The organism is Gracilimonas sp., assembly GCF_014762685.1.
Taxonomy (GTDB): domain Bacteria; phylum Bacteroidota; class Rhodothermia; order Balneolales; family Balneolaceae; genus Gracilimonas.
The window spans coordinates 807,209-922,551 of the sequence record NZ_JABURM010000006.1 but is presented as its reverse complement, the minus strand read 5'-3'; the positions used below and the strand labels follow the sequence as shown (position 1 = coordinate 922,551).

The 115,343-nt window shown below is 42.4% G+C and carries 96 protein-coding genes and 3 tRNA genes (2 of these 99 running past the window's edge); 44 read left to right on the top strand and 55 right to left on the bottom strand.

Annotated features, from left to right (window positions below):
- A protein-coding gene (gene queA / locus HUJ22_RS13680) for a tRNA preQ1(34) S-adenosylmethionine ribosyltransferase-isomerase QueA (RefSeq protein ID WP_290878262.1) crosses the window boundary here: on the bottom strand, window positions 1-675 show its 5' portion. 381 nt of this gene lie to the left of the window's left edge; only the first 675 of its 1,056 coding nucleotides appear in the window; its start codon is at window positions 673-675; its stop codon lies off the left edge, out of view.
- A gap of 166 nt (window positions 676-841) precedes the next feature.
- Here queA and HUJ22_RS13675 point away from each other — a divergent pair, with 166 nt between their 5' ends.
- From HUJ22_RS13675 to HUJ22_RS13635, 9 genes are all read left to right on the top strand, one after another.
- A complete protein-coding gene (locus HUJ22_RS13675; protein WP_290878261.1) occupies window positions 842-1,351 on the top strand; it encodes a hypothetical protein in 510 nt (169 codons plus the stop codon).
- 16 nt (window positions 1,352-1,367) lie between these two features.
- Window positions 1,368-1,832 carry a LytR C-terminal domain-containing protein gene (locus tag HUJ22_RS13670; RefSeq protein ID WP_290878260.1) on the top strand — a complete coding sequence of 155 codons (465 nt, stop codon included), beginning with the start codon at window positions 1,368-1,370 and terminating at the stop codon, window positions 1,830-1,832.
- Between the two features lie 8 nt (window positions 1,833-1,840).
- The gene (gene rsfS, locus HUJ22_RS13665; RefSeq protein WP_290878259.1) at window positions 1,841-2,263 is read left to right on the top strand and encodes a ribosome silencing factor; all 423 of its coding nucleotides are present in this window, start codon (window positions 1,841-1,843) and stop codon (window positions 2,261-2,263) included.
- Window positions 2,264-2,272: 9 nt separating this feature from the next.
- On the top strand, window positions 2,273-3,256 hold the full coding sequence (locus HUJ22_RS13660; RefSeq protein ID WP_290878258.1) for a D-glycerate dehydrogenase: 984 nt from the start codon (window positions 2,273-2,275) through the stop codon (window positions 3,254-3,256).
- Window positions 3,257-3,302: 46 nt separating this feature from the next.
- Complete coding sequence (locus HUJ22_RS13655; RefSeq protein WP_290878257.1) at window positions 3,303-7,175, top strand: ATP-binding protein; 3,873 nt, start codon at window positions 3,303-3,305, stop codon at window positions 7,173-7,175.
- A gap of 264 nt (window positions 7,176-7,439) precedes the next feature.
- Entirely contained in the window at window positions 7,440-8,780 is a 1,341-nt protein-coding gene (locus tag HUJ22_RS13650; RefSeq protein WP_290878256.1) for an MATE family efflux transporter, read from the top strand.
- Between the two features lie 81 nt (window positions 8,781-8,861).
- Window positions 8,862-9,962, top strand: coding sequence for a type III polyketide synthase (locus tag HUJ22_RS13645; protein WP_290878255.1), 1,101 nt, complete (start codon window positions 8,862-8,864; stop codon window positions 9,960-9,962).
- Window positions 9,963-9,975: 13 nt separating this feature from the next.
- Window positions 9,976-10,671 (top strand): methyltransferase domain-containing protein, encoded by a 696-nt coding sequence (locus HUJ22_RS13640; RefSeq protein WP_290878254.1) that lies wholly within the window; start codon window positions 9,976-9,978, stop codon window positions 10,669-10,671.
- On the top strand, window positions 10,658-11,797 hold the full coding sequence (locus HUJ22_RS13635) for an NAD(P)/FAD-dependent oxidoreductase (RefSeq protein WP_290878253.1): 1,140 nt from the start codon (window positions 10,658-10,660) through the stop codon (window positions 11,795-11,797). The genes HUJ22_RS13640 and HUJ22_RS13635 overlap by 14 nt, the downstream gene beginning before the upstream one ends.
- Here HUJ22_RS13635 and HUJ22_RS13630 read toward each other — a convergent pair.
- Both HUJ22_RS13630 and acnA read right to left on the bottom strand, forming a co-directional pair.
- Complete coding sequence (locus HUJ22_RS13630) at window positions 11,794-12,903, bottom strand: histidine kinase dimerization/phosphoacceptor domain -containing protein (RefSeq protein ID WP_290878252.1); 1,110 nt, start codon at window positions 12,901-12,903, stop codon at window positions 11,794-11,796. The two genes, HUJ22_RS13635 and HUJ22_RS13630, sit on opposite strands and share 4 nt — an antisense overlap.
- Before the next feature lie 216 nt (window positions 12,904-13,119).
- Window positions 13,120-15,831 (bottom strand): aconitate hydratase AcnA, encoded by a 2,712-nt coding sequence (gene acnA / locus HUJ22_RS13625; protein WP_290878251.1) that lies wholly within the window; start codon window positions 15,829-15,831, stop codon window positions 13,120-13,122.
- A gap of 254 nt (window positions 15,832-16,085) precedes the next feature.
- Between acnA and rplM the strand changes: the two genes are divergently transcribed.
- The 5 genes from rplM to pyrH all read left to right on the top strand — a co-directional run bounded on the left by rplM (window position 16,086) and on the right by pyrH (window position 19,696).
- A complete protein-coding gene (gene rplM, locus HUJ22_RS13620) occupies window positions 16,086-16,529 on the top strand; it encodes a 50S ribosomal protein L13 (RefSeq protein WP_290878250.1) in 444 nt (147 codons plus the stop codon).
- Between the two features lie 18 nt (window positions 16,530-16,547).
- Window positions 16,548-16,934 (top strand): 30S ribosomal protein S9, encoded by a 387-nt coding sequence (gene rpsI, locus HUJ22_RS13615; RefSeq protein ID WP_290878249.1) that lies wholly within the window; start codon window positions 16,548-16,550, stop codon window positions 16,932-16,934.
- Window positions 16,935-17,130: 196 nt separating this feature from the next.
- On the top strand, window positions 17,131-18,039 hold the full coding sequence (rpsB, locus tag HUJ22_RS13610) for a 30S ribosomal protein S2 (protein ID WP_366871097.1): 909 nt from the start codon (window positions 17,131-17,133) through the stop codon (window positions 18,037-18,039).
- A 29-nt stretch (window positions 18,040-18,068) separates the two neighbouring features.
- Window positions 18,069-18,902, top strand: coding sequence for a translation elongation factor Ts (tsf, locus tag HUJ22_RS13605; RefSeq protein WP_290878248.1), 834 nt, complete (start codon window positions 18,069-18,071; stop codon window positions 18,900-18,902).
- A gap of 74 nt (window positions 18,903-18,976) precedes the next feature.
- Complete coding sequence (gene pyrH / locus HUJ22_RS13600; RefSeq protein ID WP_290878247.1) at window positions 18,977-19,696, top strand: UMP kinase; 720 nt, start codon at window positions 18,977-18,979, stop codon at window positions 19,694-19,696.
- A 35-nt stretch (window positions 19,697-19,731) separates the two neighbouring features.
- On the opposite strand, the gene HUJ22_RS13595 is transcribed toward pyrH, so the two are convergent.
- From HUJ22_RS13595 to HUJ22_RS13570, 6 genes are all read right to left on the bottom strand, one after another.
- Window positions 19,732-20,994 (bottom strand): histidine kinase dimerization/phosphoacceptor domain -containing protein, encoded by a 1,263-nt coding sequence (locus HUJ22_RS13595; RefSeq protein WP_290878246.1) that lies wholly within the window; start codon window positions 20,992-20,994, stop codon window positions 19,732-19,734.
- 290 nt (window positions 20,995-21,284) lie between these two features.
- On the bottom strand, window positions 21,285-22,274 hold the full coding sequence (locus tag HUJ22_RS13590) for a formimidoylglutamase (protein WP_290878245.1): 990 nt from the start codon (window positions 22,272-22,274) through the stop codon (window positions 21,285-21,287).
- Window positions 22,256-23,485 (bottom strand): imidazolonepropionase, encoded by a 1,230-nt coding sequence (gene hutI / locus HUJ22_RS13585; RefSeq protein ID WP_290878244.1) that lies wholly within the window; start codon window positions 23,483-23,485, stop codon window positions 22,256-22,258. Before hutI ends, HUJ22_RS13590 begins: the two co-directional genes overlap by 19 nt.
- A gap of 70 nt (window positions 23,486-23,555) precedes the next feature.
- The gene (hutU, locus tag HUJ22_RS13580; protein ID WP_290878243.1) at window positions 23,556-25,205 is read right to left on the bottom strand and encodes a urocanate hydratase; all 1,650 of its coding nucleotides are present in this window, start codon (window positions 25,203-25,205) and stop codon (window positions 23,556-23,558) included.
- A 175-nt stretch (window positions 25,206-25,380) separates the two neighbouring features.
- Window positions 25,381-26,862, bottom strand: coding sequence for an FAD-dependent oxidoreductase (locus HUJ22_RS13575; RefSeq protein ID WP_290878242.1), 1,482 nt, complete (start codon window positions 26,860-26,862; stop codon window positions 25,381-25,383).
- Window positions 26,859-27,191: a hypothetical protein gene (locus HUJ22_RS13570; RefSeq protein WP_290878241.1), complete on the bottom strand. Its 333-nt coding sequence runs from the start codon at window positions 27,189-27,191 to the stop codon at window positions 26,859-26,861. The genes HUJ22_RS13575 and HUJ22_RS13570 overlap by 4 nt, the downstream gene beginning before the upstream one ends.
- Before the next feature lie 214 nt (window positions 27,192-27,405).
- Between HUJ22_RS13570 and HUJ22_RS13565 the strand changes: the two genes are divergently transcribed.
- Window positions 27,406-28,014: a TIGR04282 family arsenosugar biosynthesis glycosyltransferase gene (locus HUJ22_RS13565; RefSeq protein WP_290878240.1), complete on the top strand. Its 609-nt coding sequence runs from the start codon at window positions 27,406-27,408 to the stop codon at window positions 28,012-28,014.
- Between the two features lie 49 nt (window positions 28,015-28,063).
- Here the strand turns inward: HUJ22_RS13565 and HUJ22_RS13560 are convergent, their stop codons facing one another.
- The 8 genes from HUJ22_RS13560 to HUJ22_RS13525 form a co-directional block, all read right to left on the bottom strand.
- Entirely contained in the window at window positions 28,064-28,558 is a 495-nt protein-coding gene (locus tag HUJ22_RS13560; protein ID WP_290878239.1) for a thioredoxin fold domain-containing protein, read from the bottom strand.
- A gap of 80 nt (window positions 28,559-28,638) precedes the next feature.
- Window positions 28,639-29,766, bottom strand: coding sequence for an aminotransferase class I/II-fold pyridoxal phosphate-dependent enzyme (locus tag HUJ22_RS13555; RefSeq protein WP_290878238.1), 1,128 nt, complete (start codon window positions 29,764-29,766; stop codon window positions 28,639-28,641).
- Window positions 29,767-29,919: 153 nt separating this feature from the next.
- Window positions 29,920-30,318: an ArsI/CadI family heavy metal resistance metalloenzyme gene (locus HUJ22_RS13550; RefSeq protein ID WP_290878237.1), complete on the bottom strand. Its 399-nt coding sequence runs from the start codon at window positions 30,316-30,318 to the stop codon at window positions 29,920-29,922.
- A 99-nt stretch (window positions 30,319-30,417) separates the two neighbouring features.
- The gene (gene sigZ / locus HUJ22_RS13545; protein ID WP_290878236.1) at window positions 30,418-31,020 is read right to left on the bottom strand and encodes an RNA polymerase sigma factor SigZ; all 603 of its coding nucleotides are present in this window, start codon (window positions 31,018-31,020) and stop codon (window positions 30,418-30,420) included.
- 10 nt (window positions 31,021-31,030) lie between these two features.
- Window positions 31,031-32,263 (bottom strand): M48 family metallopeptidase, encoded by a 1,233-nt coding sequence (locus tag HUJ22_RS13540; RefSeq protein ID WP_290878235.1) that lies wholly within the window; start codon window positions 32,261-32,263, stop codon window positions 31,031-31,033.
- 53 nt (window positions 32,264-32,316) lie between these two features.
- A complete protein-coding gene (locus tag HUJ22_RS13535) occupies window positions 32,317-32,634 on the bottom strand; it encodes a ribonuclease E inhibitor RraB (protein WP_290878234.1) in 318 nt (105 codons plus the stop codon).
- Between the two features lie 18 nt (window positions 32,635-32,652).
- Complete coding sequence (locus HUJ22_RS13530) at window positions 32,653-33,153, bottom strand: DinB family protein (RefSeq protein ID WP_290878233.1); 501 nt, start codon at window positions 33,151-33,153, stop codon at window positions 32,653-32,655.
- 106 nt (window positions 33,154-33,259) lie between these two features.
- The gene (locus HUJ22_RS13525; RefSeq protein WP_290878232.1) at window positions 33,260-33,745 is read right to left on the bottom strand and encodes an MgtC/SapB family protein; all 486 of its coding nucleotides are present in this window, start codon (window positions 33,743-33,745) and stop codon (window positions 33,260-33,262) included.
- Window positions 33,746-33,965: 220 nt separating this feature from the next.
- Here HUJ22_RS13525 and HUJ22_RS13520 point away from each other — a divergent pair, with 220 nt between their 5' ends.
- Window positions 33,966-34,907, top strand: a complete 942-nt coding sequence (locus HUJ22_RS13520; RefSeq protein WP_290878231.1) for a VOC family protein — start codon at window positions 33,966-33,968, stop codon at window positions 34,905-34,907.
- Between the two features lie 92 nt (window positions 34,908-34,999).
- Window positions 35,000-35,668, top strand: a complete 669-nt coding sequence (locus HUJ22_RS13515) for a dienelactone hydrolase family protein (protein WP_290878230.1) — start codon at window positions 35,000-35,002, stop codon at window positions 35,666-35,668.
- A 27-nt stretch (window positions 35,669-35,695) separates the two neighbouring features.
- On the opposite strand, the gene HUJ22_RS13510 is transcribed toward HUJ22_RS13515, so the two are convergent.
- Complete coding sequence (locus HUJ22_RS13510; protein ID WP_290878229.1) at window positions 35,696-37,546, bottom strand: TIGR03545 family protein; 1,851 nt, start codon at window positions 37,544-37,546, stop codon at window positions 35,696-35,698.
- Between the two features lie 4 nt (window positions 37,547-37,550).
- On the bottom strand, window positions 37,551-38,075 hold the full coding sequence (locus HUJ22_RS13505; protein ID WP_290878228.1) for a TIGR03546 family protein: 525 nt from the start codon (window positions 38,073-38,075) through the stop codon (window positions 37,551-37,553).
- A 180-nt stretch (window positions 38,076-38,255) separates the two neighbouring features.
- Between HUJ22_RS13505 and HUJ22_RS13500 the strand changes: the two genes are divergently transcribed.
- Window positions 38,256-39,548, top strand: a complete 1,293-nt coding sequence (locus HUJ22_RS13500; protein ID WP_290878227.1) for a choice-of-anchor B family protein — start codon at window positions 38,256-38,258, stop codon at window positions 39,546-39,548.
- A gap of 217 nt (window positions 39,549-39,765) precedes the next feature.
- The gene (locus HUJ22_RS13495; RefSeq protein ID WP_290878226.1) at window positions 39,766-40,992 is read left to right on the top strand and encodes a pyridoxal phosphate-dependent aminotransferase family protein; all 1,227 of its coding nucleotides are present in this window, start codon (window positions 39,766-39,768) and stop codon (window positions 40,990-40,992) included.
- A gap of 84 nt (window positions 40,993-41,076) precedes the next feature.
- Here HUJ22_RS13495 and HUJ22_RS13490 read toward each other — a convergent pair whose 3' ends face one another.
- Together HUJ22_RS13490 and HUJ22_RS13485 are read right to left on the bottom strand one after the other, a co-directional pair.
- Window positions 41,077-41,856 (bottom strand): biotin--[acetyl-CoA-carboxylase] ligase, encoded by a 780-nt coding sequence (locus tag HUJ22_RS13490; protein ID WP_290878225.1) that lies wholly within the window; start codon window positions 41,854-41,856, stop codon window positions 41,077-41,079.
- 91 nt (window positions 41,857-41,947) lie between these two features.
- Window positions 41,948-42,247, bottom strand: a complete 300-nt coding sequence (locus tag HUJ22_RS13485; protein WP_290878224.1) for an isoamylase early set domain-containing protein — start codon at window positions 42,245-42,247, stop codon at window positions 41,948-41,950.
- Window positions 42,248-42,616: 369 nt separating this feature from the next.
- On the opposite strand from HUJ22_RS13485, the gene secA reads away from it, so the two are divergent.
- Together secA and ppgK are read left to right on the top strand one after the other, a co-directional pair.
- On the top strand, window positions 42,617-46,000 hold the full coding sequence (gene secA / locus HUJ22_RS13480; RefSeq protein ID WP_290878223.1) for a preprotein translocase subunit SecA: 3,384 nt from the start codon (window positions 42,617-42,619) through the stop codon (window positions 45,998-46,000).
- A gap of 103 nt (window positions 46,001-46,103) precedes the next feature.
- Entirely contained in the window at window positions 46,104-46,865 is a 762-nt protein-coding gene (ppgK, locus tag HUJ22_RS13475; protein ID WP_290878222.1) for a polyphosphate--glucose phosphotransferase, read from the top strand.
- A gap of 8 nt (window positions 46,866-46,873) precedes the next feature.
- Here the strand turns inward: ppgK and HUJ22_RS13470 are convergent, their stop codons facing one another.
- From HUJ22_RS13470 to HUJ22_RS13445, 6 genes are all read right to left on the bottom strand, one after another.
- Window positions 46,874-47,269, bottom strand: coding sequence for a VOC family protein (locus HUJ22_RS13470; protein WP_290878221.1), 396 nt, complete (start codon window positions 47,267-47,269; stop codon window positions 46,874-46,876).
- Window positions 47,270-47,313: 44 nt separating this feature from the next.
- Window positions 47,314-47,757, bottom strand: coding sequence for a MarR family transcriptional regulator (locus HUJ22_RS13465; protein ID WP_290878220.1), 444 nt, complete (start codon window positions 47,755-47,757; stop codon window positions 47,314-47,316).
- A gap of 149 nt (window positions 47,758-47,906) precedes the next feature.
- Window positions 47,907-48,239: a TraR/DksA C4-type zinc finger protein gene (locus HUJ22_RS13460; RefSeq protein WP_290878219.1), complete on the bottom strand. Its 333-nt coding sequence runs from the start codon at window positions 48,237-48,239 to the stop codon at window positions 47,907-47,909.
- A gap of 84 nt (window positions 48,240-48,323) precedes the next feature.
- Entirely contained in the window at window positions 48,324-49,109 is a 786-nt protein-coding gene (locus HUJ22_RS13455; RefSeq protein ID WP_290878218.1) for a hypothetical protein, read from the bottom strand.
- Window positions 49,110-49,239: 130 nt separating this feature from the next.
- Window positions 49,240-50,706 carry a hypothetical protein gene (locus HUJ22_RS13450; protein WP_290878217.1) on the bottom strand — a complete coding sequence of 489 codons (1,467 nt, stop codon included), beginning with the start codon at window positions 50,704-50,706 and terminating at the stop codon, window positions 49,240-49,242.
- Between the two features lie 163 nt (window positions 50,707-50,869).
- On the bottom strand, window positions 50,870-52,285 hold the full coding sequence (locus tag HUJ22_RS13445) for an amidohydrolase family protein (RefSeq protein ID WP_290878216.1): 1,416 nt from the start codon (window positions 52,283-52,285) through the stop codon (window positions 50,870-50,872).
- 181 nt (window positions 52,286-52,466) lie between these two features.
- Between HUJ22_RS13445 and HUJ22_RS13440 the strand changes: the two genes are divergently transcribed.
- Together HUJ22_RS13440 and HUJ22_RS13435 are read left to right on the top strand one after the other, a co-directional pair.
- Window positions 52,467-54,512 carry a S9 family peptidase gene (locus tag HUJ22_RS13440; RefSeq protein WP_290878215.1) on the top strand — a complete coding sequence of 682 codons (2,046 nt, stop codon included), beginning with the start codon at window positions 52,467-52,469 and terminating at the stop codon, window positions 54,510-54,512.
- Between the two features lie 167 nt (window positions 54,513-54,679).
- A complete protein-coding gene (locus HUJ22_RS13435) occupies window positions 54,680-55,126 on the top strand; it encodes a TonB-dependent receptor plug domain-containing protein (RefSeq protein WP_290878214.1) in 447 nt (148 codons plus the stop codon).
- Window positions 55,127-55,134: 8 nt separating this feature from the next.
- Here the strand turns inward: HUJ22_RS13435 and HUJ22_RS13430 are convergent, their stop codons facing one another.
- The 3 genes from HUJ22_RS13430 to hutH form a co-directional block, all read right to left on the bottom strand.
- The gene (locus HUJ22_RS13430) at window positions 55,135-55,605 is read right to left on the bottom strand and encodes a DUF456 domain-containing protein (protein WP_290878213.1); all 471 of its coding nucleotides are present in this window, start codon (window positions 55,603-55,605) and stop codon (window positions 55,135-55,137) included.
- Between the two features lie 37 nt (window positions 55,606-55,642).
- A complete protein-coding gene (locus HUJ22_RS13425) occupies window positions 55,643-56,815 on the bottom strand; it encodes an MFS transporter (RefSeq protein WP_290878212.1) in 1,173 nt (390 codons plus the stop codon).
- Window positions 56,816-56,881: 66 nt separating this feature from the next.
- Window positions 56,882-58,369 carry a histidine ammonia-lyase gene (gene hutH / locus HUJ22_RS13420; protein WP_290878211.1) on the bottom strand — a complete coding sequence of 496 codons (1,488 nt, stop codon included), beginning with the start codon at window positions 58,367-58,369 and terminating at the stop codon, window positions 56,882-56,884.
- 241 nt (window positions 58,370-58,610) lie between these two features.
- On the opposite strand from hutH, the gene HUJ22_RS13415 reads away from it, so the two are divergent.
- Window positions 58,611-60,125 (top strand): peptide MFS transporter, encoded by a 1,515-nt coding sequence (locus HUJ22_RS13415; protein ID WP_290878210.1) that lies wholly within the window; start codon window positions 58,611-58,613, stop codon window positions 60,123-60,125.
- A gap of 68 nt (window positions 60,126-60,193) precedes the next feature.
- Here HUJ22_RS13415 and HUJ22_RS13410 read toward each other — a convergent pair whose 3' ends face one another.
- From HUJ22_RS13410 to HUJ22_RS13400, 3 genes are all read right to left on the bottom strand, one after another.
- A complete protein-coding gene (locus HUJ22_RS13410; protein WP_290878209.1) occupies window positions 60,194-61,633 on the bottom strand; it encodes an amidohydrolase in 1,440 nt (479 codons plus the stop codon).
- 111 nt (window positions 61,634-61,744) lie between these two features.
- A complete protein-coding gene (gene glpK, locus HUJ22_RS13405) occupies window positions 61,745-63,247 on the bottom strand; it encodes a glycerol kinase GlpK (protein WP_290878208.1) in 1,503 nt (500 codons plus the stop codon).
- Window positions 63,248-63,298: 51 nt separating this feature from the next.
- On the bottom strand, window positions 63,299-64,036 hold the full coding sequence (locus HUJ22_RS13400) for a transporter (RefSeq protein ID WP_290878207.1): 738 nt from the start codon (window positions 64,034-64,036) through the stop codon (window positions 63,299-63,301).
- A gap of 120 nt (window positions 64,037-64,156) precedes the next feature.
- Between HUJ22_RS13400 and mnmE the strand changes: the two genes are divergently transcribed.
- From mnmE to cysM, 4 genes are all read left to right on the top strand, one after another.
- Entirely contained in the window at window positions 64,157-65,530 is a 1,374-nt protein-coding gene (mnmE, locus tag HUJ22_RS13395) for a tRNA uridine-5-carboxymethylaminomethyl(34) synthesis GTPase MnmE (protein WP_290878206.1), read from the top strand.
- A 12-nt stretch (window positions 65,531-65,542) separates the two neighbouring features.
- Window positions 65,543-66,301, top strand: a complete 759-nt coding sequence (locus HUJ22_RS13390) for a hypothetical protein (RefSeq protein WP_290878205.1) — start codon at window positions 65,543-65,545, stop codon at window positions 66,299-66,301.
- A 107-nt stretch (window positions 66,302-66,408) separates the two neighbouring features.
- Window positions 66,409-67,230 (top strand): serine O-acetyltransferase EpsC, encoded by an 822-nt coding sequence (gene epsC, locus HUJ22_RS13385; protein WP_366871103.1) that lies wholly within the window; start codon window positions 66,409-66,411, stop codon window positions 67,228-67,230.
- 27 nt (window positions 67,231-67,257) lie between these two features.
- A complete protein-coding gene (cysM, locus tag HUJ22_RS13380; protein WP_290878203.1) occupies window positions 67,258-68,145 on the top strand; it encodes a cysteine synthase CysM in 888 nt (295 codons plus the stop codon).
- 58 nt (window positions 68,146-68,203) lie between these two features.
- Here the strand turns inward: cysM and HUJ22_RS13375 are convergent, their stop codons facing one another.
- A complete protein-coding gene (locus HUJ22_RS13375; RefSeq protein ID WP_290878202.1) occupies window positions 68,204-69,187 on the bottom strand; it encodes a carboxypeptidase-like regulatory domain-containing protein in 984 nt (327 codons plus the stop codon).
- A 180-nt stretch (window positions 69,188-69,367) separates the two neighbouring features.
- Window positions 69,368-69,742: a preprotein translocase subunit SecG gene (secG, locus tag HUJ22_RS13370; protein WP_290878201.1), complete on the bottom strand. Its 375-nt coding sequence runs from the start codon at window positions 69,740-69,742 to the stop codon at window positions 69,368-69,370.
- A gap of 97 nt (window positions 69,743-69,839) precedes the next feature.
- On the opposite strand from secG, the gene HUJ22_RS13365 reads away from it, so the two are divergent.
- The gene (locus HUJ22_RS13365; protein WP_290878200.1) at window positions 69,840-70,763 is read left to right on the top strand and encodes a mechanosensitive ion channel domain-containing protein; all 924 of its coding nucleotides are present in this window, start codon (window positions 69,840-69,842) and stop codon (window positions 70,761-70,763) included.
- Between the two features lie 77 nt (window positions 70,764-70,840).
- Here HUJ22_RS13365 and HUJ22_RS13360 read toward each other — a convergent pair whose 3' ends face one another.
- Window positions 70,841-71,524, bottom strand: coding sequence for an SOS response-associated peptidase family protein (locus HUJ22_RS13360; RefSeq protein WP_290878199.1), 684 nt, complete (start codon window positions 71,522-71,524; stop codon window positions 70,841-70,843).
- Window positions 71,525-71,682: 158 nt separating this feature from the next.
- Here HUJ22_RS13360 and HUJ22_RS13355 point away from each other — a divergent pair, with 158 nt between their 5' ends.
- A complete protein-coding gene (locus HUJ22_RS13355) occupies window positions 71,683-72,591 on the top strand; it encodes a type II CAAX endopeptidase family protein (protein ID WP_290878198.1) in 909 nt (302 codons plus the stop codon).
- Between the two features lie 149 nt (window positions 72,592-72,740).
- On the opposite strand, the gene HUJ22_RS13350 is transcribed toward HUJ22_RS13355, so the two are convergent.
- Together HUJ22_RS13350 and HUJ22_RS13345 are read right to left on the bottom strand one after the other, a co-directional pair.
- The gene (locus tag HUJ22_RS13350; RefSeq protein ID WP_290878197.1) at window positions 72,741-74,396 is read right to left on the bottom strand and encodes a DEAD/DEAH box helicase; all 1,656 of its coding nucleotides are present in this window, start codon (window positions 74,394-74,396) and stop codon (window positions 72,741-72,743) included.
- 179 nt (window positions 74,397-74,575) lie between these two features.
- The gene (locus HUJ22_RS13345; RefSeq protein WP_290878196.1) at window positions 74,576-74,731 is read right to left on the bottom strand and encodes a hypothetical protein; all 156 of its coding nucleotides are present in this window, start codon (window positions 74,729-74,731) and stop codon (window positions 74,576-74,578) included.
- A gap of 786 nt (window positions 74,732-75,517) precedes the next feature.
- On the opposite strand from HUJ22_RS13345, the gene HUJ22_RS13340 reads away from it, so the two are divergent.
- The gene (locus HUJ22_RS13340) at window positions 75,518-77,083 is read left to right on the top strand and encodes a Na+/H+ antiporter NhaC family protein (RefSeq protein WP_290878195.1); all 1,566 of its coding nucleotides are present in this window, start codon (window positions 75,518-75,520) and stop codon (window positions 77,081-77,083) included.
- Window positions 77,084-77,147: 64 nt separating this feature from the next.
- Here HUJ22_RS13340 and HUJ22_RS13335 read toward each other — a convergent pair whose 3' ends face one another.
- On the bottom strand, window positions 77,148-77,357 hold the full coding sequence (locus HUJ22_RS13335; RefSeq protein WP_290878194.1) for a hypothetical protein: 210 nt from the start codon (window positions 77,355-77,357) through the stop codon (window positions 77,148-77,150).
- Window positions 77,358-77,574: 217 nt separating this feature from the next.
- On the opposite strand from HUJ22_RS13335, the gene HUJ22_RS13330 reads away from it, so the two are divergent.
- Window positions 77,575-78,549, top strand: a complete 975-nt coding sequence (locus HUJ22_RS13330; protein WP_290878193.1) for an HNH endonuclease — start codon at window positions 77,575-77,577, stop codon at window positions 78,547-78,549.
- Window positions 78,550-78,690: 141 nt separating this feature from the next.
- Here HUJ22_RS13330 and HUJ22_RS13325 read toward each other — a convergent pair whose 3' ends face one another.
- A complete protein-coding gene (locus HUJ22_RS13325) occupies window positions 78,691-81,594 on the bottom strand; it encodes an ATP-dependent DNA helicase (RefSeq protein ID WP_290878192.1) in 2,904 nt (967 codons plus the stop codon).
- Window positions 81,595-81,667: 73 nt separating this feature from the next.
- Here HUJ22_RS13325 and HUJ22_RS13320 point away from each other — a divergent pair, with 73 nt between their 5' ends.
- A complete protein-coding gene (locus HUJ22_RS13320; protein ID WP_290878191.1) occupies window positions 81,668-82,705 on the top strand; it encodes a DNA cytosine methyltransferase in 1,038 nt (345 codons plus the stop codon).
- Window positions 82,698-83,120 carry a DNA mismatch endonuclease Vsr gene (gene vsr, locus HUJ22_RS13315; RefSeq protein ID WP_366871096.1) on the top strand — a complete coding sequence of 141 codons (423 nt, stop codon included), beginning with the start codon at window positions 82,698-82,700 and terminating at the stop codon, window positions 83,118-83,120. Before HUJ22_RS13320 ends, vsr begins: the two co-directional genes overlap by 8 nt.
- A gap of 1 nt (window position 83,121) precedes the next feature.
- Here the strand turns inward: vsr and HUJ22_RS13310 are convergent, their stop codons facing one another.
- Window positions 83,122-83,823, bottom strand: coding sequence for an HNH endonuclease (locus HUJ22_RS13310; protein ID WP_290878189.1), 702 nt, complete (start codon window positions 83,821-83,823; stop codon window positions 83,122-83,124).
- Window positions 83,824-83,937: 114 nt separating this feature from the next.
- On the opposite strand from HUJ22_RS13310, the gene HUJ22_RS13305 reads away from it, so the two are divergent.
- Window positions 83,938-84,699, top strand: coding sequence for a M90 family metallopeptidase (locus HUJ22_RS13305; protein WP_290878188.1), 762 nt, complete (start codon window positions 83,938-83,940; stop codon window positions 84,697-84,699).
- 765 nt (window positions 84,700-85,464) lie between these two features.
- On the opposite strand, the gene HUJ22_RS13300 is transcribed toward HUJ22_RS13305, so the two are convergent.
- On the bottom strand, window positions 85,465-86,934 hold the full coding sequence (locus tag HUJ22_RS13300; RefSeq protein ID WP_290878187.1) for a serine hydrolase domain-containing protein: 1,470 nt from the start codon (window positions 86,932-86,934) through the stop codon (window positions 85,465-85,467).
- Between the two features lie 473 nt (window positions 86,935-87,407).
- On the bottom strand, window positions 87,408-87,632 hold the full coding sequence (locus HUJ22_RS13295) for a hypothetical protein (RefSeq protein ID WP_290878186.1): 225 nt from the start codon (window positions 87,630-87,632) through the stop codon (window positions 87,408-87,410).
- Window positions 87,633-88,104: 472 nt separating this feature from the next.
- On the opposite strand from HUJ22_RS13295, the gene HUJ22_RS13290 reads away from it, so the two are divergent.
- Window positions 88,105-88,374, top strand: coding sequence for a hypothetical protein (locus HUJ22_RS13290; protein WP_290878185.1), 270 nt, complete (start codon window positions 88,105-88,107; stop codon window positions 88,372-88,374).
- Between the two features lie 5 nt (window positions 88,375-88,379).
- Here the strand turns inward: HUJ22_RS13290 and HUJ22_RS13285 are convergent, their stop codons facing one another.
- The 4 genes from HUJ22_RS13285 to HUJ22_RS13270 form a co-directional block, all read right to left on the bottom strand.
- On the bottom strand, window positions 88,380-88,883 hold the full coding sequence (locus HUJ22_RS13285) for an HAD domain-containing protein (protein ID WP_290878184.1): 504 nt from the start codon (window positions 88,881-88,883) through the stop codon (window positions 88,380-88,382).
- Window positions 88,884-89,054: 171 nt separating this feature from the next.
- Window positions 89,055-90,152, bottom strand: coding sequence for a carboxypeptidase-like regulatory domain-containing protein (locus HUJ22_RS13280; RefSeq protein ID WP_290878183.1), 1,098 nt, complete (start codon window positions 90,150-90,152; stop codon window positions 89,055-89,057).
- Window positions 90,153-91,190: 1,038 nt separating this feature from the next.
- Window positions 91,191-92,276 carry a Fic/DOC family N-terminal domain-containing protein gene (locus tag HUJ22_RS13275; protein ID WP_290878182.1) on the bottom strand — a complete coding sequence of 362 codons (1,086 nt, stop codon included), beginning with the start codon at window positions 92,274-92,276 and terminating at the stop codon, window positions 91,191-91,193.
- A 646-nt stretch (window positions 92,277-92,922) separates the two neighbouring features.
- On the bottom strand, window positions 92,923-93,462 hold the full coding sequence (locus tag HUJ22_RS13270; protein WP_290878181.1) for a DUF1643 domain-containing protein: 540 nt from the start codon (window positions 93,460-93,462) through the stop codon (window positions 92,923-92,925).
- Window positions 93,463-93,541: 79 nt separating this feature from the next.
- On the opposite strand from HUJ22_RS13270, the gene tilS reads away from it, so the two are divergent.
- The 3 genes from tilS (at window position 93,542) to HUJ22_RS13255 (ending at window position 95,757) form a co-directional block, all read left to right on the top strand.
- Window positions 93,542-94,882 (top strand): tRNA lysidine(34) synthetase TilS, encoded by a 1,341-nt coding sequence (gene tilS / locus HUJ22_RS13265; protein WP_290878180.1) that lies wholly within the window; start codon window positions 93,542-93,544, stop codon window positions 94,880-94,882.
- Window position 94,883: 1 nt separating this feature from the next.
- A complete protein-coding gene (hpt, locus tag HUJ22_RS13260) occupies window positions 94,884-95,456 on the top strand; it encodes a hypoxanthine phosphoribosyltransferase (RefSeq protein WP_290878179.1) in 573 nt (190 codons plus the stop codon).
- 212 nt (window positions 95,457-95,668) lie between these two features.
- Window positions 95,669-95,757 (top strand) — tRNA-Ser (locus tag HUJ22_RS13255).
- A 102-nt stretch (window positions 95,758-95,859) separates the two neighbouring features.
- Here HUJ22_RS13255 and HUJ22_RS13250 read toward each other — a convergent pair.
- The 5 genes from HUJ22_RS13250 to HUJ22_RS13230 all read right to left on the bottom strand — a co-directional run bounded on the left by HUJ22_RS13250 (window position 95,860) and on the right by HUJ22_RS13230 (window position 103,008).
- Complete coding sequence (locus HUJ22_RS13250) at window positions 95,860-98,028, bottom strand: adenylate/guanylate cyclase domain-containing protein (protein WP_290878178.1); 2,169 nt, start codon at window positions 98,026-98,028, stop codon at window positions 95,860-95,862.
- Window positions 98,029-98,033: 5 nt separating this feature from the next.
- Complete coding sequence (locus tag HUJ22_RS13245) at window positions 98,034-100,781, bottom strand: hypothetical protein (RefSeq protein WP_290878177.1); 2,748 nt, start codon at window positions 100,779-100,781, stop codon at window positions 98,034-98,036.
- A gap of 44 nt (window positions 100,782-100,825) precedes the next feature.
- Window positions 100,826-101,575 (bottom strand): FecR family protein, encoded by a 750-nt coding sequence (locus tag HUJ22_RS13240; RefSeq protein WP_290878176.1) that lies wholly within the window; start codon window positions 101,573-101,575, stop codon window positions 100,826-100,828.
- 8 nt (window positions 101,576-101,583) lie between these two features.
- Entirely contained in the window at window positions 101,584-102,774 is a 1,191-nt protein-coding gene (locus HUJ22_RS13235; protein ID WP_290878175.1) for a hypothetical protein, read from the bottom strand.
- 160 nt (window positions 102,775-102,934) lie between these two features.
- A tRNA-Ala gene (locus tag HUJ22_RS13230) sits at window positions 102,935-103,008 on the bottom strand.
- A gap of 202 nt (window positions 103,009-103,210) precedes the next feature.
- On the opposite strand from HUJ22_RS13230, the gene HUJ22_RS13225 reads away from it, so the two are divergent.
- From HUJ22_RS13225 to HUJ22_RS13215, 3 genes are all read left to right on the top strand, one after another.
- A complete protein-coding gene (locus tag HUJ22_RS13225; RefSeq protein WP_290878174.1) occupies window positions 103,211-104,167 on the top strand; it encodes an OmpA family protein in 957 nt (318 codons plus the stop codon).
- Between the two features lie 270 nt (window positions 104,168-104,437).
- Complete coding sequence (locus HUJ22_RS13220; protein WP_290878173.1) at window positions 104,438-105,286, top strand: hypothetical protein; 849 nt, start codon at window positions 104,438-104,440, stop codon at window positions 105,284-105,286.
- A 30-nt stretch (window positions 105,287-105,316) separates the two neighbouring features.
- Window positions 105,317-106,987 carry a S8 family serine peptidase gene (locus tag HUJ22_RS13215; RefSeq protein ID WP_290878172.1) on the top strand — a complete coding sequence of 557 codons (1,671 nt, stop codon included), beginning with the start codon at window positions 105,317-105,319 and terminating at the stop codon, window positions 106,985-106,987.
- A gap of 166 nt (window positions 106,988-107,153) precedes the next feature.
- Here HUJ22_RS13215 and HUJ22_RS13210 read toward each other — a convergent pair whose 3' ends face one another.
- The gene (locus tag HUJ22_RS13210; protein WP_290878171.1) at window positions 107,154-109,613 is read right to left on the bottom strand and encodes a DUF5686 and carboxypeptidase-like regulatory domain-containing protein; all 2,460 of its coding nucleotides are present in this window, start codon (window positions 109,611-109,613) and stop codon (window positions 107,154-107,156) included.
- Between the two features lie 111 nt (window positions 109,614-109,724).
- On the opposite strand from HUJ22_RS13210, the gene HUJ22_RS13205 reads away from it, so the two are divergent.
- Both HUJ22_RS13205 and HUJ22_RS13200 read left to right on the top strand, forming a co-directional pair.
- Window positions 109,725-109,797, top strand: a tRNA-Arg gene (locus HUJ22_RS13205).
- A 145-nt stretch (window positions 109,798-109,942) separates the two neighbouring features.
- Window positions 109,943-112,798: a type I restriction enzyme HsdR N-terminal domain-containing protein gene (locus HUJ22_RS13200; protein ID WP_290878170.1), complete on the top strand. Its 2,856-nt coding sequence runs from the start codon at window positions 109,943-109,945 to the stop codon at window positions 112,796-112,798.
- Window positions 112,799-113,154: 356 nt separating this feature from the next.
- Here the strand turns inward: HUJ22_RS13200 and HUJ22_RS13195 are convergent, their stop codons facing one another.
- Complete coding sequence (locus HUJ22_RS13195) at window positions 113,155-113,811, bottom strand: HAD family phosphatase (protein ID WP_290878169.1); 657 nt, start codon at window positions 113,809-113,811, stop codon at window positions 113,155-113,157.
- Window positions 113,812-113,968: 157 nt separating this feature from the next.
- Window positions 113,969-115,343, bottom strand: partial view of a multicopper oxidase family protein gene (locus tag HUJ22_RS13190; protein WP_290878168.1) — the 3' portion only. 323 nt of this gene lie beyond the right edge of the window; only the last 1,375 of its 1,698 coding nucleotides appear in the window; its start codon lies beyond the right edge, outside the window — the gene reads right to left on this strand; it ends in the stop codon at window positions 113,969-113,971.

Genomic DNA, 115,343 nt, shown 5'->3' with positions numbered 1-115,343 from the left:
AACCTCCACATTTCGAAAAATCCCCCATCCTATATGAAGAGTAGTAGGCAAAAACTCCACTCCCTTCTTTTTAATTTTATCAACAAGCTTTTCCGTAAAATGCATTCCAGCTGTTGGGGCGGCTACAGCTCCTCGTTCTGTAGCAAAAATAGTTTGATATCGCTCTTTGTCTTCTTCAACCGGCTCGCGCTCAACGTATGGAGGGAGTGGCATTTTGCCCAGCTCGTCCAAACGGTCATATAAATCCTGGTTAGGCCCTTCATACAGAAACCGAATCGTTCGCCCTCTGGAAGTGGTATTATCCACTACTTCCGCCATCAGCTCTTCATCTTCTTCACCAAAATACAGCTTATTGCCAATTCTAATTTTACGAGCCGGCTCCACCAATACATCCCACAACATATTTTCCGGCATAAGTTCACGAAGTAAAAATACTTCAATATCAGCCTCGGTTTTTTCCTTTTTACCATTCAGGCGAGCAGGAAAAACCTTTGTATTGTTATAGATCATCACATCATCTTCGTTGATGTATTTATGGATCTCAGAAAAAGTGGTGTGCTCAATTGTTTTTTCGGCACGATTCAGAACCATTAATTTTGCTGAATCTCTTTTTTCCAGTGGTTCTTCAGGTATATTTAAATCGTCAATTTCAAATTTAAAATCGGTGAGCTTCATTTAGCTTTCTATAGGTTTTTCGGTACAGTTAGAAAAGTTGATAAAGATATGCTTTTTTTTATGGGATTTCAATGAAAGTACCTATTGTCTGTTGTTTATTATTAAACCCCAATTCGTTATACTTAAACATATGCTCTTGCGTTAAAACAGAAATTATGTGAGCACCATGAAAAAATTATTTATTACCAGTTTTATCTTTGCGCTATTATTAAGCACTCAATTATCGGCCCAGCTACGAGAAAATCTTCCTGCATCCTATACATTTTCCGGCCCGATTATAAATACTCAAGCACCCTCAATACAGTCGTGGCTAAATGACTTTTTCCAAAATAAAGTAACTATGAGCCACTCTTATTCGATGAGTTTTGGGGCTGTGGGTGGAACTTATCAAAACGTGAATGCTTATACGAATACTTTGAATTTCATGATTACCCCGGACCTTACAGGCAGGGTAGATGTTTCTTTTCTTCATTCTCCATTCGGAGGCTCTGATTTTGTGAACAGTGATAATAATCTAAATGGAGAAATTCTTATTCGAAATGCCGAATTGAATTACAAGATCAGCGACAATGCTCACATTAGATTTCAATACCAACAATTGCCGAGCGGGTATGGGATCTTTAATCGCGGTGGCTATGGGATGTATGGCTATGACCGATTCAATCCATGGTATTAGTGTTAAAACTTAGTTGATGGCAGAAACAAACAGCAAGAGTCCTACCAGTACCAATGAACTTTTTTTAAACGCTGCAATCGGATTTCTAAGTGTACTTCTAATTGTGTTAGTGGCGGCGCTTTTCACCCGGATTATTTATCCCCGGATTTTTAACGAACGGGTAGAATTACAATCCGAACTCATCAGCCAGATTATTCAGATTGAAGTACTGAACGGATGTGGCGTAGATGGAATTGCCAATGCCTATACCGGCCTGCTGAGATCCAACGGCTTTGACGTTGTTGAAACCGGGAATTTTGAAACTTTTGACCTTCAAGAAACCATTATAATATCAAGAAGCGGTGTAATGGATAACGCCTATCGCGTAGCCAATGCATTGGGGGTTTCTGAACAAAATGTAATCAGAGAATCATCTCCTGATTTTTATCTTGATGTAAGCGTTATTATTGGCCACGATTTTGAACAACTTAATACAGATTAAATTTATTTATGACAGATATCAAACAACCGGCAAAAACACAATTTGAGCATTCTTTTTCAGATGATGCTCCTGATTCAAGAGAAATGGTAGAAATAATTACCGAAGCTTTACTCAGCCGGAAAGGAAAAGAAATTACTGTACTGGATGTTTCTGAATTGACTACGCTCACTGATTATTTTGTTGTATGCCATGGTACTTCAGATGTTCAGATAAAAGCACTTGCTGATGCCGTAGAAGAAGATCTTCAAAAAAAAATGGGTGAAAAGGCCTGGAAAAAAGAAGGCTTGCAAGGGCGCTCATGGGTAATTCTGGATTTTGTGAATATTGTAGTTCATGTAATGAGCAAAGAAAAGAGAGATTTTTACGGTATTGAACGAATGTGGAATGATGCCGATGTAACTTATATCAAAGATTCAGACGACGAAGCTTAATCATTTGTTTTGAGCACTTCTTCACCCCATATCTTAGTTACTGAGCCGATCCCACAAGCAGTTGTTTCCTATTTGCAGAACACCGGTGAAGTTACCGTAGCTCAAAAAGGTGCCTATCAATCTGAAGAGCAACTGCTACAGGATCTTCCAAAATACGACGCTCTTTTATGCATGCTCTCTACTCCGGTTACCGAAAAAGTATTAAACAAGGCCAAAAACCTGAAGATTGTCGCTAATTTTGCCGTAGGGTATGATAATATTGATGTTAAAGCAGCGAACAAACTTGGCATAAAAGTAGCCAATACTCCGAATGTACTTACTGAAGCCTGTGGAGATTATGCGATGGGATTGCTACTTGCCTTATCCCGGAAATTCAAAGAAGCTGAACAATACCTGAGAGACGGAAAATTTACCGGTTGGGAGCCGCTCGGGTTTCTGGGTATGGAATTACGGGGGCGAACTTTGGGAATCATTGGAATGGGAAGAATCGGACAAGCATTCGCCCAACGTGCACGGGCTTTTGGCATGAATATTATATATCACAACAGATCACCCATTGACCCTAAAAAGGAAAAAGCACTCGATGCTGAATATTTTAATGATCACAAAGAACTTGCCCGCCGAAGCGATGTACTTAGCCTAAACTGCCCCCTTACTGAGGAAACCCATCATTTGGTTGACAGAGAGCTCTTAAAAATAATGCCTCAGCATGCTTTACTCATAAATATTTCCCGGGGAGCTGTAATTGATGAGGCTGTTTTGGCAGAAGCTCTTCATGACGAAATTATTGGGGGTGCTGCCCTGGATGTTTTTGAAGAAGAGCCAAAAGTCCACCCAAAATTACTTAGTGCCCCGAATACATTATTGCTACCCCACATCGCTAGCGCTACACATAAAACCAGGGAAGCTATTGGTATGCTTGCTGCAGAAGCTATCACCTCGGTATTGCAAGGCAAACCAGATGATGAAATACCAAACTTGATTAGCCGCTAATTTACGCTCATATTCGTTACTAATTTAATTTTTGAGTTGCGCTATCTTGAAATCTCCTATCAAAAATAAAACTTGGGTTCTTGCCTTCCTGTTAACTCTGGTAGCACTTAGCTATGGCTTGTTTGAAATTTGGATTGAACACGGCCAACTTGATGAATCAGAACGAGCTGAACTTGCCAACGAGTCCATCAATCATGCATTGCAGCGATATTACAGATTTCAGTCTGACTTTATACATCAAAGCAATAACCTGTTTGAATATACACGTCAACAATTAGAAGATTCGGCTCCCTTAACATCCATTCTGGAAGAGGTGGAAAATGAATACGATTTTTGGGGCACATCTTTATTCAAGGATAAGGATAAAGAACTTATCCTTTGGTCAGGTTTTGGGGCTCAAAATATTTTAGGTTATTTAGGAGGGGAAAGTAAAGAAGCATTTGTTGGGATAGAACAAAGTAATAATGTTACGTTTATAAGTTACAGAGCTCCAATCAACATCCAGCGTGCAGATTCCGTCTCAAAATTCTACCTTTTTACCCGACAGCGAATACAGCAAGAAAATATTCTGCCTATAAGGGGCGCCTCAGAATTATCTCCTTCTGCTCTCTTTCAATCCAAATCTGAATACCCTGTTCGCTTTAGTTTCTTTGACGAACCTCCCCGGGATCCTCAATTCAGTACAAATTTATCTACCCAGAGCGTTGATTCCGTAGGAGTCATTTATACCTTAAATGAAGATTACGCGGTCTATCGTGCCGCAAAAGAAAATCAATTTTTTATATATCGAGCCATATTTTATGCGCTTCTCATCTCGTTAGTTGCTCTTTTTTTAATTTCGATTTCACAAGAATTAAGCACATGGAAATCTCTTCTCTTAAAACTATTTGCACTTATTTCAGCCTGGCTGTTTTTTTCAAACATTGAATACGGGATAGGGTGGATTGAGCTTTTCAATACCCTTTTGGAAAAGGATTTTTCCATAGCGATTCCATTTATTGAATACTGTATTCACTCCATTTTTATTTTACTGATTACCGTTGTTTGCTATAACCCACTTTTAAACGCGGAATTTAATTCGGATGAAAAACCAAAGTTTACTCTCTTTCTAACTTTTTTCTTTCTTGGTATTCTTAGTTCTTTTCTGCTCTACTTTTTTCTATTTGAGACCTATTCTTTGTTTGTCCAATCTTCAATTCCTGTTTTAGATTTAGAGGTATTTCCCGACTGGCAAACCTTGCTTTTTTATGTGATCTCAGGAGTTTTTGTATTGTCTGTCACTTTTCTGCTCAGCCTGCTTGGTTGGTTTCTGATGAATCTCAGTAAAAAGTCATATTTCATTCCGTTTTCGCTAATGATCACAGGCTTTGCATCAGGCATATTCCTTATTACTACATTGAATTTATATCCGGTACAATCATTATGGATTTTACTAACCACAGTGACATTTTTTGCGATTATACTAATTTGCATTGTTCAGGCTTATAAAAATAAATCTGTCTTTTCACGAGCTTCACACTTAAGGCTCTTTTTACTGTTTAGCTTCTTTGCCGTCTGCATCACGTACATTGCCATGTATAAGGGATACTCAGATAGACTTAACAATCAATTGGAAGAGGCTGCCCAGCTCTTTGTAGAAGAAGAAGCAACAGAAGCTGAACGTATCGCACGAGACTTGCTAACCAATCTTCAACAATCCATGTCAGAACTTTCTGCTTTGGATTTAATAGAAAAACCAGCTTTTGTTGAAAATATATTTACCCAACAAACTCAGCAATTAATTTCGGAGGGATGGGAAAGTTTTTCAATTTCCACACAATTGGTAAATAATGAAGGTGAAATTATAGGCGAGTACTCCTCAAATCTTGACTCTCCGGCCTGGACTCGTGCCTTTAATATGCTTTCGTTAGTGATTCCTTTTCAGGAAGAACGAATTCGAATAAACAATCTTCGGCCTGTAGTAAGAGAGCGTCCATTGAATGAAGCGAATTCTAACTATTCTTCTTTTCGGCGGGCGTGGATTCCTCTTTATGAAAATAATTCAGAAACGCGGATAGGATGGATCTTATGTTCGGTTTATCGCGAACGACCTCAATTTAACAAACCTCTTCGGGCAGTTATAGCCTCCGAGGGCCGTAAAAACTGGAATGCATCCATAAGTATTACTGAGTATATAGATGGTAGTGCGGCACGCAGAAATATTGTAGGCACTCCTCTTGATCTCCCAGGATATCTGCGATTACCGGATGAACTCACTCAAAAAATTCAGCAAGAATCTATTTATCAGCGCGTTTCCGGGCTCGCAAACCAAAGTATTCGTGAACTTTTTATTGCCACATCTGATCAACAGATTATTCGAGCTGCAACCAAACAACCGGGCCCTGACAACCACCTTTTTTCTGTTTTCAGATTCTTCTTTAGCATTTTAATAGCCGGCTTAATTATACTTGGAACCATATTTTGGGAAAGCGATCTAAAACTGCTGGGACATAACAAGAGATTCAGGGACCGACTGATCGACCGTTTTATTTTTGCTTCCCTCATTTGTTTAATGGCATTAATTGCAACCACTTATTATGCCATAAAAAACCAGAACCAAAAGAGCGTTCAGGATCAGCTATTAAATAAACTCCAAAATTTAACAGAAGCCGTATCCCTGCATGAAACACAATCGCCAAACAGTTCCCAAATCCCACTTAACGAGTTAACCTCTACTTTAGATGCAGACGCTTCGCTTTATCGAAACAAAACCGTGGATATATCTACAACCGGACAAATTTACAGTCAGCATTTATTGCCAAGACTATTGCCTTGGGATGTCTATGAATCCATCTATAACAAAGGGAATAACCAAGTCACACGAAAATTAAAACTCGGAAGTCAGGAATTACTGATCGGTTATCAGCCATGGCTGAATGAAGAGGCTGAAATTGCAGGTATCATTGCCATTCCCACTTTCTTGGAAGCGCCAAAATTCAATGAACAACTGCTTTCTACAACCAGTTATCTATTAGGTTTTTATGTGATTATTTTTGGGCTTTTCACACTTGGGGCAGCCCTTATTTCAACCCAGTTGACAGCCCCCCTTGAAGCCTTGCGTGAAGGGCTTAAAAAAATTTCCGGGGGGAATCTGGAAACCACCCTTCCTGTAAAAAGCCAGGATGAGATTGGTTCGCTGACCAATGCATACAATGTGATGGTATATCGCCTAAAGGATTTACAGAAAGATTTAGCGAAAGCTGAACGGGAAGCCGCATGGAAAGAAATGGCTCAGCAAGTTGCGCATGAGATCAAAAACCCGCTAACACCCATGAAACTGAACCTGCAACACCTGAAGCGGCAACTAAATGTATCCGATGAAGACTTCAACAAAATGAAACCTCAGATTGAAAAGATTACTGCAAACATGATTGGACAGATCGAGTCGTTAAGTAAAATTGCTTCCGACTTCTCAAAATTTGCACAACCTACTGATGAGGAATTTAAGCCTGTTGAAATAAATGGACTGCTCTCTACTGTTGCTGAACTATATGATACTGATCAAAAATTCATCATAGAAATAAATTTAAGTGAGAAAGAACTATGGGTGAACGGAGTTGAGGATGAACTGCGGAGAGTTTTGATAAACTTGGTCAAAAATGCACATGAGGCAATGCCCAATGGTGGTAAAATCATTTTAAGTTCAGCTTTAGATAAAAATAATAAATCCATCAATATCTTTATAAAAGATAACGGTGAAGGAATTCCCGAAGAAAGCAGCAATCAAATTTTTGTTCCGAACTTCTCCACTAAATCCAGTGGCACGGGATTGGGGCTTGCCATAACCAAAAAAATTGTGGAAGAACATGGTGGCAGTATCACATTTACTTCAACCCCGGGCAAAGGCACGACTTTCAGAGTTGAACTTCCCAATAAATGATTAACATTAAGGAACATCTAAACGGTTAGTTTTCAACAGAACTTTTAAGCTTGTAAAACACTTTATCTAATATGGCAAAGTCCGATTAATCAGCTCTATTTGGATGACTCCTCTATATTTTTGGTAATTAATGCTTAACACTTTAGAGATTCCTCCGTAAGTGCCTCCGTGTGAAAAAAAAGAGAGAGTTTTGACAATCACCCTGACAGCCAAACTCTATCACTTTTAATTAGTAATTGTCCGTACCTTTTTCACCCATTTACTATGAGGAATCAACAAAAAGAAATAAAAGAAGAAGGCCTGAAATTAATGGCCATTGGTAGCCCTATTATCGCGACACAGCTTATGCGTATGGGGCTTAACTTTACCGATACCGTCATGGCGGGTAATCTTTCTGCGCTCGACTTGGCCGCAGTTGCCATTGGGAATGCCATTTACATGCCCATTGGAATTTTCTGCATGGCAACCCTTATCGCCATAAATCCTATTGTCTCTCAATTTTTGGGAGCACGTAAGTTTGAAGAAATTGGTAAAAGTGCGCGTCAAATGTTTTGGCTGGTACTGATGCTCGCTATTCCTTGCTTTTTCCTGATTCGAAATCTCGATATTGTAATGAACTTAGTGGGAGTGACATCTGAAATTATTCCCATTGCGGATGGGTATTTAAAAGCCATTTCATGGGGAATCCTTCCCTTATTGGCATATGCGGGTGTCCGCTATTTCAGCGAAGGATTGTCCGTCACCAAACCAGCCATGTATATAGCTGCAGTCAGTCTGGTTCTAAATGTAGGTGCCAATTATGTTTTAATGTATGGAAAATTGGGGTTTCCTCCATTAGGAGCTATAGGAACCGGCTATGCTACTTCCATTATCAATTTATTTGGAGCAATCGTCTTTCTCTCTTTTACTTTTTCTTTCAAACCATTTAAGCGGTTTAATATTTTTGCACGAACTACCGGACCGGAATGGAAGTATATCGGTGAGTTAATCAAAGTAGGTGTTCCAAATGGAATCAGTTCGACTATGGAAGTTTTGCTTTTTGCCACCGTGAGTTTGCTCATGGGGACGTTAAGTGTGAAAGCAGCAGCAGCCCATCAAATTGCGATTAATGTGGCGGCTACCATGTTTATGATTCCTTTCGGACTTTCAATGGCCATTTCTCAACGGGTGGGTTTTTCTCTTGGGCAGGGCTCAATTGAAAAAGCACGGTTTCGCGGTTTTATAGGTATCGCAATGTGCGCAGGAATTATGACTTTCACGGCTCTATTCCTTTTCCTCGCACCAGACTTTATCATAGGCATTTATACCAATGATATAGAAGTAGCTCGTGTAGCTGTTTCCCTGATATTTATGGCAGCTATATTCCAGATTTCCGATGGCCTTCAGGTAGGGGCATTTGGGGCTTTACGAGGATTGAAAGATACCCGAATCCCCATGGTTGTAAACTTTATCTCATACTGGTTAATAGGATTTCCAATTGGATACATTCTCGGTATCTCCATGGGTTACGGCCCTGAAGGACTTTGGATTGGATTGATTTGCGGGTTAACTGTTGCGGCTGCTTTACATAATTATCGGTTTAATAAACTTACTAAAGCACGGTAGTTAAGCAACCCTGTTAAATTATGTGAATGAACTCACTCAGCAATGGGTTTGGATAACACACGTAAATTGTTATTCTACTGCATGCCTGTTTTCATTCACGACATATCTACCTCCGTTCCCCCATTCTCCAGCGACCAACAGCATATTCGAGAGGTCATGAAGAAGCATATTGGCACGGATCGAAAAACCCGGGCTCTCATTCACCGAATATACACCCAGTCCGGGATTGAAAAACGCCACTCGGTAATAGAAGATTTTGTACCTAATCAAAATGGTACATTGTTTTTTAACGGAGAAGTAAAAAGCAATCCCGGCACAGCCACTCGAAATCAGGTTTACGAAACCGAATCGAAAAAACTTTTTGTAGATGTAAGCAGGCAGCTACTTGCGGATAATCCTCACCTTTCTTCAGATGAAATTACGCATGTAATTACCGTTTCTTGTACTGGATTTTACGCTCCGGGCCCGGATTATGAAATTGTGAAAGCCCTGAAATTGAAACCCTCAACCCAGCGGTTTCATGTGGGATTCATGGGATGTTACGCCGCTTTTCCCGCTCTTAAAATGGCACAATCTTTTTGCATTGCTGACCCTGATGCCGTAGTGTTATTAGTAAGTGCTGAGTTATGTACCCTTCACTTTCAGTTTAAAAATGACATTGACAATTTACTTTCAGGGTCGGTTTTTTCTGATGGTGCAGCCGGTATAATTGTATCCTCGAAAGCCCCAAAAAAGCAAAGTTTTGAACTCACTCAATTTGCATCATCGTTAGCCCCAAACGGAGAAAAAGATATGGCTTGGACGATCGGTGATGCCGGATTTGATATGATACTTTCAACCTACGTCCCGGATATTATCCGGGATAATCTGGAGCCGGCCATTCAGCCACTTTATGATCAATATCACCTTTCGGGAAAGGACATTGATTATTGGGCTCTTCATCCCGGCGGACGGTCAATTATTGATAAAATAGAAAGTGTTTTGGAGTTAGAACATCACCAGGTTTCGGCATCCCGCGATGTGCTTGCCAAATATGGAAATATGAGTAGTGCCACCGTCTTATTTGTATTAAAACGATTAATGAACTCTAAACTTGAACACGGGCAAAATATCATGTCCATGGCGTTCGGTCCGGGGCTTACAATCGAAAGCAGTCTGATGGCAGTGCATCATCCTAAATGAATCGATCAATTCTATGTTCCGGTTTTTAACTAAAAGACAGCCTCAACTCACAGAAGAGATGGATCGTGAAGATTGCAATCAGGTATTGCTGAATAACACATACCGACAATTTTCAGTCATCAACCGGTTACTTTCCCAATGGAAGAAAGTCTATAAAAAAGAATTACGTCCGTTGATGCAAGAAGAGAAAGCATACTCATTACTGGATATTGGGTTTGGTGGCGGTGATGTAACCGTTAAATTATCTGAGTGGGCAGAGCAAGATGGCATAAATCTTAAAATTACAGCTATCGACATTGACCGCCGGGCACTTGATTATGTACAAGCTGAATATCCAGCAAAACAGATTTACTGGAAATACGCCTCATCTACAGACCTGGTAAGTGAACACAAGAAGTTCGATTTTGTTATTTCCAACCACGTTCTCCATCACCTTCATGATAATCAGGTTCCCCTCCTCCTGAATGAAGCAAAACAACTTGCCTCCCGGAAAGTCATTTTCAACGATATTGAAAGAAGTAGCATCGGCTATGTTCTTTTCAACCTATTCTCCCGGTTAATTTTCAACAACTCGTTCATTACCAAAGACGGCTTAACCTCCATAAAACGGAGCTTTACCTTTAAAGAATTGCTAGCCGTGTCACCCTCATCCTGGAAAGTAAAAAGCATGTTTCCATTTCGATTGTTACTTATTCATGACAAGTCCTGAAAATCACATACCGGTTGCAATCATAGGCGGCGGCCCGGTGGGGTTATTCCTGGCTATTTGCTTACTCAAAAAAGGAATTAACTGCAGGGTATTGGAGAAACGTAAAAATCCTATCGCTGATTCCCGCTCCCTCGGTATACATCCTGTATCTCTGGAGCTTTTCGATAAAGTGGACATTACAACATCATTTCTTGAACACGGGTTAAAAATAAGGAAAGGAATAGCCCTGACCGAAAATAAAACACTTGGTAAAATTTCATTTGAACGCTGCCCCAAACCTCATAATTATATTTTAGCCTGTCCTCAGTTCACTACAGAAAGTATTTTACGGAACGAATTAAATAAACTGGATAGCAATGTTCTTGTTACCGGGGCAGAATTTCAGCAATTCAATCAAGATCAAAACCGGGTCGAAATCAATTATACGTCAGATCATGAAAACTCTCATTTAACAGCAGACTTTATAGTGGGTTGTGATGGGAAAAACAGCCTTGTCCGCCAACAGGCTTCTATTCACTATTCCGGCAAGCATTATAATGACACCTACATTATGGGAGATTTTGAAGACACCACTGAATTTGGCCCCGATGCTGCCGTCTTTCTCCCCAAAGATGGACTTATTGAATGTTTCCCATTACCCAATGGAATGCGGAGATGGGTGGTAAAAACGGATTCATATATTTCAAACCCAACCCCTCTCTTACTCATAAAACTCGTTTTAGACCGAATTGGGTATAACCTGGCATCCGCAAAAAACACAATGCTTAGCAGTTTTGGCGTACAGCATTTTATGGCGGAAACTTTTGCCAAAAAACGAGTTTTTCTTGCCGGAGATTCTGCTCATGTAGTGAGTCCTATCGGAGGACAGGGAATGAATTTAGGCTGGCTGGATGCCTGGGAACTTTCGAAAACATTTTCCACACGCCATACCGATGTTTACAACCAAAAGCAGCAAAAGATTGCCAAAAAAGTAGCTCTGAGAGCAGAAATAAATATGATTTTAGGCCGAAAACAAGCTATTCCTTTTCTTAGAAATATTTTTATTCGGGGGATGTTGAAAAGCCCAATTCAAACAAAAGTAGCAAAAAAATTTACGATGAGAGGACTCGAAAAACAGTGGATTTAAGCCCGGAATGAAAAAATAATTGCGGTTCCAATATCAGGATTTTCATCAAAACTCAGATCAGCCTTTAATTTTTTCGATAATGCTCTCAAAATAAAATGACCATTGGGTTTCAATGATTCTTCTGAGTCACCTGTTGGCCCAATGCCAATCCCGTTATCAGTAACAATTACTGCAATCTTATTATTAGGCGTTTTTTTAAGGTTGACAACAATTTCTCCTGTATCCCGATCCACAAAAGCATGCTTATATGCGTTAATCAGCAATTCGTTAACCATTAATCCGCAAAGCATTGCCCGGTTTGCATCCAGTTCAATCGTATCAAATCTTACCTGAACATTAATGTCTTTCTCCGGTTCTTCGAAGATGCGTTCAACATTTTGAATGACAGACCTTAAATACTCTGAAAGTTCTACAGATGCCATTTGTTTTTGTTCATACAGCAAAGAATGAGCTTCTGCAACTGATTTCAATCTTGAATTAGTAGAAGCAAGCGCTCTTCGTGATTTCGGGTCTTTAAGATCACTCAAGTCAAATTCAAGCAGCGCACAAATGGTGGAAAGATTATTTTTGAGCCGATGATGAATTTCAGAAATTTCGACTTCACGATCCTCCAGCTTTCGGACCATTTCCTCATATTTCCTGGAGCGTTCAATAGCTGTAGAAACATGCAAAGCCAGTGATTCCAGTACTTGCAAATCACTATCCGTAAAGGATTTATTTTTCTTTTTATTGATCGCCTGTAACACTCCAAAAATATTTCTCTCAGTATCCCTCAAAGGCACACATATAATATTCCGGGTGATGAAATCAGTAGAAAGGTCCTTCCAAAATATATCACTCTCGGACACATCGTTAGAAATAAAGGGTTTGTTATATGACAAAACCCAACCCCCAATACCTTTATCTTTAGGGATAACCGTACCTGTAATTTCTTCTTTTACCGGTCCGGTAGGAATACTGACATTCAACTCGCCGGTTTTTTCGTCCAGCAACATCAATGAACTGGCTTCGGCATTCATGACTATTTGCGTAGCTTCCATGCATGCTTCCAGAACTTTTTTTAGCTCAAACGTTCTGTTAATACCCTCAATTACATGAAGTAACAAATCTTTCCGCCCGACACCCTCGGGGAAATGAGAGGCAATATCCTTTTTTAGATTGCTAATAACTTATACCCGTATTTATATCTTAGGGTAATCAATATAAAAAAAATTGAGTGAATCGCTTATATTTTTTAAAAAACCAAGGTTATCTCCCTCAAATAAAAAAAGCACCGCTTCAAACGGTGCTTTTTTAAATTTCAGGTTTCTGAATCTGAGTCGTTAGTTCTCCGCCTTACTTTTCTTGAGGTAGTCAAGAAGTACCGTATGCAGGATTCCACCATTGCGATAGTAATCCACTTCTACCGGGGTATCAATTCTGCAATCGGTCGTAAAGTTGATTTCTTCGCCATTTGTTTTAGTAGCGGTAACTTTTATTTCCTGACGTGCCTGAACATTATCATCCACGTGAATATCGAATGTTTCTGAACCGTCCAACCCAAGGCTGTCTGCACTTTCTCCGTCTTTAAATTGCAAAGGAAGTACACCCATTTGGATGAGATTAGACCTGTGAATCCGCTCATAAGAAGTTGCAATCACAGCTTCTACACCAAGCAGTGCTGTACCTTTGGCAGCCCAGTCACGAGACGAGCCCGTTCCATACTGCTTCCCGGCCAATGCTACCAGCGGAGTATTGGATTCCTTGTATTTCAGAGATGCATCATAAATGGTAGTGATTTCATCATCCGGGAAATACTTAGTAAATCCGCCTTCGGTACCCGGGGCCAATTGATTCTTAAAACGAACATTGGCAAAAGTTCCGCGCGTCATAACACGGTCGTTACCTCGACGAGAACCATAAGAGTTGAAGTCGGCTTTCTCAACGCCATGATCTTTTAAATACTTTCCGGCAGGAGACTCTTCATCAATATTACCTGCAGGAGAAATATGATCAGTTGTGATTGAATCACCCACTTTTACCAATGCCCTTGCTCCTTTAATGGGCTTAATGGGCTCAGGTTCTTCAGACATCCCCATAAAAAATGGAGGTTCCTGAATGTAAGTTGACTTTTCGCTCCAGTTAAATAAATCTCCGCCTGAAACCGGGATTTCCTCCCAGGTTGGAGATTCAAAAATATCACCATACATCTTTTCAAATAGCTCAGGACGGATAGCCGCATCCAGATGTTCTGCAATTTCTGCCGTTGTTGGCCAGATATCCTTCAGATAAACCTCATTTCCGTCTTTGTCTTTACCCAAAGGCTCAGTAGCAAGATCGATATCCACGCTCCCGGCAAGTGCATAAGCTACTACGAGTGGCGGTGAAGCCAGGTAATTTGCTTTCACATATGGGTGAATACGGCCCTCAAAGTTTCGGTTCCCTGAAAGTACACCGGCTGCGATTAAGTCACCTTCTTTAATAGCCTTCTCAACCGGTTCAGGTAATGGGCCTGAATTACCGATACAGGTTGTGCATCCGTAACCTACCAGATTGAACCCGAGCTTGTCCATATACTCGGTAAGCCCGGCTTCATTTAAATATTCGGTTACAACACGTGAACCCGGAGCCAGTGAAGTTTTCACATAAGCAGGAACTTTAAGTCCTTTTTCGTACGCTTTCTTGGCTACAATTCCCGCACCCAGCATCACGCTTGGGTTTGAAGTGTTGGTACAGGAGGTGATAGCGGCAATCACAACATCACCGTGCTTCATCTCAATTTCCTGGCCGTTTTTGTAAATCCCTTTATTGGCCAGTTTCTCTTGAGCAAGGTTGAATCCCATGGTAGGATTATCACTTGTCAGAGAGTTTTCGAAAGCCTTTTTCATATTGCCGAGTGCAATACGGTCGTGCGGAAGTTTAGGCCCGGCAAGTGAAGTTTCTACCGTGCTCAGATCTAATTCCAAAGTAGAAGAAAATTCAGGATCAGGAGTATCATCGGTTCGGTACAAGCCCTGGGCTTTGGTGTAATTCTCTACCAACTGCACCAGCTCTTCAGATCGACCGGTTCTTCTCATGTATCGCAGTGCTTCTTCATCAATTGGGAAGAAGCCCATGGTGGCCCCATATTCAGGAGCCATATTCGCGATAGTTGCACGATCAGGCAAGCTCATGTTGCTGAGGCCGTCGCCGTAAAATTCTACAAACTTACCAACCACGCCGTGCTGACGAAGCATTTGGGTTACGGTAAGTGTAAGGTCGGTTGCCGTTACTCCTTCCCGAAGTTTTCCGGTCAATTTCATTCCCGTTACTTCGGGTACCAGCATGGAAATAGGCTGGCCAAGCATTGCTGCTTCCGCTTCAATTCCGCCAACACCCCAGCCGAGAATTCCAAGCCCGTTGATCATGGTAGTGTGAGAATCGGTTCCCACCAAAGTATCCGGATAAGCAGTTGTGGAACCGTCTTCTTCTTTACGGGTGAAAACACCGCGTCCTAAATATTCCAAATTCACCTGGTGAACGATTCCACGCCCCGGAGGCACCACACGAAAATTATCAAAAGCTTCTTTACCCCACTTCAGAAATTCATAGCGCTCATTGTTACGTTCCATCTCTTTCTCAACGTTGAACATGAGTGCAGCATCCTGCCCGAACATATCCACCTGAACGGAGTGGTCAATAACCAGATCCACAGGAACCTGAGGATTGATGTCGGTAGCTTTACCGCCCATGCGCTTCATAGCAGAACGAAGTGCAGCAAGGTCAACAACGGCAGGTACACCGGTAAAATCCTGAAGTACTACACGTGATGGTTTGAATGGAATTTCCCCCTGCGGATCTTTGGCATTATAGCTTGCCAGTGCTTCAATATCTTTTTCAGTAACCGCATAGCCGTCGAATTCACGCAGAACGGCCTCCAACAATATCTTTACGGAAAAAGGCAGCTTGGCAATATTTTCATACCCCTGCTCCTTCAATTTTTCCAGGCTGTATAGGAAGGCTTTGCCTGAACCGGTTTCAAATTCTACTCTGGTTTGCTTTAGTTTGTCGCTCATTAGTATCTCGATTTAGATTTTCTTTCTCCTTATCCCCAAAGGTACCAATTTTTTTGGGCTTTGTCTTTAACAAGTATCTATTGAGATTATTGATTTACGTGATTTGGTGATTTTGTCTCGGGTTGTCATTGCAAAGCGGAGCTATGCAACGAGGAACAAGTCACTAAACTTTTATGCAATCTGATATTGATATCTACGATAATTACTTCTATCTTATTCGACTTTCCAATAAGACAAAATAAACGAGTTTAATCGTGGACACATTAAGTTTTAAGACATACTCAGCAAAACCCAGTGATATTGACAAGAAATGGGTGCTCATTGACGCTGAAGATCAGCCATTGGGCCGACTGAGTAGCGAGATTGCAAAAATTTTGAGAGGCAAGAACAAGCCGACCTTCACCCCACATATGGACACCGGTGATAACGTAGTTGTTATCAACGCTGAAAAGGTGAAGCTAACCGGTAAAAAGATGACGGATAAAACTTATTTCCATCACACCTTTTACCCGGGCGGAGAGCGCTTTACTACGGCTGAAGAAATGATGGAGAAAGATCCTACATCTTTAGTTACAACTGCCGTACGAGGCATGCTGCCTAAAACCAAGTTGGGGCGCAAAATTGCGACCAACCTGAGAGTTTATGCAGGCCCTGTACATCCGCATACCGCGCAAGAACCAGAAATCATTGAGCTTTAATCCATCCAGAACTAAATAATGGCACAAGCGAATTACATAGGACGACGAAAAACAGCAACTGCCCGTTTGTATATCAAGCCGGGTAAAGGCGAAATTCTCGTCAACCACAAACCCATTGAAGAATATTTTCCAGTAAAAGCACGTCGTAACATTGCTATGTTTCCAATGACTGTTACTGAAACAGAAGGTAAATACGACATTAAAATCACTGTTCGTGGTGGTGGAAGTACCGGTCAGGCCGGAGCCATCTCTCACGCACTTGCCCGTGCTTTGGACGGAGAGAACGAAGAAATGCACGATGTTCTTAAAGGACACGGCCTTCTTACCCGAGATGACAGAATGGTAGAGCGTAAGAAATACGGTCAGCCTAAAGCTCGTAAGAAATTCCAGTTCTCTAAACGATAATTTCGTTATTCGTTATATGGAAATGGTTATTCGACCACCGATTAACCATTACACCTTTAACCAATAACCACACTAAAACTAAATCACACATATGTGGCGACCCTGCGTTTGGTGTTCTGAGCTTAATTGACTCAGGATTAACGCTCTCGGGGATGACCCGCATAGAGGATTAACCTAAACTTACATAACTAATACAATGCCAAAAGCTGCATCTATACAAGACCTGCTTAAGTCAGGCGCACACTTCGGTCACCTCACCCGCCGATGGAATCCTAAAATGAAAGACTTCATCTTTATGGAGCGAAACGGGATTCACATCATTGACCTGAAAAAAACTCAAAAATATTTACAAGAAGCCCTCGATGAAGTTCAAAAACTTTCCCGAGCCGGTAAAACCATTCTTTTTGTAGGAACTAAAAAGCAATCTACCGAAATCATTAAAACAGAAGCCCTGCGCTGCGGCATGCCGCATATTACGCATCGCTGGATGGGTGGAATGCTTACCAACTTCAGCACCGTTCGCAAAAGTATTTCCCGTATGGAGGAAATCGAAAAAATGAAAACCGACGGTACGTTTGACGAACTCACCAAAAAGGAAGGCTTGATGCTTCAGCGTGAGCAAGACAAACTGAATGATGCCTTAGGTGGTATTAAAAACATGGGACGCCTGCCCGGTGCTATCTTCGTGGTAGATATCATTAAAGAGCACCTGGCTGTAAACGAAGCCATCAAACTTCATATCCCAATTATTGCGATGGTTGACACGAACAGTGATCCTGATGTTCCTGATTACATTGTTCCTTGCAATGATGACTCAGCACGTACCATTCAGCTGGTAACCACTCAAATTGCAGATGCAATTATCGAAGGTTCTGCCGAGCGTGAAGCACAACAAGAAGAAGATGTAATGGAACAAGCTGCCGCTGACGCTAAAGGCGAAAGTGGTAAAGATGACAGCAGCGACGTTGATGTAAAAGACGCTGCCAAAGGAACTAAACTTCGTTCGCGCCGCAAGAAAAAAGGCGACAAGAATAAAAAAGAAGACAAAAAAGCTGACAAAGCAGAAGCAAAAGCAGATGCTGACAGCAACGACGAAGAAGAATAATTTCAACTATTAAATACTATTCAGAAAAAATGAGTATTTCTGCTGCAGACGTAAAAAAACTTAGAGACATGACCGGAGCGGGTATGATGGATTGCAAAAAAGCCCTCTCCGAAGCAAACGGTGATTTTGACCAAGCTGTTGAAAACCTGCGTAAGAAAGGACAGCAAGTTTCCGAAAAAAGAGCAGATCGTGAAGCTAATCAAGGTTTGATTTTGAGCCGTATTTCAGAGGACAAGACCAAAGCCGTTCTTATTGAAATTAATTGTGAGACCGACTTTGTAGCCCGAAACGAAGAATTTCAGGCTGATGCCGAATCATTCCTGAACGCTGCATTTGAAAACGACATCGACAATGTTAAAGATTTGCTTGGAGTTGAAGTTGACGGACTTACTATTGAGAAGCACCTGGAAGAAATGGTGGGTAAAATCGGAGAAAAAATTGAGATCAATAATGTTGTATTGGCAACTACCGATGGAACTCTGATTTCCTATATCCACCCCGGAAACCAATTAGGTGTACTTGCAGAGTTTGACGGAGATCTTACTGACGACGAAATCGGAAAAGATGTTGCCATGCAGGTTGCTGCCATGAAGCCACTTTCTGTAACCCGCGACGGTGTTGATTCTTCCCTTGTTGAGAAAGAGCTTGAAATCGCTAAAGAGCAGTTACTGAACGAAGGCAAGCCTGAACATATCGCAGAACAAGCGGCCAAAGGAAAACTTCGCCGTTTCTACGAAGAGCGTGTACTTCTGGAACAGAAGTTTGTAAAAGATAACAGCCTTTCAGTCAAAGAATACCTGGAGCAGAACGATGCTCCCCTGGTTAAGTCGTTCCATCGGCTTCAACTTGGCGAAAACGCTTAATAAATTTTCTTTACATTAAGGCTGTCAGATTTGGCAGCCTTTTTTTTGTCATATAATCACTAATACAGGATAACGTGGGAAATAAATACAACAGAGTGCTTCTCAAGCTTAGTGGAGAGTCACTTTTAGGCGAACAAGGTCATGGTATAGACGCTGATATTCTCAGCGAATATGCAAAGGAAATTCAATCCATTCAGGAAGCCGGAGTTCAGGTTTCTGTGGTAATTGGAGGCGGAAATATTTTCCGCGGGGTGAAAGGAGCTACTCAGGGGATGGATCGTGTACAGGGCGATTACATGGGCATGCTGGCCACCATGATTAACAGTATGGCCCTGCAGGATGCCCTCGAACAAATCGGCGTTCAAACCCGGCTAATGAGTGCCATCCGAATGGAAGCTATTGCTGAACCTTATATTCGCCGCCGAGCGGTTCGTCATCTGGAAAAAGGCCGCGTGGTTATTTTCGGGGCCGGAACCGGAAATCCTTACTTCACCACCGATACCGCCGGTTCACTTCGCGCTATTGAAATTGAGGCTGATGTAATTCTAAAAGGTACCCGTGTGGACGGTATCTTTGACTCTGATCCTGAAAAAAACGGAGATGCTGAGAAATTTGATGTAATTACCGGAGATGAAGTCCTTAAGCGTCGCCTATCGGTAATGGATCTCACCGCTTTCACCCTCTGCCGCGAAAATAAAACCCCAATTATCGTGTTCAATATGAACAAAAAAGGCAATTTGAAAAAAATTGTAGTAGATGGGGAAGATGTAGGCACTACGGTGATTTGGGAATAATTTTTAACCGTTTTAGAATCCCTTTAGCTTGCCGTTCACATTTCAAACTCAAGCTTAAATCCATTTTCAGTATCTACATTTACTTCACTAGCCTGTAACTGTTCAAGGAAAGCATGGATCAGGCTAAAACCTAAGGTTTGGCCTTTTTCAAATATTCTTTTATCAAATCCTCTCCCATTGTCGCTGTAATAAAACTTAATTTTCCCGTCTTTGCCCGGATTTAAACGAAGATTTACCTCTCCTTTATTCTCATTGGGAAAAGCATATTTATAGGAATTCGTAACCAGTTCATTAATCAACAGCCCAAGCGTGATAATTTCATTCATCCCCAAATTATCTATCCCAATAACTGTTTTAAGATTTATACCCTTTTTAAATTCATAAGTACTTGTAATAACACTCGTAAGATTTTCTAAGTACTCCCTGATTTCAATTTTCGAATGATCTTCTGAGTTTGTCAATAATTCATGAATATGGGCGATTGCACTGATTCTCAATTGAGTGTCCTTTAACACGGCCCTGGTATCATTATCTTTCGCGTCAAGAATTTTTATGTCGATAATGCCCACAATAATTGCAAGATTATTCTTTAAACGATGATTTGTCTCCGTTAACAAGGTTTTATACTTATCAACGGTATGTGAGCTTTCCTGGCCGGAATCAGATTTTATTTTATAGAGTTTCTTTTGAAGGATAAACAAGTGTTTTTCAACCTGATTATTTTTACTCAGAATCGGTGAAGCGTTAATTTTTACATCCAAATCTTTACCGTTCTCATCGAACCCGGCTATAAATTCTCCTTTTGAGGGTACATCTTTGAGCTGGCTCAAATAATTATGGAGATCTTTATCATTTTTTCCATCGGCTAAAATATCCATAAACTTTTTACCAATTAACTCACTTCTGTCGCTATTGGTAAACTTTAGAAAGGCATCATTACAGTAAATAATTCTGTAGTCATCGTCATGGGTAGTGGTCAGCAGTAAACTGGCATCAAGCTTAACGATGGCATTATAAATGATTTCCAATTCATCCACTGCATCATTTGAGCTTGCTAAGTTCTCCCCGTTTTCCATGCTCATTTTTTGAAAAACTTCATACTCACTCAAACCCAGGGAGCCTGATATTTTATAAGCTGTGTAAATACTTGGATTAGCAAGACCCCGCTCTATTTGTGAGATATACGTGTTATCCAGATTAGACCGTTCTGCCAAATCTGACTGGGTTAATTTTTGCCTTTTCCGCTCCTTCTTTACGACTTCACCAAAAAGTTTTTGTATCCTTTCCCTTTTTACCATCGATTATAATTAAATACTAACCTGTTGTAATTTGCAATAATTAAAAGAACCTATTCATAAGCCCATACTTTTTACACAGACTATCGTCCAAAAAAGTCTTTGAATTATCTCATATTCAATGAATAACATTGATACAAGAAGATGATGGCAGAAACTCTCTTAAAAAGGTTTACGAAAAAAATCGTTTTAGACTATAATACAGCTTATGTTTATTAAGATGTGATGAATACCAAGCTAAACATGATATGCAAACCAGCTCGCTGAGCCAATCTTTATTACTTAAGTGCTAATTACTGTCCAAATAAAAACCCATATACCAACTGAGCAGCCAATTTCACCGTCCGATTATCAATATCATATTTGGGGTTAACTTCGGTAATCTCGAACAGCTTCAGGTTTTCTTTTGGTTTGGCATAATGGATTATCTGCATTACTTCCCTCCCCGAAAGACCATTTGGAGAACAAGCACTCACACCCGGTGCATCCGCAGCCTGAATGGAATCCATGTCCAATCCGAGAAAAAAGGGGTGTTCGCCAATTTCATCTATGATATTTTGAAAAGATTCAGCCACCCCCTCTTTTATCAACTCCGACAAATAATGAATATGCACTCCAAGGTCATACGCTGAATTTAAATAGAACGCCCCATTACTTTCCCGGCGTATTCCAAATTCATGTAGATTCCGGGGATTCAAATAGCCATCTTCAATGAGTTTTCGATATGGGGTTCCGCTGGTTATTCTTTCTGCATTGCGCATATCCAGGTGGGCATCAATATTTAGGGCTGAAATATCCCGCTCAACTGCTGAAAGTGCACGTACATCCGCATACGAAATATCATTCCCCCCACCCAGTACAATCACCTTCTTCCCATCTCTCAAAAACTTAGATACTGCCTTTGTCAACCTATTATGAATTTCCTCTAAAGCATCAGGTGTTTGATTTATTTCGTGAGAATCTGTGTCATCAGTGAAATCAAAAAAATCAGCGATCACGTTACCCGCATCAAAAACCCGCACAGACAAATCCTCTTCAACCTGTAATTTATACAACTGCTCCCGGATTTTATCCGGTGCCTCTGCCGCTCCAACCCGGCCGCTATTTCTGCGAACCCCTTCGTGCTGCGGACAGCCAATAAGTACATATGTGGCATCGGAATAACCCTGCTCTTCAAACCTGATTTCCTGAACCAACCAGTGATCATGCTTGTCGTGCGACCGAAGCTGTCTCAGCTCTTCTGAAACAGGATTCAAAATATCTTTTAGCTTCTCAATTCCCATACCTTCTCTCCTTTTTTAATGACCGTATGTACATGGTTTTCACCAAAGAAATACGCCAAATCTCTGTAATTATCAGAATCCAGTAATAAAATGTCCGCTTGAAATCCCGGTGTGATACACCCCAGTTTATTTTTCTCAAGGGCTTTAGCTCCATTTTGGGTCGCACAACTCAGCGCTTCTTCCACCGACATTCCCATTTTGGTACAAGCCATACTCATAAGCAGCTGCATAGAGATGGTCATTGAAGAACCGGGATTGAAATCAGTAGCCAATGCTACCAAAGCCCCTGCATCCAATAATTTTCGCGCCGGTGAGTATGGGATATTCAGAAAGTAGGAAACCCCGGGCAGAACCGTGGCTACGGTTTCGGAACGTGCGATTTTCTGAATGTCCTCGTCACTTAATACTTCCAGATGATCTACAGAAACAGCTCCCAGCTCCAGCGCCATTTCCACCCCGCCAATATCGTTGAATTGGTTGGTGTGAAGTTTGGGCTGAAGCCCATGTTCAACTCCTTTCATGAGTACTTTTCGGGATTCTTCTTTGGTGAAATATCCGTCTTCACAAAATACGTCGCAATACTCCGCCAGGTCTGCAATCTCAGGAATCATTTCCAGCACCTGTTGCAGGTATTCTTCTTTGGTGGAGTTTTTGGGAACGGCATGAGCTCCTAAAAAAGTAGCGGTAAGCTCAATCGGCTGTTCTTCTTTCAGCTCGTTTATCACCGCCAGCATTTTACGTTCTGTTTCCAAATCCAGCCCATACCCGCTTTTAATTTCCATGGTGGTGATGCCTTGCTTCAGCGTCTTTTGAAGCCGGATTCGGGCTAAGTCTTTCAATTCTTCTTTGGAAGCTTTTCTGGTAGCTTCAACGGTTGAAACTATTCCGCCCCCTTTCTCAGCAATCTCTTCATAGCTCATTCCGGCCGAACGCATGGCAAATTCATCGGCGCGATTACCACCAAAGACCAAATGTGAATGCGAATCCACAAACCCGGGAACGGCCGCTTTTCCCTCGGCATCCAGAATTACCGGATGGCCTTCCACATGATTCAATACCTCACTTAATTGCCCAACGGCTTTTATATTTCCCTCTTCAATATAGATTGCGCCTTCCTCAATCACATTCAGGCTTCGAAGTTCAGAACCCCGAACAACCCCCGGTTTTGGGGAGGCAATCTGTGAGATGTTTTGGATAAGTAGGTTTGACATAATTTAAATTTTGTGGTTGCCATTTCTACCGTAAGGGCGTATCGCGATACGCCTCTACATGGCAACTAATTTACTTTAAAAACGGCAATTTTAATTGATGCTCCTTCGCACAATCAATAGCGATATCATAACCCGCATCGGCGTGGCGCATAACACCGCTTGCGGGATCATTCCAAAGCACTCGCTCCAATCTTCGGTCGGCATCTTCGGTTCCGTCACAGACGATCACCAGTCCGGCATGCTGAGAGAAGCCCATTCCCACTCCCCCCCCGTGATGAAAAGAAACCCAGGTAGCACCGGAAGAAGTATTCAATAGCGCATTTAAAATCGGCCAGTCAGAAACGGCATCCGAGCCGTCTTTCATGCCTTCGGTTTCGCGGTTGGGGCTTGCCACTGAACCTGAGTCCAGGTGATCACGGCCTATAACCACAGGCGCTTTCAGTTCGCCGCTGCGGACCATTTCATTGAAAGCCAATCCAAGCTTATGGCGCTGTCCCAATCCCACCCAGCAAATGCGCGAAGGCAATCCCTGGAAATGAATTTGATCTTTGGCCATATCCAGCCAGTTGTGGAGGTGAGGGTCATCAGGAATGAGCTCTTTCACTTTTTCATCGGTCTTGTAGATATCCTCGGGATCTCCCGAAAGGGCTACCCAGCGAAACGGGCCAATACCTTTGCAGAAAAGCGGACGAATATATTCCGGCACAAACCCGGGAATATTGAAAGCATCATTCACACCTTCATCAAAAGCTTCCTGCCGGATGTTATTTCCGTAGTCAAATACAGGAATTCCTTGCTCCTGAAATTCCAACATCGCCTTAACCTGAACAGCAATGGATTTTTTTGCTTTCTCTATTACTTCTTTGGGACTGGACTTCTGTTTTTCTTCCCATTCTTCCACCGACATTCCCAGCGGCAGATACCCGTTCAGTGGGTCATGTGCACTCGTTTGATCCGTTACCGCATCTGGAATAATTTTACGCTCCAACAATTTCGGATAGATATCCGCAGCATTACCATGTAAACCTACCGTAACCGGCTTTTCATCCTGAACCGATTGCTGAATGATCTCAAGTGCTTCATCCAGCGAAGCGGCTTTTTTATCTACATAGCCTGTTTTCAATCTCATGTCGATTCGGGATTCCCGGCATTCCACCGCCAGCATGCTTGCGCCGGCCATTTTTGCTGCAAGTGGCTGAGCTCCACCCATGCCACCAAGTCCGCCGGTAAGGATCCATTTTCCGGATAAATCTCCGTCAAAATGCTTTTTCCCCATCGAGACAAAAGTCTCATACGTTCCCTGCACAATCCCCTGGCTGCCAATATAGATCCATGAGCCGGCTGTCATCTGACCGTACATCATCAGGCCTTTTTTATCGAGTTCATTGAAGTGATCCCAATTTGCCCATTTGGGAACGAGGTTGGAGTTCGCAATCAAAACCCGGGGGGCATCTTTGTGGGTTTTGAATATACCAACCGGCTTCCCGGACTGAACAAGTAGCGTTTCTTCATCACTCATAGACTTCAGCGACTCCAAGATCCCGTCAAAACTTTCCCAATTTCGGGCAGCGCGGCCAATTCCTCCATACACCACCAATTCTTCCGGTTTTTCGGCTACCTCGGGGTCCAGGTTATTCTGGATCATCCGGAAAGGAGCCTCCGTGAGCCAGCTTTTGCAGTTTAGCTTTGTTCCCGTTGGGGCTTTAATTGTTCTCGCCATTATACTCAATTCTTAATTTAACCTTTAAAAAATTCCACAGCAGAAATGTACAGGTTTTTCAGAGAAGACTCATCTCAAACAAAAAACCGGGCTGCCAAATCCCGGACTGACTTCCTCTCTATACTTTTTGAATAAATCATAGATTCCTGATTTTATCGTCTATGAGCTTTAGTTATTAAACAATGCGGTCTTTGTCCGATAAATCCGGGATTTCACCTTGATACCGGAATACTTTTTTCACCAATTTACTCATCCACTCCGACTGGTTTTTCACATACCATTGGTCGGCAGCACGCCGAACTCCAAGTCCATAGGTTGGATAAGGATGAATGGTATCGGCTATATTTCGGAGGGTTATGCCATTTTTCATAGCCAGTGCGTATTCGCCAATCAAGTCGCCAGCTTGCTTTCCGTAAATCGTTGCTCCAAGAATTTTTCCGTTCCATTTTTTGGCAAATATTTTGATCAGGCCATCCGTATCCCCATCCGTTATTGCACGGTCTACCTTGCTGTATGGGAACCGGTAGGTTTCAAATGAAGTGCCCTGTTCCAGAAGCTGCTTTTCTGTTGCCCCGGTACCGGCCAATTCCGGATCGGTATAGGTACTCCATGGAACATGTTTGGTATCAATTTTCATGGGCACTTTTAGTATGGCATTGCTCGCTGCTACTTTGGCCATATGTTCCGACATGTGCGTGAATTGATATCTTCCGGTAACATCTCCCGCTGCATAAATATGATTGATATTGGTTTTACAGCGGTCACTGACGGTTATTCCCCGCTTGGAATAATTAATACCTGCATCATCCAAATTCAGGCTTTGATAATTTGCTGCCCTGCCCACCGCCATCAATAGAGCATCTCCATCCTCCGTTATATTTTTCCCATCAACTTCTGCATGCACCCTAATCGACCCGTCTTCATTTTGTGAAATTTCACTAACTCCGGCCGATAGTTGAAACTGAACGCCTTCACTTTTAAGCCGTTTCAATAACATAGCCGCCAGTTCTTTATCATCATTGGCCAGTATTCGGTCTTGCATATCAAAGACGGTAACCTGTGTTCCCAACCTCTGGAAAGCCTGAGCCATTTCGACACCAATAGGCCCACCTCCGATGATTGTCAGCCGTTCAGGCTGCTCCTCCAATTCAAAAATAGATTCATTGGTTAAGTGTGGCACATCATCCAATCCTTTAATAGGGGGAACCATGGCCTTACTTCCGGTTGCAATCAGGATGTACCTGCCCGTGACTTCCTTTATAGATGTTTTTCCATCATTATGAATAGCTATGGTATGAGGATTCACAAAACGGGCTTTACCAAATTCAATGTCCACTCCCATGTCCCGATAAATTTCAGGATCATCCGCCTCTTCATACACTTCTTCCCTCACTTTTCGAACATGCTCAAGAACAGAAGAAAAATTTAAAGGGCTTACCGATTTGTGCCCAAATGCTTCCGCTTCTTTAATACCTGCTGCCAGTTTGGAAGCATGTAAAAGCGTTTTACTTGGCACACAGCCGGTCCAGGTGCAATCCCCGCCAAGTTTATTGGCTTCAATCATCAGGGTTTTTGCCCCAAAGTTAGCCCCCATTCCGGCGGCGGTCAGACCTGCGGCTCCGCCCCCTATCACTATAAAATCATATTGGTAACTCATACAGCAGTTTTATTTTCTTGTTTATTCTTAATTTTTCTGAAGGTAGAATAGATTCCGTATCCCAATAAACCAATTATTAGCACATATACCCAGGCCGGTACATTTTCACCTGCAATCATCAAGTAAATATATGCAGAAGATAAAAAGAACCCGGTTGATAAAACCGGCAGTGTAATCGACTTTTTTTGCCTTTTATTGCGAATGATCCAAGCCACAGAAAGTGTAAAAAAGGGGATGGCGCCTACATAAATTCCTCCAAAAATATATGGATTTACATTGTAATCTTCTGAAAGACCCATCAGCCATTCGTGCAATAATTCAAGTCCCATTGTAATTTGATTTAATTATTCAATCAGTGATATTAAAGATGCACTAACTCCTTTTCTTTTACCTTAATGCCGGCCAAAGCTTACTTTATGTTATTCTATTTATATTACATGGGTAAGAAATCATGGGTTAATACTGTCAATATGCCGGTTATTATTATGAGTTTTCTGAAATGCTTTAACTTTTCTAAACATTCACCCGGTTTAAGTACATTTTATGAGTAAAGAGAATAAAAATGTCATTCTTATTTTTGTTAAAAATCCAATAAAGGGATACGTAAAGACCCGTTTGGCAAAAAGTGTCGGAGATTCAAAAGCCCTTCAGGTCTATCAATCATTACTGCAAATAACTAAAAATATAACGGAAGAGTTGCCTTGTGACAGGCAGGTATGGTATTCCCAATCTGTTGAAGAAAACGACCTTTGGGATATAAACCATTATTCGAAATTTTCACAAATGGGGGCAAATCTTGGAGAACGAATGCAATTTGCCTTCAAGCAAGCTTTTGAAAATGGATATAGAAAGACCATTATTATAGGCAGTGATTGTGCAGATTTGTCGCCGCAGGCCATAAATAAGGCCTTTGAAGCATTAGATAACCATCAGGTGGTTATTGGCCCATCTGAAGATGGCGGTTATTACCTGTTAGGCATGACCCATTATTTTCCATTTCTTTTCAAAGAAAAAAAATGGAGCCATGATTCAGTCTTTCAGGACACCGTCAATCAACTGAAAAGCCAATCTATCTCCTTCAAACAGCTTCCGGTCTTAAATGATATTGATACGGAATCGGACCTTAATAAATCAGCAACTTTGAATTTGTAGGAAGTTGGGTTTTACTCAATAAATGTACTCGCTGAGAAAGGATTACCGTTTACTTTTCAATAAACTCTTCGAAGCTTTGATCCAGATATGCATCCTTTCCCACAAACTTCAGTATTTGACTGTACATATCTTCGGGTATAAACCCGGGTTGTCCGGCAATAATTTCGCCTTCTGAGTCGATAAAAATAAAAGTTGGCGTACCTGTAATCCTCATACCGCGACTGAATTCCATTTCTGTCATTTCTTTTCCACGAAATGTAAGCTTCCTGTCTGATTCAATATCAATCCAAACTATATAGAAATGCTGGTTCGTTAGGTCCTGAACTGATTTTTGGCTGAATACTTCTTTTTCCATTTTCTTGCAGTATGTGCACCATCTTGCATTGGCATAAACCAATACTTTTTTATCATTTTCAGCAGCCAACTTTTGGGCCTCGCCAAGCTCGTGCCATTCAAACATATCCGGGCGATCCTGAGATTGAGCAAATGCAGCAACAGCAATCGTAAAAAATAACAGGGTAAAAATTGCTTTTCTAAATATCATCTAATAAGTATCTTTTAAAAATAAATTTATGGTTAATAATAAAGTAAACGTGAAATCACTCTTATTGTTTTTTCCTGACATTAAGATAGGGCTAATTCCAAATCCTTGATGATATCATCAGCATGTTCCAGACCCACACTCAGGCGAATTAAATTATCAGGAGTAGGAGAGCTTTCTCCCTCCGATGATTTCCGGTGCTCCCAAATGCTTTCAATTCCGCCTAAACTGGTCGCTGCTTTTATCATTTCAGAAGCAGCTACAATTTTGATAGCCGTATCTGCTCCACCTTCTACCAAAAATGAAATCATTCCACCGAAATCATCCATTTGTGCTTTGGCAATTTTATGTCCCGGATGTGACTCCAATCCCGGATAATAGACGACTTTAACTTTAGGATGCTTACTTAAAAAAGAAGCAACTTTACGAGCGTTTTCATTATGAGCTCGCATTCGGTAAGGAAAGGAGCGAATACTTCTGCTGAGTAACCAGCTGTCCTGAGGTGAAGAAACCGCACCCTGTACCACCTGTACAGTTCGTATTTTTTCGAATAGCTCCTTATTTCCTTTTGTAATTACAGCCCCGCCCAGAATATCACTGTGTCCTCCCAGATATTTTGTCGTGGAGTGTACTACTACATCAGCACCTAATTCAAGCGGGCGCATATTGTAGGGTGTTGGCCAGGTATTATCTACCGCAACAATGGCCCCTTTTGATTTAGCTAGCTTACTTACTTCAACCACGTCGGTAATCATGAGTCGTGGATTTGAAGGGGTCTCTATCCAAATAAATTTGGTGTTTTCTTTTAAGGATGATTGAACAACATCAAGGTCTGTCATATCGATGAAGTCAACATCAAGATTCCATCGCTCGGCAAATTCCCAAACCAGCTTCCTTGTTCCAAAATACACATCATCCGGGACCAACACATGCGCGCCGGATTCTATCGCCTGGAATACCGAAGAAATCGCTGCCATTCCGGATGAAAAAGCTGCACAGTGTTCGCCGCTTTCCAATTCTTTTATCACGTTTTCAAGCTGATCACGGTTTGGATTTGAAAGCCGGGTATATTTCCGGTCCCCTTCCTTATGTACCCCTTTACGGTGTTCGTAAATGGTAGACATCTCAATGCCCGGAACAATAGTATCATTCTCTCCCATATGCTCCCTCATGCTCCCGTGAATTGCGATGGTCTCTATGTTTTTCTTCATGGTAAAAATTGTTTGTCGTTTTAACTGAAAATAAACAAATTTTACCTTACTCTTCTCCAATTGTTACAACAAGCTGTAATTACTCTTAACCACTGTAGCTAAAATAAAAGCCCGGTTTTTGACCGGGCTTTTATTTTTCACCTTATAATTCAATTAGCAACAAGCAGCTTCTTGTTCGGTATAAGATTTACTTTCACCGTATGTATAAAATGCTTCCCACTCTACACCTTGCGGATCGCTGATCCAAGATTTATCTGATTTGGCATAGCAGCAAATAGTATCGCCTTCATCTCGGGTAACGCCCTTAGAAGCACGACCAATATTCAGCCGGATCTCTTCCAGTTCGGTTTCTGACTCTGCTTGTATTCCCAAATGTTCAATCCCCTTTTCACCGGGACGTTCGGCAATCGAGAAATTCACCTTTGGATCTTCAATCAGCCATTTGGCATAATCATCTTTTTGGGTAGTGGGTTCAGTTCCGAATAAGGCACTGTAGAATTTAATAGATTCGTTCAGGTCATTTACTTTGAGCATTACATGTAAACGTTTCATAGGGTCTCCTTTTTAGAGTGATTGTTAATTGATGTTCACCCATGTAGTCGGAGCAAAGCCAAAAAAGACGCAAAATTTTTTTCAGGATTGATCTATTGGTTATTCACAAGATTCACAGCTGTCCTTTTTGACCTTTCGGTAAGCCACGGCACGGCCTTCTCTTCCAAATTCTATCTCGCAACATGCGGCCAGAATTTCACCAAGTTTTTCCCGTCCCCGCTGCACTCTTGATTTAGCTCCCGATAATGATAATTCAAATTCATCAGCAATCTCTTGTTGTGATTTTCCCTCCACGTCAGCCATTTTGAGCGGAATTCTGTATTTTTCAGGGAGATCATCAATCATAGGAATCAGCCATGAAAGCACCTCTTCGTGTACATCATGTTCTCCTTCATAGTTTCTTAGCTGAATATCTTCTGCTTCTTTCGTTTCATCTGTTGCCGCTTCACCCTTAAGATTTTCTCTTTTTTTCTTACTCCGGTAATGATCAGCTAAAGCTCGCCTTGCAATCCCAAATACCCAGGACTGTACACGATCTTCATGCTTCAGATTGGCTATACCTTGATGTATTCTCGTAAAAATATCCTGCAGGATATCCTCGGCTTCATCATCGGTGGCAACTTTAGCACGGATAAAATTCCGGACATGATCGCTGAACTCTTTCCAGATTTTCTCGGTGTGGGTTGGCGAAGAAGTATTCATTATCAACAAATTAGTTTTTTCGTATTGCCCTTATCCGCTCCAATACCGGAGGATGAGAATAGTTTAAAAATACATAAAACCAATGCGGAGTCAGATTCGATAAATTATCTTTGGAGAGTTTCTTTAATGTCGAAATCATATCCTCCGGCTCGCCGGTTGTTTCAGCAGCAAAATGATCAGCTTCAAATTCATGCTTACGAGAAATGATCTGCATGAATACCGACAAAATCATATCAATAGGGGCATACAGCATTCCAAAGAAAATAAGCCCGGCATATACCGACATTTGCTCCATATAGAATGCTTCAAATAATCCTTCTGCATGGAGAAAAACAGAGAGCAGAAAAAACATTACCCCGGTTTGCACAATACTGGTTAACATGCCTTTGATAATATGCTTCTTTTTGTAGTGGCCAATTTCATGGGCCAACACCGCTACCAATTCATCATTGGTATGATTTTCAATCAGCGTATCATACAAAGCCACTCTTTTATTTTTTCCAAATCCTGTAAAAAAAGCATTCGATTTGCTGGAACGTTTGGAGCCGTCAATTACAAACAAACCCTGAAGCGGAAAGTCTACCTTCTCGGTATAGTTTTCAATGGCCGTTCGCAATTCACCTTCTTCGAGAGGTGTGAATTTGTTAAAAAGGGGCATAATCCATGTTGGTGCTACGTACTGCATGATAAGTGTAAACGCCGTCACAACTCCCCAGGCATACAGCCAGGCTAAATCTCCCGCATACATGAAAAACCAGAGGATTCCGGCCAGCAAAGGAGTTCCGATGGCAAGACCCAATCCCAATCCCTTCACCATATCCAATACAAAAGTTTTGGGCGTGGTTTTATTGAAACCAAAGCGTTCTTCAATTACAAAAGTAGAATAAATACTGAATGGAAGTGTAATAATGGTCTTGGCCAATAATAAAATCCCGATGTAAATCAGTCCGGTCACCAACTCGCCGTAGCCCCAGGCCCGAACTATTTGATCCAGCCAGTTGAATCCACCGGAAAACCAGAATCCCAAGACAAGAACTAAATCAAATCCACCGGTGAGAAATCCAAATTTTGTTCGAACCTTGGTGTATTCCTGGGATTTGGCATAAGTGTCCTCATCATAAACTCCTTCAAATTCATCCGGCAATTCTTTGGTGAGGGATTTGAGGTTGAGGTAGTTGGAAGTGAGGTCGAGAATAAAGTCGATGGCAATAGTTACCAGGATGATGATGGCGTAGATGTTCATGCGTCTATTTTGTGAATGGCATTATTTTGCAATCAAAGGTACAAAGATTGGAATCAAATTGGAGCACCCCATCCATCATATTCTCCTCCTTCCTCTTCAGCAATTTTCTCAAACCAAAGGCTTATTTCATATATTCTTTCAGTACTTACTTGCATTTTCTTATTTGCGGTTAATGACCATTTTTCATTCGGATTGAAGTAATTAACATTTGTATTAAACCCAAGATTTATCAATTTCACTTCAACTTGGGTTGCAGCATATTCAGTTGGAAAGTAAAAGAAAAAATCGACCGGACGCTCTTTTTCAATATCACCGCCGAACCGAATAATATTTTCTACTACTTTTGCATCTATTTTTTTTGGCCTTGACATAATTTATAAGTGTTCTCTCTATTCTCCTATCATTTCTTCATACAACCGTTTCAACACCTGTATTTGCCCAATGTGATAGGTATCATGAGCAGCAATCCCGGTTATTAATTGTGCATAGGTCCATCCTTTCTTTGTTGGGCATGGTTCATCCAGCTTTTCAGCAGGAAATTTTTTGATTTCCCGGATCAGTTTTTCATGTGTTTTCTGAAGTAGCATTTTATCTGTTTTCCAGTCTTTCTCAGAAGGAGTTTCCGGGATTTCGGGAAAGTTGGCGGGACTTCGTTCAAAACCTTTAGGATAGTCGGGGTTCAATTTCCGAATGATCACATATTTCCAGTAAGCCATATGTAACACTAAATCCCATATAGAATTTCTTTCCGGAGTGACCCTCCAGGCAGCTTGTTCTGTCTCAACTCCCCTGAGACACCCCATCAGGGTAGGTCCGCCATGCCATGGGGTAAATCCTTTGGGAGGGTCAATAAGGTCCAATACATCCCTTATCCGCTTATCTTCTTTCATAGCAAAAAATGATGTTAATGTATTTTTCCCAAGAAAGAAGCTTTCTCAATTTGATTCAAGTATTTTCTGAATACCAGTTCGGAAACTTACTCCCGAACTTCACATCCTATTGGTTGTAAGGATTTTCATAGCTTGAAATTTGGTAGATATATCTATTTAGTTTTGTAAACAGAAAATTAATTATCACCAGTATTAGTGTAGCTCCGGTTCCCAGCAAATACTGCTTCAAAGCAATGCTGATTCCGATTCCTGCCGCCATTAAAATGGTGGCAGAAGTGGTAAGATATCGAACCATGGTTTTGGAAGTACTTTTCAGTATAGTTCCTGCACCAATAAAACTAACCCCCACAATAACTGCGTGAAGCATCCTGATTGGGTCCACACCATAACTTTCGCTGGCTGCTAATTGACCAAAATCCGTAACTACTACTCGACCCAGAGAAACCAATAAAGCAGCCGATCCTGCTATAATCATATTGGTCCTCAACCCCGCCGGTTTTTGTTTCCATTCTCGCTCGAGCCCTAAAATACCTCCTAAAGCAAGGGCTATACTTACATCCAGTAATATGTATGACTGTGCTATTAAGTCCATAATTCTAACTATTTAAGGTTGCTAAATATTTACTTCATAATGATTAAAAAATAATCCGCTCTTTATGTTCCTTTATTATTAATGGTTTTCAATTGAGTAGATTTATCAATGATGATATACCCTCTATACTGATAATAGAAAGAACAAATTAGTTTAATGTTAAACTATTGAATGAATTTCTGTATCTTTTGGTTAAAGAAGTGAATCAAAAAATTGAACTATGACACATCACAAAGGAATACATCACATAACAGCTTTGGCTGGAGATGCTCAACGTAATGCCGAATTTTATACTCAAATTCTGGGGATGAGACTGGTTAAAAAGTCTGTCAATCAGGATGATCCCGGAACCTACCATCTGTTTTATGGAAATCAGTCTGGAGAGCCGGGATCCAGCCTCACTTTTTTCCCCTGGCCCAATGCTGTGAAAGGAGAGGCCGGAGTAGGTGAAGTAGTAAACGTGGGGTTGCAAGTTCCCGAAAGTTCGAAAGATTACTGGGAGGTGCGCCTGAGTGAAAATGATATCCAATATGAGGTAACAGAAGTATTTGGGCGAAAAGCTTTACGGTTTAAAGATCCGGATGGTTTAGAACTGGACATTGTTTTTGAAGGTGAAGCCAAACCGAAAGTAGAGAACGTAAATTATATTGTCCCGGCCGAGCATACCATACAAGGATTTTGGGGAGCCCGAATGCTGCTGACAGAGAAGCAACATACCGGAATGCTGCTTGGTGATCTTTTTGATTTTGAAGAAGCCGCCGCAGAAGGCAATCAAACTCTCTATCAAACCGAAGCACCCATTGGCCGAAATATCATTATTGAAATATCGGACAAACCTGAATATGGCAAAAACGGAAGGGGTATTGTACATCACATCGCCTACCGTGCCGAAAACGAAGAAGAGCTGGAACAGCTTCGGCAAAAGGTTGGGAAAAAAGGATTACAACCTACACAAATTATAGACCGCCATTGGTTCAATTCCGTTTATTACCGTATTCCCGCAGGTGTTCTATTTGAAATGGCTTCGGATGATCCCGGATACACGGTTGATGAAGAATTCGAAGAGCTGGGTGAACATTTGATTTTACCGCCCTGGCTGGAATCTAAAAGAGATCAAATCGAACAGATTCTGCCGGAAATTAAGGTAGCTACTAAAGCCTAAAATCTAATTTAATTTTGACCACGTAGGGACACAAAATCTTGTGTCCCTACGTTTTTAAAATGACAAAATTTAATTCTACACAAATTATTTCCATGAGCTTATTCCGAGTACAAAAAAACACCAATTTCAAAGGCCCGCATCAACCCACACAAATTGCGGAAGGGGGCGTTCCGGCATCAGAGGGTGATGCAGCCATGATCATGATCCACGGGCGAGGTGCAACCGCACCAAGCATCATTCAGCTTGCCAATGAATTTGAGACTGGCAAGAAACTCACCTTAAGGGCTCCACAAGCCAGTGGCAATACATGGTACCCCTATTCATTTATGGCTCCTTCTGAGCAAAATCAGCCCGGACTTTCTTCAGGCCTGCAGAAGATCTACGACATCGTTCAAGACCTGAAATCTGGTGGATTTTCTGAAGGGCAGATCTACTTTTTAGGGTTTTCACAGGGTGCTTGTTTAGCCTCTGAGTATGTTGCAAGGCATCCTGCAAAGTATGGCGGATTAATTGCTTTGAGTGGTGGAATGATTGGAAATGGCCCGGAAGTTCATTCGGAAGAATATGAAGGGGACCTCAAAGAAACTCCAATCTTCATGGGCTGCAGCGATGCAGATCCTCATATTCCAAAAGAACGGGTAAACAAATCTGAAGAAGTCTTTACCAAGCTAAATGCAAATGTTACCAAAAAACTATATCCCGGCATGGGCCATCTTGTGAACGAAGACGAGATTAAGCATATTCAGGAAATGCTGAATTGACAATCATTCAACATTTACATTAGTGATTTATCTGTAATCAATGCCGATGCGGTTTTTAATTTTATCTTTCAGAGCCTGTTCCAGTTCTTTCTTTTTGGCTTCAAGTTCTTCTCTTTTTTGTTCAACCTGTTCAATTTGTTCATTCACTTTTGCTTGCAGCTCTCCATAACGCTGACGGATTTCTGCCTCTTTCCCGGCTTTAAAGTCGGCCAGTTGTTCTTTTTTACCCTCTACCTGTTTTTGAACTTCAGCTTCAATTTTACGCTTCGCGTTTTCTACTTCCTGACTTACTGTTTGCCGAAGTGCATTCATGAACAAATCATCCAGATTAGAGCGCACTCGAACCCTCAACGGGCCTTCTAAATTATCAATCAGTGCTGCCACTTCAATATTGTCTGTGCTCGCAATAGCATCACGAATCAGAGATTCCAACCGATTTTCAGGCTGGCCGACCGCGGCAAAATCGAAACTAATTCCATTCACCAGATAATCTATACGGCTGTCAAATCGCTTACCGATGATATTCATCTCCACATTTACATCTCCTTTCCCTGATTTTAACTCGTACGGCAACAAATCAGATCCCGATAACCGTGCTTTAGAAAGCGTAAAACCAGCGTAGTTAAACGTAAAACTTTCCAGAGGGGTTTCTTCCAAATAATTAAATTCTCCATCCAAGCTTAACGAAACCTGATTTTCATTTTCTCCCTGTATCTCAAAAAGTATGGGAAAGCCCGCTTTCTCCTGATTACTGCTAATATTCGTCACATTACCGGAAATGCCAATATCCGATTTTGTCCTGCCTGACAATTCAATATTCTTAAACCAAAATCCCGGCAAGTCGTATTTGTCGGAGAATTCATAATCCACCCCCTCATACCGCGGTATTTCATCCTCATCTTCTTCACCGATCAGTCTGCTGCCATATTCCCGGGCAATTGCTACGTATTCAAGGTAAGCTGCATAATCGCCTAACAAGTTCTGCCCAAATAGTGCTTTCCCAATATTTTGAGCGCTCAAATTGGGAAGTTTTGCCATGCTCAAAGCACGTTGATAATCATCCTGAATCCAATTATCCACCTGGCCTAAATTATACCGTACACCTCCGTAATCCTGATCAAAATCACTTTTTAGATTATCAGTTCTTGTCTTCAAAGAATCTACTTGCTTGCGAAGCTTCTTCACTCTTTCAATGGCTTCTACAGCTTTTTTGGGATCTTTAATTTCCTTTACGTTGATTGACTCTACGGTATTTTGAATAATTGCTACCTCTGATTCAATAGAAGTATTGTTGAAAGTGCTGTCCCACTTGGAGTAGGTTGTCTGTATTCCATTTCGCAATGAATCAATTTTTCCCACCGACTGAATATTTACTTTTGCCATCAGGCTGTCCACATTCAGGTCATCCCGGGCATCAGTAAATCTAACCTCAGCATTTTTCTGAGCTTCATTGGTTACCTGCTTCACAACAGAATTCAAAAATCCTGGCTCTACGGGATCACCGGCCTCATCTACCGGCATTTCAAAATAGCCATCTGTTTCGCGTTCTGTAGCTAGCTGAAATCCGGTCAATTTCACATTTTCTACAATTACCTTATTCTTCAATATTAATGGCCAAAATTGCATTTTAAATTCCGTTTCACCGGTTTCAAAAGTATTCTCCATGGTATTATTGCGATTAGTAACCTGAAGCCGATCCCATTTCATATGCAGGTTGAAAAAGCTAAAATTAAAGCCATCAATTTCTACTTTAGCTTCATTTAAAACACTCCCCTCATATTCTATCTTGTTTTCAACCCATTCATCAGTAATGAATAAAGTGACCACAAACCCCATTCCTATTAATATTAAAACCGTTATAATTCCTCCAATTCTCATGACCTTATCCCCTCACTCTGCTTACTGTCTGATAAATGGAATAAAACCTTGTGGATTTAAAAGCTTGCACCAATTTCCACTTTTGTATTCTGGCATGTATATGTTTTCGATACTGAACCACACCGTACTTTAATAACGGAAATGCAGGGATACACAATACCAAGGCAGTTACAAAACTCCCTATAACCACCGTATTATAAAACTTTGTCAGTGCCCACCACTCATTATTATACATATTTGTCCATGTTTGCTGCATGCTTTCCAATTCAAGCAGCCAAATTCCGAAATTGTGAAAAAGAGGATCTGCTAAAAAGGCTACACCGCTAAACACCAGGAATGCAAGCAAAGCCATCCCGATATTTACTTTTAAAATCAGAATCAAAGTTATTATAAACAGATTATGAAACGAGAAAAAGGGAGTAAGTCCAATAATCATCCCCAAAATAATGCCCCCTGCAATTTGGGATGGAGAAGCTTCCGAGGCCAGCGCCTTTACCAGCTTGGCAAAATATCGCATAATCAAGAACATATATATCCTTGTTTTTTGTTAGTTAGGTAATAAATTTACTTTAAATTGAAGTTAAAAGCTTCTCTAGCCTATAAAACTATATTATAAATTTGTTTCTGATACCAGCCACAAGTTTTATTTATGTTTTAGAACATTCATCAATTATATTTCGATCATTAAAAGAAAATTTATTTTTAAAGGATGTCTTCTTCAAAATTACCGATAGTAACATTCATAGTCTTTGTCCTTGCATTTACACTTTCTTGTGGATTATCTGATTCGAATAATGGACATGAATCTGATGCTCCCTTCCCCTGTAAAAAAGGAACATCCAAAGACTTTACCTGTGAGAACGTTGACCTTTTTGCCCACCTTTCTATTGAAGAATTAAGTGGAAATACCGGTGAAGTTTCCCTTAATGACATCTGGGGTTGGACTGACCCCCAAACCGAAAAAGAATACGCCTTGGTTGGCATGACTAACGGTGTTTCGTTTGTGGATATTTCTGAACCGGAAAACCCGGTTATACTTGGGGTTCTAAAGGAGACTTTGAACCCTTCATCATCCGCAAAAAAATTCAAGGCCCTCCATGATGAAGAAGGAAAGGGAGAATCAGCCTGGAGAGATATTAAAACATTTAATAATCATGCATTTATCGTTAGCGATAATCAGCCGCACGGACTTCAGGTATTTAGCTTGGCCAAACTCAGAAATGTAGAATCACCTCCCGTGAGTTTTGAAGAAGATGCTCACTATTCAGAGTTCGATAATGCACATAATATAGCAATCAATGAAGCCACCGGGTTTGCTTATGTAGTAGGGTCAAACACCTTTGGGGGTGGCTTACATATTATTGACATTACTACTCCAACCGAACCGGTATTTGCAGGATTTCACGCCGATTCTACTGTTGGGAGAAATGGAGGCGGATATGTCCATGATACCCAATGTGTAATATACAGCGGACCGGATTTGGATTATCAAGGAGATGAGGTTTGCTTTAATTCAAGTGAAACCCACCTGGAAATTGTTAATGTCAGTGATAAAAACAATACTATACAAATATCAGCAACTGATTACGAAGGCAGGACCTATGCACATCAGGGTTGGCTGACAGAAGATCACCGCTTTTTTCTTCTCGGTGATGAATTAGACCAGGGCAATACCACCACTTATATTTGGAATGTTGAAGACTTAGATAATCCAATCATGTCGGGGACTCGTGTGGGCAATAGTTTGTCCATTGATCACAATCAATATGTAAAGCAAAACCACCTGTATCAATCTAATTATACCTCCGGCTTGCAAATTTTTAGCCTCAGTAATATTGAACAAAACTCTCTTGAACAAGTCGGGTTTTTTGATACATTTCCACTGGACGATAACCGGAAATTCGATGGAAGCTGGAGTAATTATCCCTTTTTTGACAGTGGTTTAGTGATTGTAAGTGATATGAGTAACGGCTTATTTATTGTACGTCCGAACCTCCAGTAGCTGTTTTAATTTTTACGGTAAAGCAACTCTAACCTATCAAATTCAATATTATCAAAAAGGTAAAATTAACGATATTAGCCCGACAATAAGTATCGTTCAACCAAGCTCATAACTTTTGAGATGAGGCTATATTTGTGTACCTTAAGCACGTTTTTAAGAGGGCTCTATCGCCCTGCCTAATCTCAATTATGTAAGCGATAATCACAGCGCAAATTTTATGGATTTATTCGATAAGCTTGAAGGCCGACCAAGTCCCCTTGGCCCATTCACATCTGAAGGATACGGATACTACACTTTTCCAAAATTAGAAGGTCCTTTAGGCCCGGAAATGAAGTTCAACGGTAAAGATATGGTCGTATGGAGCATCAACGACTACCTTGGTGTTGGCAGCAATCCGGAAATCAAAAAAGTAGATACTGCCGCAACTGAAAAATATAGCCTCAGCGCTCCCATGGGTGCGCGGCTAATGACCGGTAATTCTACTGAGCACGAAAAACTGGAAGAAGAACTGGCTGAATTTGTCCATAAGGAATCTGCCCAGCTTCTTAACTACGGATACCAGGGAATTATGAGTACCATTCATGCCTTGGTTGACCGTAACGACTTCCTGATTTACGATGAGCTGAGTCACGCTTGCATTGTAGATGGAAAGCAACTTTCCATGGCCGATAAATCTGTTTTCAAGCATAATGATATTGAAAGCTTCAAAAAACAGCTTTATCGTGCAGATAAGAAGCGCAAAGAAAATTCCTCCATCCTGGTAGTAACCGAAGGAGTTTTCGGAATGACCGGTGATTTGGGGATTCTCAAAGAAATTATTGAACTGAAAAAAGAAGTTCCGTTTCGACTGTTGGTAGATGATGCCCACGGTTTTGGCACTATGGCCGATGATGGCTCGGGCGCCGGAACGCATCTTGGCGTTCAGGATGGAATTGATATTTATTTCGGCACTTTTGCCAAAGCGGTAGCTCTTATCGGCGCTTTTGTAGCATCCGAACCAAGAGTCATTGAGTTTTTAAAGGCTAACTCCAGAAGTCAGGTTTTTGCTAAGTCACTGCCGCTTCCTATGGTCGTAACAGCCCGCGAACGTTTAAAAATGATTCGTCAGCATCCTGAATGGAGAGAGAAACTTTGGAGTAACACCTTGAAACTGCGTGAAGGCCTCCGTGAAATCGGATATACCGTATTACCTTCTGAAAGTCCGGTTACCCCTGTTCTTACACAAGGAAGCACCGATCTTTGCCAAGACATTATGCGCAAGTTGCGTGAGGAACACGGTGTATTCGTGAGTGGAGTAGCCTACCCGGTTGTACCAAAAGGAACGGTACTGATTCGCCTCATTCCAACCGCAGCCCACACCGATGCACACATCGAACAAACCCTAAAAGCATTTGCTGCCATTAAGGAGTTTGTATTTGAAGCTGCCTCCAAATTGAGTGCGTAACCAAATACGCACCTTTAGAATATTCAGCCCGTTTGAGCTTAATCAAGCGGGCTTTTTTATTGTCCCAAAAAATAAGATCTGATTTCAACATTGAACTCTCACCTGCTCATAAGAAAAGGTTTTGATATCCAACTCTCTGTTCACTGCAACCAACTCTCCGGATTCATTTACCCCTAAAAATTTGTACTGCCCTTCAAGTTTCTCTTCATTTAACAGCAGGTTGGTCCACTCTCCGTATCCAATCATTTTATGATTAATCTGTTTCACCAAATCTGTATTAAACTGATTCCATAATCTATATCGGTATTCTATATTTTGAAGAATCTCAACCAATAACTTCTCTCTTGAATACTTTTTTGATGATTCCCTTCTTAATGATGTAGCCACCTCTCGCAATTCGCCGGGAAATTCAACCTGATTAACATTAAGTCCTATTCCAACTACTATCCGCTCCAGCTTATTACCTGTAAACTGGGTTTCGGTTAAAATACCGCACAACTTCTTTTTGTTATGTAAGACATCATTAGGCCATTTTATCATCGCTCTTAACCCGGAATATTTATTGATTACTTCTGTAACTGCCAAAGCACAGGCAAGAGTCAGGAGCGTAAATCTCTCCGCTTTTTTAGGTTCAAAAACTAAACTGAAAGTAAGGTTTTCTCCGGGGTTTGTATTCCATGTTCGATCATATTGCCCCCGCCCCCCTGTCTGATAATCGGTCAAAAAAAGCGCTCCGTGCAAGGAAGAATCACACTCTATTCTTTTTGCATAGGAATTAGTAGAAGGTAATTCCTCAAAAAAATAAACGCTGCGCCCCAACCAAGACGTAGCTAAATGCTTTTCAAGAACCTCGGTGTTAAACAAAATGGATGATTGAGTTAATGCTGACCTGTTTAGAAAATATTAAAAGTAAAACAATCACCTGAATGTTCCCCAAATTAAATTAAGAGCATCACTATTTGCCAACGACAATTACAGAATCTTCGGTTCCAAACTCGTTGGGCACATACTTATCTGCGGCATCATCATTTTGCCAGCGCTCACCGTCAATAAAGTATTTAAAGCGATACTCATTTTCAGGCTTCAGGCGAAGCGTAATACTCCATTTACCTTTTTTCTTTTCAAGGTGATCGGAATTTTTATCCCAGTCGTTAAAATCTCCCGCCACGGATACTTCATTTTTTGCCCATTCCTCCGGAAGAGCCAACATGGCTTTGCAAACCGTTCGTTTTGGTGTGAATTCTTTGGTAATCATAATAAATACGTTAATTCAATGAGTGAGTGAACATTGAATCTACCTATTAATTTTAATTCGTACAACATATTTAATAAAATTAAAATGATTAAATATTTTATTAACCTAAATAATTAATGAGTAAATAGTTTTATAGATAATTAAATTTTACACGGAAGCGGTTTCGGAGTTTAACTTCTATCAAATCTGATCTTTTACAATTAATTAAATTAAAATCCTGTTGCCCCCCTAATTCACCTAAAAATTACTGCCAATTTTAATTCTGGCAAGATATTTGTAATCATTAACGTGCAAACAGTTGAACCGCCCTGTTTATAAGGTTAACTTCTGTATTCAGAAAAAAAATTATCAGAGCACGAATATTCTATTATGTTAGATAAAATTGGTCAGATTATTACCAAAGTCTTTGGTTCCAAAAGTGAAAAAGACATTAAAAAAATTCAGCCTATCGTAGATGAAATAAAGAGCTACGAAGAGGAAATGAAGCAGCTTAGCGATGACGAGCTGAAAGCCAAGACTGAGGAGTTCAAGCAAAAAATCAAAGATGCCACAGCTGAAACAGTTGCTGAAATTCAAGAGATCAAGAAACAATTAGATGATATAGAAACTCTTTCTCCGGGCGAACACCGGGAAATGGCAGAATATCTCGATGAACTTGAACAACGAGAGCTGGATATCATTGAAGATGTCTTGGATGACATTTTGCCTGAAGCTTTTGCCGTTCTTAAAGATACTTGCCGTCGATTTGTCGGGAAGTCGTGGAAAGTGGGCGGAAATGAGACTACTTGGGAAATGATCCCTTATGACGTGCAGCTGATCGGGGCTATTGTATTGCACCAGGGAAGAATCGCAGAAATGAAAACCGGTGAAGGTAAAACACTCGTGGCCATTTTCCCGGCTTACCTGAATGCCCTAGCCGGAAAAGGCGTGCACATCATTACCGTAAACAATTATCTGGCCATGCGTGATGCTGAATGGAATGAGCCGATTTTTAACTTCCATGGACTCCATGTTGATTGCGTAGACCGCTATCAGCCCAGTACTGAACAGCGTCGAAAAGCCTATAAAGCCGACATCACCTATGGTACCAATAACGAATTTGGTTTCGATTACCTCCGTGATAATATGGTGATTGAGCAAGAACAGCTCGTACAGCGCGACCACCATTATACTATTATTGATGAGGTGGATTCTATCCTTATTGATGAAGCTCGTACTCCACTTATTATTTCAGGCCCTGTGCCGCAAGGCAATCAATCCGACAAATATGTGGAAATGAAGCCCCGTGTTGAAGCTTTGGTTCAGGCTCAAAAAAAATTAGTCGCTAACCTGGTTTCAGAAGGAAAGAAATTACTGGATGAAGGAGAGGAAGAAAAAGCCGGGCTTGCCCTTTTCCGTGCCGTTAGAGGTTTTCCAAAAAATTCACAACTCAGAAAACTTCAGCAGGACCCAAAGATTCAAAAATTAATTCAACGCACTGAATCATTTTACCTGCAAGATAACGCCAAAAATATGCCGGTAGTGGATGAGTTTCTCTACTACGCGGTAGACCCGAAGATGAATTCCATCGAAATGACCGAACAGGGACGGGAGTTCATCACCAAAAAAGGAGAGGACGAAGACTTTTTCATCATCCCGGATTTAGGAGAAGAAACCGCCGTTATAGAGAAGGAGATTGAAGAACTTCAGAAAGAGAAAATAGAGGAGATTGAAAATAATGACGAGTTCAGCGACGATTATAAAGAGAGGAAAATAGATGAAACCAAACAGGAAATCCGCCAGGAACGTGAACGCAGATTCAACGAACTGCATCGCAAATTTGCAGAACGCGGAGACCGTATACATACCGTTAATCAGTTACTGAAGGCATACACAAATTTTGAACGAGAAGAAGAATACATCGTTCAGGACGGTAAAGTCAATATTGTAGATGAGCATACCGGGCGGGTGCTTTCCGGCCGGCGTTATTCCGATGGATTGCACCAAGCTATTGAGGCTAAAGAAGAAGTCAAAGTGGAAGCCTCTACCCAAACTTATGCTACTATTACCCTTCAGAACTACTTCCGCATGTATAACAAGCTGGCCGGTATGACCGGTACCGCTGAGACGGAAGAGGGTGAATTCAACGAGATTTATGAACTGGACGTCGTGGTCATCCCAACCAATAAACCCATTGCACGGGATGATAAAGAAGATCTTGTTTTCAAAACCAAGCGAGAGAAATTCAACGCGGCCATCGAAAAGATTCAGGAATATCATGATAAAGGTCAGCCGGTGTTGGTAGGTACAACAAGTGTAGATGTATCCGAAACCATGAGCCGTATGCTGCAGCGAGCCGGCATTCCCCATAATGTGCTGAACGCCAAACAGCATGCCCGTGAAAGTGAAATTGTGAAGCAAGCCGGTGAAATTGGCGCTGTAACCGTTGCTACCAACATGGCCGGTCGCGGTACGGATATTAAACTGGCAAAAGGCGTTAAGGAAAAAGGCGGACTTGCAATTTTAGGTACCGAACGTCACGAATCGCGCCGTATTGACTTACAGCTTCGTGGTCGTGCCGGCCGACAAGGTGATCCCGGTGAAACTCAATTCTATGTTTCACTTGAAGATGATCTGATGGCAATGTTTATGTCGGATCGCGTGGCCAATGTAATGGACAAACTCAGCTTTGAAGAAGGCGAGGTTATCACTCATCCGTGGATTACCAAATCACTGGAAAGAGCTCAGAGCAAAGTGGAGCAAAATAACTTCAGCATCCGTAAGCGACAGCTGGAATATGATGATGTACTCAACAACCAGCGTAACGTAATTTATGCCCGCAGAAAGCATGCCCTCTCCGGAGATCAGCTGCGAACGGACATTATGGATATGCTTGATGATCTGGTCGAATCGCTGGTTCAGGAACATGTGGCCGCCGGAGATTATGAAGGCCTTCACGAAAACATCCTGCGCCATCTCGCGGTAGATGTAGAGTTTGACAAAGAAACCTGGTTCAACATGAACGAGCGTGATCTTGCAGATCATATCATCGACAAAGCACTGGAGGCGTACCGTAAAAAAGAAGAACGGATGGCCAAGCCGCTTTACCAGGTAATGAAGCGAATTAATGAAGCCAACCCAGATAACCGACCGGATAAAGTGCAGGTCATCTTTACCGATGGCATTCGCCGCATGCGTATTGTGGTTGATGTGGAAGCAGCCCTTGAAAACGAAGGCCGTGAAGTGGCCCGGGCTCTTGAAAAAAGTGCGATACTATCCATTATCGATCAAAAATGGATGGAGCATTTGCGGGAACTGGATTCCGTAAAAGAGGGAATCGGACTTCGATCATTCGCTCAAAAAGACCCCCTCCTGGAATACAAGCGAGAAGCTTTTGATATGTTTAAAATGTTGCTCGATGATATCAATCAGGAAGCTATTTCACTGATCTGGAAGGCCATCCCTGAAGTACAGGCCGAGGACTCCAAATTGCAAAAAGCACAAAAACAGAAATCGCGCTTCGATACTTCTGCCATGGAAACCCAACACGCCGATTCTACCGGAATGGGGCTCAAAGCTCCGGCTCCACAGCAAGACGGGCAGAAACCGCAAGGCGGAAATGCCAAACGACAACCTGTGGAAGTAGCGGATGAACCCGGACGAAATGATTATGTCACTGTTCAGAATATGAACACCGGTGAAAATAAAGAAGTGAAGTGGAAATACGCCAAACGCATGATCGACGAAGAGGGTTGGGTCTTGGTTGAGAAATAATCGCTATTCGTAACATATTAGGGATGCAAGATTTTGCGTCCCTACTATGTACCTATTAATTTTTTCGCTATGTTTATGCCCGAATTAACTCAACAAGACACGCGTGGAAGTATTAGGGATTGATATTGGCAGCTATGGCATCAAAGGGGCTATCGTAGATACTGAAAAAGGTGAAATCGTATCCAAAAAAAGAACAACGGATAAAATTGACGATACCCGCCCTCATAAACTCATCTCCAAGCTACATAAGGTGGTCAAGAAATTTGATTGGGACGGACCGATTGGGTGCGCCTTTCCCGCTGCAACCAGTAAAGGAATCGTACTCTCTACCACTCGCATGGATCAGGGCTGGGTGGATGCCGATGCCGATCATCTCTTTACCGAAATCTCCGGGTGTAACGTAAGTGTAATCAACGATACCGATGCCGTTGGGCTGGCAGAAATGAAATTCGGGGTGGGGCAGGGACAACGCGGAACCGTGATCGTTTTGACGGTGGGAACCGGAATTGGCTCCTCTCTTTTTATTGACGGAATACTGGTTCCGAATACCGAACTTGGCCAAATTGAGATTAAAGGCATCAGCATTGAAGAGCGGGCATCCAACAGGGTTCGTAAAGAAGAGGGTATCCGAAAAAAAACCTGGGGCAAGCGGCTTCAGTTAGTCCTTGAACAGTACGAACGGTTATTCCATCCCGATCTTTTTATCCTTGGCGGACAGCTTTCCAAGAAAGCTGGTAAAACTTTTCCATACATCAAGATCAAAACCAAGTTTAAAGCCGCCAGCCTTTTGAACAATGCCAGTATTGTGGGCGCTGCTTATTATGCGGCTTCCGTGCAGTTGCAGAATAAAGAATTTTATAGGTGAAAATTAGTTTAGTCATTCGAATGCAACGCCACCCTGTTTCCTTCACTATCAATAATCACCGCCATATAGCCGTTTTCTTCGGTAATTAATCGCTTTGGAATGGTTATTTTTCCGCCGGCTACTTCCACCCGATTCAATATAATATCTAAATCAGGGTTGGCATTCAAATAGACCAAGGGCCCTTTATGGTCACTGGGGGTATACCACTCTTCGTTTTGGATGAGCGTGCCGCCTACACTTCCGCTTTCGGCCGGGAAGAGCGCCATCTTAAGTCCGTCCCCAATATCCAATGTTGGCATTTCGAAGGCAAATATGGTTTCGTAGAATTTTTTGGCACGCTTTATATCATTTGCCGGAATCTCAAACCAGTTAAGTGCATTATTCATCTTTATTTCGCTTCCCATTTAATTTATTGATTCACCGATAGTAGGTGATGGAAGCATCAAATTCAAGACCTGCTCTTTTCCAGCAATAAATTCAATTGCTCGGCTTCTTCTTCCGTGAGCAAATTAAATTCCCGGTCCAGTTCATCCATACGATCTTCAATTTGAGCCAGCAACCGCAGTCCTTCGTATTTGATAAATACCTGCACAAGACGACCGTCATTAGGACTTTTACGCTTTCTGACTAAATCCTTTTCAATCAACCGGTCTACCAATCTCGAAGTATCAGAACTTTTGTCAATCATCAGAGCCTGAATTTCCTTAGTTGACATAGGTTCATTATTCGCTTCCTTCAGAATCCTGAGAATAGATAATTGCTGTTGCGTAACATTGAATTCATCCAGGAAATCTTTTAGGGCAGAACGAAGCCAAACCTCAGTTTCAAAAATATTCTCGCGTAATTTTTGCCATACGCCATTCTCACTTACCCGGGTGATCGTAGTGTCCATAATGTATTTTTTAGTAGATGATATAAATTACACTGAATATAATGTCTAAACATCAATGTTCAAACAAATAATACTTAATGAGATAATATCATACAATTTTGGCAGTCATCCCCATGAAAAGATTCGGGACTTTTTAGAATCTACAGGTATTAACCAACACAATTGACACAGCGGGTGGTATGCGGCATGTATTCAAGTCGGCCAAAGGGTATTTCACTTGCGCATTTGGTACAGATTCCAAAGTTGCCGGATTCCGAGTTTTCTAACGCCCGTTCTAATTTTTTTAGCTGCTGTGTTTTTTCTCTTAGAGAAGACTCATTGATGGTTTTGTTATTGATGGCATCCATCCGTGAAACCCGGCCAATAGAAGCATCCAGAGGTATAGGCTTTACCAATTCTTTCAGTTCCTGGATTTCCTCTTTGACTTCCTCAATCCGGGAAGTAATTATTTTAATAAGCTTCTTCTTTTCCACATCTGTCATAACCTGAAGATAGTGAAGTACTCATCCGGTGCCAATTGTTTCAAAATTATAACAAAAAGAAAGGGTACAATGCCGACTGAAATATTACTCGAAAGAGTCAACAAGTAGCCACAACTCACTTTTAACAATATCACGAGTGGCATAAATGGCTTCGAACATTTTATTTATATCCGTACCGGGCATCACGCTTTTTATAAGCTCATTGGTAAATCCATACTCAATGTCGTTGAGCTCTTCATAGTAATCAATCGTGGCAAAATTATATTGATAATCCAGCCCACCGGGTTTTAATAATGAATAAGTCCTCCAGCTGTACATTTCGCCCTGTTCAATACGTGCTTCGTGAAGCGGACGAGCCATATCATTTTCGAGAGTAATATATTCAGCTTCTTTTCCGGGTTTTACCATCATATAATTCATAACTGCGTATAAGCCGGGGGCTTTTTCTACATTATTCATTGTGCCCGCCTCTGTTTTCCAGAGTTCAGAAAATTGATGAGTTGCCAAATCAAAAGTTTGCTGCATTATATCCGCTTCAAGATCGGCTATTTGCTTCCTCATCTCCCCATTGACTTCTACCATTGTATTCAGCTCATCAAAAGTAGTAAGTAAAACATAATTATAATCTGCTGCCTGCCCACCGGGATAAGCTACACGATAGAAATACCACCCGGTTATCTTTTCCTTATCAATTTTATTTTCATACAATGGCTTCCACTGTGTCTGAACAAACTCTTCAAATTCAGTATAATCTTCGGCTTTCACCTTGAGGTAATCAAAATTAAGATAAGCTCCCTCTTCAGTTTGTGAGTAGCCGAGACTAACCATCATCAGCATAAACATGCACGTGAGTAATACAATCCTTTTCATAACATCCCCCAGAAATTGTTTTACAAGCTTTACATTTACAATGTAATACAATCTGGCAAAAATTCAAGCACAATCGTACTAAATCCCGCCTAAAGTCCTTTCTAATTTGGCTTTATCCTACAACAAAAACTTACTGCCCTGAAATCTTAGCCATAGCCTTTTCTTTGCCCAAAAGTGACCGTCGCCGTTCAGGAGTTCGTTCCAATTGCATTTCATAAGCCTCTGCCGCCTTAACATACTTATTCAGCTCCATCAAAACATCTCCCAGTAATTCATACGATGGCTTCACTATGGTAGGCGGGCCAAAATCAATTGGTAATTCCACTTCAGCAGCAACCGCTTCTTTCAATAACGACAACCCGGCTTCCACTTCTCCCTCCTCAATCAAAAGCAGGCTTTCGATTTGATTTATCTGAATATTGCGTTCTTCAGTTTCGGGGAGATCCATCATAGCATCAATACTATGGCGTGCTTGATCAATATTGTCACGTTGTACCGCGGCAAATGCTGTGGTAAATAAATGATTTAAGTTGGATGTGTTATCCTCTAAAGCCCATTGATCAGCCACTTCCCAGTTTTCGGTATCTACTACATAATGGCTTCTCATTATTGAAAAATGCCATTCTTCACTTCCTGTTGGATTACCTTCAATTCTTTCCCTGCACACATTCAGCACATTTTTGGCTTCATCAACTGCCCCTTCCTGTAAATATCCGTACTCCAACCACCAGGTGTAATGGCCACAAACAGTAATTTCCTCGTCAAGCTCTTTTTGGCGGGATTGCTGCACATCCCGGGCTACGATATTCGCATCAATGGTCTCTTCCCACATTCCCAGTGCCAGGAAAATATGGGAGGTCATATGTTGGGCATGAGCCGCAGCTGGAGCAATCTTGGAATATGCCTTGGCCATCGGTAACCCAAGTGGAGCGTGTATCGGGTCGTCAAAGGAGTGAATGAGGTAATGTGCCGCCCCCGGATGGTTCGGATTTTCATTCCAAACGTCGAATAATTCGGCGGCTGCTTTCATATAGGTACCATAGTCACGGCCTTCATGCGCACTTCCTAAAATTGACAAACCATAAAACACTGTAATTTCATGATCATTGGGATATTTTTCGTGAAGATCAGCCATATATTCCATATAAAGATCATCCCTTTCTTCTTTTGATCTGCCCTCACTTTCAGCTGTATTTCCATATAAGACCTCTAATGACATCAATAGATCTTTTTCTCGCTGAGTTGAAGCCATAGCTTGCCGGCTTTCAACGGTCTCTCCCAAGTTTGTTAGCACCTCCATGGCGGCCTGCCGGTTTTGCTGAAACCAAATGGGGTGATTATGAGATTTAGCTTCTCCGTAGTAAGCCATTACAAAATCAGGATCAATTTCCCGTGCCCGTTGAAAAGCCCGTGCTGCATCCGCATATTCAAAATTGTGAAGAAATTTCACCCCTTCTTTAAAATCATCCTGAGCCGCTACTTCCCCTGAATTAGGAAAATCAATTTTGCCCAAAAGCTTGTTTTGGGCTGTTACATCTATGGTTAATAATACTAATGAAACAAGCGTTATTAGAAAGCAAGTAGAATAAAATTTCATGACGCTAAAATTTAGAGATTTGGTGCTTACCTAATGATATACAAAAAAGGTGGCAAATATGAAGCGTACTATTCTTATTCCTTAAACAATCTTTACAAAGTTACTTGGTAAGCCTTGGTTTATTCCAGCTCGTTGTAACTTTGGAAAGGTTAACCACGGCAACCTAATTCCCCTGAATCTCGTCAACCCTCATCAACTCCCCTTTAATCATTACATGCGTTAGCGACCGCATATTGGAAATATCTTCAGCCGGATTTTCTTCCAGTAAAATCAGGTTTCCAAATTTACCGGCTTCCAATGTTCCGAAGTCATCCAGTCTCCGCATAGACATAGCCCCGTTTTTAGTAGCCATCACAATCAAATCTTTTGGCGGGATTCCTGCCTGCTGCATCGCATCCATTTCATCAAAAATTGAAACTCCGTGAAGAGTGCCCGGATTGCCTGCATCGGTTCCAACTACAATTGGAATACCGGACTCATATACTTTCTTCAGGTTCTGGAGTTGAATATCACTGATTATATCTGTTTCAGGATTAAAGTTTTTAAGTCTTTCTTTAAACTCATTTGTCAACCTGGGATGATCTTTAAATTGTGAAGCCGTTGTTACCAAATCCATCGTTTTAGCATCCACACATCCGTTGGGATCATTTATCTCAAGCGGGGCAATGCCGGCGGCTGCACGAAAGGCGAGCGTATAACCGGCACTGACAATAAGTGTTGGATTATATATGGTACCATTCTCCATGGCGAGAGTTAAAAACTCGTCATCAACCCCGGTATCGGCCACACTGTGAACCAATAATTTTGCCCCGTTTTTCATTGCTGCTTTGGCTTGCTTCAATGTTGTGGCATGTGCAATCATTTGATTTCCCAGCCGGCGAATTTCCTCTGCTGTAGCTTCAACGTAACTCATATACTCTTCGTCATCTGCACGAAGCCCCCAGAACTTAATGCCCGTACTCCCCAGGGCAGACATATATTGAACCATTGTTTTACCTGTCTCTTCAGAATCGAGCGGTACAAGAACCCTGTCGGAGGGAAGATCAAATGGTGCGCCGGGAACCGGTGTCAACAAAGGGCCGGCAGCCGCTACATGGGGTGCCATTGGGTTCTTCTCAGCTGATTCTTGCAACCCAACCGACCAGCTCATTCCGCCTACATCATAAACCGCAGTTATCCCGGAACATAGATAGGTATCATAATAGCGTTCCGGGTTTTGTTGCTGATAGGCAGCTACTTCCGGAAATGGATAGGTTTCATTAAGATCCATGGCATCGGGACGACTGTCAAAAAAACCGGTTTGGAAGAAATGCATATGTGCATCCACCAACCCCGGTGTAATAAACTTTCCGGCAGCATCAACCACTTCAGAACCTAATGGTATAGAGCATTCACCTGATTTCCCCACGCAATCTATTTCCCGGTTCCTTATTACAATTACACTGTTTTCAATAGCTTCATTACCGGTACCATCAAATAGAGTAGCTCCTTTGATCGCAATATATTCTGAATCTGTTTTTGAACAAGAAAATATTGAAAGCACAAAAACAGTAACCACCATTAAATAAGAAAAGCGCATTATTACACCCGTTAATTAACATGAATTGGGAATTACGAAATAATAATGTTCATATCAAATCGTGTTATATGTTTTCTTTTAAATTCATACCGAATTCATATAATATTGACTCATTATCTTCAGTTAAACTTTTGCTCTGACCATGTAAAAAACTTTTTGAACCAATAATAAGGAGTTAATTATGAACCGATTCAGCACAGGCATACCAATTAGGCCAATGATCTTTTTCATTGCCATTATGTTTGGATTCACACAAACGGGAATTGCACAAAACGGACTTACCCCAACACAAGTTTCTCAAATTAAAAGTGTCGGGTCTGTATATCTTTCACCCGATGGTAATACAGCAGCTTATACTGTTTTAGTTCCTGCTGATCCATTTAAAAATAATGCTCCGGCAAGTGCTCACCTGTATCTGCTTGATTCGCAAACCGGAAGCACTAAACCCTTTATAACAGGCCGAAGTGTGAGTGGGGTTGCCTTTCGTCCAAATCATAACAGCATAACCTATCTTGATAAGCAAGATGGTGATAATACCCGGTCTATTTATGAGATCTCGCTGGATGGAGGAGAAGCTCAAAAGTTGTATTCTTTTAAAACCAATATTATTGGATATGAGTGGGCTGCTGATGGGAATCATATCGTTTTCAGAGCTGCAGAACCTAAAGAATCTGGAGATTCACCTTTACCATATCAGCCGGAAATCTATGAGGAAAACCTCACGAACACCTGGGCATATATCCAGAATATAGCCCGTGAAGACCATAATCCAGATCGCATTCCTGTTGCAGGAACCGTTTATACAGCACGATGGAGCCCGGATCAAACTAAGATCGCAGTAGCAGCCGCACCCACGCCTTTGGTTGATGATTCTTTTATGGCCCAAACAGTATATATAATAGATCACAAAACTCGTGAAATATTGACGGAAGTAGATCATACCGGGAAATTGGGACAATTTACCTGGAGCCCGGATGGCAAGAAAATTGCCATGATCGCAGCTGCCGATATTAATGACCCTATCGCCGGGCGGCTTAAAATGATCAATCCTGAAAATGGTTCTGCCACCCTTTTACAAAAAGATTTCAAGGGAATGTTTGAACAGATTGAATGGACCGATGACAACACCCTCCACTACCTGGCCAGTAAAGGTGTATGGTCTGAATTCGGGAGCATCCGAAGCGATGGAAGCCGCATGAATGTGATCATTCCAACCGGAGGTCCCATCCTCAAAGCTTTTGCTCATGCTTCCAACGGCACCCATGTTTTTGATGTGAGCACCCCAACTCATCCCGATGAATTGTACCTGATGAAAAAGGGTCAAAAATCACCCAAACGAATCACCAACAGCAATCCCTGGTTAGATGAGGTAGAACTTGGCAAGCAGGAAGTCATCACTTATACCACAAAAGATGGATTTGAAATAGAAGGTCTGTTGATCTACCCGGTTGATTACCAAGAAGGCACCCAGTATCCGCTGATCAATGTAATCCATGGAGGCCCGGAAGCGCATTATGACAATGGCTGGCTCACTTCTTACTCTATGGCCGGACAAATGGGTGCGGCTGACGGTTTTGCCGTTTTCTATCCGAACTACCGCGGAAGTACCGGCAGGGGCATTCAATTTGCCATGAGCAGCCAAGGTGACCTGGCCGGGGCTGAATTTGACGACATTGTAGAAGGAGTGGATTACCTGATCGACAAAGGTATTGCGGATCCATCCAAAGTAGGTGTTACCGGAGGATCTTACGGAGGATATGCTACCGGTTGGCTTAGCACCAAATACAGTGACCGTTTTGCAGCTGGAGTGATGTTTGTCGGGATTAGCAACAACCTTTCTAAGTGGGGTACCAGTGATATCCCTGAAGAGTTATACCATGTGCATGCCCGCAAGCGAATTTGGGAAGATTACCAGGATTACCTGGAGCGCAGCCCCATCTATCACGTAGACAATGCAAAAACACCACTGTTGATTATGCACGGAAAAGAAGACACCCGGGTTGATCCGGGGCAATCGTACGAACTGTACCGACATATCAAAACTCGCACCGATACTCCGGTCCGATTGGTATTATATCCGGGCGAAGGCCATGGAAATCGTAATGCAACTGCTCAATATGATTATAGCCTGCGCTCCATGCGCTGGTTCAATCAATATCTAAAAGGTGAAGAAGCCACACGCCCTGATAGCGAACTTGAAATTGAAGAAATGAGAATAGACAATTAATCATAATAGTATCTTACCCATCTAAAGCCTCTGCAAAATGCAGGGGCTTTTCTTATTTACCAAAAATTTATTTCTTCCCTCTATTTACTTATAAAAAACATCCCAAAACTTGATTAAGTGAAGAAATTTGCTAGCTTTTTTTTAATGAAAATATATCATGCCAAATTATGAGCATTCAAAAATCTTATACGTTTCTCAAAACAGGACTACTTAGTATAAGTTTGCTCCTAATCTTTTTTACCTCAGCGTGCACTTCTACTGCAAACGTAAACGATAAGAATGGGACCAATGTAACGGAACAATCAGCTGAAAATGGCAACGATTACGAAAATTTAGATTTAACAAATCGCCTTAGAAGAATGTCGGGAGTAACGGTCCGAGGAAGTGGTGAAAATGCTTTCATAGCTGTACGAGGAAGAGAGGGAGGGTCTTTAAGCAGCAATAGAACTCCATTATTTGTCATTAATGGACAAGCTATAAATTCTAGTTACAGCCAAATTTATCACATGGTTCATTCCTTCGACATTAAAAGTGTACAGGTATTAACTTCAGCAGAAGCTGCGAGATATGGAAACCAGGCATTGAATGGAGTTATCGTAATAACTACCAAATGAGATGGGCTTTAAAGATTTGAAAAATAATAAAACGCCATAACCCCAGCTGCCATCACTTTAAGTCCCGTTGCAGCCATAAAGCCCGCAAAAGCCCCCAAAGCTGATTTCAAAGCACGATCAGATTTCTGTCCCGCTATAATTTCACCTGCAAAAGCTCCTAACAATGGTCCAATCACAAACCCGATGGGCGGGAAAAAGAGTCCTACAACCAATCCAATAACACTTCCCGTTACCGCAAATGGGGAGCCGCCTGATTTTTTAGTAGCCCAGGCCGGAATCACATTATCCAGCACAAATCCCAAAAGAATTACGATAACCAGCCAAACCAACATAAATGAAATTGAAAACGGGGTATAAAGTAATTGAAGTATGAGCAAACCGATATAACTGAACGGCAAGCCGGGAACTACAGGAAGAAAAGCTCCAATGAGTCCGGCTATGATAAATGCAGCACCTAATATAATCCATAAAATTTCCATAGCGGTTACACGATAAAAGTAAAATAAAGGTTACAGTTTAGCTCTCGGTTTTAAAATTTCGTAATGCAAGTAACCCAATCAATGGGCCAAATAGCATTATCCAGAAAACACCGGGATTGTCAAATGAAATCCATGAAAAATTCACCAGTTGAATACTTAGAATGGTAATCGCAAAACCAATGCTATTTACAATAGTGAGACCGGTAGCTACATACGAACGATCTGCAGAACCGGCTACCATGGCTGAAAATTGCGGGGAATCCGGAATTACAAAAATACCCCAGGTCAACAAGAATAACACAAAAATCCAAGCCGGAGCCTGAAATAAAAATGGAATTAACAGACAACATAATCCTGATATCAGCAGTGAATTATATGCTACTTTTTTACTTCCCCATTTTAACGAAAAATGTCCGCCTACAGCACAACTTGCTCCCCCAATTCCGATTATGATAAACGACCACAATGGAATATTCAGAATGATATCTGAATGGTAGACATAATAGGCCAACATCACAGGAACAAACGCCCAGAAAGTGTACAACTCCCACATATGACCAAAATATCCGAATGCCGCTGACCGAAAATTTTTGTTTTTAAACAACGTGAATAAAGCCGAAGGTTTAAAAGCCCCGGTTTTGCCTTTATACGGTCCATCCGGTACCGTAAGATAAAGCAGAAGTCCCCCGGAAAAACTGACAACAGAAGTACTATGTAATACAAACCGCCAGGGTAAGTCACCGCCGGCATATTTTAAAAAGTGAGGAAAAGCCGTGCCCACAACTAACGCTCCAACCAAATACCCAAGGGCTTTTCCCAGTCCTTTTTCATGCCAATCGGAGGCGATCTTCATTCCTACCGGATAGATTCCGGCGAGAAAAAAACCGGTAAAAAAACGAGCCAATATTATCTCTGTGAAATCTCCCGCCAAAGTAGTCAATGCATTAAAAATAGCCCCCAGAAAAGAACAAGCTAAAAACACCTTTACCGGGGAAATACGATCGGCCACATTAAGAATGGCAAAAACAAGCGTTCCGACTATAAACCCTGCCTGAACAGCCATTGTAATATAGCCGATGGTTGGTCCAAGCAAGCCAAGTTCCCGGACAAGGTCAGGCACTACCGCATTGCCGGCAAACCAAAGAGAGGTTCCCGCAAATTGAGAGAATACAATAACCGGTAAAATATGCCGTGGAATTTGTTTATTCATAACAAAGAATAAACGAAAGTGTACACCCTAAAAAAAGTCATTTATTTATTCAGAAAATACTTTCAATTACTTGAGTTCAAGAGGTTCGAAAAGTTCAGCATTCGAAAGCAATGTAACCGCTGTGTTAATTTCATCCCTGAAATAATGATCTTCCCGGGCATGAGGGATGTGTTCCCTTATATACTTGTGCGCTAAATCCACTCCTTTCCCAGGCTTTAACGGCTTTCTAAAATCCAAAGCTTGTGCAGCCGTAAATAGTTCGATAGCCAACACCTGCTCCACATTTTTGAACACATTCAGCAGCTTTAAGGCCCCTATACTTCCCATACTCACATGATCTTCCTGTCCCAGGCTGGTTGGGATAGAATCAACTGATGCGGGATGGCAAAATACTTTATTCTCCGAAACCAAGGCCGCTGCGGTGTACTGTGGAATCATAAACCCGGAATTAATCCCGGTCTCTTCCATAAGCAATTCAGGCAACCCGTCGTGCCCTTCAAGCATTAAATAAGTACGCCGTTCTGAAATACTCGCTATTTCTGCCAATGCTATGGCCGCATAATCTAAAACCAATGCCAATGGCTGGCCATGGAAATTACCCCCGCTTATGATATCTCCATCCGGGAAAACCAGCGGGTTATCCGTCACTGAATTAATTTCAGTTTCTACGGTAGAAACACAATGCGCAATAGCATCCCGGCTGGCGCCATGTACCTGGGGAATGCACCGTAATGAATACGGGTCCTGGACCTTACCGCAATTTCGGTGCGATTCCAGGATCTCGCTTTCCTCAAGTAACTTTCGGACATTCCCGGCTACCACTTGCTGTCCCGAATGCGGTCTGATTTCATGTATTCGCCTGTCAAATGGTTTGATACTGCCTTGCAAAGCTTCCAGACTCATTGCTCCTAAAAGATCAGCTACCTTCTGTAAGTTAAGTGCTTTTTCAAGTACAAATGCCCCATACGCACTCATCAGCTGTGTGCCGTTTATCAGCGACAGGCCGTCTTTGGGCTGAAGGTCAATGGGTTCCAGATTGTGTCTTTTGAGGAGCTGGTCAGCCGGAATAATATCGGTTCCTTCTTCATTCCAAAATGAGCCAAACCCAAGAAGCGGTAACGACATATGTGCCAGTGGAGCTAAATCACCCGAGGCGCCTACACTTCCCTTTTCGGGAACTGCCGGGATCAAATCGTGATCTGAAAAATAGATTAGCCGATCAAAAGTCTCTTTGGAAATCCCTGAATAACCCAAACCCAGCGCATGTATTTTAAGCTGCAGCATGAGCCGTGAAATATCTTTACTGATTAAATCACCTGTTCCCACGGCGTGTGATAAAATCAAATTTCGCTGCAGTTGCTTAAGCTGATCTTCACCAATGCGTTTGCTGGCTAAAATGCCAAAACCCGTATTGATTCCGTAAAAGGCTTCATTTTTGGTGAGCGCCTCATCCACCACTGCTCTTGACTTTAAAACCGGTGCCGGATCTTTTTTTAGTTGTGATATTGACTCTTCGATATCACGGTACAAACTGCTGATCTTAATTTTTTTCATATTTTCCTTTTTTCATTCACCTGCCAATGTAACTTTTCCAAAGTTACTATTGGGTAAAAGTTGAAACTTCACTTAGCATTAACTTTTGAAAAGTTACTCTAAGGCAATCATTTGGCAATGGATTGCAAAGGCAAAGGTCGTCAGTTCGGCACTTGAATTCAATCCCTTCTTGCAACCGATCAGCTGTTTAGGTATCATCGGGCACTTTGCGGATTTTCACCTTAACCTAATTTTCATTTTTATGGCAAACGATACAAAAGACACCAGCACTTCTTTCATGGGGCACCCAAGGGGTTTAGCCACATTATTTTTTACTGAAATGTGGGAAAGGTTTAGTTACTATGGAATGCGTGCCATCCTTGTTCTTTTTATGGTAGATGCCATCAACACCGGCGGACTTGGATTAGATGACAAAACCGCCACGGCAATATATGGGCTTTACACCATGTTTGTATACTTGCTGGCACTTCCCGGAGGATGGCTGGCTGATAAATTTATGGGCCTCCGTAATGCTATATGGTACGGTGGTATCATCATTGCAGCCGGGCATTTTTCAATGGCTATTCCTACCGACCAAACCTTTTACCTGGGTCTTGTACTTATTGTGATAGGAACCGGATTTCTTAAACCAAACATCAGTAGTATCGTTGGGGGATTATATTCCGATGACGAACCTGCTCGTCGCGATGCCGGTTTTTCTATTTTCTATATGGGTATCAATATTGGGGCATTTATTGCTCCTCTTGCAACCGGCTGGTTGGGAGAAAGTATCAACTGGCATTATGGATTTGGCCTTGCCGGAGTTGGAATGGTACTTGGGCTCATTCAGTATAAACTCACAGAAAATTATTTAGGAGATATTGGCTTACACCCGGAACAACTGGATGATCCTGTAAAACAGGCTAACCGCCATTCCCGTATTAAAAATGCGCTTTGGGGTATTGGTGCTGCTTTAACAATCTTAGTTGGCTTGGTGATGGGCGGAGTGATTACCATCGATCCCGTAGCTATTGCTGATGCTTCCGGTATCGTTATTTTTGGATTAGTTATCGCTTATTTCGTTTATGTTTTTGTGGCAGAGGAGCTCACAAAAGACCAACAAAAGAAAATTGGTGTTATTGCTCTCCTTTTTATCTTTTCCGCAATTTTTTGGTCCGGTTTTGAACAAGCCGGTTCTTCACTGAACCTTTTTGCCGAGCGTTATACCGACCGGTTAATGTTTGGGTGGGAAATGCCCGCAAGCTGGCTTCAATCTGTTAATGCCTTTTTCATTATCACACTGGCCCCTGTTTTTGGATGGCTTTGGGTATGGTTGGCAAAACGAACTTTGGAACCTTCTACACCGGTTAAATTTGCATTAGGGTTAATCTTCCTCGGAATTGGATTTTTAGTGATGATGGTCGCTTCCTACTATGTAGTTGATGGCAATCAGGTGTTACCAACATGGCTGATCATGACCTACCTCTTTCACACTATTGGTGAGCTTTGCTTGAGCCCGGTTGGATTGAGTGCTGTAACCAAACTGGCCCCTAAAAAACTGGTTGGACAAATGATGGGTATTTGGTTTATGTCTATCGCCTTTGGAAACCTGATCGCCGGACGTGTTGCCGGTCAGTTTAATCAGGAAGATATAGCAGCAGACCCCGCTTTACTGCCAGATCTGTTTTGGATCATTGTGATCACAACTGTAGGCGGCGGACTTGTAATGCTGTTATTGAGTAAGCCTATTCGTAAACTGATGGGGAATGTGCGTTAATACGACCCAATAGACTGTAACATAAAAGGCTTCTCCAGAAATGAAGAAGCCTTTTTTATATCTGGCAATTAGTCCTGATCAAAATCCAGTGGTGGCGGGCCGGGCGGTACCATCCCTTCATATACATAATCGCCTTTGCGCTCCCTGAATTCAGCTTTTACTTCTTCAACCAATTCAGGTTGCTCGAATAAATCAACCATGGTCATGGCTAAGGCTTTGGCTGCATATTGCATTCCTTTATGGCCGATAGACATCCCGCTTGTGGCTACTACAGCCCAGGAATGCCACGGAGTTCCCTTAGGAGCAACCGTTGCACTCAAGCGAATGGTTGGAGCCACAAAACTGACATCCCCCACATCTGTAGATCCGCCGGAGGGATGTTCTTCTGTTTCCTCCAGCGGATTAATCTCCATATCCAACCCTACCACTTCACTGTTCGTTGCTTCCTGAATTTTCCGGGCAAAATTTTCTTCTTCCTCGGTATAGGTAATGGTTCCCAATGCTTCCAGGTTTTTCTGTAAAGCCGCACCGCCTGTTCGGTTCACCAATATCTCATGTATCCCCGAAATCAATGTGATCTTATAGTCCACATTAGCCATTATGGAAGCGCCTTCAGCTATCCGTTCTACTTGCTTCCATACTTTCTCCATGCCTTCCCGTCGAGTATCCCGCACCCGGGTCCATATTTTGGCATAATCAGGAACTACATTCACCACTTTTCCTGCATCTTGTATATGATAGTGAATGCGAACCGTGGGTTTTATATGCTCCCGATACATGTTAATACCGTCGGTATAAAGTTCCAGGGCATCCGAAGCGCTTCGTCCATTCCAGGGATCAGAAGAAGCATGGGCTGCCTGACCTTCAAACTCTACCAGGAAATCAACCAGGGCCAAGCTGCTTTGCACATTGGCTTTTGTTTCCGCACCGGGATGCCAATCCATCACTACATCCACATCATCAAACAATCCTGCACGAATCATCCAAAGTTTTCCAAAAAACTTCTCTTCGGCGGGAGTTCCATAAAATCGGATCGTCCCTTCAAACTCTCCTTTTTCGATTAGCTCTTTTATACTCACGGCAGCACCAAGCGATGCCACTCCAAATAAATTATGACCGCAACCATGTCCACCGGCACCTTCAACAAGGGGACTTTTATACGGAACCGCCTTCTGAGATAACCCGGGAAGCGCATCAAATTCACCCAGAATACCAATCACAGGTTCTCCGCTTCCGTATTCCGCTACGAACGCAGTCGGTATTTCACCTACCCCCCGGGTTACGCGAAATCCACGGCTTTCAGCATACGATGCCAACGCTTCTGAAGAATGATCTTCTTTAAAAGCAATTTCAGCATGTGACCAGATTTCATCACTCAGTTCAATCAGGGAATTTGATTGATTCTCAACGGAGGCTACAACGGCTTTTTTGTTGGGGTTTTCGATAGCCTCTTGTGCAGTAACCGGAACTGCCAGCAAAAGGAACCCCAGGACGGTAATTATTCTCATAATCAGTTAATTAATTAGGATAAATGTTATCCGAACATACATAATGATCGGGGCTAAATGAAATTGAGAATTACATGATAATGTCCAATTAATTGAGCTTCCTGACGATAATTAAGCAGGCTTAATTTCTGTCCAGTATTGAGCTGTTTTAACGGCTTGTTTCCATTCGCTCATCATCTTACTAACTTCTTCAGCATTTCGCTGAGGGGTAAATTCTTTCTCCATGCTCCAAAGCTTTTGTATTTCTTCCGTCGATTCCCAGTACCCTGTTGCCAAACCGGCCAGATAGGCGGCACCTAAAGCCGTCGTTTCCACCGTTTTGGGACGAATCACTTTACTTTGAAGTAAATCAGACTGGAACTGCATCAAAAAATCATTGGCCGTTGCCCCTCCGTCTACCCTGAGTTCCTTAATTTCCATTCCGGCATCCGCCTCCATCGCTTTCAAGACATCCATGGTTTGGAACGCCATAGACTCCAGGGCGGCCCGGGCAATATGTGATTTATTGGTTCCCCTAGACAGCCCGACAATGATTCCGCGGGCATCCTGATTCCAGTATGGGGCTCCCAATCCGGCGAATGCGGGCACAAAATAAACTCCGTCGGTGTCATCCACTTTTGTTGCAAGCGACTCTACTTCCGACGAAGAATCAATCAGCTCAAGGCCATCACGCAGCCACTGTACTACCGCGCCGGCTATAAACACACTACCTTCAAAGGCATACTGAATCTTTCCGTTAATTTTCCATGCAATAGTAGTGAGGAGGTTATTTTCGGACTTAATAAACTCATCTCCGATATTCATCAGCATAAAGCAGCCGGTTCCATAGGTATTTTTAACCATCGCTTTGTGGATGCACATTTGCCCAAACAAGGCTGCCTGCTGGTCCCCAGCAATTCCGGCGATTGGTATTTTTGAATCAGAAATGGCTGCGGAAGTCTCCCCATATACCTCACTCGATTGCCTCACTTCGGGCAACATGTTTTTGGGAACGTCAAACAACTCAAGCAGCTCATCATCCCATTCCTGTGTTTTGATATTATACAGCATAGTTCGGCTAGCATTGGTTGCATCGGTAATGTGAATATTTCCTTCCGTGAGTTTCCAAACCAGCCAGCTGTCAATCGTTCCAAAGGCCAGCTTTCCGGCTTTCGCTTTTTCGCGAGCTCCTTCCACATGATCCAGAATCCATTTGATCTTGGAGCCTGAAAAGTAAGCATCGATGATCAGCCCGGTTTTATCCTGAATCATATCCGTATGGCCGGCAGCTTTTATTTGGTTGCAAAATTCAGCCGTTCTGCGATCCTGCCAGACAATCGCATTGTAAACAGGCTCACCGGTTTCCCGATTCCAGACAATGGTGGTTTCCCGCTGATTGGTAATGCCGATGGCTTCAATGTTCGTCGCATTTAACCCCATTTTTTCGATAGCTTCCGCTGCCACCCCGGCCTGAGTGAACCATATCTCGTCAGGATCATGTTCAACCCATCCCGATTTTGGAAATATTTGCCTGAATTCCTTTTGAGCTACCGATTTTATTTCTCCTTTCCTGTTAAATATGATGGCACGGGAACTGGTAGTTCCCTGATCTAAGGCTAAAATGTATTTTTCCATACCGGCTGATTGACGAGGTTATATTTAAGTGGATTCAACTTCTTTAGCAGATCAAAATCCTTTGGCAAATCCTGCTCCCAGAAAAGTGATCTCGTTTTCTGTATCGTAACCAAAATTGACATCAAGCTGAGCACCGCTGTTCAAGCCGAACGTAAGTCCGCCTTCTACCCAGTGCTGTTCAAAGCCACCGTAATACATTCCTGCATACCCCAGGTATCCGGCCGTATTATCAGATATCGCAAAACCCGGAGTAAGGGTAAACAACCAGCTGTCATCAACATTACCGACACTAAAACTGTATCCAAGATTTGAAGAAATGCTCATGTTTTCATTTAAAGCGTGATCGGCAAGCAAACCTAACGACGGCACAAATTCATCACTTGTGAATTCATCGGAACCAACCGGCAGACTCAATTCTGCCAAAGCTGAAATACTTGGTTTGTCAGGACCGGAAAGCAGATTGTATTTAACTCCAACACCCATGTCCTGAAAACCCGAATAGGATCGGCTTCCTCCGATTAATTCTTGATCAACCGAAGTGTAGGAACCCATCAAAGCTCTTAACTCAAGCTTCTCATTTATACCGTATCTAAGCACCAATTGCCCGGCATCATACTGTTCGTTAAAATCTGAATTGCTGAATTGAAAACCGGCTTCCAGACCAAGCATACCTTCCGGCGTTATAAACGAACCATTCCCAATTCCCGGGCGGTCCGGTGAAAAGCTTTGAGCCTGAATTGCAGTAGCGACAAAAAAGGAACATAATATCAGATATAATATCTTTTTCATAGGGTTGTATTTATTGTGGTTAGTTGAGCTGAATCTACATAATGGATAGCATAATTTGAATTTTGATTTTAAAAAATGAGTCACTTCGTCTTTTAATTACATCCTGACTATCTTTGGGCCATGACAGAAATCACACAAAAACCACCCATCGCCGCCATTGCCACTCCTGTTGGGGAGGGCGGTATTGCCGTCATCCGTGTTTCAGGGGATAATGCTATCGCAAAAGTAAATGAAGCGTTCAAAGGCAAGGACCTCACCACTCAGGATTCCCATACGGTACACTTTGGAAAGATCATGAATAAGCAGGGCTTTCCGGTGGATGAAGTCTTGGTTACGCTTTTTCATTCCCCCAGATCTTATACTGGAGAAGAGACGGTGGAAATTTCATGTCACGGCGGGGTTTTGGTTACGCAATCGGTACTGGAAACTATTTTGGCGCTTGGAGTGAAATCAGCTGAGCCCGGAGAATTTACGCAGCGGGCATTTTTAAATGGAAAACTGGATTTGGATCAGGCCGAAGCGGTGGCCGATCTCATTCACGCCAAAAGCTCCAAAGCAGTCGATGCCGCCCATCAGCAGCTGGAAGGCCGGCTGGGAGAACACATTAAGAAATTCCGGCAACAGATCATTGATGCCACGGCCATGGTTGAGCTGGAGCTGGATTTCATTGAAGAAGACGTTGAATTCGCCAACAAAGAACAGCTGCAAAAGTTACTGGAGGATCTGGATTCCGAAATTACCGGCTTACTGGAAACCTATGAAACCGGCCGTTTGGTTAAAGACGGAGTAAAGACCGTTTTAATTGGACGTCCCAATGCAGGTAAATCCACCTTACTGAATACATTGGTGGGAAGCGACCGCGCCATTGTCACCGAAATTGCCGGAACCACCCGCGATACCATTGATGCGGACTGGAGTTATGACGGATTACTCTTTAAACTCATCGACACGGCCGGACTCCGGGAAACGGAAGATGTAATCGAGGCCGAAGGGGTGAAACGTTCCCAAAAAGCCTTTGAACAAGCCGACCTGGTAGTTTATCTAAAAGATTTGTCGCATCCGTTCAGTGAAGAAGAACGCAGGGAGATCGGGGAATTTCAGTCGCGGGCCAAAGATACTCCTTTTATCTTGATTGGCACCAAAGCTGATATCGAGTCTGATACAGAATGGCGTACAGAATTTGATCTCAAAATTTCCGCCCTCGAAGGTGAAAAAATCAAAGAGCTGAAACAGTTGCTCAAAGACCGCGCGCTGGAAAATAAACACTATGATGCATCCAGCCTGCTCGTCACCTCCACCCGTCATCGCGATGCCCTCCAAAAAACCAAAGAACATGTACAATCGGCACTCAACGCATTGGCTCAGGGTATGACCGGCGACTTTCTTTCTATTGACCTTCGGGCTGCTTTAAAAGAACTTGGAACCATTACCGGCGAGATTACCAATGAAGATGTACTAGACTCGATTTTCTCGCGGTTTTGTATCGGTAAGTAAACCCTTCATGCCATGAAAACACTATACACCCTGACTTTACTGTTACTCCCTTTATCCGCCTTTGCACAACCTGATTTTGAAACTTTGCAAAAGCAATGGGTACAAACATTACAGTCAGGCGAGTCCTCCTCCGATTTTTATTGGGAAGGCCGTAGTTTCACCTATGCTGAAATTGATTCCTCCGACTCAGGAAGTTTTATTCGATTGGTTAAATCTCAGAGAAACCCGGGAATTAAAAGCTATAAACACCGGCGAGTATTTCGCCATGCTGATGATCGGTACCTTTCTGCAGGAAATCTGATCACGGATAAAAATCAGTTGGTTTTGCTTACCGGATGGCGCAATGTAGGTGGAAACTGGAAAAAGGAAATTGATATACTCCTGACCCAAAAATCACCTTCAAGTCAGGTGGATGAAAAACGGATTAATGCCCTGGACACAGAAAGGGAGAAATGGGTGACCTTAGCCAATCAACACAATCCAGAGGCGCATATCGAAGTTTCATACACTGAAGACGCCACCTATTTTGGAAACGGGCGAAAGTCGGCAGGCAGAGCCGAAATTGCTGATCGATATTCTTACATGGAAAACCCCAATTACGAGGTGGATTTGGAAAACGAGCAGCTTTGGAATATCTCGGAAGGACAAGTGCTTGAAGTCGGGCGATATTTTACCGGTTCGGTACGCAGCGGGGATGGCGGCATTTATGTGATCCTTTGGGAAAAGCAAAGCAATGGAAGCTGGCAAATTGCCCTGGATTTTAATTTTTAAGAAAAAGGGAATTCCCAAAATCCCGCGAACTGATCCGGGGACTTTTAATGTTACCTATTTAGGAATTCACCAATAGCTTCACATAACCGACTATAATTTTGGATAACATACACTCCTTTATCAAAGAACTGGCAAAAGCCCATCAAGACGTTTCCAAATGTCCGCCCCCGGAAATGGTCATTACTTTTTTTGATGATCTGCTGGGGTTGTTATTCCCGGAATTTGCTTTCAACCGTTTTACGGATGAACATGAAATACAAGAACAACTGCAGCACTGCAAAACGGAGCTGAGAACCATACTCGATCATAACAAAGAGTGTGTTAAAAGCGGGTTAAGCGGATTGGAAGATACCTTCTTTGAGCAACTTCCCGGAATTCGACAGCTGCTGCTGCAAGATATTGATGCTATTTTTGACGGAGATCCGGCGGCTAAAAGCAAAGCTGAAGTCATTCGCACGTACCCCGGATTTTATGCCATGGCCGCCCACCGTATTGCGCACGAACTGCTTAATCTTGGTGTAAACCTCATTCCCCGCATTATTTCGGAACATGCCCACCGGCAAACCGGAATTGATATCCATCCCGGAGCCGAGATCGGGGACCATTTTTGTATTGATCACGGTACCGGTGTTGTAATCGGAGAGACCACGAAGATCGGCTCACACGTAAAACTCTATCAGGGAGTGACCCTGGGAGGATTGAGCGTAAACAAAGAAGATGCCCGTAAAAAACGTCATCCAACCATTGAGGATAATGTGGTCATATACGCAGGGGCAACTATTCTGGGCGGGGATACAGTTATCGGTGAAGGCAGTATCATCGGCGGTAATGTCTGGCTGACAAAAAGTGTACCCGCTAATTCCAAGATCTATTACCAGGCTAAAATGTCCAACTCCGAAGGTGAAACGGATACGATTATTTATAAATAGCAGAATCATTTCTGAAAACTCATACTCATGAAAATCGAAGAACTCATAGGCAACACCCCGCTTATTGAATTGCAGAATATTCCAGTCAATAAAGCGGTAACCATCTACTGTAAGCTGGAGGGTCAAAACCCGGGAGGCAGTGTTAAAGACCGGGCAGCTTTGGGGATGATCAACGGGGCGCTGGAGCGCGAAGATATCAAGCCCGGTGATACTTTGGTGGAAGCCACCAGCGGAAATACGGGCATTGCCCTTGCCATGATCGCTGCCATGAAAGGGCTCAACATCAAGCTGCTGATGCCGGAAAGTGCCACAGAGGAACGCATCAAATCCATGAAGGCTTTTGGGGCTGAAGTAATCCTCACCCCTGCGGAAAAAACCATTGAGTATTCCCGGGAACTGGCTCAGGAAATGGCCGATGAGCACGGTTATTTTCAACTCAATCAATTTGCCAATCCCGATAATTATAAAATGCACGAACGCACCACCGGCCCTGAGATCTGGAGAGATACTGACGGCAAGATCACGCATTTTGTATCCGCAATGGGAACTACCGGAACCATCATGGGCGTATCCCGGTATTTGAAATCCCAAAACCCTGACGTACAGATTGTTGGAACTCAGCCTACCGACGGGTCCTCCATCCCCGGAATCCGCCGATGGTCACCCGAATACCTGCCCAAGATCTTTGAAGCCGAACGTGTTGACCGCACCCTTGATGTAAGTGAAAAGGAAGCCACCGTGATGGCGCGAAGAATGGCTAAAGAAGAAGGTATTTTTGCCGGCATGAGTAGCGGAGGAGCACTCGCTGCCGCACTTAAAGTAGCTGAAAATTTAGAAGAGGGCGTGATTGTATGCATCACCTGCGACCGCGGTGACCGCTATTTAAGCTCCGAACTTTTTGCAGATAATCGGTAATAAAAAAAGTGCAATACCTGTCCGGTATCGCACTTTATAGGTTAGCTCGATATTCTTTTTAATAACTTTCCAGCTGAGTAACTGCGTCGGTTCCAAAATCCATCAGCTCCATGGAAGACAGGTTTTCCCCGTTATCTTCAGAAACTTCATACTTCACTACGGCGCCAGGCACTTCATTTGAAGAAACCCGCCACATCTTCATGGAAATACCTGGAGCAACCCCAAAGTTCAGTAAATCGGCTGTAAAGGTATTGGCCGGGACAGTTACGGATATATTTTCTTCCGAAAGAGCCCCTTCAACCGATTCCTGTGTTAATTGCTGCGGTTCATTATACCATCCTTCCGAGACCGGCTTCTCCTGCGCTTCATTATCTCCGATTTTTTCTCTTAATCGGACAATGGAATTGCGATCTTCTGAAAATAAAACCTCGGCAATGTATTGTTCATCTTCTTCCCCGGAGCCGTCCATCATGATGATTTGCCACCACTGCTGACCGTTATCAAGCTGTTTCAAAAATGCTTTTTTCATATAAGCACCCTCCGAATCATCCGTGCGCCATTTCGTCCATCCACCTTCAGCATAATCCTCCAGCTCCAACTGATAACCGTAGCCCGTAAACAGATAATTGAACATCATCGGATACATATTCATACTGCCAAAGCTGATACCCGAAAATTCTACCTGATTTGCCAGTTGAGCCGTAATGGTCTTACCTCTGTCAGCCGGCATGGTTATGATGGTATTATTAGGCATATAATTATCTGCCAAAACAGTAATGGAGTGAATGCCTACACTGCCAAAGCGAACCTTGGCCTTACCATCTGCATCAGTAGATGTTTTACGTCCGTTTGAAGCTTCTACCTGAGCTCCCTGAAGAGCATCCCCGTTCATATCCAGGACTTCCACTTCTACTGAATTAATAGGCACCTTGTTAAGCAATTGGGCGCCGGGATTACTGCAACCGGCTGCCACAAACAATGCAACCATGGTTAAAGCCGAAAGCATCCGTGAATTTCTATTCTTTGAGTTGTACCGCTTCATAAGTTCTGTTTAATAGGGTTTTTGTTCTCTCTTTTACATACGTACCCATAAAACAAAAAAGCTCATTTAAAAATCATCCTGCCCCTGAGCCTGATATATGTGCAAAATCCTTATTAAATAAAAAAAGCCCCTCACATAAACTATGTGCGGGGCTTTAAATTCTTATAAAACTTAAGCGGTTTAGTTCTCGCCGTCGTCTTCTGAATTACCTTGATCTTGCTGCTGAGGAATGGCCGGCTGTGTTTGTGAAGGCGCTTCAATAGGCGCGTTCACCCCACCGGGAACTCCTTCTTGTAAAATACTGCGATCTACTTCACCGCGGTCGATGGCAAAATTAGCAAGTACGCATAGTGTTAAGAAAATGGCCGCAAGTATAGAGGTAGCTTTCGAAAGCAAGTCTGCTGTTCGGCGTGCACCAAGTCCGCCACCGCCACCGATGGCACCGGCTCCACCCATTCCGGAAATTCCTTGTCCCTGTCCGGGTTGCAAAAGCACCACCACGATTAACAGGAAGCAAATAACAGCAATAACTCCTACAATAATATTATAAAGCATGTAATTAGATTCTTATCTTTTTTTGAAGGATGAAAAGATACCCAATTTTGCATACTATCCCAAGCATTCGCTACTCAAAATTAATTAAATCGTCCGGATGGAAGAATTCATAAACAATATTACCGAATTTATCGCCGGTTCCCCGCGTATAGCCGTGCAAATAGTAGAAAGCTTAGTCATCATCCTTGTATTATGGGCTATAAGATTATTTGTCGTCGGGGTTCTTCGAAGAAATATAGAAAACAAAAAAACGGTCTATAAGTGGCGTAAAAACACCACCTACATCGCCTTTTTTATCGGAGCCTTGATTCTTGGGCAGATTTGGTTTGCTGCTTTAGGTTCATTGGGTACGTTTTTGGGATTACTTTCTGCAGGTATCGCCATTGCCCTTAAAGATCCTGTAACCGACATCGCTGCCTGGCTCTTTTTGATTTGGCGAAAACCATTTGATATCGGTGATCGCATTCAGGTAGGCCAATCCAAAGGAGATGTCATTGATATCCGTGTGTTCAAGTTCACCATTTTGGAAATAGGGAATTGGGTGGATGCCGATCAAAGTACCGGACGGGTGATTCATGTCCCAAACCATAAAATATTTTCCGACGACATTGCCAATTATACCAGTGATTTTGAGTTTATCTGGAATGAGATGGGGGTACTGGTGACTTTTGAAAGTAACTGGAAAAAGGCAAAACAGATTTTAGAGGAAGTAGTAGAAGAAAATATGCAGGAATTTGTAGAACAAGCCCGGGAGGAAGTCAAGAAAGCCGAAAAGTCGTACCTGATTCAATACCGCTACCTCACCCCTATAGTTTATACCAGCGTCAAAGACAGTGGCATCAATTTATCCATCCGGTATCTGTCAGACCCTCGAAGACGCCGCGGCATTTCACAAGCTATTTGGGAGTCGGTTTTAGACCGCTTCGCCGAACATGATGACATTGACTTCGCCTACCCAACCATTCGCTATTACGACAACCCAACGGAAGGCAAGCCCGGAACTACCCCCACAGGAAATTAAAAATTCAAAATTAAAAATTGGAGGGCTTAAAAAGCCTCTTCTTAATTTTTCACTTTGAATTTTTAATTTTTAATTCCCTAACCCTCATCCTCTACGTCATAATTGCGAAGTTTGGGAATAGGCTGAATAAGCTCTTTAGAATTATTTGCAGGATCATTCACCAGCTCAGGCACTCTGAAAACCGACATATCCGGAAGTAAGTGATTCCCGGAAAATCCTTTTTTAAGCATCCTAACTCCCTCTCCCGTTAACCATTGGTCATATTCTTTGGGGTCCAGTATCACCGGCATGGTATGATCAAGCGGTTCAACCAGGACATTCGCGGGCATGGTCAGCACGGCAAAGGAATGCAAAGTACGCCCCTCTTTATTCTTGTAGGAAGAAAAAATTCCTGCAAAGCCCGAAACTTCCTGCGACAGCACCCTCAAATAAAACGGAAGCGGATCATCCACCGTCTCTTTCCATTTATAAAATCCGGAAGCCGGAATAATACAAGGGGATTCCACTACAAGCTCTTTCAGAGTATCTTTTTTTAAAACCTTCTCATGATCTGCCTCAACAAGTATCTTTTCTTTCCCGTCCTGTTTAAGCCCCCAGACGGAACTTACAATCTGCCTGCCCTCTCCCTTGGGAATCACAATCGGCATAATATTTCCTGAAATGACGTTATAATTCGGCTCAAAAAGGCTGTCCGAATTAGACTTCACGCCAAAGGTTTCTTCAATAACAGATTTTTCGGCTTCAAGTACGTATCTCTTCATATCGTGTATTTTGTTTACTTTCACTCAATCTATTGAATTAGAAACTCAAAATTAAAGATTAAAAAATCCCTTCTTTCTTTCTCATTTTTAATCTTTAGCCTTTAATTTTTCAATTTTAATCCCTACCTAAGCATCCCAACATCCATTAAACTCTGTTTATGCTAAATCCATTTTTTAATAAGGAAGAACAACGCCTGAGAGCCTTATTTCGGGTACTGATGTTTATTCTGTTATTCGTTTTCGGGATGGGTGTTCCTTCCCTTATTCCCTTTACCTCCCTTGAATTTATTGGAAGGGCCCTTCTCACCCTGGGATTATTTTATGTGATGTACCGCTTCGTCGACCAAAGGTCATGGTCCTATTCCGGATTAAACATGGATAAAACATGGATAAAAGAGTGTGTGGCCGGGATTTTAATCGCCGGACTCACAATGGGCCTGATCTTTTTCACTGAATGGCTTACGGGCGGATTAGAAATCACCGGATTTGGATGGGAACGCAGCGGTCAGGTTTACTGGCTGATTCCCTTATCGGTTTTCTTTATTCAAATGATATCTGTCGGGTTTTATGAAGAAGTGATGGCCCGCGGATATCTAATCCCCAACATCACCGAGGGCTTTACTTTTGACACCATTACTCCCCAAAAAGCCGCCATTATTGCTGTCGTCGTCAGTTCCGCTCTTTTTGGGATTGCCCATGCCGGAAACCCCAATGCTACAATCACCGCTGTTGTTAACATTATACTGGCCGGGGTGATGCTGGCCGTTCCCTTCATCATAACCGGACGATTAGCCCTGCCCATCGGCCTGCACTTCTCCTGGAATTTCTTTCAGGGCGGAATTTTTGGGTTCCGGGTAAGCGGCAAAGAAGTCCGCAACTCCATCTTTCAAATTCAGCAGGGCGGACCCGATTGGTGGACCGGCGGTGCTTTCGGCCCCGAAGCCGGTTTAATAGGCATTTTAGGAATTTTATTGATTATGGCCCTTTCCATCATCTACCTAAAGAAAACAGGAGTGAAATTAGAATTCTCAGAAGCCTTTTCGACCACGTTTAAAGGAAAAGATTGAACGCGGATATCTCATTATCGGTCCATGGTTCTCCGTCCTCCGGCCCTGAAATCAGCAACTTCCTCACCTCCCCAAAACAAAAAAAGGCGCATCAACTGATGCGCCTCTAAATCTGTGCAATCCCTAAATCACAAAAAACCTGTGATCTCTTAGTCGAACAGTTTTTTAATCCATCCGAAAGCGCCTTCTTTACCGCTTGGAGTTGGACGTTTGTCTTTCCCTTTGCCTTCCTTACCGCCGGAAAGTCCATCGTAACTAGGTCGCGGGAGTCCGTTGGATTTCTTCTCTTTTTTCTTATTCGGCTTTTTACGGCGCTTGCGATCGTCATTCTTTTTGTCGTGGCCTTTGCTCTTTTTATCGTTATTAGAGCTTTTCTTTTTCTTGTCGGATTTCTTGCCGCGACTTTTTTTCTCTTTCACTTCTTCCGGAAGCGGGATTTCGGTGGGAGCATAGCCCACTTTTTTCACAATTTCATCGATGTCGTCTTTATCCATTTTGGAAACTAAAGACACCATCCGTGCCGCTTTGCCACTCCCGACCAACTCGGCGCGGTACTTGTATTCTTCCACTTCGTTCGGCACATCATAGTTTATGACCTGCTTCACTTCATCCAGTTCAACTTCCGTGGCCGACAATCCGCCAACCAACAGGATTTTCATGTCGCCGGAGGTGAATTTTCCGAAGCGCTCGTTATAGTATTCTTCCTTCAGTCCCTCGTTGATGCTGACTACACCCCATCCTTTTTTGCGGATGATACGGAACAGCCGGTCTGTAGTCCGTTTGGAAGCAGCAAAAACGACGATTTTATCGGTCAGAGTTTTTTCAAGGTGCGCAAGTAAAGTTGAAATCTTGGCTCTGGGGGGTACGTAGATATAAGCCTGAGTCAAATCTTCAGGAACCGGATCGGGATCTACTTCTTCATCATTTTCCTGATCCTGATTTTTGGCTTCATCCTTCGGTTTTTCCTCTTTCTTCTTCTCTTCAGGATTCAAAACCACGCTTACACTCGCTTCCTTGAGCTTGCGGTTCACCTCTTCCTGATCGAGTTCAAAAGCTTCCTGCTCTTGTTTTTCTTTCTCTTTCTTATCCTCTTGGGCATCGGATGAGGAGTCTGCCTTGGTTTCTGCTTCACGGTCGCCGGAATCTTCTTTGGTATCGGTATCTTCCGCAGCTGTTTCTGCTTCGGATTCATCAAAACCAATCACTTCCGGTTCATTCTGAAGGGCCTGGGAAAGCTGTTGTGTAGCTTTGTTATTGGATTTGGAAAAAATAAGCGTCTGAGGTTCTCCTTCCACCAGCTGCATGATATCCTTCACCCGGTTCACCAGGTTATAGTTCTCCATGCCGTGGGCTTCGTCAATAATAACGAGATCCACGTGGGGAAGCTTAAGCTTATTAGTATCCAGTATTTCAATTAGCCGGCCGGGGTTTGCTACCACAACCGGTGCGCCATCTTTTATTGCTTCTTCTTGCAAAGTGCGAATTCCTTTCATGGAAAGCGCCGCGCTGCTGATTTGAGCATGGTAGCCCATAGCCCAAACCGTTTCGTCTATTTCCTTAACTCGCTCAATAGATGGGGTTAATATTAAAACTCGTGTGCCAGAAACCTCTCCGTTGGTCGTCAGTTTTTGTAATGCAGGTATCAAAAATACTCCATCATCACCGGCTTCATGTTTTACAAGCATATGTTTGCCTTGCAGTGCCGGTGGAATAACTTCATTTTGGAGAGGTGTGGGTTCTTCAATTCGTACGTCGGCCAGCCCGCTCAATAGTTCGGGGCTGAGGCCAAATTCTTCAAAAGACAATGGTTACACCTCTTTCATTTTTGGCGTTATAGTTCAATTTTCAAAGATCGTGTCTTTTCTAAAAGACTTCTCAATATACAAAATTTGTGAAGGAAGCTCAGGGAATATTTCCCAAAGACTCGTTTTCAGCGGAATAATGGGACTTCAATTTTGTTTTTTATACGTGTAAGAACTGTTGCTCAGATATTCCAGGGGCCAAGTACCAAACATGCCTGGATGTCCGTATCAGGGAGATTGCCGCGTCGATCAACCTCCCAACCCTGCATTCCGCTTCCCGGGCTCCCCGCAAGGAGAGGACTTGTATAGGATGAAATCGTTTTTATAGAATGAGTCATCGCGGGCGCAGTGGATACGGAGACCCGCGATCTCCTTGATTCGAGCAAAGTTAGTCAACAACGTGGTTGTGGTGAGGGCAATCCATGTGGAGGGAGATCCCGGTTCGGCACCTCCGCTTTGCTGCGGTTTGCCCGGGATGACGGGTTCTGAATAATTATTATTATGATTGGAGTTAGAATTTTGAAAGTCTCCCCTTGAGGGGAGATAAATCAGTCAGCCGTTCCTGTCCCGATTTTTTCGGGATGAGGGGTGTTGGCGCCAAGGCTTCGGATTCCTGAATTGATTTATAACAAAGCCATTGGAGAAAATGATGATGTGTAGAATAATTTTGCCCCTGGCGCCAACACCCTCCGTCTTGCTCCGCATTCGCTGCGCAATCCACCGCCAAGAGGTAAAAAATCGTCCATCGCTAATCGGTCCATCGGTTCATCGCATTTCAATTCAACACCATCAAGAGCTTCCGAGCTGGCGTTACGAAGAAGGAGCTTCATAACAAGATAAAATGAATAAAACTGTCTCAAAAAGGTTGTCATCCCGAGTGCGTGCCAAAAAGCAAAGGGCAACACCGGTGAACACGAGGGATCTCAAGGGCTAACCTACTTGCCATATCTGAGTGTGAGATCCTTCGCGTTAAATTCCTCCCCTGCATTCCACCACCCGGACTCCTCGCAACGACCGGACCTTTTTGGAATTTGGTACTTGGTACTTGGAACTTCAACCCCACAATTTGTCATTTCTCCCGCCAATTGCTACCATCCAATGCACCATAACCAAGCCTGACACCTATGAGCGCCGACTTTGCCGGAACGACGAAGAAATGGAAAGACCCTGAAACACGACGACGTATTGGAGTCGGAGCCGTATTGGCGCTCGTTATCGCCGGGGTATATGCCGGGGTGAACCAGGTTTTTCCGGAATATGACGGACACTATGGCATTTGGTCCATTATGCCGCCATTGGTTGCCATTGTGCTGGCTTTTTACACGCGGGAAGTGGTCAGCGCCCTTTTCATCGGGATTTGCCTGGGCGGGGTGATCTCCGGACAGCTCAACATCGTACAGGATTTTTTGATCCCCTCCGTGGGCACCGAAAGCTTTGCTCTGATTATCATCGTTTATTTATGGGCTTTGGGAGGATTAATCGGGATCTGGACCCGAACCGGCGGAGCCGAAAAATTTGCCGCATGGGCCAGTCAAAAAATGGTGCGCGGACCCCAAACCGCCAAATTCTTCACCTGGATGATGGGCCTCATCTTCCACCAGGGCGGAACCATCAGTACCGTGCTGACCGGAGCCACCGTTCGTCCCGTAGCCGACAAACACCGCGTTTCGCACGAAGAACTGGCCTATATGGTCGACTCCACCGCCTCACCTGCCGCCACCCTCATTCCGTTCAACGTGTGGCCGTTTTATGTGGGAGGATTGATCCTCGGCACCTTACCCATGTTTGAAACCACACAGCAAAGCGTTTCCTTTTTCTTCACTGCCCTGCCCTATAACTTTTACGCCATCTTCGCCATTTTGCTGACGCTGCTTTTTGCCTGGGATAAATTCCCTTTTGTACCCGGAAAGAAAATGAGGGCCGCCATCAAAAGAGCACGCGCCGGGGGCGGACTTGATCGTGAAGAAGCCACCCCCATGGCCGCCGATGAACTCACCCAGAATAAAGTCCCCGAAAGCTACACGCCCGGACTCATCGATTTCTTTGGGCCCATTGGCACGTTATTAGGAGTCGCCATTATACCGTATCTGGTCACCCGCTTTGCGCTGAATATGGGCGAAGATTCTATCCTCCTGATCGCCGAGGCTTTTGTACTGGCGGTATTGGTTGGATTCGGCATTGCCCTGACCAAAGGCATGAAGCTGCAAGAAGTGATTGACGGATTTATAGACGGCTGTAAAGGAGTTACCATCGGGGCCATTATACTGGCACTGGCCGTCACGCTGAAAGAGGTGGCCGATGCCGTAGGTACCGCGCCTTATGTGGTGGATTTGGTCGGGGATGTCATCCCGCCGTTTCTACTGCCGGGACTGCTGATGGTGCTCTGCATGCTCATTGCTTTTTCCACCGGTACCTCCTGGGGAACCTACGCCGTGGTGTTTCCCGTGGCTATTCCACTGGCCTGGGCCGTCGTTCCTGATCCGTTTTTCCTCACCCTCTGCTTTTCAGCCGTGATTGGCGGATCCGTTTTCGGTGACCAATGTTCGCCCATTTCCGACACCACCATCCTCTCCTCCCTCGCCACCGGCTGCGACCTGATGGACCACGTCCAAACCCAGTTCCCCCTGGCCATCCTCGCCGGAACCCTGGCGGTCATTGCCTATGCGGGCATGGTTATTTTGTTTGTGTGATGAGTGGGAGTTGACCAAAGGCAATGTCATCTCCCAGACATGCCCCCAACAAACCCACAACCCGTCATCCCGCACGAAGCGAATGCGGAGATGCGGGATCTCCCTTCGATGGCAACCGGGTTGTAAAAGCATTTTCTTTGAAAAGCATGTTACCCTCTTCATGGAGATTCTTCGCTGCGTCTCCCTGCCGGTCGGCTTGCTCAGAATGACAGGGGTGGTTGTTAACCCTTAGCCGTCCTTCGGACGGGCTTTGTGCCGACAGCGGCCGGGGCACACCGGAGGCTTGCCTCCTGATGGATATAAAAAATCATCTATATAGAAATAATTTTTCATCTAGACTGCGATAAATTTTCGTCTAGATGAAAATTTTGAAGGGTATAGACGGTTTTTTCACCCAGCCCCGGAATTAGGAAATTGATCTTGTTCTTTTATATTCAAGTCATGACTTTTGAGGAGCTTAAGAAATTTCAGAATGGGAAACGGGATCTAGTATGAATCAGGAAATTATTAATTGGCTGACAAATCTGAACGCTGATAGATCCCATCCATGGCCAGATGAGGTTAGAGGGCAAGCCCCGCACAAACCGTTTTTGTTGCTGAGTATTCTGGATGGCGTGGAACAGGGATGGATTTCGGATAACCGGATTGAACTGAATCAGCCTTTGATTGAAATGTTTTTTGAATACTGGAACAGTATGATGGGCAAAGACCGGATTACCACTATTGCCCTTCCGTTCTACCATATGCAAAGTGAGCCCTTTTGGAAACTTCATTATAAAGAAGGGAAAGAAGAATATAAGAGTTCGCCCTCGCTGGGTGGCCTGACTGACAGAGTAGAACATGCAGAAATGGATGAAATATTATTTACTCTGTTTGACGATCCCGATGAGCGGAATGCCATTCGTTCTTTACTCATCACGACCTACTTTTCGGAAGAAGCGGCTACGCAGGTAGCAAAAATCAGCCGATTCAATTATCAGGCTTATAATTATTCCATGCAACTTGAATCTATTGCGGCAGAACCCTTCAGGATTGACCATACCGATGAAGCAGGAATAAAATACCGGGTTTCAAAAACGCAGGTGCGGGATGCGGGATTTAGTAAAACCGTCCGCAAGGCTTATCGATATACCTGTGCAGTTTGCCGGTCCAGAGTGGTAACTCAGGGAGGCAGTACCCTGGTGGACGGGGCGCACATCATTCCGCGAAGCCGGAGCAATAACGACGATCCCAGAAACGGACTCGCCCTTTGCAAAACCCATCACTGGATGTTCGATCATTTTATGCTGACCATCCAGCCAGACTATAGGTTATTGTTATCCAAATGGCTGAAAGAAGAACAAAATGAAGTGAAGAGTTTATGGGATTTGAATAAGAAGCCCATTTTGTTACCGGATATGGAGTCATTTCATCCGGCACAACAGGCACTCGAAATACATTTGGAGAAGTTTAAAGGTGTGCAGTGAAGATGGCTTCAATATAATTTCTAATAATATCCATCACCAAATTCGATGTAGAAAAATTCATGGGATAGGGAATTACTAATATGATTTATGTTTAAAAACACATTTTATTAGTGATAAATTATAATGAAAGTATACAATTAATCATTCTTCAATTTTGCTAAAACTACCTATCATTATTTCTTCTTCAGGAGTAAATATCGGTGGTGGAAGATCTACAGTATTAAATTCTTGAATTTGCTTGGTACAAAACCTAGAAAAGTCGCATTCTGCACATTTATCTGGGTGAGGCCTCATTGGATAATCACGAGCTATAATACCTTTCACCGCCCATTCAATATTCTTCAATGCTCTATCAAGGGCTTCATCATGAACTGGTAATTCAACACGTTCATTATCTTTTAGGAAATGTAATTGCCCAGTTTTTGCATTTTCACCTAATACTTGTGTAGCTGCCAAAGCATATAATTGAACCTGAAGTGATAGCGAGATCCAATCCAATGATTCGCCTTCACCTAATTCCATTGATTTAAAATCTATAACAGTAGCATCTTCTATTTCACCTTCCTCGTTTTCTTGAAGCATAAGATCAATTGCACCTGAAATCACCGTATTTTCTGCTGGAATTTCAAATCTTACCTCAACTCTTCTTTCTTTTTCAAAATCATCTCCATGCTTCTCGACATATTCTGTAATAATACTTCTAGTACTTTCTTTTGCACGCTCAAAGGGTCCTGGATTATTTTCCGGATCATTACTTTGAGGAACATGTTTTAAATGAAATATTTGGTCTACTGTATTACTGATTTGATCTTCAGTTGGTCTATTATCTCGATATAGTTCATGCAGCTTAGCAATAGAAGCATGAGTAGTTTGTCCAAATCCAAACAGTTCTGGAACAGAGGGATTAAATCCATACTGTTTTCTAAACTGGTACTCTTTCGGGCATCTTAAATAGTATTTAACTTCTGTAAAACTCGTAGGCTTAATATTGTCATCAATTCTCTGAATCGGCTCAGTATCACTTATTGACTCAGGTAATAATTCAGCATTATCCGTAATTGTATCATTTTCAAATTCATCCAAAAAAACTGATTTTTTTCTTTCACTTCTACCGTTTGGCAGATGTGAAGAGCCAGTCATATATAAATATCTTTCAGCTCTAGTTACAGCCGTATAAAACAGTCTAATATCATTTTCTCTAGTATTCGCATATCTACCAGCTTCAAATGCTTCACCTATCATTTCAATTGGGATCCATCCTTTAAAAGACCTATCGACATCTCCAGGAAATCTTCTTTGTTCTAAATCAACTATGAAAACAACAGGAAATTCCAAACCTTTGGCCTTATGAACAGTGGAAACAAATACTCTATCTGGCTTTTGTAAAACTATATCTTGAGTCGTTTGGTATCCGCTTTCTGCTACATTATCTAGAAAGTTTAAAACCTCTCGAAACCTTGATGTTGAATCAATACTCATATAAACAGACTCAACATCAAGCATAATCGAGCTGAAAACACCTAAAGCTTTATTATCCATGTAGTCAAAATTTGACTCATCATATTTAAAAACCTCTAAGCATTGGTGGACAAGTTCTTGTGGATATACTTTTCTTCTAACACCTCCGTGACCACCATGGATAAGTCTTCCCCACACAGACATTAATCGAGTAAAGTCTCTGAATTGTGTTTCTGGAAATACAGACAAAATTCTTTCATTAAATAATTCTCTAACTGCTCCACGACTAGGATTACCATCCCTTAATAAAGAAAAAGTTTCTTTTAACGCCAGGACAGGAGCATGCGAGAAGATAGTGTCTTCAGTTTCAATGAAGTATGGAATACCTGAATCTTCAAGTGCCCTAGTGAAGTCAATATGTCTAGGTTCTTCCCCTGAGCCATGAGTTGACCTCATAAGAATCGCAAAATCACCTGGTGTAAGCCCCCTTATATCTTCTGTACTGTTTTCAAAATATGACTTCCCAAGTAAAAATTGGATTCTTTCAGAAACCCAATTTGCCTCCTCCTCTCTTGAGTCAAACCATATTTTGCCAGTTTGCCCTGGAAGATCTTCATTGATATCAGCTGCTTGTGGTGTTTTACTAAACCGAGCTGCACCAAGTTGGTCTTCAACAAAATGACTTGAAGCTTCAATAATATTAGGTAGACTTCGAAAATTTGTAGTCAATTCATGACGGGTAGAATTGGGATATCTTTCTGGAAATTCAAGAATATTATTGACATCTGCCCCTCTCCACGAATAAATAGACTGATCATCATCACCTACTACAAATAATGTATCTGAATAATCGTGAATTTTTGCTATTAAAGATTCCTGTGCAGGATTAACATCCTGATACTCATCAACCATTAAGTGTTTTATTCCTAGTAATACTCTTTCAGCATTCTCAGCATTTTCAAGCTCCTCAATAGCTAATCTTTGAGCATATGAAAAGTCAATGAATTTATCTCTATGTAATAAATTCCGAAGTTCAGACAATGTTTCTCCCAACATTGGATCATGGGTTGATACATCTTCAACATCAAGCATTTCATTATTAAGAGTGTTCCATGCTTCTCGTACTTGTTTTACTGTATCAAAATAACCTCGGTTACTTCGGCTACTTTTTAGTTGATAAATATTTAGCTCCCTAGATCGTGACATGATAAATAATGTAAGCTTATTTGGATCAAGCATGTCATACTGCCTATAATCAGCATTAATTTCCCCTAAAATATATCCACAATACGAATCAATTGTACCTAGATACATAGCCCCCAGAACTTTAGGATCAATACCAGATGAACTTAAAGCATCTGCAACACGCATTTTTATAGATTCAGCAGCTCTATTTGTGAAAGTAAATGCTACAATACTTGATGGAGGCTCGCCTTCTGCAATTAGCCTAGCTATTCGATAAGCTAAAGTTCTGGACTTACCTGACCCAGCACATGCTAAACAAAGTATTTCATTGGCTGCATCATTAGCAGCATTGAATTGATCGTTAGTTAGATTATCGGTCAATACTTGTTGGATGTCTGGCATTTTGAAATTATTTTATAAATTATAATTCTTGTAGCTAAATAAAGGATATTTTTGACTGTAGCCAAGTATTTCAATGAGTAATATCAAAAAAAAATATTTTTCAGCAGATTTATTTTCTGGGGTAGGAGGCCTAACCGCAGGAATGCATGATGCTGGCTTTCAAACTAAATTTGCGGTAGAGTTAGAGGTGGATGCTGTCAAAGGATACAAATTAAATTTTCCTGAAACTAAGGTGCTTCAAAAAGACATTCGATCTGTCAAAATTGACGAAATGAAATCATTGTTGGATAGCAAACCTCTCCATCTACTTGCCGGGTGCCCACCTTGTCAAGGTTTTTCTTCAATCAGGAAACTTAACCGTAAAGCTAGTGTTCGAGATAAACGAAACAGCTTAGTTGAAGAATATTTCAAAATGGTAAAGGAGCTGAAACCACTAACCATAATGATGGAAAACGTACCTGGGCTCAAGGATTATTACTTATTCAAGGATATTGTCAAAAGATTAGATGCTCTTGGATATGATCCAAAGGTAGATGTTATAAATGTTAAGGACTATGGAGTTCCACAAAACCGAAAACGATTGATAATGGTCGGTTCTCTGTTAGGTAATTTGGAAATAGCTCCCGCCAGCGGTAAAAAAAGAACCGTTAGAAGTGAAATCGAACATCTACCAACACCGGATGAGGCAGATGATCCATTACAAAAGATAGTTGCAAATCATACAGAAAAAGTAATGGAAAGAATAAGACTAACACCAAAGGATGGCGGTAGTCGAAAAGACTTGCCAGACGAATATTTACTTGATTGTCATAATAAAAAGAATATTGGGTTCAACGACGTATATGGAAGACTACGCTGGGATGATTACTCCACAACCATAACCGGCGGCTGTCTTAACCCTTCCAAAGGGCGGTTTTTACACCCCGAACAAAATCGCGTAATTACTCCACGAGAAGCGGCTTTATTGCAATCTTTTCCCGAGGATTACAAGTTTCCAACTGATATCTCGAAATCTTCTTTGGCTTTATTAATTGGAAATGCACTTCCACCACGCTTCAGTTATATTCAGTCAAAGAATATAAAAGAACATCTTGACCAACACTTTGGCTGATATTTTTTCTAAATCAAAGCGCAGCGAAATCATGTCCAACATTTCCGGTAAGGAAACCAAGCCGGAAATCATTGTTCGCAAGTATCTCTTCTCCAAAGGTTTTCGCTATCGTAAAAATGACAAACGCTATCCCGGCACACCGGATATTGTCCTTCCCAAATATAATACGGTGGTCTTTGTTCACGGCTGTTTTTGGCACGGACATTCTTGTAAGAAAGGAAGTTTGCCGGAAACGAGAAAAGAATTTTGGGAGAAGAAAATCAATGGAACAAAGAAAAGAGACATTCGAAACAGAAAAGCACTTGAACAAAAAGGGTGGAACGTACTTACTGTTTGGGAATGCAAAATCCTAAACAAATCAGATCGTACCGATAGATTGGAAAATCTGGTACACGAGATCAAAAAGAGCGCTTAGTTCAAAAGTTCATAAAAACCTCCTCTCTGTGATACTCCAAGTACCTCCGGTGAGCATTTTCAAACCTAATTTTCATATCTGATTCAATGCCTAGCATGTTGGGTGCTTCAAAAACATCGGAGATCAGGATTTTGCCTTTGGAGTCAAACGAAATAAATCCGGCATCAAAAGCCTTATCAAAATTTGGAGTGAGCAAAAGCCCGTTGTAGGTATCCAATCGTTCCTGATTATCCGAATCTCTCCAAGGTTTTATGTGGGAGGCAATCAACATGGAAGGAGTTTTATAGCCTGTGACTGCACAGCCTTTCCAGTAACTCAACAAGCCGTTTCTGAATTCCCCTTGCCCAATCCTGGTTTTGATTAGACTAACCTTATCTGTTTCAGCATAAGAGGTATCGGTTATAATATTTTCAATGTCCTGTTCCAATTCGTCCGAGGCATCTTTCAAGTACTCGAAATATTTATTCAGAGCACTACTGTACATGTTATTCCCTTTTTCATTTCGCTCTATAAAAATGGGAAGCCGTGTAATTTTCTCCACAAGATTCTTGAATTCCTGAGGATCGGATATTTCAATCAGAGAATTCTCAATTAAACCCGCATCTTTTGCCCATTCCGAAATGGAGCCAAATACGGCACTGGAATATTTCTTTGCCGAAGATTCGGAAAGCCCGGTTATATTTATCCATCGTTTAAAAGTCATACGCTTCAATTTGATTTAATGATCTGGAAGAATATAAAGCAATTCCATCGGCCTTAGAAAAACCCTCAAAAGATTTTCCGTATCATAGCCATAAACCTGTAATAAGATCCTGCTATGCCCCTGTTTCAATTTCTTCGCCGCCAATGGGTGATCCGCCGGCCTTTTCCGGAGGAGTGGATGAGGGTGCTTTCCGGGCGCGTTCCGGTGTATCGCCGGCTGCCGGAAGATCTGCAGGCGAAGCTGAAACAACGCATCGCCGTTTTCATGGACGAAAAACTGTTCGAGGGCTGCGGCGGACTTACTCTCACCGAAGACATGCGCCTGATCATTGCCGCCCATGCCTGCATGCTCATCCTGGAGGAACCGTCCGATTATTATCCCTCGCTGCAGTCCGTACTCGTATATCCGTCCGACTACATGGGCGCGGTCTATGACGTGGATTCCGGCGGGGTGGTGACGGAAGGCTTTGAGCCGCGCTCGGGGGAGTCGTGGCACCCGGGCAATATCGTCCTTTCCTGGGAGGATATTCAGAACGGCCTCCGCAATCCCTCCGATAGCAGAAACCTGATCTATCACGAGTTTGCCCATCAGCTGGATTACCGGTACGGATTATCGGCCGGCATCACTCCCGACGGCGAAACGGAGCTGGAGGACGAATGGGCTCAAGCGCTGGCGGAGGGCTATCGCTCCCATCTGCGCCACATTCAACGGGGACAACAAACCCTGCTGGATCCCTATGGAGCTGAAAACCCGGCCGAGTTTTTTGCCGTGCTTACCGAATGTTTCCTGGAACAGCCCGTGAAGCTGAGGCGTGAACACTCTAAACTGTATCGGCTGCTTTGTGAGTTTTTTAAATTTGAACCGGGGGGTTGGTAGAGGTTAGGTGTTAGGTTCAAGGCGCAAGGGACAAGGTTTTAGTTGTTTTGCTTTGTGATGAGGTAAAGGCAACCAATTTGCCATCGACAAAACAACAAAGCCGAATCCAACCATCAGATTCCTGCCTCCGCAGGAATGACCCTTAAAAACTTCTGCGTTGGATGTTGGGCGTTCCTTGTTCAATGTTCCCTCCGGCCTTAGAAAAAAGAGCGTGAAGAAGATGACGGAATGCAGCGTTAAGAAAGAAATCCCATTCGCCATCACCACGTCATCCCGGACAAGCTGTAGCAGCAGCGAAAGCGCCGATCCGGGATCTCCCTAATTCGATTTAGTTCTTGCAGTAGGAAGATCCCTGGTCTGGGCCAGGGATGACTACACTTTTATTGCACTTATCTCTTTTAGTCTCGAACGCTTTCGGGAAGTCAGCTTTAGCTCTTTTTTCGCAGCCGCCCCGACTGCTCGGGGTTGGTTCTGGCGCCTGTGCTGATTAAGATCAGTATCGGCACAAAAGAACTAGGGAGTTGAATACAGGAATCCTTAGCCAACTTTTCCAAAGTTGGTTTGGAAACCATATTAAACTTCAATCTCCCAGTAACTTTGGAAAAGTTAACAGGGGATTGAATCACTCCGGGACCCGGGAAGCCAGAGCTTCCGGGATGGCGTTACAAAGATGGACCTTCGTAACGAGGATTAAGGAGTCCATTCCCCTTGGTTAAGGAAAGACACATAAGGGTCGGGGATTCGGGTCGTGATTATTCTTCCGGGTCAATCAATGCTTATTTTGTCGGAGATGTAGTTATCGTAGTATTTCATTTGGATCACTTCGCCGTCTTCATTCCGGATGAAGCGCATGCTCTCGCCGTCCTCTTTGTTATCGCGGATGCGGACAAAATGATCTTTATCGACCCGGCGGTAGGTGTTGAAGTTGCCCGGATCGCCGGAGGGCAGTCCCATCATCACCAGCTTGTCGCCCCAGGTGCCTACGTAACTGGTGGACTTCATGACCTCTCCCTGATAATAACCGGCGTACTCTTTTAGTTCGGCAGCTAAAGTATCATCTTCAGCCGACTCAATTTCTCCCGCTTTAGATAAAATAGCGTGGATGCCTTGTGCATATTTTCCCGGGTTGGGATTGCTGCTGTTGATCATCACGGAGTAGGCCATTTTGGTTTCGGGGATCATCGCCAGCGTACTTTTGTAGCCGGGACAGTGTCCACCGTGACCCACCCATTTTTTACCATCAGGACCTTTATATACCGAAAAGCCCAACCCCCAGCTTGTACCAAAATCGCTATCCATCCAATGGATGTTGTGCATGTTCTTGATGGTGGCGGGATGCAGGATTTCTTCGTCTTCGGCCTCGTAAAGCCGGAACTGCCAGGCTGCGAATGATGCAAGGTCTTCAACGGTAGAACTGAATCCGGCTGCAGGCGTTACCCCGTTTGGATCGAATAGATCTACTTTCAACTGTTCGCCATCCATGGTTTCGTAGGAATATCCTATGGCAAGTTGACTTCCCCAGAGTTCTTTCGGCATATCGGGACGCGTGTCAGACAGGCTAAGCGGGTCTAAAATGGTTTGCTGAATGTAGTCGTCGTAAGGCTGACCGGATATTTCCTCAACTACAAATCCCAGCAAAGTCATCGCCAGGTTACTGTATTGAAAATAGGTAGAAGATGGGTACAGCGTTTCCTGATCTTCCAGGGCTTTCAGGATCTCTTCTTTGGTCGGAAATTCGAGGCTGGGGTCTGTCCAGTGGGAATACTTGTTTTCGCGGGGAAGTCCCGAGGAATGAGTAAGCAAATTCCGAACGGTAATGGGGCCGCTGAGTTGATATTGTTGTTCCAGGTCATATTCCGGGAGCAGATCCTGAATTTCATCATCCAATCGAAGTTTCTCTTCCTCGTACAGATTCATGATGGCGACAGAGGTAAATAACTTCGAAATTGAGCAGACGCTGCAGATGGTATTGGGAGCCATGGCACGTTCTTCTTCGGGATTGGCTTCCCCAAAAGCACCTTTCCAAATCACTTCCTGATCTTTAAGCGCAATGGCACTGACGCCGGGCAGTTCATCGTACTTTTGCATGGCATCCAGCCACACTTCCACCAAGGTGATGGCCTCGGTATAATCCGTCTTTGATTCCTCTTTATCATCCTGTTCCTGCGCCTGAACGGTTTGATTCAGTCCGAACACGCATAGCATAACAAGCAGCATTCCAATTCTTTTCATCATGATCCCGATGTTTGATTTCCGGTTTTTAGTTAGCGAACGGAATTGACGGAAAATAAGCGGCTTTTGCAAGTGGGGTGAGGGTGCCAGGGGATTGCAATGGGGTGGACGAAGTCAATTTTAAATCTTGAATGCTGAAATGTTAAATGACTCTCCATTTAACATTTAAAATTACCTCAATTAAAATTCCTGAGATTCAATTCTTTTGCCGATTATCCAAAATAGTTATCACTTTTACCGTTTCACCTCGAGGTTCATAGATAATCGATAGATGCTTTGAAATAACGGCCTTTCTTAGATGGGGAAACCTCAAAGATGCGGGGTATAACTTTGGAAAGTAGCTTACTCGATGTTCAAACTTTTTCAGCTTCACCAAGACGCTATTGACTTCCGCTTCGCTCCATTCCTCTAAAAGATATGCTTTGATTTCCTGGATTTTAATCGAAGACTCACGCGACCATACCACTCGCTTTCGTTCAGCCATGTTTGTTCCAAAATTCCCGGCTGCTTAGCGTTTTTCCCTTTTCATGATCTTCCTGACCTTTTTTAACGGATTCCTTTTCCCCTTCCGTTAAATCGTCATACCAATCCCCTTCTGATGATTCTTCTTTCATAAGCTTTAGCGTTTCCAGCAGATCCTCGTTACCCGGCCTTGAGATCCACTCGACCAATTCTTCTCTGACTACATTTTCATCATCCATGTTTTTCTCCTGTTTGATCACCTATTAATTTAATATATAAAATTTGGATTTTCAGTGCTTGCTATCTTCCTTTACAGCTATCCATAAAAGTGTGTTCCCACGCAGAGCGTGTGGAGCGAGGCTAACAGGAAGGCAAAGGCAGGCGCTTGAGATCCGGACACACCTGTCTGCGGGTTTGGGTTTTGTAGCCAAAGGCAGCTAATCTTAATCCACCACCGCACAAGCGGGACGCTTGCGCTAGTGCCGGGGACGGATCTTTCACTTCAAAATTCAATGTTCCTTGTTGGATGTTCCATCGGCCTTAGAAAAAAGAGCGTGAAGAAGATGACGGAATGCAGCGTTAAGAAAGAAATCCCATTCGCCATCACCACGTCATCCCGGACAAGCTGTAGCAGCAGCGAAAGCGCCGATCCGGGATCTCCCTAATTCGATTTAGTTCTTGCAGTAGGGAGATCCCTGGTCTGGGCCAGGGATGACTGCACTTTTATTGCACTTATCTTTTTTAGTCTCGAACGCTTTCGGGAAGTCAGATTTAGCTCTTTTTTCGCAGCCGGGAGCTTTTGGTTCTGGCGCCTGTGCTGATGAAGATCAGTATCGGTACAAAAGAACAAGAAAGGTGAATACAGGCAACATATTAATACAGGACACGGGAAGCCGGAGCTTCCGGGATGGCATTCCGAAGGGGACCTTCGGAACGAGTATTACGGATGAAATGCGATGGACCGATTTGCGAAGTAGGTAAATAGTTTAAACCAACCCCGCCACCCTCTTCACCTTTTCCTTATCGGCGAGGCCGACCTCCGGGTCGCATTGGATAAAGCGCTCGCCGAACCGGCTCAGTCCTTCGTCCATATCATCCAGGATGGCATATCGGGGGATTTCCTCCGTATGCAAGTTATCGGTGATCCAGCGGCGGATTTCATCTCCGCGGGTCACCTTCCCGGAGTTTTCGTAGATCAGGGAAGGGGTGACCCCGATCACGTATTTCCCGGGCACACCATTGTTCTCGAACAATTCCTTTAGCTGCCGGAGGGAATGGTCATACCGCCAGGTGGAACTCACTACAATCTGCCCGTTATAATACTCCACCAGCAGCTTCAGGTGCGCCATCGCCGTCGGGCACCAGCTCCGGTTGGTGGACCTCCCGGTTTCTTTGATCTGCCTCCGCAGATGCGCCTCCGTATTCAGCACGCCGTCAATATCCACAAAGAGGGTGAGCTTATTCTCCGCTATACTTTCATTTCCATTCATAGCCTGATTTTAAGAAGATGGTTCATGAGGTTCAAGGTTTTAGGTGTTAGGTTTTAGGGGTGGTGATGATATGCGATGGACGATGTGCGATGGACCGATTTGCGAAGGGGTGGCACGAACATAAACAAGCCAGGGGTTTCAGCTCTGCACGATTAAGGCAACCAAGTCATTTCAGAAATCATCCGGGCGGTATCCCCGGGGTGTCAGGTCGGCCAGCCGCCGGAAACCGAAGTATCCCAACTGAATGACTCCATAAGGTTCTATCACCTCGCCGTCTGCATCTACCGTAATGGATCGTTCATTAAGTTCCAGCCAGGAAATCTGAGGACTTCCCGGTCCCAGATCCCGATCTTGTGTCCAGTCCAGATAGCGGGGATCTATGGCCTCTTGGGTAAAAATGACCTCCAAAAACCCTGAATATTGAACCCGATACAGGTAAAGGTTCTCATCCGGGCGTACGAGGTTATCCACCGTAACCGGCCATCGATTATCAGCCATGCCGGGTTGTCGCGATTTTTTCACGTTGTAAAGAAGGAAACCTTCTTCTTCTAACCTGTCATGCAGCAAAGAAAGCCAGAAATGACGCATCGACCCATAAAAGGCCTTTCGCCTGTTCTCCTCCCACCGGATTTGCTGCAGCGAGTCTGAGGGTATCATCGCCGTAAACAGGGGTTCCCCGTCCCAAAAGGTCCTGATTCCCGTATGTTTAAATTCATCAAGGTAGTAGGTGATGTAATAACCAAGCGCATGGTTTTCAATCTTCAGCGGAGCCAGGGCCTCGGCCGTCAGGCGACCCCAGAAATTGGAGTCAAAGCGCAATACTTCCGGGTTGAGGATGACAGTAGAGTCTGCTTCTTCAGTATAACCAAGAAACAGTTCTTCGAAACGCTCATAGTTTTTTTGCCATTTCCTGCCCTGCGGTGCCACATCAATTTCGCTCATTTCATAGACCACCTGCTTCAGGCTGAGATCTATGTTTTTGCGATCTCCCGGTCTAACATTAAGGCCATAGGTTTTCCTGCCATACCCAATCCTGGAAATAACCAGCCGGTAAAAGCCGGGGGGAATATCCCGAATGAAGTAGCGACCGGCCCGGTCAGTTTGGGCACCGATCTTGGTTCCCGATAAAAAGACATGTGCACCCTGCAACGGTTCCTTGGTATCGGTGTCGGTCAACCGGCCGGCAACAATGCCCTGAGCATACAGCAGATCGGTATTTCCTAAAATTGAAAAACCGCTTATCAGCATTATAATAATGACACGGTACATAATACCAACTCCGTAAGATGTGGCATTGATTTCTGAACATATACTTTAATAAATATAGCACCCCAGGTATGATTTTCAAGGAGCAAATGTTGTATCGGAGAGGGGTGGTGGCAGGATAAGGTATTAGGTGTTAGGTGCGAGGTTTTAGGGGGAATTCGTTCATCGTAAATCGGTCCATCGGTTCATCGCAGTTCAATTTAACAGTATTGCCCTTGGCACCCTTCACCCTCCTCTTGATCTCCTCCCAAGAGGAGAAACTCCTTTGGTGATTTTCTGGTCATTTCTGCCTCAAAATCATTATAAGCGTCCTTCTCCTTGCGAAGGAGAAGACAGAAGAGGTCGGGCTGGCAGCCAACTCATTTCAGGGAACCCAGGCAAAATACAAGTCAGAGACTTGTCAGTTATACTATACCTGCCGGGCAGGTCATACATCATCAGGACTCTTACTTTTAAGTTACCGCTTCGCTCAAAACTTAAAAGATCCTGCGAGGCCGGCATTGTTATTATTCACCCGTCATCGCGAGGAGACAGCCATGTTTAATCCAAGCCTGCCTTGTTTGCCGACGCGGCGATCTCCTTGGCATGTTTGGTACCAGAATTAGGGAGATCCTTCACTCCGCATTCGCTTCGTTCAGGATGACAGCAGCCTTTTAATACACACCATAGCCATCCGCCGGTTGGCGGTCGGGCATTACCTTTCAGGCAACAGTACAACATGACCGGCACGGGCATCCGTCACGACAGTGGCGCTTGGATAATAACCGATCATGTCATCCTGAGGACTAAGCGTAGCGAACGATGAAGGATCTTTATGACATGCTTAGGTATTCGTATCAGGGAGATTGCTTCGTCGTTCAACCTCCAACCCGGCATTCCGCCTCAGTGGCTCCTCGCAATGACCGGGCACGTTCGGAACTTGGAATTTGGTCCTTCAAAAGTACTTTCCTGTCATATTTAAAACGAACACCCTACATGTCGATATATGATGTATTCATCGACACATATTATTTACCTGTCGAAAACATCGACAGGTCGTTGTCAGGGAGAAGCCAGTAAATCGTAAAGGCGGATATTGAGGTACAGCACTTCGCGTCCGGCTTGTTTACTCTTGAGGATGCCGGCACTTTCCAGCTCTTTCAGGTAATCGGCTGCTGTTTGTCGTTTGGCTAAGCCACGATCCACCAGAAACTTCACTTTACAGTAAGGCTGCTCGAACAACAGTTCAATCAGCTCCTTGGAATACACACGATCGGGTAATTTCTCTTTTGCCAATTCAAGGGTTTCATCAAGTAGTTTCCGGATTTCGTCAATACGCTTCATGGTTCGGTCGGCAGTAGACTTCACTGCTTCCAGCATAAATACAATCCAGTGCTCCCACGCATCTTGCTCGGTCACTTCCCGCAGCAATCGGTAATAATCAGATTTATGGCTGATGATGTAATCACTCAGATACAGCACCGGTTGATGCAATAACCCCTGGTGAATCAGATACAGAATATTCAGAATCCGGCCGGTCCTCCCATTTCCATCCTCAAAAGGATGAATCGCTTCAAATTGATAATGCATGACGGCCATTTTGATAAGCGGATCGGTTTTGTCATCGGCATGGATATACGATTCCAGGTTCTCCAACAGTTTTCGAATCAGTTCTTTCCCCTCCGGCGGCCAGTAAATGATTTTCCGGGTATTCGGATTGGCTATCACCGTGCCCGAATCATCCCTTATTCCCAATTCGGTTCCCTTGATAATCTGCATGAGCTTGATATAGAGATCAGGTCCGAATGATCCCTTCTCCAATTCGCTGACTCCCTCCCAAAGTGCCTGCCGGTAGCGCAATACTTCTTTAGTCTGCGGATCGGTTTGTTGATCATTAGCCGACAAAGCCATGAACAGCTTGTCGTTGGTCGTTACCACATTTTCAATTTCCGAACTCGCCTTCGCCTCTTGCATCACTATACTGTTAATGAGGATGGTGGGATTCGGCAAACTTTCCGCCTTTCCCTTCAATTCAGCCAATGAGCGATTTGCTGCAATCGCTGCCTTCAAAACATCCGGTGTTTCCGGATTTTTCTCCGGCGGAAGCAGGGGTAAAATATTATATGGCTGATTGGCATAATCTGACATGGGGTAAGTTGTTTAATTAAAATATGTCGAAATATAATACTTTTTTCGACATATAATAATCACTTGTCGAAATCATCGACATAATGTAAGAGCATTGCCCAATCTTTGATCACCTTACAACACAACGGGCAATAGCTAGCTTTTCAAAAGTTAACCTGGAATCCATATTAAATTTCAATCCCCCGGTAACTTTGGAAAAGTGATTAGGAACAATAAATAATTATAAGCGTCCTTCTCCTTGCGAAGGAGAAGACAGAAGAGATCGGAGTTTAAGGCAACCAACTCATTTCAGGGAACCCAGGCAAAATACAAGTCAGAGACTTGTCAGATTATACTTGCCGGGCAGGTCATACATCATCAGGACTCTTACTTTTAAGGTACCGCTTCGCTCAAAACTTAAAAGATCCTGAGCGGCCGGCATTGTTATTATTCACCCGTCATCGCGAGGAGACAGCCATGTTTAATCCAAGCCTGCCTTGTTTGCCGACGCGGCGATCTCCTTGGCATGCCCGGGTGTCCATTTTAGGGAGATTGCTTCGTCGTTCAACCTCCCAATCCTGCATTCCGCGTCACAATTTCCTCGCAATAACCGGGCCTTTTTTGGAATTTGGTACTTGGAGCTTGAAATTTAATACCGGGAATTTCCTCACCCATCCCGACCATTGACCACCACTTTCACATACTTGTCCAGATCAAAGGTTTCCGGCGGCGCTGTTTTTTTGAGGTAGAGCGGATGATGCGGATGTCCCGCTTTTGAGATCCTTCCTCGTTTAAAGTATGTACAGTTATTTTGAGCAAGCACATCAAAAATATCTTGCAGGCACCGGGAAAGGTAAGAACGTTTTTCGATCAGTGTACCCCATGCACACCAGACATCGGCAGATAATCCCTCTGTTAAATTGGCGATCACATCCACATTTTTTTGGTGGATTTCATTCTGAAAGCGACGGTGCATTTTATCGGGATTGGTAGCCCGCTGGGGATAAAGGTTGAACATCAACCAGCCATCGTAGCCGTGATCTCGTGCAAAACGAGCCACCGAAGCCACCGTAGGATCCAGATCATTTGGTTTTGCCGTGCTTGGGTTCACCCCAAAACAAATCAGCGGGTTCTCTCCTTCTTGTCCCAGCGAATAACGGGTGAGGGGTTCATCATGATCATAAATCCAGGGTTTGTCTTTAAACATAAAAACTAAAAAATTCCTTAGGTTGAATTTCGTACTGAAGATAGGTCGATATTCTCTGTTTTTCCCCCTACTTTTTCTCATGGCTAAATCGATTTCAAAAAAACTCCGGGACCATCTTTCAAACTGCCTCTCTGACTATTTTGAGGAAGGTGCACTTTTTGTAATCGGGGTGAGTGGCGGACCGGATTCCATGGCATTGCTTTATCTTTTTCACCTGCTGGATGTTGATGTATTGACGGTACATGTGAATTACGGCAAGCGCGGGAAACAAGCAGATAAAGATCAGGAACTGGTGGAGCAAATGGCTTTCGCGTGGGGGTTTGAATGCTGTTCCATACGGCTGGATCCAAAAGAAGCCAAAGACCGCAACTTTCAGGATTGGGCAAGGCAGCAACGGTATCAATTTTTTCGGGATTTGAGGGACGATTTTAAAGCAGATGCCATTGTAACTGCTCATCATCAAGACGATCAGGTAGAAACGATTTTGCAAAAGATCTTCAGGGGAAGTGCTCCCACAGCCTGGCAGGGAATGCAAATTTGGGACGGGAAATTGTTCCGCCCTTTGCTTCCATTCAGTAAAGAAGAAATTTTGGATTTTTGTGAGCTTGAATCCGTTCCCTACCGCATCGACAAAAGTAACGAGCGTTCTGATTTTGCACGGAATTTTATCCGAAATGAGTTCAGCGAAAAAATGGATCGCTTTTTCCCCGGCTGGAAAAAAAACATCCTGGATCTTCCCAATCAAGGGAAGTCTTTTGAAGCAGGAATGGCAGCCCTGGCTGACCAGGTCTCACAAAACAACACCATTTACCTGAAGAAATTTGCTGAGCTTCCGGAAACAGTGAAGCCGGCCGTTATCAAAACCATACTGGATCAGTTCGGGATGAAAAGCGAATATTCCAAAGGGCAATTGAAGGAGTTGGCTGAAATTGAAACCCTGCAAACCGGAAAAAATCTTAAAATCGGCAACCTTTTATTAACTCGTGACCGGGATAAAATTCATCTCCACACAGACAAAGAAAATGAGAAGGTTCAGGTTATTATTTCAAAGGAACAAGCTGAGAAAGGCGTAAAGGAAGGCGAAATCAGCCTCAAAACGGCACATAATTTAGACACGGATGCGAACTTAAAACTGGATCAGGACAAACTAAGCTGGCCGGTTACCTTACGAAGCTGGCAGGCCGGGGATTCTTTTCAACCCCTTGGCATGGAAGGCAACCAAAAAATTTCCGATCATCTTACCAACCGTAAAATCCCGACAACTATCCGTGAAAAAGGCTTGGTATTGTGCGGATCAGATGGTACTATTTACGCCATTATTTATCCTGCTTTATCGGCGAATGAAGAATGGGGTGCCATCGCAGAAATGGCTAAACTTACATCCACAACACAAACTTTATTGACGATTAATATTTTATAGCATGAGTTCATCTTTTTATCAGCCCGATACTGTAACCTGTAACGGCGAGAAGTTTAAACTTTTCATCACCAAAGAACAGATTGACGAGCGCATGAATCAGCTTGGTAATCAGCTGGATAGAGATTACGCCGATAAAAAACCTATTTTTATCGGAATTTTAAACGGTGCTTTTATTTTCCTGGCCGATATCATGCGGCATGTAAGTATAGATTGTGAAGTGGATTTCATGAAATTGAGCAGCTACGGAGACGAAAAAGTTTCTTCGGGTGAAGTCACCGAACTCAAGCATATTGATGCAAAAATTGAGGGCCGGCATGTGATTTTGGTTGAAGATATTATTGACACCGGCCTTTCCATGAATTATATGCTTAAGCGTATTAAAGAAAATAACCCGGCTTCAGTGGCTGTTTGCACACTGCTTCATAAAAAAGAAGCTACAAAACATGAAGTACAAATTGACTATGTTGGTTTTGAAATCCCCAATGCTTTTGTATTGGGTTACGGCTTAGATTATGCTCAGGAAGGCCGTAATCTTTCTCAGATCTATGTGATAGATGATGGAGAAGCTAAATAAATTAAAAACCAAACCGGCATTCCATTGCCTTTCATAACGATAATTTACAGGCAGAATCTAAACTGGACGAGGTTACAAAATTCATTATTGAACTGCCTGTTCAAAGCTTGTCAGAGACCACAAATACAACCAAAAATTCCCCTTCAGATTAAGCCGCCAAAAAGTTGCTATTAGTCCTGAAAGGTCGCTATATTTGTTGCCCTTCAAAAAACGGAGAGGTGGCTGAGTGGCTGAAAGCGCTCCCCTGCTAAGGGAGTATACCTCCAACGAGGTATCGAGGGTTCGAATCCCTCCCTCTCCGCAATAGAACGCCGAAGATTCAACAAAGAACACCCAACATAGAACTTGATACTGTTGGCCTTGTTCTTTCTTCCTTTGATGTTGGATGTTCGAAATTCGATGTTCACTTGCTCTCCATAATGAATACACCATTCCAGTCTTCTGCCGGTGGATTTTTCTTCATCATTTCGCATCTCTCAATAAAAATACCGGATGGATTTTGCTCATATCTCTCCAACGTCAAAGATTCCATGAATTTCGATTTTGCTTTATCCCAATCCCGGTTGAAATAATACTCAAGTCCCTCTTCATATAATCCGACACAATCGTAGAGCTGCTGACCGGCATCATCCTTGAGATCAGCAATCTCGAACATTTTTACCGGTTTAGTGCGCCCTTTCACCACGATATTATCCAGTTGCCGGAATACACACGCATCTCCAAATTTCTCTGCTTCTATTTTGGTGGCTTCGGTCACCATAGTAAACACTCCATATTGCTTGGCTCCGCTTTCACACCGGGCCGCCAGGTTCACATTATCCCCCATCATGGTATAATTGAAACGGCGGCTTGAACCCATGTTTCCTGTTACCATCATCCCGGTATTCATTCCCATTCGCTGCTGCATGTTTGTCACGATATCGGGCCAGCCGTCTTCAGCCCATTTTTCTCTGAGCACATTTAATTCCTTTTGCATTAATTGCGATGTAACACAGGCCTGCAACGCATGGTCTTCCATATAAACGGGCGAACCAAAAAAGGCTACGATGGCATCTCCAATATATTTATCCAGCGTTCCTCCCCGCTCATTTAAGATATTAGTCATAGAACTCAGATACTCATTGATAAGCTTCACCAACTCCTTCGCCTCCAGTTGCTCTGAAAATGTGGAAAAGGATACGATATCACTAAAGAAAGCCGTCATATAGGTCTCTTCTCCACCCAGCTGCGGTTCTTCTCCGGATTCTATCATTCGGTTGACTAATTCCGGCGATACATAGGAGGCAAACATCCCTCTGATGCGTCGTTTTTCTTTTTGTTCTATGTAATATTCGTAACTGACCATCCCTGCCTGAGTTATGAAGACGGCAAGTAAAGGGCCGGTCAATATCATTAACAAATTGTGATTCACAAAAGCCCAATAAGTAATCCCAAAATAAGCACCCCCAAGAAGTATAGAAGTCAACACCCCTAAATTTGCACTGAAAATCCGGTTTACCAGGGTGATGGTCAGGCAGAAAAACAACATTATCAATAAGGTGTACCAGCCCCGGAAACGCTCTATGTAATTACTGTCTAAAATGGTTTGAATAGCGTTGGCATGAATCTCATATCCCGGCCTTGCATTATTTCCGTCATTAGCAAAAGGTGTAGCATAAAAATCTTTAAGCAGGGGCATGGTAGCACCTACAATTACAATCTTATCCTCGAAAGTACCGAGATTTAAATGCCCTATCTCCGGATCATCAAAGCTATTTATGCCGAACTCCAGCTCCGATTCAAATACCGTAGTATAGCCGGAATCATCAATCACTTCTTCATAAGAAACTTCCGGGAATATGCCTTCCGGACCGTAAAAGTTAATAAGGAATGAATTCGGTCTGTCTTTGAGGATATCGAAAGGGCCAAAATTAAAATATTCACTTTCGGGATTCGGGCCTATTGGGTCAATATCTTCATAAGATATTTCTTTGTATTTCCTGATCGCTTCCAATGAAAGCCTGTAATAGCTCTGCTCCAGATGCCTGTCTCCGAATCTGTACGAACGCACCGCTCCATCCAAATCAAGATACACTCTCACCAAGGCCACCGGGTTGGGGTTGTTGACCGAAAGTACCGGAATTGGGAACATGGTGGATGTTTTATTGGAAACTTCCGTTTCACTTCGCTGTAATTCTCCGGCCAATATCACATTCTTGTGCCGCTTCAGTGCTTCGGCAAATAACGTATCGTTTTTTGAATCATACCGGTCACGATTGTCAAAAACTACATCAAAAACAATGGCTTTAGCTCCCGCCCGGTTTAGATTGTCAACCAGCCGTGCATGCAAGTTAGTGGGCCATGGATACTTTTGAGGAATTTCTTCATCTGCTTGCTGACTGATAGCCACCAGTACAATCGGTGAGTCACTTACATCGAGCGGACCCCGCCATTCAAAAAGCCGATCATTATATTTAAGCTCCAGAATCTGAACGGGCTTGAAAAGCATCAAAAGAAAGGACGCAATAAACGCAGAAACAGCTATTAACAGAACCGAAGCTACTCTTTTTTTACTGCTTTTGTTTTTAGCCATCTATTTTAAAACCTAAATACATATCTGAGCTGAACAATTCGATCGTTAGCACGTCCGCCGCCACTTACGTTTGTTAAATTGGCATCAAAAATAAGTGCATGATAATCATCAATATCAAACCGGGCGCCTGCCTGAATAACATAGGTTTGAAATTTATTTTTGTCCACATCAGATCCCAACTCATAATAATCATCCTTCTGAGTGTTTGGGTCAGAAAAATCACGTATCAAAAGTTCGCGATTCTGAATTCTATTTCCGGTAATTGCCAATCTTCCGTTCACACTCAGCCGGTTATCCATAAAGCTGTAATTTCCGCCTGCATAAAATCCGGCTATATTAATTTTATTCTGTCCGCTTCCTGATTCTGTACGGTTATAAGTAAAACCAAGTCGGGTTTCGAGGGGATGATCAAAAAAGCGAGAAGTTAAATTAAGTGAGAACGCGGTGCTCCTTACATCACCAAAAGCAAATACCTGATCGGTAGTCTTTAAATTGGACACGCTGATAGAGACATCATTGCGAGCACTTAACCACTCAAATTGTTGGGTGATGGAAGCATTTACATTCGTTGTATTATTCGTGCGGGGCGTTGACGTTACCAAAGTCACCAAAGAATCCTGGCCGTTTATAGTACGAACTTCCTGCCGCAAATTTTGCACAGCAGCATTTACTAAATCATCAGGCAACAAGTAATTCTGTCGCTCTATTTCATTATCACGCGTTCGGTAGCGAAAACCCAGGCTCACCCTCGGCAGCTTACGGTCAACCGGATACCAGCTGGCATTGGTTCTGTAGGTCACTGTTTTTGTAGTGGCATCGCGGGATCCGGTCACGTTATCGTTCAGATTTTCATACCCCAGGGTTAAGTACACGCGATTAGCCAGCAGGTTGAGCCGGTCACTAAGGGTGAAACCCGCAATATCTTTACGAACCGTGGAGTTGGCTAAAGAATTGAAATTTGGCCCGATCCACCGGTATTGCAATCTGGCATTATTCTTTGGCTGACGGTAAGAAAGCTCACTGTTAGCTGCCAAAATACTGCTTGGGAAAAAAGGTTCTCCCTTCAGATCTCCATTTTCATCCTCTGAAAGCTTCAGCGGTAACGTATCCATATTTTCATTGATAATGATAAGCCATGACAACTGCTCCAATAAGTCTGAGACTCCCTGATCGATATCAAAGCCAAGCTCGTCAGCTTTTGCAATGGTAAGTGGCCCCCCATAAATATTATTATTCAAGGCGCTCATTACGGCTTCGGATTCAAACCGTATTCTATTGTTCATAAAACCCATTTTAAGATCTGTTCCCATCACAATGTTATCTCTTGGGTTTATATTCCCGCCTCTCACATCAAGCAAATTGGGGTTTGCCTGCAGGCTGTCGCGGGCATCCGGAGTTAAATTATTGTTTAATGTCAGGTCTGAATTCATAATATCAAGGTAATTCCGGACATTAAATATAGAAGTGGTATCATCCTGAATTTTCAAGGCATGAAAACCCATCTGAAATTTTTCTTCATTCCCAAAAGCAATTTTACCGCCTCTTATTTTTCGCTTGAAGGTTCCGCGCCCGCCATCCTGATAGGTCAACATGTAATTGCGATCTACTGTTGTTCCGGAACCATCTACTACCTCCTCTACAATAAGGCTGTCGTATTGGTTGGTGATACTGCGATCTAATTCACCGTAAATAAATTGAAAATTCAGTCTGTCATCCAGCAGGTGAAGTGAAGTATTAAGGCCGTGCACGCGTCTTCCGGATATGGTAAACTGACTCATCAAAGGATAAACATGTCCTGCTTCGAAATTCCACCATTTCCCCAAAGACAAATCTATCCCATACCGGTTTTGAGGCTGTAACCGGGCTGATTCCTGGGATGTTAAATATCCGTTTAAAGAATATCGAAGCAGCCCGTATTGACCTGAAACCCGTGTTCTTCCGGTATAGGCATTATTAATATCTCCGGCTATCACCTGATTTCTGGCTGAGAGTTCTGCTGAAATTTGCGGAAGTCTGCCTTCATCAAAACCACGAAAAGATGCCTGTCCCGGAGCAACTACCGAAAATTGCCAATCAACAACGGCAAAATCTTCAGCCGCAGTAGCATATTCGAGGGAGATATGATGTGTTCCCGAACGCAAATCCCTGGGAACATAGGATATATAATAAGCACTGGTATCTGCTTCTCCGGTAATATCCTGATTATCTAAATACAGTTTAAATTCTCCGGGTTCAAGCGTTGTAATATCATAGAACAGTGCTATTGCAATCAAAACATCATCGCTTGTTACTCCAACTCCCGGTTCCGGAGCCAGGATGGTATATTCTACTCCTTCAAGTTGCGGTTTTTCCTGTTCAAGGCTATCTACAATTTCTACCACCACCGGGTTTTCTGCAGGAAAGCTGGATGGATAGTAAACTTGTTCACCTGACAATAATATCACTTCAAAATAATATTCCAGGGTACTAGCATTTTGGTCATCTATATTAAATGAAGTACGAAACACCCCATTTTGAAAATTTACTTCCCGTTGCTGATAACTGATATCACCATCATACCTGTAAAACATACGAGCTTGCTGAATATCAGATTGTGTTAATCCCGGCAGGTCGAACTCCAGCGTATTCATTGCATTGCGTTCTAATGCTATGGGAGCCTGATGCTGTATATTATACTGTGCATATGCAACACCTCCCATGGCCATCAAAAACAAAAAAACCCCGAATGCTTTAATCAGTACCCTTTGCACCATACCAATAATTTTTTGATGATATACCTAATAACACATTTGTTTATTTAATTCTGACCTTCTTCCTCGAAAATCTCAATTATTATTTCACGTAATTGGCCATTTTGATCTCTGAATTTCAAGATCACTTCTTTTCGAATCAAGTTGTTATCCACCTCATCAAAGCCCTCATTGAGATTACTCAATTCCTGATCTGTTAAAGTACCTGATTCAATATTATTTCCAGGCTCATCAACCTGAGCAAACATTTTCTCAAATAACGAAACTGTTTGTCCTGAATTTAGAGCTGTGACGTCTACCTGCCCTTCCTGCACCCAAGTATACCCATTTGATTTAGAGCCAAAATCCGTTCCTTTTACCGATGCCAGGGACCGGGAAGTGGCTACCTCAAAATCATTATTTCCTTGTGGTTCCACATTTAGAAAAATTTCACCTCGCTCCAGATTTATGCGGGTATTGCTGCTTTTTCTGGTGGTTTCCACTTCACCATTTACAATCAACAGGGAGTTGGGTTTTACTTTTGCCACACTTCTATCCATAAAGAAAACCAAAGCAAACCCTTCCGGATCGGTAAATAAGCTGTCTCCGGCGAACAACTTTTCTCCTATATTTTCTGATAAATTCAGTTTTATATATTTTTCAAGATCAAGATTGGTAACCGTTACATCCGGTTTAAATCTGCGAACAACACCAATGTGACGATCTGCCTGAAAGGCTGCAACTTCTGCTGAAACAACCCCCATTACAATTAAAAACGTGAAAAACGAATACAATACTTTTTTTGATATTTTCATCATAACCTCCTCTAGTTTCCTCCTAAAATAATCTCTTCATCTCTGATCTTCTGCAGTATCTCTTCCAGCTTTTCAGCAGCAACAAGACCAGTTAATTCTTGACCATCATATTCAATGGCTGTTAATTCAAACCCATTAGATTTCAACTCACGGTAAGCATCCCGTCCTATTAATTCTACAATGACCCTTGCATATCTTTGAGCATTGGGCACGCCATCTAAAGCTCCTGATGCACCGCTGAGGGTGAAACTCCAAATTTCAGAAGAGATTTCTTCCGAATCATTATTTGACCGAAGGCTTGTTATTACTCTCCAATAGTATGTTTTTCCCTGTTCCAAAGCTTGTGCTCCAGATGACGGAAACTGATAACTTGTTCTATTTACCAATACATCCAGATTTTCGAACTCCAACAATGAGCCACCGTCCCGCTTGGTTTCCGGAGAGCTTTTTGCGCTTTGAAGTAAAGATTCGGGACTATCCTGTCCGTTATCTTCTACCACTAATAACCGGTAAGCCACATTATTTGGACCTTCCCAGCTAAATTGTGGGTATGGATTTGTGATCTCTGTTGCAGAACCTACAATATCTCCCGGTGTTTTAAGGTAAATTTCACTCTCATCAAATGAAGCACCAATTGATCTTCCACCAATTTCAATTATACTTTGTGCCAAATCTCGTCGTCCTGTGGCATCTGTTACCCTAAAAACGATAACTTCTACTGAATACACATCACTGGGAAGTGACATAGACCCCGATAAATTGCTCATTAATTCATTTCCTTCCGGGGTAAGTCCACCCGAAAAGCTAAGACTTTCCCTGATACCCGGAATCCTGCCATTATCTAAAACATTATTTGTAAAATAAACAGATTGATGGGGAGCCAAAGTAAAGGGCTGATCTGCATTTGAATTAAATTCTAAAATAGTTCCGATTTTTGCAGCACTTATCTTCACTTCCAGGAACAGATTATCGATTATCTCTGCTGTCCTATTCTCTAAAAAAGCAGAAATAAATACTCTCCCACTATTTTTATTTTCAAGGCCCAGGCTATTTAAGCTCAAAACCTGTGTATTTTCTAAACTTGCACTGGGTTCAAGCTGCAAATTTATCTCTTGAGCTATTGCAAACTCTTTGGGAACAAGAGTAACCAATCCCAGTAAAAAAAATGTAATGTAAACTTTAAACCATCTCTCACTCATCATACACTCCCGTTTTTTAATACGTTGACCTTATTTTAAAGTAATAGTTCGATACAAACAAATATTGACAATAGACTCTAATATTAATATTTAAAAAAAATGATTGATAAACTGATTAATTATATAAAAAAAGCCTTTCCCCGGAATATGGAGAAAGGCTTTGTGGAGCTACGGGGATTCGAACCCCGGACCTTCGCGCTGCCAGCGCGACGCTCTAGCCAGCTGAGCTATAGCCCCAAAAAATTTTGGAGGGTCAAAATAAATATTTTATCCTCAAATAACACTATCAATTTATTTATTGTAAATTAAAGCTATTGAACTTTATAGTAATGTTTATGAATATCCCTTAAGTTCATAAAAAACTCTTTTTAAATTCTTTGTTAAACCGCTATTTTAGCACAAAACATACCAAAGTTAATTCAAACCGTAATCCAAGAAGATGACAAATTTAAAATCTATCCTATTTCTTTCTTTGGTTTCTGTGTCCCTGGTCTTCATGACCAATTGCGCAGGGCCCGAGGAATTACTTGCACCATCCGAACGAACCATTGAGTACTTAGAATCACTTGATGAAGAAACCCTTCGATCATTAGATACAGACGAAGATGGTTTAAATGACTACGAAGAGATGTACGTACATGAAACCGACCCATTAAGCGCTGATACTGATGGCGACGGACTAACTGACGGGGATGAAGTCAATGAGTACGAAACTGACCCGTTAAGTGCTGATACTGATGGCGACGGCCTTTCTGATGGGGATGAAGTTAATTCCTACAACACGGATCCTAATAACACGGACTCAGATGGCGATGGCCTTTCTGACGGGGATGAAGTTAATGAATATAACACCGATCCTAACAACACAGATTCTGACGGTGACGGACTTAGTGACTATGACGAAGTAATGACTCATGACACTAACCCTAACAACGCAGATTCTGATGCCGATGGCTTTACAGATATGCAGGAAATTGATATGGGTACCAATCCTAATGATGGCAGCGACCCGCTATATCTGGACGGTGACGCTCTGGGAACTATCAACTTTGACTTTGATCGTTCTAACATCCGCAGCGATGCAGCCGCAATTCTTGCTGAGAACGTAGAGACTCTCAAAGAAGCCGGTGCATTCCGTGTTCGTATTGATGCTTACACTGATCATGTTGGTGGAGATCAATACAACTTACGATTGAGCTTGCGTCGTGCCAATGCTGTTGTGGACTATTACACTGAAAATGGTATTTCTGAAGACCGCATTGAATCTCGCGGTTTAGGAAAAGCACCAGTTGAGTGTACAGAAGCTGAAATGGATGAAGACACTCCGGGTTGTGAAAGAAACCGTCGTGCTGAATCACACCCAATCAGTACTCTTAAATATCAGCCAGGTAACTAAACTAAGCTGATTATTTAGTAAAATTATTAAGGCTCGCTGCCCATTGGCAGCGAGCTTTTTTTATGTACCGTGATTCCCGGTAAATTACGGAAATACATTATAAAACCGGATTCTAAAGGAACCCAATAAACCTTTGCTGTAAGCCCAAAACAGACTCTATAAAATTTGTTTTTACGCTCTTTCTTGTTTACATAAATTAGAAATTCTTGCCTCTTTTCTTGTTTTTTAACTTATTTAACAAAGGATTCATTAAAATTTACGGTTAAGGAGATGAGAATATCAAGATTGTTTCTATTCACAATAGCGGCTTTAATAACTAGTTGCGGTGTCTTTAATAGCGAGAAAGGCTGTATTGATACCCCCGAAAACCGTCTTCCTTCAGAAGGCACCCCTACACAGTTTTGTATAGAGGAGAAGCCGGAAATTCAATTTGTTTACAACCCCGATTCTCCATACATCGTTGTGAATGAACCTGCTTTAGAGCTTCAAGTAGTTGCAAGAGATTCAACACCTCATCTGAATTGGCTGCCTACTACTTTGTTGGTAGAAACAGATCAGGGGTTTTCTAAAGAGATTACACTTGTTCCCTTTGCTTGCATTGTTCCTATAGAAAACTCACCTGAAGAATTTCCTTTCAATGTAGAATGGTGGTCTTGCAATACAATAAATATTAATAATGGAAAGGTATTAACGGAAGAACAAATTCACAAAATAGAAACTGTCACCAATGCACAACTATCTGTTAAATATATTTTTAAATCCATAGAGGGTGGGCAATATATGTTTGACCTCTATGAAATTGGACGACCGGCCATACAACAAGCTATTCAAAATATTAATCAGCTCCCTTTTATCACTCCCATTGAAGATGAAAAGGAAGAGTGGGGAGAAACTGTTGGGCATGCAAATCAATTTCCGAGATGCTGGTTATCGGATATAATCCCTCCCCCCCCATGTCCACCTTGGTCTTTTTTTAAAAGAATCCGAATTAGTTTAGAAGGGGAGAAAGAAAATCATATTCCGGTACAGGAAGGCGGCTGGGTAAAAGCCACCTATACCCTGCCGGATGGTACCGTCAAGAGTACCATCTTCACCATTCCTGAAATAGAGCAGGAATGATTTAATAAACCATAACAAAAAGAGAGAACCATGAAGTCTATACGATTAACAATTAGTATAATAATTGGTTTAGCCGCAGTGTTTGCGGTAAGCTGTAAACAGAACAATACACCTGTTTCCGGTGCGGACCAAATAAATAGACATATAACTGCTCAAAAAATGAAAAACAATGACTGGAGAGAAGACCCCGGTTTATACATGAGGCAGCAGCTCCGTTCGATGGACAATGATGAATTCAAACGAAGTATTGAAAAAGGCGGACTCACCGTTATGATAGGTTTTAAAGAAGAGGGAGCAATAAGAGGAGTCTCTAAGAAAGGGGAAGCTCTGGTTAGTAAGTCCAGGGCCGAACATTTTGCGAATCAAGTTGTACCTGAATTTACCGACAGTGTTATTTACCACTTTAAACACATACCGGCCATCGCCGTGAAATTAAAGAATGTGGAAATGGCCCTGGAACTCCGGAATCTGCTCTGGATTGATTATGTAGTGGCAGGCAGCGGGCTGGTGACTCCCGATGCCGTATCCATGCAATGCAGTCCCATTTCATCTCCCCAAACTACGCCATGGAATATTACTCAGGTAGGGGCTGATGTAGCTTGGACCGAAGCCACCGGATCTAATGCTCCCGGTAAATTAGTATTACTTGACGATGGCGCCGACGAAAATAACGGCTGGCATGGTACGGAACTTGACTGGGAAGCTTATACTTATTATGTACCCAGTACGAGTTCTGATGGAAACCACGGAACCCTTGTACTTGGGGCTGCTCAAGCTAATGACAATAATTATGGTACCGTAGGGGTTGCTCCCGATGCCATGGCCAGGGTAATGAAAATATATGATCCTACTACAGGAGATCCACAAAATGAAGAATGGGAAGTGCATGCAGCTACAGCTATAGATGATAATGCAACCCTTTCCGATGTAATGACCATCAGTTATTCTACCAAGATTACTTCCAGTACACCACCTATTGAATTTACTGGCCTTTATGACGCTATTTCTAATGCTTATAACCAACATGATGTAGTATTTACTGCATCAACAGGAAACCAAGGCAGATCAGATTTATATGCCTTTCCGGCAAATTATGACGAAGTAACAGGAGTAGGCGGTTCTGACAAAAATGACAATTACACATTAAACAACTATGCTCCCGGTAATGTGGAAATAGCCGCTCCAGCAGTAGATATTTTAACTGTTTGTAAAGGTGGAGATATAGGTGAGTATGACGGCACTTCATTTGCTACTCCTATGGTTGCAGGTGCGGTTATGTTGCTCAGAGATCAAAACCCAACATGGTCGAATGATCAAATTAGAACACAACTACAGAATACAGCTGTTCCAATGGCCGATCAAACTCAAAGTGGGGCAGGAAGAATGGATGTTGCACAAGCATTAAGTATTTCATCTTCAACACCTCCCTCAGTTTCTATCTCAGGTCCAACAAACATGTTTGAAGGAACTTCCGATGATTTCACGGCCAATGTCACCGACGGTGAACCTCCTTACAACTATCAATGGTATTATCGACACGAAACAGATTTAAATTGGACTCCAACAGGAACAAATTCACCAACATACAATCACACAGCAGGGCCGCCAAATGGTGAATACATTCGGGTTATTGTTACTGATTCAGAAAATAAAAGTGATGAAGATGTACATTTTATTACAATAACGGGAGTATGCTGTTAAAAGCTAAATCTACAGTATTTCTCTTTTCTTATAAATTTCGTTTTTAAACAAAAAGAAATGGATATTTACAATTAATTATGAACCAAGATAAATCAATTTAAAGCCCGCTGCTTCATTGCAGCGGGCTTTTTTTTATTACAACAGGTGAATCCGGATTCGGGGCGAGTTAAAAGAATCGTGCGATGCTGATCCCCAAATAAATCCCGGGATCATCAATACGATATGCTACATCTGCGCGAAAAAGATTAAAGATATTACTCAGGGAAAGCCCGGCTTCAATATGCCAGTCTTCAGTGGTATTGGGGCCAAAACCATATCTATTATTGAACTCATTTGCTTGCTCTTGCTGCACCCAGGTTTTGCCAATTCCTCCAAAAGCGATGATACTCAATCCTGTTTGAGTGGCATTTCTCCATCCCAACATTTCAAGGGGTACACTTTTAAAATTATGTTCAGCATTCAAGGCTACATAACTTGCTCCTTCATAGGGAAGAAAGCGCTTGGCCCTAAAGGCTCCAAATGGAGTAAAAATACCCTGAGCCACATCCAATACCTCATTTTTTTGAATCGGCAGATCTCCTAAATACGTTCCTGCATTTAATCTCATGTCGAACGTATTTGGGAAAAATCTTCGCTGATAAAAGGTCTCAACCCTTCGGTATAAATCGATTTTGAAACGAGTATAATCCCAGCTGCTGCCCATAAATTTGGCAGAGTGCTCTATGCTGAATAAATAATCATCGGCTCCAATCGCACCAAGTGCTTTTTTGTCGTTCCCGTTCTGCAGAGAAACCTCAATGGCACTTAACCGGCCTTCATTAACATAACTGTTCGGCCGTTGATTGAGCGTGCGCCCAAATAAATCATAATTGGTTTTAAAATTGATGGAAGAATGATCTTCATAGCTATAGCGCAGACTTAACGTACCGTAACCTCGCATAAATTGTGCCGCTCCAACCTCAATTCCTTCATTACGGTAATAATCAAAGTAATCAATATACCCCATTAAGGAAGTGACGCTTGTCATTACCGGGTTAAACATATCGGAATTATACCGGGTTTCTGTCTCGGCACTATACCCGGAAAAGACGGAAAACCTTCGGGTATTTTTTAAAGGCCTCCAAACCAACTTCCCTCCGTAAGAAAAAGTCCCGTCATCATATCCGGTGCTGTACCCGGTGAAAACTTCAGAAGTTACCCGGTTATCGATATATCTTCGCTCATGTTTTAATCCCCCATAAAAGGCATCCACACGGTTAAAGCGCCCCAAAATGCTCAAATCCCGGGTAAGCTTATTAAACAAAGAGGAGCCGGAACTTGCTGAGTTTCCACTGCTGCTTCCATTTCTGTTCCCGCTGCCGGAACTTCCGCTTCCCGAGCCGCCGGAATTATCCTCTTCCTCCCAATCTATGAAACGCGTAAAAAAACCTTTTGGCCGAAATGCTTTCTCCAGGGTAGCGGTACTGTCTAAGGTCTCATATGCTTTTTGCTCTTCGTTATCCAATGGAATTACATCCACTTCACTTATAAATAACGAGTCGCCTGAATGAATAGTGGTTGAATCAACCGATAACATTTCCCTGGATTTAAACAGCGTGTCGGGAAGCGGTATATTTACTTCATATTCATTCAGCTTTGCTACCTGTTTGAATCCAATGGGTGGGAAGCGCAGGCCTACTACCCCCACTTCAACAAGGCCTTCGATCCGCACATCCACCGGCAACCAGAAATCCCCGCCAAAATTGCTGAATTGCTGCGTATAGGAAAGGTTAAAATCCTGGATCGGAGGGGGGAAAACAACCACTGAATTGGGTTTTAAGTCAACTTCCAGCAGGGCATATTCTTCTCCCAATACAAAAATGGTCCCCTCAAAAAGTGGCTGCAGCTTTCTTTTTGAACTCACTGACAGTTCATAAACTACCTGTCCATCCAAAGCCTGAATGTCCTCCAGAGAAAAATCGTAGTATGAGAGGGCATTGGGATGAGTAATTCCCACTACATCAAAACCGGCTACATCTAAGTTATCATCATAAAAATTAGGCAAATAGCTTACTCCTGCAAAATTCGCAGCTTCATCCATGTTGGCCGTTTGTCGTTTTGACTTTAAAACCTCTCTTGACCCTCTTTTCTTATCCCAATACGCGATGGAAATGCTTTCCGAGATGGATATGATGGAAGTATCATTCTTAAGCTGCTGGCGGGTATATGCCTCCGCTTTATAGGTATTGAGATTCTCTCGCCAAATCTGCTTACGGCGAATGACTTCTCTCATGATGGCAATGGCAGGATCTTCACCGGTTACCACGATTTCCCCCATTTCGGCCACTGAAGGCTTTAACAGGAAATCAACCGGCCCGGAGTTTTCTTTGACTGTTTTTTCCTGACTTTCAAAACCTATGAATCGAACTACCAGCGTTACCGGGAGTTCACGGACCATCAAACTAAATTCTCCGTCCTCATTTGATATCGTCCCCTTGTAGGTATCCTTGATAATAACATGTGCTGCCGGCAGAGGCTCCCCGGTTTCCGCATCTGCAATTCTACCGCTGAGAGTCGATTGGGCAGCGATCTCTCCATAACCTGCTATCAACAATAACAGAATTAACGTAACAACCGATTTTTGCATCTCCATTGAATTTTATTCGACAAATAAAGTAAAATCATTACACTTCTACTTATATGATGCTGATTAGTTACGTTAAGCTACGTATCTTTTTGGGATGAGCGTACAGCAAATGACCCTGTAGTTCAATTGGATAGAATAGGGACCTCCTAAGTCCTAGATCTGGGTTCGATTCCCGGCGGGGTCACTATTGCGCAACTTAAGTTATTGTTTATTATTTTCTTGATAATAAGAGTTGTTTACATAAGTGCAAACAATTTACCCTATATTAGCTTTTTTTGCATTCTAGATTTTGCCCATATTTACCCCCTTTGTAATAAGATTCAATTGTGATGCCCAAATTAGATAAGGATATACACGAATTAGGTATAAAAACCCTAAAAAGTGAAGAAGACTTGAGGTCTAAATTACTAATGCCTTTTCTTAAATCTATCGGACATCAAGATAGTGACCTTATATTAGAGAAAAACTTTACTATTAAACTTGGAAGGGATAATAAACAGGTAAAGTATGAATCTAAAGGTGGTAGATTAGATATTCTTTGTAGAGTAGGAGAGACTAATTTATTTGTCGTTGAAGTTAAAAAGCCAAATAAAAAAATATCTAAATATGATGAGGAGCAAGGTGTCTCTTACGCAAGGTTACTAAATAACAATATCGCCCCTTTTGTTGTGATTACTAATGGAAGTACTGTCAAAATAATTGATTCAATCACAAGGAAAGAACTCACTGGCACAAAAATCCACGAGGAGTCAAGCTATTGGAAAAATGGCATGAAAATCAGTGGTGAAGATATTTGGATTAGATTTAAAGGATTAGAAAGCTTCATATCATTTTCACCAGATAATTTAAAGTCTTTTTGTGTAAAGCAGGTCGAATCTAGAATTAAAAACATTGCAGGAGATTCGATAGAGGACCAAACAAAATATATTGAAAGTTTGTATGTAAGGAGAGTTGAAGCGGTACATGAGTTTGAATCATTTTTAAGTAGTAATGATAGGTTTTTTGCTATTATTGGTGATTCAGGGGTTGGTAAAAGCAACCTTATTTGTGATTTAGTAAACCTTCAATTGAGTAAAAATTTTACTCTATTCTTCAATGGCTCCGTTGTTGCTGAATCTCCATCACAGCTAATATGCAATGACTTAAATTTGGTTTTTAGTGAGCAAATGAACACTGAAAAAGTATTTAAATACTTAAACGAATTAGGAGAGAGGATTGATAAAAAGGTAATAATATTTATTGATGCACTAGATGAATACATGCATGAAAGCATTAATACTATTTTCAGTGAACTTGCTCTAAAATGTAAAGACCTAAATTATTTAAAATTTTGCGTCTCCTGTAAATCCGAATTATGGAAAGACTTTCTTTATATAAATAACGATAAGTCTTATTTGTTTAACGAAATCTATTCTGAATCCAATAATAACTTAGATGATAAGCCTGGATACCATTTAAAAAATTTCAATAAACACGAACTGAATGAAGCAATAAAGAAATATAAAGCTGAGTATTCATTGAAAGGCGAAATCTCCAAAGATATACTCTCGCATTTGAGTAATGGATTTTACCTTAGGGCGTTTTCTGAAGTATTTAAAGAAAAGAGGGTACCAAAATCAATAATAAATTCGTCGTTGTTAGAAAGCTTTATTCTAAAAAAATTAGAGTCACTACCTAACAGTAGCAAGGGGACTTTAATAAACTACCTTTCTGAAATTGGTAAATGTTTTTTTAAAGAAGACGTAGATTATCCACTAGGTATAAGTACTAAAGTAATTCGATACCATTTAAATCTACCACCTAGCCAAGATTTACCTTCTGAATTATTTACCCACAATATCTTGATAAGGAATAGCTTCAAACTCGATGATCGAATTAACTTTTATTTCTCTAAGATGAGAGATTACATCATAGCATATCATTCTTACAGATTAGACAAACTTGATGAAGTTGAGTTTAGAGAAAGTATTGATACACTTTTGAATAACCGTTTTGGACAATCTGCAGTTTATTTTTATTCGCAAAACTGTAATAAACAACAACATCTAGATTGGCTTTTTGAGTTAGTAAACTTCAAGTATTTAAGTTTTGTCAATCAGTATGATATTTACTTAGAGGAATATTTTAAGCCTATAAAAAATAAATTCAAACCTCACACTAACAACAGAATCGGTATCCTTCTGCCACCTAAAGAAAGTAATTCACTTACTAGTTATGCACTATATCCAGCAGGGGATTTAGACCTACCAACTATTGTTCATACACCTCTAATGACTGATACAAACGAGGATACGAATTTCGAGAAACTGATAGGCAAGTTCAGAATTAATAGTATCACCTATATAGATAGTATTATTTTAAATAATGAACCTAAACAAGCTGCGCGTCGATTTATTGAAGATAATTTCAAAGAGATCATTAATAATCAATTTCTAAATTTTAGAAATTCTAAGTGGTTATTAATTGAGGAGTTTATTCATCTATATTATTTCATGGTTATTGAAAAAAGTAAATCTTCAAGTCTATTACCCAATTACGAAAGCCTATACCCTATCAATGTTGAAGAGGTAAAAAATTATTCAGCTAGCGACCCCTATTTGTCAAAAATATTTAGTCTTTCAGAATTAATATTAGATCTAGATATAAAAGTCTTAGATAAACATTATTTACCTAAACCAGACTATAAAAAAGATCGCTTAAATGAAGAAATGAGTAAAAGAGATTTTGATGAGAAATTTATCAAAAATAAAATAGAAGCTTCATACAGCAAAGAATCAGCCAAATTATATGTCGAAAAGTTTCTAACTATGGTTGACGAATCTATTAAAACTGTTCTAGATTCTTCAATACCAAAGTTAGCTAGTAATTTAACTTGTTACGAAAAATTTCCTAACAAATACTATGTCAGACTAAAAAATGACAGAATTACAAGTATAAGCTTAGCTGAATCAAGTTCATCAAAAACTGAAATAGAATTTATAGACTATAAAAAATTTAGTCACGAGGAAGAGAGAGATAAAGGCTTTTATTACACTTTTGGTGCTAGTTTCTCCAGCCTAGTTAAAGATGTTTATTCTGATTACTCTCATAACAAACAACATAAATTCTTCATGCTAAAAAATTGGGTTTTTAGGATAATTAAAACAAGCACTGATGATTTTAAGAATTGGGATGTTGATTGGTGAGTTTTGGGACTATAAACAAGCCATAGCCCCAATTTTATACCACCGATTTATTACTTAGTATTTAAGTACAAAGTAAACAAAAACGGTTTAAGTACACGTATTGTGATGCACATAGAGAGTGCAAACTAATACACTACTTGAAAGATAAGATAGATTATTACTTGGGTGTATAGTTTAATGCACTTGCTCAATCCATTCGAGAGCTTGTACAAATACTTTCCAGTAGCCGAAAATAGTTAGTTTAATAGGCAGGGTAATCATTTTTGCCATTCGCAGGCTGCTTTTCTTCGTGTATCTCTTAACTAATCTTCTGAATTGGATAACTAATAGCCTAACAAAACAAGTTAGACCACTTTTTACTGAAGCAGTGCCTCAATATCAGCAACCTTCAACCCTTCAAAATCATCCACCACCAGCTGACATGAATTGAGCTCTTCATGCGTGTGTGTAGTAGCCACCCCCACTACTTTAGCGCCGGCTCCCAGTCCGGATTGCACCCCTGAAATAGAATCTTCGAACACAATACATTGCTCCGGAGAAACTCCAATCGCTTTTGCAGCTTTAAGATAAGGGTCAGGGTCAGGTTTACTTTTGGTGACGTGAGAGGAATTCAGAACAGCATCAAAGCAATCTGTGATCTCTAACCCTTGAAGAATATGTACGGCATTTTCCGCCGGAGCTGAAGTGGCTACCACCATCTTGATACCTTTCTCCTTCAGCTTATCCAAAAACTCAATAATACCCGGGACTATATGCTCTTTCGGGTCAAATACATCCCGGAACATCTGTTCTTTTTCGTCTGCCAGTTCTTCTATTCGCTCTTGTGAAATATCTCCAAATACGGCCGGAATCCAGTCCTGATTGGTACGCCCGTATACTTTTTCACGGAGTTCTTTATCTGATACTTCTAACCCGTATTTAGTGCAAAACTCATTAATAGTCGTTTTGTGAATGGGATTACTATGAACGATAACACCGTCCATATCAAAAATTACTGCTTCAATATTCTGCATTAAAATTCGCTCTGTTGATGAGTAAGTGTTTTGTGAGTGGGGGGCAAGATAGCAAAAAGCCCTTCCTGCCAAATTAAATTGATGTAAGCATTTCAGGGAATTAAATGAAGCCTTCTTCTTCACTACGATTCGGGATGAGCTTTGAGAAATTTTTGATTTATTCTCCTACTTCAAAACCCAGCATCATTCCTGCATCTAAGTGCTCGCCGATGTGGCAATGCATCATCCACTTTCCTGGATTTGACATCTCTACCAGTAAATCTACCGTAGATCCCACCGGTATTATGGAGGTGTCTTTCCAGACCATATTGGGGTTTTCCACTCCGTCAATATTCAGCACCAGGTGGCGTTGCCCATGGATATGAAAAGGATGGTTCATGGGGTGAAAGGTATCCGGATTATTGAATATCCTAAGCTTTACAACATCTCCCTGCTCAAAGTCCCAGTAAATATCCATATTCTTTTTGCCGGTTGCCGGATCAAGCAGAATCCACTCAACCTGTTTCCCCGTCGAAAGCCAGTTCATCATGGGCATGGTGTCGTTCCACTCCACATGGGGCACATAAGCCGTATCTAATTCCATCGACTGCATGATCGGGATTGGTAAATTCTGAACCGCAACCGTCAGCTCTAATTCTTTATCCACCGGCTTATCAAAATAGGACTCGAATGCGGCGATATCTTCTTTTACATCCTCATTTACCCTCAGCGTATTGAAGGCCTCGGTGAAAGATTCATCTGCTTCATCCTCGGAAACCGTAACCGTTCCCAGTGTGTCTTTATGCGGATAGAATTCTCCGCGAAAATGATTAATGGCCTGTATGGAATTCAGTATCGGATAGGTTCCCGGTTCCTCGTATAAAACCTCCACGATATAACGCTCGGCTACAGCAATGGGAATGTTCTCCGCGTAAACTTCTTCTTCAAACTTACTCACATCTGAACCCACTACTTTTACCTTAGCCCCTTCAAATACCATATTAAAAGTTCGGGTATTGGCTACGTTGGTGATATAAAACCGGAGTACTTCATTTTTATCAACGTTTAGCCGGTAGTCCGTTTTCCCATTTACCAGCATTACATTCCCAAAACGCCCCATCAGAGCATGGGTGGGATTTGATTTGCCCCAGGGTATCAGGCCCTGATCATCAACCAGGATATCATCCAGAATAATCATTTCTTCCCTATTTACAGGATTATAATAATCCTCATCGGGTGGGGCCACCAGCATATTTCCATATAGTCCAAGATCCTGCTGAACATATTCAAGCACATGCGGATGATACCAGTATACTCCTGCATCCCTGAAAAACAATTCATAGGTAAAAGATTCGCCAATCTGTACCGGATCCTGCGCAAATATAGTTCCGTCAAAACGGTAATCATGCCGCAAACCATGCCAGTGCACCGTGGTTGGAAATTCAATCTGATTATTAAATTCAACCACAACGGTACTGTTCTGAGGAGCTTTCAGCAACGGCCCGGGATATTGCCCATTATACCCATACATCACATAGTCTTTACCCTCTAAA

Excerpts from the sequence above, each read along its gene's own strand:
- HUJ22_RS13675 (WP_290878261.1), top strand. The coding sequence starts at position 842 with ATGAAAAAATTATTTATTACCAGTTTTATCTTTGCGCTATTATTAAGC.
- HUJ22_RS13235 (WP_290878175.1), bottom strand. The coding sequence starts at position 102,774 with ATGATGAGTGAGAGATGGTTTAAAGTTTACATTACATTTTTTTTACTG.
- secG (WP_290878201.1), bottom strand. The coding sequence starts at position 69,742 with ATGCTTTATAATATTATTGTAGGAGTTATTGCTGTTATTTGCTTCCTG.
- HUJ22_RS13595 (WP_290878246.1), bottom strand. The coding sequence starts at position 20,994 with ATGGTAAAAAGGGAAAGGATACAAAAACTTTTTGGTGAAGTCGTAAAG.
- HUJ22_RS13590 (WP_290878245.1), bottom strand. The coding sequence starts at position 22,274 with ATGGGAATTGAGAAGCTAAAAGATATTTTGAATCCTGTTTCAGAAGAG.
- tsf (WP_290878248.1), top strand. The coding sequence starts at position 18,069 with ATGAGTATTTCTGCTGCAGACGTAAAAAAACTTAGAGACATGACCGGA.
- HUJ22_RS13310 (WP_290878189.1), bottom strand. The coding sequence starts at position 83,823 with ATGACTTTTAAACGATGGATAAATATAACCGGGCTTTCCGAATCTTCG.
- HUJ22_RS13215 (WP_290878172.1), top strand. The coding sequence starts at position 105,317 with ATGAAGTCTATACGATTAACAATTAGTATAATAATTGGTTTAGCCGCA.
- HUJ22_RS13635 (WP_290878253.1), top strand. The coding sequence starts at position 10,658 with ATGACAAGTCCTGAAAATCACATACCGGTTGCAATCATAGGCGGCGGC.
- acnA (WP_290878251.1), bottom strand. The coding sequence starts at position 15,831 with ATGAGCGACAAACTAAAGCAAACCAGAGTAGAATTTGAAACCGGTTCA.
- HUJ22_RS13250 (WP_290878178.1), bottom strand. The coding sequence starts at position 98,028 with ATGGCTAAAAACAAAAGCAGTAAAAAAAGAGTAGCTTCGGTTCTGTTA.
- HUJ22_RS13515 (WP_290878230.1), top strand. The coding sequence starts at position 35,000 with ATGAGCTTATTCCGAGTACAAAAAAACACCAATTTCAAAGGCCCGCAT.
- HUJ22_RS13295 (WP_290878186.1), bottom strand. The coding sequence starts at position 87,632 with ATGGATGATGAAAATGTAGTCAGAGAAGAATTGGTCGAGTGGATCTCA.
- HUJ22_RS13430 (WP_290878213.1), bottom strand. The coding sequence starts at position 55,605 with ATGGAAATTTTATGGATTATATTAGGTGCTGCATTTATCATAGCCGGA.
- hutU (WP_290878243.1), bottom strand. The coding sequence starts at position 25,205 with ATGGCGAGAACAATTAAAGCCCCAACGGGAACAAAGCTAAACTGCAAA.
- HUJ22_RS13320 (WP_290878191.1), top strand. The coding sequence starts at position 81,668 with ATGAGTAATATCAAAAAAAAATATTTTTCAGCAGATTTATTTTCTGGG.
- HUJ22_RS13400 (WP_290878207.1), bottom strand. The coding sequence starts at position 64,036 with ATGAAAAAGATATTATATCTGATATTATGTTCCTTTTTTGTCGCTACT.
- hpt (WP_290878179.1), top strand. The coding sequence starts at position 94,884 with ATGAGTTCATCTTTTTATCAGCCCGATACTGTAACCTGTAACGGCGAG.
- HUJ22_RS13435 (WP_290878214.1), top strand. The coding sequence starts at position 54,680 with ATGAGCATTCAAAAATCTTATACGTTTCTCAAAACAGGACTACTTAGT.
- rpsI (WP_290878249.1), top strand. The coding sequence starts at position 16,548 with ATGGCACAAGCGAATTACATAGGACGACGAAAAACAGCAACTGCCCGT.
- HUJ22_RS13450 (WP_290878217.1), bottom strand. The coding sequence starts at position 50,706 with ATGAAATTTTATTCTACTTGCTTTCTAATAACGCTTGTTTCATTAGTA.
- HUJ22_RS13275 (WP_290878182.1), bottom strand. The coding sequence starts at position 92,276 with ATGTCAGATTATGCCAATCAGCCATATAATATTTTACCCCTGCTTCCG.
- HUJ22_RS13530 (WP_290878233.1), bottom strand. The coding sequence starts at position 33,153 with ATGAAAGAAGATAAGCGGATAAGGGATGTATTGGACCTTATTGACCCT.
- HUJ22_RS13410 (WP_290878209.1), bottom strand. The coding sequence starts at position 61,633 with ATGAGAATAATTACCGTCCTGGGGTTCCTTTTGCTGGCAGTTCCGGTT.
- HUJ22_RS13485 (WP_290878224.1), bottom strand. The coding sequence starts at position 42,247 with ATGATTACCAAAGAATTCACACCAAAACGAACGGTTTGCAAAGCCATG.
- HUJ22_RS13575 (WP_290878242.1), bottom strand. The coding sequence starts at position 26,862 with ATGAGTTACCAATATGATTTTATAGTGATAGGGGGCGGAGCCGCAGGT.
- HUJ22_RS13525 (WP_290878232.1), bottom strand. The coding sequence starts at position 33,745 with ATGGACTTAATAGCACAGTCATACATATTACTGGATGTAAGTATAGCC.
- rpsB (WP_366871097.1), top strand. The coding sequence starts at position 17,131 with ATGCCAAAAGCTGCATCTATACAAGACCTGCTTAAGTCAGGCGCACAC.
- HUJ22_RS13650 (WP_290878256.1), top strand. The coding sequence starts at position 7,440 with ATGAGGAATCAACAAAAAGAAATAAAAGAAGAAGGCCTGAAATTAATG.
- HUJ22_RS13560 (WP_290878239.1), bottom strand. The coding sequence starts at position 28,558 with ATGATATTTAGAAAAGCAATTTTTACCCTGTTATTTTTTACGATTGCT.
- hutI (WP_290878244.1), bottom strand. The coding sequence starts at position 23,485 with ATGTCAAACCTACTTATCCAAAACATCTCACAGATTGCCTCCCCAAAA.
- hutH (WP_290878211.1), bottom strand. The coding sequence starts at position 58,369 with ATGAAAAAAATTAAGATCAGCAGTTTGTACCGTGATATCGAAGAGTCA.
- HUJ22_RS13500 (WP_290878227.1), top strand. The coding sequence starts at position 38,256 with ATGTCTTCTTCAAAATTACCGATAGTAACATTCATAGTCTTTGTCCTT.
- cysM (WP_290878203.1), top strand. The coding sequence starts at position 67,258 with ATGAAAATCGAAGAACTCATAGGCAACACCCCGCTTATTGAATTGCAG.
- HUJ22_RS13565 (WP_290878240.1), top strand. The coding sequence starts at position 27,406 with ATGAGTAAAGAGAATAAAAATGTCATTCTTATTTTTGTTAAAAATCCA.
- mnmE (WP_290878206.1), top strand. The coding sequence starts at position 64,157 with ATGACAGAAATCACACAAAAACCACCCATCGCCGCCATTGCCACTCCT.
- glpK (WP_290878208.1), bottom strand. The coding sequence starts at position 63,247 with ATGGAAAAATACATTTTAGCCTTAGATCAGGGAACTACCAGTTCCCGT.
- HUJ22_RS13285 (WP_290878184.1), bottom strand. The coding sequence starts at position 88,883 with ATGAATGGAAATGAAAGTATAGCGGAGAATAAGCTCACCCTCTTTGTG.
- HUJ22_RS13290 (WP_290878185.1), top strand. The coding sequence starts at position 88,105 with ATGACTGCACTTTTATTGCACTTATCTTTTTTAGTCTCGAACGCTTTC.
- HUJ22_RS13280 (WP_290878183.1), bottom strand. The coding sequence starts at position 90,152 with ATGTACCGTGTCATTATTATAATGCTGATAAGCGGTTTTTCAATTTTA.
- HUJ22_RS13365 (WP_290878200.1), top strand. The coding sequence starts at position 69,840 with ATGGAAGAATTCATAAACAATATTACCGAATTTATCGCCGGTTCCCCG.
- HUJ22_RS13460 (WP_290878219.1), bottom strand. The coding sequence starts at position 48,239 with ATGACAGATGTGGAAAAGAAGAAGCTTATTAAAATAATTACTTCCCGG.
- HUJ22_RS13345 (WP_290878196.1), bottom strand. The coding sequence starts at position 74,731 with ATGACTCATTCTATAAAAACGATTTCATCCTATACAAGTCCTCTCCTT.
- HUJ22_RS13415 (WP_290878210.1), top strand. The coding sequence starts at position 58,611 with ATGGCAAACGATACAAAAGACACCAGCACTTCTTTCATGGGGCACCCA.
- tilS (WP_290878180.1), top strand. The coding sequence starts at position 93,542 with ATGGCTAAATCGATTTCAAAAAAACTCCGGGACCATCTTTCAAACTGC.
- secA (WP_290878223.1), top strand. The coding sequence starts at position 42,617 with ATGTTAGATAAAATTGGTCAGATTATTACCAAAGTCTTTGGTTCCAAA.
- HUJ22_RS13270 (WP_290878181.1), bottom strand. The coding sequence starts at position 93,462 with ATGTTTAAAGACAAACCCTGGATTTATGATCATGATGAACCCCTCACC.
- HUJ22_RS13445 (WP_290878216.1), bottom strand. The coding sequence starts at position 52,285 with ATGCGCTTTTCTTATTTAATGGTGGTTACTGTTTTTGTGCTTTCAATA.
- HUJ22_RS13670 (WP_290878260.1), top strand. The coding sequence starts at position 1,368 with ATGGCAGAAACAAACAGCAAGAGTCCTACCAGTACCAATGAACTTTTT.
- sigZ (WP_290878236.1), bottom strand. The coding sequence starts at position 31,020 with ATGAATACTTCTTCGCCAACCCACACCGAGAAAATCTGGAAAGAGTTC.
- HUJ22_RS13240 (WP_290878176.1), bottom strand. The coding sequence starts at position 101,575 with ATGATGAAAATATCAAAAAAAGTATTGTATTCGTTTTTCACGTTTTTA.
- HUJ22_RS13540 (WP_290878235.1), bottom strand. The coding sequence starts at position 32,263 with ATGAACATCTACGCCATCATCATCCTGGTAACTATTGCCATCGACTTT.
- HUJ22_RS13355 (WP_290878198.1), top strand. The coding sequence starts at position 71,683 with ATGCTAAATCCATTTTTTAATAAGGAAGAACAACGCCTGAGAGCCTTA.
- HUJ22_RS13645 (WP_290878255.1), top strand. The coding sequence starts at position 8,862 with ATGCCTGTTTTCATTCACGACATATCTACCTCCGTTCCCCCATTCTCC.
- HUJ22_RS13440 (WP_290878215.1), top strand. The coding sequence starts at position 52,467 with ATGAACCGATTCAGCACAGGCATACCAATTAGGCCAATGATCTTTTTC.
- HUJ22_RS13555 (WP_290878238.1), bottom strand. The coding sequence starts at position 29,766 with ATGAAGAAAAACATAGAGACCATCGCAATTCACGGGAGCATGAGGGAG.
- HUJ22_RS13505 (WP_290878228.1), bottom strand. The coding sequence starts at position 38,075 with ATGTTCTTGATTATGCGATATTTTGCCAAGCTGGTAAAGGCGCTGGCC.
- HUJ22_RS13220 (WP_290878173.1), top strand. The coding sequence starts at position 104,438 with ATGAGAATATCAAGATTGTTTCTATTCACAATAGCGGCTTTAATAACT.
- HUJ22_RS13210 (WP_290878171.1), bottom strand. The coding sequence starts at position 109,613 with ATGCAAAAATCGGTTGTTACGTTAATTCTGTTATTGTTGATAGCAGGT.
- HUJ22_RS13550 (WP_290878237.1), bottom strand. The coding sequence starts at position 30,318 with ATGAAACGTTTACATGTAATGCTCAAAGTAAATGACCTGAACGAATCT.
- HUJ22_RS13640 (WP_290878254.1), top strand. The coding sequence starts at position 9,976 with ATGTTCCGGTTTTTAACTAAAAGACAGCCTCAACTCACAGAAGAGATG.
- rsfS (WP_290878259.1), top strand. The coding sequence starts at position 1,841 with ATGACAGATATCAAACAACCGGCAAAAACACAATTTGAGCATTCTTTT.
- HUJ22_RS13305 (WP_290878188.1), top strand. The coding sequence starts at position 83,938 with ATGCCCCTGTTTCAATTTCTTCGCCGCCAATGGGTGATCCGCCGGCCT.
- HUJ22_RS13470 (WP_290878221.1), bottom strand. The coding sequence starts at position 47,269 with ATGGGAAGCGAAATAAAGATGAATAATGCACTTAACTGGTTTGAGATT.
- HUJ22_RS13325 (WP_290878192.1), bottom strand. The coding sequence starts at position 81,594 with ATGCCAGACATCCAACAAGTATTGACCGATAATCTAACTAACGATCAA.
- HUJ22_RS13330 (WP_290878193.1), top strand. The coding sequence starts at position 77,575 with ATGAATCAGGAAATTATTAATTGGCTGACAAATCTGAACGCTGATAGA.
- HUJ22_RS13520 (WP_290878231.1), top strand. The coding sequence starts at position 33,966 with ATGACACATCACAAAGGAATACATCACATAACAGCTTTGGCTGGAGAT.
- HUJ22_RS13535 (WP_290878234.1), bottom strand. The coding sequence starts at position 32,634 with ATGTCAAGGCCAAAAAAAATAGATGCAAAAGTAGTAGAAAATATTATT.
- HUJ22_RS13360 (WP_290878199.1), bottom strand. The coding sequence starts at position 71,524 with ATGAAGAGATACGTACTTGAAGCCGAAAAATCTGTTATTGAAGAAACC.
- HUJ22_RS13455 (WP_290878218.1), bottom strand. The coding sequence starts at position 49,109 with ATGAAAAGGATTGTATTACTCACGTGCATGTTTATGCTGATGATGGTT.
- HUJ22_RS13340 (WP_290878195.1), top strand. The coding sequence starts at position 75,518 with ATGAGCGCCGACTTTGCCGGAACGACGAAGAAATGGAAAGACCCTGAA.
- HUJ22_RS13300 (WP_290878187.1), bottom strand. The coding sequence starts at position 86,934 with ATGATGAAAAGAATTGGAATGCTGCTTGTTATGCTATGCGTGTTCGGA.
- HUJ22_RS13570 (WP_290878241.1), bottom strand. The coding sequence starts at position 27,191 with ATGGGACTTGAATTATTGCACGAATGGCTGATGGGTCTTTCAGAAGAT.
- HUJ22_RS13375 (WP_290878202.1), bottom strand. The coding sequence starts at position 69,187 with ATGAAGCGGTACAACTCAAAGAATAGAAATTCACGGATGCTTTCGGCT.
- HUJ22_RS13195 (WP_290878169.1), bottom strand. The coding sequence starts at position 113,811 with ATGCAGAATATTGAAGCAGTAATTTTTGATATGGACGGTGTTATCGTT.
- HUJ22_RS13510 (WP_290878229.1), bottom strand. The coding sequence starts at position 37,546 with ATGAGAATTGGAGGAATTATAACGGTTTTAATATTAATAGGAATGGGG.
- HUJ22_RS13465 (WP_290878220.1), bottom strand. The coding sequence starts at position 47,757 with ATGGACACTACGATCACCCGGGTAAGTGAGAATGGCGTATGGCAAAAA.
- HUJ22_RS13390 (WP_290878205.1), top strand. The coding sequence starts at position 65,543 with ATGAAAACACTATACACCCTGACTTTACTGTTACTCCCTTTATCCGCC.
- HUJ22_RS13200 (WP_290878170.1), top strand. The coding sequence starts at position 109,943 with ATGCCCAAATTAGATAAGGATATACACGAATTAGGTATAAAAACCCTA.
- HUJ22_RS13495 (WP_290878226.1), top strand. The coding sequence starts at position 39,766 with ATGGATTTATTCGATAAGCTTGAAGGCCGACCAAGTCCCCTTGGCCCA.
- HUJ22_RS13245 (WP_290878177.1), bottom strand. The coding sequence starts at position 100,781 with ATGGTGCAAAGGGTACTGATTAAAGCATTCGGGGTTTTTTTGTTTTTG.
- HUJ22_RS13225 (WP_290878174.1), top strand. The coding sequence starts at position 103,211 with ATGACAAATTTAAAATCTATCCTATTTCTTTCTTTGGTTTCTGTGTCC.
- HUJ22_RS13425 (WP_290878212.1), bottom strand. The coding sequence starts at position 56,815 with ATGAATAAACAAATTCCACGGCATATTTTACCGGTTATTGTATTCTCT.